The organism is Chitinophaga filiformis (genome assembly GCF_900102545.1).
Classification (GTDB): domain Bacteria; phylum Bacteroidota; class Bacteroidia; order Chitinophagales; family Chitinophagaceae; genus Chitinophaga; species Chitinophaga filiformis.
Genome location: NZ_FNBN01000005.1, coordinates 346,028 through 461,370, shown reverse-complemented (window position 1 = coordinate 461,370; position 115,343 = coordinate 346,028). Strand labels below are relative to the sequence as shown.

Below are 115,343 nucleotides of genomic sequence, written 5' to 3'. Positions count from 1 at the left end.
TCTTCCTCGCTACACTCCTTGCTCTCACCTTCCACCATCATGATGTTCTTGTCAGTAGCACCGATGATGAAGTCCATATCAGCTTTCTCCAGCGGAGTGCGGTTTGGATTTATAACTAATTGTCCCTCAATGCGGGACACTCTCACTTCGGAAATAATTTCCTGGATGGGCACATCAGAAACGGCCAGTGCTGCAGAAGCGGCCAGACAAGCCAGTGCATCCGGCATCACTTCAGGATCAGAAGAGATGAGGCTCACCAGTACCTGTACTTCGCAGAAATAATCATCCGGGAAAAGGGGACGCAAAGCGCGGTCGATCAAACGTGAAATTAAAACTTCGTAGTCAGACAGCTTGCCTTCACGCTTAAAGAAGGAGCCAGGTATACGTCCTGCAGAAGCAAATTTTTCCTGATAATCAACTGTAAGGGGGAAGAAAGATTGTCCGGGTTTTGGAGTTTTAGCTGCAACAACGGTAGCCAACAGGATACAATTGCCCAGACGAACCGTTACGGCACCATCAGCCTGGCGGGCTAACTTGCCAGTTTCAATGGTTACGATCCGGCCATCTCCTATATCGAAATTAACTGAGATAGGTGTCAGATTCATAAAAATGAGAAGATTAAAATGGTATACCTAAAAAAAAACTATTCCCAACCTTATAAGTTGGGAATAGCGCTATAAAAAAGTTCTTATTACTTTCTGAGACCTAATTTCTCTAGCAGAGCGCGGTAGCCTGTGAGGTTAGTTTTAGACAGGTAGGAAAGCAAACGCTTCCTCTGACCTACCATCTTCATCAAACCACGGTGTGTAGAAAAGTCTTTTTTGTTTTCTTTCAGGTGATTGGAGATGCTGTTGATACGCTCAGTCAGCAGGGCTATTTGCGCTTCTACAGAGCCGGTATTTTTTTCGCTTCCACCAAATTCTTTAAAAATATTGGCTTTCTTTTCAACAGTTAAGTAAGACATCTTGATAATTAAATAAAAAAATGATAAAGTTTATTTAGTCGCTATTTTTCCGGGGCAAAGGTAAATCAAATATTGTGAATTAACAATTTCACATAAATTTTACACGAAAGTCACACTGGCGTGATCTGTCACCTTGCCGTTTTCGGTCCGCAGCACCCTGGACGGGAACTTCTGCAGTAATATATAATCGTGGGTAGCCATCACTACTGCGGCCCCTTCTTCCCGGCTGATCCTGAACAACAACTGCATAATGCCGTCGGAGGTCTCAGGGTCCAGGTTACCGGTAGGCTCATCCGCCAGGATCAGTTTCGGGGAATTCAGCATAGCCCGGGCTATATCCACACGCTGCTGCTCACCGCCACTCAGTTCATAAGGCATCTTGAATCCCTTGGTATTCAATCCCACTTTATCCAGCACGTCTTTGATCTTCTCGTCCATCTTTTTGTTGTCCGTCCAACCAGTCGCCTTCAGGGCAAATTTCAGGTTGTCGTATACAGTCCTGTCTGTCAGCAGCTGGAAATCCTGGAACACTACTCCCAGATTACGGCGCAGGTAAGGCACCTTCTTCCAGTCCATCTTCTTCAGATCAAACCCTACCACCTGACCAGCACCTTCCTTCAGGGGCAGGTCCCCGTAAAGGGTCTTCAGCAGGCTGGATTTACCGGTTCCGGTCCTGCCAATCAGGTATACAAATTCTCCTTTGTTCACCGTAATATTCACGTCAGCAAGGATCAGGGAAGTCCCCTGGTAGATATTCACATTGGATAATTGTATAATAGGTTGTTCTGTCATTTTCTGCCGTATGGATTTTATAATAACAAAAATAGCTATTTATCAGCATAACCATTCGCCTGCGGTCTATCTATGCCGGAATTTCTTTGAGATAGCGTAGAGGTTCGGTAAAGGTTCAGTGGAGGCTATATCCTATAGGCTCTCCAGTCCTACATTACAGGCACTATTCTATAGCGATCGCTATAGGAAGTGCCTGTAATGCTATAGTAGAGAGCCTGTATGTAGAAGCCTCCACTGAACGTCTACCGAACCTCTACCGGATTTATACCATAGATATTGTTTTTGTGGACGGCCAGGCGTCGAACAAGCGTCGAAGAAGCGTCGAAGAAGCAACCTGAATTAATCCTTATATAACTAAAAAAATAGTTTGTAAACTAATTAATTAGTTATATCTTAGTTTCAGCAAAAATTTCACATTATGTCAGCAGTAAAAACATTGACCAAAGCGGAAGAACAGGTGATGCAGGCACTTTGGAAAATCGGGCCGGCATTCGTCAAGGACCTGATAGACATCCTTCCCGAACCCAAGCCCCACTACAATACTGTATCGACCCTGATAAAGATCCTGCAGGATAAAGGTTTTGTGGATTATAAGGCTTATGGTAAATCCTACCAGTACTTTGCCCTGGTCAGCAAAGACGAATACAGCCGGAATACCATGCAAAACTTTGTAAAAGGATACTTCTCCGGCTCATTCAAAGACATGGTATCCTTCTTCGTCAAGGAGAAAGACCTCAGTGTCAACGAACTGGAACAACTACTGGAACAGATTAAGGACGCTAAAAAACAACAACCATGATTGCTTACCTTATCAAAATGCTGGTGTGCTCAGGTGTACTTTACGGCTATTATGTACTGGCCCTGAAAAATAATCCATTCCACCGCTGGAACAGGGGCTACCTGCTACTGGCCACCCTGACTTCCATCCTCCTGCCCTTGCTGCAATTCTCATTTGTCAGCGCTACTCCGCCTTCCTATACAACGCCACTGGTGACTGTATACGGTTACATGACAAACACTGTCCAGCAGGCTGGTAGCTCTGCTATTGCTTCCTGGATCACGCCGGGGATCTACTCCCTGATAACTTTACTACTGATCGTCAATATGTTGCGAAACTGGTTGCTGATCAAACGCCTGACAAGGCAGGGGCAACAAACCAGTTATGACAGGTATCTGCTGATCAGACATCCGCAGGTAAAATCTACCTTTTCTTTCTTCGGCAGCATCTTCTGGGGGGAAGAGCTCACACCCGACAGCGAGGAAGGTAAACAGGTGCTCAGACATGAGCTGGAACACGTCCACGGCAGGCATACGGCAGATAAACTCTTTCTGCAACTCGTCTGTGCTGTTCTCTGGTTTAACCCCTTCTTTCATCTCTTCAAACGGGAACTGGCCATGGTGCATGAATTCCTGGCGGATAAAGCTGCGGCATCTGAAAACGCTCCCGACGATTATGCCAGGACATTATTGCAAATGACCCTGCAGACCAAGCGTATGTTCCTGGTCAACAGCTTCTCACAGGCGCCTGTCAAACGCCGTATTCTCATGCTGTTTACCCACAAAGCAAATTATGCACTTATGAAAAAAATCATCATATTCCCCGTTCTGGTACTTTTAGGTGTTATTATTGGCTGCCAGCAGGACCTTGACCTGCAATCGCCTGTTAGGAGTAGTGCTGCTTTACTCAATGTTTCAAAATCATCTACGGCCACTGCTTCAGAGGAAGTATTCAAAGTCGTAGACAATCCGCCAACATTCCCCGGTGGAGAAAAAGCACTGGTGCAATTCCTGGCACGTAATATCCGTTATCCGAAAACAGCCCAGGCGAATAATACTACCGGCACCGTATTTGTAAAATTTGTGGTCAACTCCGAAGGTAAGATTTCACAGGTAACAACTACGGGTGCTGTTCTCGGCAATGGTCTTGAAGAAGAATCCATGCGCGTAGTATCAGCTATGCCAGATTGGTTGCCGGGTCAGCAAGAAGGTAAAAAAGTGAGCGTAGAGTTCCACCTGCCGATCCGATACGTATTGCAATAACACTCCATCCTCACAACTAAAAAACAAAAGAGGCTGTTCCGCTATTTAGACGGACAGCCTCTTTCTATTTAATCAGATAACAAATCAGTTATACACAAACTCTCCCTGAGCACTGCGCACAGTTACCTGCTTCGCAGCTGCGGGTTCCACCCTGCCCACGATCTGTGCATCAATATTAAAGCTCTTGCTGATCTTAATAATATCTGCTGCAATATCTTCAGGCACATACAGTTCCATACGATGCCCCATATTGAACACCTGGTACATTTCCTTCCAGCCTGTACCTGACTGTTCCTGGATCAGCTGGAACAATGGAGGAATGGGGAACAGATTATCCTTGATGACATGCAGATTATCGATGAAGTGCAACACTTTTGTCTGGGCGCCGCCACTGCAATGTACCAGTCCGTGTATACGGGAACGGTAGGCTTCCAGGATCTGTTTGATCACCGGCGCATAAGTACGGGTAGGTGATAATACCAGTTTGCCGGCATCTATAGCGCCAAAGCCCGGAATATCAATTTTATCGGTCAATGCTTTCTTTCCGCTGAAGATCAATTCATATGGAATACCCGGATCATAACTCTCAGGATATTTTTCGGCTACCTGTTTGTTAAACACATCATGACGGGCAGATGTCAGTCCGTTACTGCCCATACCCCCGTTATAGAATTTCTCGTAAGATGCCTGCCCGTAAGAAGCCAGTCCTACGATCACATCTCCGGCCTGTATGGTATGATTGGAAATAACTTCAGCTCTTTTCATGCGGCAGGTCACAGTAGAATCCACGATGATGGTGCGTACCAGATCCCCTACATCTGCGGTTTCACCGCCGGTGGAGTAAATACTGATGCCATGACCACGCAGCTCTTCCAGGATCTCTTCTGTGCCGTTGATGATAGTCGCGATCACTTCACCTGGTATCAGCTGTTTATTACGGCCGATGGTGGATGATAACAGGATATTCTCAGTAGCACCCACACAAAGCAGATCATCAATATTCATGATGATAGCATCCTGCGCAATGCCTCTCCACACATCCAGGTTGCCTGTTTCCTTCCAGTAGGTATATGCCAGTGAAGATTTGGTACCGGCGCCGTCTGCATGCATAATATTGCAATAATCGTCCTGTCCGCCCAGGATATCGGGCACTATTTTACAGAAAGCTTTCGGAAACAGTCCTTTGTCAATATGCTTAATAGCATTGTGCACATCCTCTTTTCCGGCTGAAACGCCGCGCTGCGCGTAGATATTCTGATCCACCAGATAATTTTATTAATGAACAATCTGCTGCAAAAGTAACTGATTAGCCACTTATCTGATATCTAAATGTTGTAATTTGCATAGGATTTTGATCGTTTAAGGCAATTTATGCGGATACACAGGGACCTCACCCATTTGCCAGCTTTGAGGCGGGCTGTAATAACAATTGGTACTTTTGACGGCGTTCACAGCGGTCACCGTTATATTATACAGCAATTGCAGGAAACTGCGGCGGCCTGTGACGGGGAAACCGTGATCATCACCTTTGACCCGCATCCCCGGGAGGTGCTGCAACCCGGCGGCGCACCCGTTAAGCTGCTCACCACCCTGGAAGAGAAGATCGAGCTGCTGTCCAAACAGGGCATTGACCACCTGGTGATCGTTCCCTTTACCAAAGAGTTTTCAGAACTTTCCGCCCGGGCTTACCTGGAAGACTTCCTCATCAAAAAATTCAACCCGCATACGATCATTATCGGCTATGACCACCGCTTTGGCCACAACCGTGAAGGTGGGCTGGAACTGCTGGAGGCAGAACAGAACAGGTACGGTTTCCAGCTGGTGGAGATTCCCCAGCAGATAGTCCACGACCTGGCCGTCAGCTCCACCAAGATCCGCAAAAGCCTGCAGGATGGGAATATTCAGCTGGCCAATGAATTACTCGGCTATCACTATTTCCTGGAAGGAAAGGTAATCCACGGCGATAAAATGGGCAGACAGCTGGGCTATCCTACTGCCAATATTGAATTGCCGGATCCACGCAAACTTATCCCAGCACAAGGTATTTACGCTATAAAAGTCTATCTCGATAAACAGCTTTCTCCGCTGAACGGCGTGATGAGCATAGGTACCCGTCCTACTTTTAACGGTGTTGACCTTCGCCTGGAGGCGCATATCTTCGATTTCAGCCAGGAAATTTATGACCGGATGCTGAGAGTGGAGATCATCAGTTATATCAGGGCTAACCAGAAATTTGACAATATTCAGGACCTGATCGACCAGATGGATAAAGACAGCCTTGCTGCAAAAAATGTGCTGATGTCCTGACCTGTTGAAACAGCGGTCATAACTACTGCCGTTTATCAGTACATCAGCTTGTATACCAGTTCCTTCATCAGTTCCCCATCTTCTACACCACTGTCATTGATACCAATGCTGCGGAGGTTATATGCATGTAGCAGCAAAATGGCCTTTTCCGTGCCCTCTACGCCGTATTGACGGGCAGCGTTGACATAATCCTTGACAAAGAAGGGATGTACGCCTAAAGCGGCTGCAATCTCCTTTTCTCCGCCTTTTACACCGAAGACCATGTTCATCTTACTGAAAAAATTGTACAATGCCGGCAGCACCATCTGGATAGGGCCCGCTTTAGGATTGGCGGCAAAGTAACGGATGATACGCATCACCTTGCCGATATCTTTCTGTCCCAGGGCATTCTGCAGCTCAAACACATTGTATTCCTTGCTGATCCCTACATATTTCTCAATGTCATTCTCATCTATCTTTTTATCGGGAGGCAGGTTAACGAGCAGTTTATCTATTTCATTGGCCATCCTGGAAAGGTCATTTCCGATATGGTCCACCAGCAGGATGCCTGCCTTCTGAGAGATGGCTCTTCCAAGGCCGCTTACATAAGCTTCCACCCAGGCAGGCAACTGGTTATCGTACATCTTCTTGGTACTCAGTAGTACGCCCTTCTCCTTGATCAGTTTAGCCAGTTTGCTTCGCCCGTCTATCTTACCCTGTTTATGGGCCACAACGAAAATGGTAGAAGCTAATGGATTGTCAATATAGGCTTCCAGTTTCAGGATATCTTTCATGGACTGCGCCTCTTTCAGCACTACCACCTGCCTTTCGGCAAACATAGGATAACGGCGGCAGGCATTGATAACTGTACTCCAATCCGTTTCCTTCCCGTAAAGAATGGTCAGGTTAAAACCTTTCTCTGCTTCATCCAACAGGTGGTGTTCCGCATAGTTACTCACCTGGTCAATGAAAAAATCCTCCTCTCCTTCCAGCCAGTAAAGCGGTTTATACTTCTTTTGTTTCCATTCTTTTATAATATCCTGATATTCCATGCTTTATTATTTTGAATACACCACGTCTTCTGTTTCCAGTAAGGGAACGCCCTTAAAACGCATCAATAGCTGTCCAACGGCTACCACATCTTTCTGGCAATAGTTGGCTATTCTTTCCAGATCCCTGTCCTGCCAGTAAACTTTTGCCACCATACTGCCGTCAATATCATCTTTGGGAGTCGGAATGCCCATTACAGCCGTCATCAGTTTCAGGGAAGTATAGTTCTTAAAGTCTCCGAAACGCCATAACTGCATGGTATCCAACATCGGCAGTTCCCAGGGCTTAAATCCATGGATCTGTAAAGGCAAAGGCAAAGATAGCTGATGAATAACAGATCGCCTGCAAATAAACGGAATATCAAATTCTTTGATGTTATGCCCGGCAAACTGAAAACGGGGAAATTTTATATGGAATTTATTTACTAATTCTAAAAAACTCGTTAATACAAGTTTTTCATCGTCATTATAAAATGATTTTATACGTAGTTGATAACGACCACCTTCTGCATGAAAAAAGCCTACTGAAATACAGATTATTTTGCCGAATTCGGCATAAATCCCAGCCCTGTCTGCGTATGCTTCTGTAGGGTTCCCCGTTTCTGGCAAAGTTTTTGCAATTTTGTCCACCCAGAGCGATTGCATATTGTCAGGTAAAAAATCGAAGGCCGCAACAGCCGGCGTAGTTTCGATATCAAGCAGCAACAACTGATCTAAAGATATATTCGGTAACACTATTTTGTACGGTTTATATTTTTTTGTAATAAAGTATTTTTAACAATTACATTTGCATAACTAGTTTTAACCATATAACAATTAACTATAAAACACAAAAACGACTATGACTGAGAACACTTTTAACACGCCTGCGGCAGGATCCTCCGGACCTGAAAAGCCTAGAAGCCGTAATGGTCTGATATATGGTATATTGATTGCAGCATTGGCCGGTACATGGATCTACATGTTGTATGACAAAAATAAAACTACCGATCAAATTGCTCAACAGGCTACACAGATCGATTCTATCTCAACATCAAGAGACGCTTTACAGCAGGAATATAACGCCGCAAATGCACGTCTGGATGATCTGATCTCCCAGAACAGCCGCATGGATAGCCTTGTAAAAACAAAAGATAAGGAAATTGCGGATATGAAAGCGAGGATCCAGGGTATCCTCTCCAACAAGAACGCTACTCAGAAAGAACTGGCTGAAGCCCGTCGTCTGATCGAAACACTGAAAGGTAACATTGAAAACTATACGGCAACAATCGAACGCCTGGAAGGTGAAAAAATCGTACTGACAGGTGAGCGTGACAACGCCCGCCGAGAAAGAGATGAAGTATCTACCCAGAGAGATAGTCTGAATAAGAAAGTAAACCTGGGTTCTGTATTACACGCATCCAACATTCACCTGCAGCCTATCAATGTAAAAAAGAATGGCAAGGAAGTAGAAACGACCAAGGCTAAACGCGCAGACATGATGCGTGTAAGCTTTGATCTGGATGAGAACAGAATCGCTCCAACCGGTGATAAAGAACTGTACGTTGCTATTACTTCTCCTGATGGCTCTCCACTGGCAGTAGAAGCACTGGGTTCCGGCAGATTCACACTGGAAGATGGCACTGAAAAATTATATACTGCAAAGAAAACCGTTAACTACGCTACCGGTCAGAAACAAACCGTAAGCATGGACTGGAAACAGAACTCAGATTTCAAACCAGGCGATTATGCTGTTGAGATCTACCATGATGGTTACAAAATCGGTTCAGGCAAAGTAACACTGAAAAAAGGCGGACTGTTCTAGTAGATAGTCTTCGCTGATTATAAAATCCCGGATATTCACCCCCCGAGGGGTAGATATCCGGGATTTTTTATGTACCTTAAGCAAACACGACCATATTTTTCCCGCCTTCGGAATTTGTTAACAATTAGTTATTGGGCAATTATCATATATAAAAATATAATTAATTAGTGTTTATTTGCATTCGATTGTACCATGTGAAAACCGGGGATTACATCAGCTGTGTTTTATGTTACCCCCCTCGAATACTAGGAAAGATTAAGTTTGCAAAATCAGGTATATATGGTGGAAACCGTTAAACAGGTGTATGTTGTTGACGATGATGAAATATTCCATTTCATCCTGAAAAAAATGTTAGAACAAAATGGGGAAAACCTTGAAGTGACCTCATTCCTTTGTGCGGAAGATGCATTGGAAGAATTGCAGCATCCCAAAGGACACCCCTTACCATCATTGATCATCCTCGACATGAATATGCAACGGATGAACGGCTGGGACTTTATAGAGGCCTACCGCGGTATTAAATGCCACCTGTCTCAACAGATTCCTATCATCATGTGCTCCTCCTCCATCGATATGCGCGACATACAGAAAGTGAAACGTACGCCGGAACTGAAGGCTTATATCACGAAACCCCTGGATTCTGAGAAAATGCAGCAAATTAAGGACTACCTCTAAAAAAAACCAGGAATCAGGTATTAAGAACAATTTATTCTTAATCCCCAATTCCTGATCCTTTAAAACACTAATCTTTATAAATACAGCTCTCTCCAGAGCTGCCACTAGCTTAGGAAATCGCTACTTTCTCCCCGTACATCTCCTCTCTCAACGTTTTTACCCTTTCATCAGCCAGGTATTCGTCGAACGTCATCAGCCTGTCAATCACACCTCTCGGAGTGATCTCGATGATACGATTCGCTACAGACTGCATAAAGGCATGGTCATGCGTAGTGAACAGCACGATACCTTTGAAGTTGATCATACTTTCATTGAAAGACTGGATAGATTCCAGGTCAAGGTGGTTGGTAGGTTCATCCAGCACCACCACGTTAGGATCCTGCAGCATCATACGGCTCGTCATACAACGAACTTTTTCACCTCCACTCAGTACACTGGTTTTCTTCATAATCTCATCACCACTGAACAGCATTTTGCCCAGGAAGCCACGCAGGAACGGCTCATCCACATCGGTTACATGTGGCGGCACATACTGGCGCAACCAATCCATCAGGTTAAGGGATTGATCTGTAAAGAATTTAGCGTTATCATTTGGCAGATAAGCAGTGGTTACGGTTGTTCCCCATTCAAATTTACCGCCGTCAGCAGTTTGTTCACCATTGATGATCTCGAAGAAGGTGGTCAGCGCCAGGTGTTCCTTAGACAGGAAGGCGATCTTATCACCTTTATTCACTGTAAAGGATACATTGCTGAACAGGGTGTTACCCTCAACGGATTTCTCCAGTTTTTCCACATTCAGGATCTGATTACCGACTTCACGCTGCTGCTTGAAGATGATACCAGGATATTTACGGTTGGAAGGCTGGATATCTTCAATAACCAGTTTTTCCAGGGCTTTTTTACGGGAAGTAGCCTGTTTACTCTTGGAAGCGTTGGCACTGAATCGGGCAATGAAGTCCATCAGGTCCTTACGTTTATCTTCCATTTTCTTGTTCTTATCGGCTATCTGGCGGGCCATCAGCTGGGAAGACTCGTACCAGAAAGTATAGTTACCGGAGAAAATCTGAATCTTGGCACGGTCAACGTCGGCCACATGCGTACAGACAGCATCCAGGAAGTGACGGTCATGGGATACTACGATCACAATATTCTCATAATCAGCCAGGAAGTTCTCCAACCAGCCAATAGTTTCTACGTCCAGGTGGTTGGTAGGCTCATCCAGCAGCAGGATATCAGGATTACCAAACAGAGCCTGCGCCAGGAGTACACGTACTTTCAGGTTACCACTCAGGTCCTTCATCTGTACGCTGTGCAGGTCTTCCTTTACGCCCAGGTCACCCAGCAGTACACCGGCATCACTTTCAGCAGTGTAACCGCCCATCTCACCATACTCTGCTTCCAGTTCACCGGCACGCATACCGTCTTCTTCAGTAAAATCAGCTTTGGCATATATCTCATCTCTTTCATGCGCTATCTCCCACAGCTTTTTATTCCCCATCAGTACGGTATTCAGTACTGTTACTTCGTCAAATTCGAAGTGGTTCTGTTTCAGAACACTCATACGTTCACCAGGTGTGATTTCGACAGTGCCCTTAGTTGGGTCAATCTCACCTGATAATATTTTCAGAAACGTGGATTTACCGGCACCATTGGCGCCAATCACTCCATAACAGTTACCTTTGGTGAAATTGAGGTTAACTTCATCAAACAACACCCTTTTTCCGAAAGAAAGCGATACGTTTTTTACACTGATCATGCTGGCTAAAGAAATTTAAGGCGCAAAGTTACTAAATGTTCCTGGTTTTACAGTTATGGTTTATTCTTTGCAACAATCATCAAATGGATAGTTATACCCAACAGGTCAATAAAGAGCTCAGGGAATGGCAGAAGGCCATGCAGCGGGGCATTAGCGTGCCCGGAAGGTTGTCCCGCGGCATCCAGCGGAAAATTAACAGCGTCATCCCCGAAAAAGTACATGCCGCCCTTACCACCGCAATTAAACAGACGACCCGGGCCGTAATATCCGGCGCCGGTTTTACCAGTCCGCCTCCCCTCTTTGAGGAATACCTGGCCGTGCGGGAAGCCAAAGTAAGGGAGAGGATCAGTTTTTACAAGACCACCGCTGCCACTGAAGGCGCCCTGACAGGGGCCGGCGGTATCCTGCTCGGTTTAGCCGATTTTCCTCTGTTCCTGACTATCAAAATGAAGATGTTATTTGACATTGCCGCCCTTTATGGCCGGAATGTGGGTGACTACAAAGAACGTCTCTTTATCCTGCACATATTCTTCATCACCTTCTCCACACAGGATTTCCGCAATAAACTCTATCCCATCATCGCCGACTGGGAGAATTACAGCAAAGAACTGCCGGAAGACATCAACGCCTTCGACTGGCGTAATTTCCAGCAGCAATACCGGGATTACCTCGATCTCGCCAAACTGCTCCAGCTCATGCCCGTGATTGGAGCTGCAGTAGGCGCTTACGTCAACCACCGCCTGACAGATAAACTTGGTCAGAGTGCGATGAACGCTTACCGCTTACGACTATTGAAAAAGTAATAGCTGTCGTAACGTATCTTTACGCCCTATCCGAGAATGGTATACGCTATCTTACTTAAATTAAACTCCTTACAATCATGACCAGGTACGACGAGATTTTTGAGAACAACAGAAAGTGGATGGCCTCCAAAACAGCCACAGACAGGGAATTCTTTGAAAAACTGGCCGAGGAACAGAACCCGGACTACCTCTACATTGGTTGCAGCGATAGCCGCGTGCCTACTAATGAAATCATGGGATTGGATGCCGGTGAAGTATTTGTACACCGTAATATTGCCAACCTTGTGAACAACGTGGATCTGAGCGTGATGGCTGTTATCAATTATGCCGTGCGGCACCTGGGTGTAAAACACATTATCGTTTGTGGCCATTACAACTGCGGTGGTGTTAAGGCGGCTATGCAGCCTGCCGATCTGGGACTGCTCAACCCCTGGTTACGTAACATCCGTGACGTATACCGTTTACACCGTCAGGAACTGGATGCCATCGAAGATGAACATGCCCGTTACAACCGTCTTGTGGAACTGAACGTACAGGAACAATGCGTGAATGTGATTAAGACCGCCGCTGTACAACAATCATATGTTGAAAGGCACTATCCTACTGTACATGGCTGGGTATATGACCTGTTTACCGGCAGACTCATTGACCTGAAGATCGACTTCGAAGGCATTCTGCATAACATCCAGGAAATTTATGACCTGACTGGCAAGGGATTAATGAAAAAAAAGGATGACCAATGACGGGACCTATCGGTGTGTTTGATTCCGGTTATGGTGGATTGACGGTGCTGAAAGAGATCATTGCCACTCTTCCGCAGTACGACTTCATTTACCTTGGTGACAATGCCCGCGCTCCTTACGGTAACCGCGGCTTTGATGTCATTCACACTTATACACTTCAATGCGTACAGCACCTGTTTGATATGGGTTGTCCGCTCGTAATACTGGCCTGCAATACGGCTTCCGCACGGGCGCTCCGCACTATTCAGCAGAAAGACCTGCCACGTATTGCTCCTGACCGCCGTGTACTTGGGGTGATCCGTCCTACCACTGAAATGGTGGGTACACTCACGCAAAGCGGTGAGGTGGGAATCCTGGCAACCAAAGGCACCGTTGCATCCCAGTCATATCCCATTGAGATCAACAAGTTCTTTCCACATGTCAGGGTACATCAACTGGCCTGCCCCATGTGGGTACCGATTGTTGAAAATGGCGAAGCAGATAGTGAAGGCGCGGATTACTTTGTTAAAAAATATCTTAACCAGATACTGACAGACGCGCCTGAAATAGATACGCTGGTACTGGCTTGCACCCACTACCCTATTCTGACTAAAAAGATCCGGCAGTTCCTCCCCGGAGGGATTACCCTGTTATCTCAGGGTAAGATCGTTGCGCATAGTCTCAAAGATTATCTGCATCGTCATCCGGAGATGGAAAGCCGTCTTAGTAAGAATGGCACGCGGAAATATTTTACTACGGATGATCCTGTGATATTTGAAAAGCAAACAGAGATATTTTTAGGAGAGACCGTGAAGACTGAGTTTATTAATCCTTAGTTGATAAACAAAACGCAAGTAATAAAAAAAGCCCATAGACCGTAAAGATCCATGGGCTTTTTAAATATCTGCACCAGACTACTTTCCTTCCAGATCCAGCAGGAATGCATATTGCAATGCAATATCCTCCAGTGCCTTGAAACGACCGGAAGCACCGCCATGCCCTGCTTCCATGTTAGTGTGTAACAGCAGCATGTGGTTGTCTGTTTTTAATTCACGCAGCTTGGCCACCCATTTGGCAGGTTCCCAGTATTGCACCTGTGAGTCATGCAGACCTGTTGTTACAAGCATATTGGGATATGCCTGCGCCTTTACATTGTCGTAAGGAGAATAAGCCTTCATGTAGTCGTAGAATTCTTTCTTCTTAGGATTACCCCATTCGTCAAATTCTCCGGTGGTTAAAGGAATGCTTTCATCGAGCATCGTTGTCACTACATCTACAAATGGTACAGCAGCAATAACACCGTTCCAGAGCGTAGGCCGCATATTGACAACTGCACCCATCAGCAGGCCACCGGCACTGCCTCCCATAGCGTAGAGGTGTGTGCTGTCAGTATAATGCTCTTTTACAAGATAGTCGGCACAATCAATGAAGTCTGTGAAAGTGTTCATCTTCTTGAACAGCTTACCATCTTCATACCATTGTCTGCCCATTTCCTCACCACCTCTGATATGTGCAATAGCATAGGCAAAACCTCTGTCCAGTAAGCTGAGACGGTTACTGCTGAAAGATGGTTCTATACTATGACCATAAGATCCGTAGCCATACAGTAGCAGTGGTCCCTTGCCGTTTTTCTCGAATCCTTTTTTGTACACGATAGATACCGGTACTTTCACACCATCTCTGGCAGTGATGTACAGGCGCTCTGTTACATAATTTTTCGGATCATATCCACCTAATACTTCCTGGCGTTTACGCAACTCACTCTTTTTGGCATCCATATCGTAATCGTAAGTAGATACCGGCGTTGTCATGGAAGTATATGAGTACCGTAGCGTCTTCGTATCAAATTCAGGATTAACGGAGATCGCAGCAACGTAGGCAGGTTCCTCGAATTTCAGGTAATGATCTTCCTTCGTGCGGGAGTTGATCACACGCAACTGTGCAAGGCCATTCTTACGTTCGCTCAGCACCATATGATCACGGAACAGTTCAATGCCCTGCAACAGTACATCTGCGCGATGAGGTATCACCTCTTTCCAGTTACTGCTGGCGGTTTTATCTATCGGACATTCCATGAGGCGGAAATTCACAGCGTCCCAGTTGGTAACGATATAGAACTTATCGTCCTGGTGATCGATATCATAGAGATGGTCACGCCTGCGCGGTTCAAAAACATGGAATGCGCCATCAGGTTTTGAAGCATCCAGGATACGGTATTCAGAAGATACGGTACTGTGGCTTTGTATCATGATGAACTTACCCGATTTTGAGCGGGCCACGTCAATGGAAAAGGTCTCATCCTTCTCATTGAAAACCTCTTTATCCTTCTGTACATCCGTACCGGTTACATGTCGCAGGATGCGCTCTTCTCTCAATGTAACGGGGTTCTTCACCGTATAGAAGAAAGTCTTGTTATCGCTTGCCCAGGCCGCACTGCCGGAAGTTTCTTTAATCGCCTCAGGCAATACTTCTCCGGTCTTCAGGTTCCTGACATAGATAGTGTACTGACGACGGCTTACTGTGTCAACCCCGTAGGCCAGCCATTGTGCATCGGGGCTTACAGACATGCCTCCTACATGATAGTAGTCATGTCCTGCAGCCAGCACGTTCACATCCAGTATCACTTCTTCTGTGCCTTCCAGGCTGCCTTTTTTGCGGCAGTATACCGGGTATTCCTTGCCTTGTGTAAAACGGGTATAATAGTAGTAGCCGTCCTTCAGGTAGGGCACACTGGCATCTGTTTCCATAATGCGGCCTCTCATCTCCTCGTATAGTTTCTTTCTCTTATCCACAGATGCTTCCATCATGGTATCCAGGTAGTCATTCTCTGCCTTGAGATAGGCAATGACTTTAGGATCATTACGGTCATTCATCCAGTAGTACTTGTCTATCCTGGTATCACCGTGGATGGTCATTGCTGTATCTATCTGTTCCGCTACCGGCGGCTTTATTGTTTTGACTTCGGCTGACATACTTTTCTTATTTTCCTTACAAGCAAACAGGCCCATGCCTGACAACATTATGATAAATGCAGCGGCTTTCCTCATAGGTGACAAATTGAGGCTACGAATGTAATACTTATCTAATACTTATTCTTTTACACAATCCTCATTTTTTCAGCATCCCAGTGGATCACTTTTTTGTTGAAGTAACTTTCATTGGTAACCAATGCAGGACCCGCAGCGCGGAGCCCGAAAGAGGCATCCTCCACCACAGGTTTGCCTGTACGCATGGCGTCAAAAAAGTTGATAAAGTGGTCCAGGCGGGCGTCATATCCCCTCGGGGCCGCATATGCGCTTTCCGAGCGTTGTGCCGGCTTCCGCGTTTCCTCCGGATATCTGGCATTATACTGCTTCACGTAGGCCTCCTGGGTGGCTTTTGTAAAGGTGTTATAGGTATCCCAGCCACCATAACCGGGTGCTGACGAAAGTTTATGTTTCTTTATTTTGAAATCATCCCATCCCAGTTCCAATACGCCATCTGTACCGATAAAGCGGGTAAATTCGCCACCGCCGCCACCATCGGCGAAGTTTACACGTAATGTTACCTGGAAGGCAGGATGCGCTTTTGTTGCCGGATAATCAAAGATCGCTACCACAACATCCGGCACATCGCGTCCATCTTTCCATTGCACCAGGTTGCCGCTGGCAAAGATGCGCTCAGGGCCCAGGGAACCAGTGATGAAGTGCAGTCCGGAAATGAGATGTACGAACAGATCGCCCGGTACACCGGTACCATATGCACGGTAGTTGCGCCAGCGGAAGAAGCGTGTAGGATCAAAAGGTACTTTGGCGGTATCCTTGAGGAAGGTGTCAAAGTCGACCGTAGCAGGAGAAGCATCCGGCGGAATGGAATACTGCCAGGCGCCCAGGGCGTCGTGACGGTCTATCCTGGCCTCTACCATGTTCAGCTGGCCGATTTCTCCGGCCTCATAACGCTTCTTTGCCTCTGCCAGGGCAATACTGCTTACACGCTGGCTACCCACCTGAAAAACGGCCTTTGTGCGCTGCTGGGTGGCAATCACCTTATGGCCTTCTTCTATCTGCTGGACCATAGGTTTTTCACAGTATACAGCCTTTCCTTTCTCCATGGCATCAATGGAAATAGTATCATGCCAGTGGTCGGGCGTGGCAACGATCACAGCATCTATGTCCTTCCTGTTTAGCAGCTCGCGGTAGTCGCGGGTAGTAAAGATGTCTTTACCATACACCTCTTTCACTTTCGCAAGATGACCATCATACAGGTCGGCAGCTGCTACGAATTCTACACCGGGTGCTTTCAGTGCGGTTTCCAGATCGCCGAAGCCCATAATGCCCATACCGATACAACCGATACGGATCTTGTCGTTGGCAGAAATGCGGGTGTTGGGTTGAAGGATGTGGACCTGTTCTTTTCCTAAAGCGGCCAATGAACCGGCGCCCAACAGGGCGGCTGTACCTCCCAGGTTACGGAGAAATTTTCTCCTGGAGTTGTCTGTCATAACGTAAAATTTGAGTACAAACGGGTTTTTAACTCAAACAATATACAAAAAAAATCCCCCTCGTTTGAACGAGGGGGATTATGGTATTTACCAAATACGATTCTGCCAATACTATTTTTCGTAGGTGAAACCAGCGGCAATATATTCGCGGTTCAGGCGTGCAATATTTGTCAAAGAAATTTCTTTCGGACATTCTGCTTCGCAGGCGCCGGTGTTGGTACAGCTACCAAAACCTTCCTTATCCATCTGTGCAATCATATTCAGTGCCCTTGTCTTCTTTTCAGGTTGTCCCTGTGGCAGCAATGCCAGCTGGGATACTTTCGCTGAAACGAAGAGCATAGCAGAAGAGTTTTTACAAGCTGCTACGCAGGCGCCGCAACCGATACATGCTGCTGCTGCGAATGCTGCATCTGCTTTATCTTTAGGCACCAGGATATTGTTGGCATCCTGAGCATTACCTGTATTTACAGAAACATAACCTCCCGCTTCAATGATGCGGTCAAATGCACCTCTGTCAACAGTCAGATCTTTCACTACAGGGAAAGATCCAGCTCTCCATGGCTCAACGGTAATGGTATCACCATCCTTGAAAGCACGCATGTGTAGCTGACAGGTGGTAGTACCAGCCCAGGGACCATGTGCACGGCCATTGATATGCATGGAACACGCACCACAAATACCTTCACGGCAGTCGTGGTCAAACGCAATCGGCTCTTTACCTTCATTGATCAGGCGCTCATTCAGCACGTCAAACATTTCCAGGAATGACATTTCGGAAGAAATGCCGCTTACCGGATAAGTTTCAAATTTCCCCTGTGTGCCTGTGTTTTTCTGCCTCCACACTTTAAGTGTGAGATTCATAGTATAATGTTCCATATCTATTGGACTATTATTGTTGTGAAAATTATTTATAGCTACGCTGAGTTGGTTTACATTCTACAAACTCAAGAGCTTCTTTATGCAACTCGAACTGGCTTTCACCTTTATATTCCCATGCAGCTACATAGCTGAAGTTGTTGTCATCACGCAGTGCTTCTCCCTCGTCTGTCTGTGATTCTTCACGGAAGTGACCACCACAGGATTCACGACGGTGCAGCGCATCCACACACATCAGTTCTCCCAGCTCCAGGAAGTCAGCCACACGGCCGGCTTTTTCCAGTTCAGGGTTGAATTCATTTGCTTCACCCGGGATACGTACATCACTCCAGAATTCTTTACGTAAAGCCTGGATCTCAGTGATCGCTTCTTTCAGTCCCTGCTCATTACGGGCCATACCGCATTTATCCCACATGATCTTACCCAATTTCTTGTGGAAGTGGTCTACAGATTTGGTACCCTTAATGTTCATCAGCTTATCGATAGTAGACTGTACATTCTTTTCAGCTTCTACGAATGCTGGATGATCCAGAGAGATTGGTTTGGTCTTGATATCGTCAGCCAGGTAGTTACCCAGTGTATAAGGAATAACAAAGTAACCATCAGCCAGACCCTGCATCAGTGCGGAAGCACCCAGACGGTTTGCACCGTGATCTGAGAAGTTTGCTTCACCCAGTGCATACAGACCGGTAACGCTGGTCATCAGTTCATAATCCACCCACAGGCCACCCATAGTGTAGTGTACTGCAGGATAAATGCGCATTGGCACTTCATATGGATTCTCACCGGTGATCTTGGCGTACATATCGAAGAGGTTACCGTATTTCTCAGCTACCACTTCTTTACCCAGTTTCCGGATCTCTTCAGGAGTAGGATTGGACAGCTGTCTTTTGCTGGCTTCAATCCTTCCGTAACGGTCCATGTTGAATGCGAAGTCAAGGTATACGGCCTGTTTGGAGCTACCAACACCGTAACCGGCATCACATCTTTCCTTGGCAGCACGGGATGCCACGTCGCGTGGTACCAGGTTACCGAAGGCAGGATATCTTCTTTCCAGGTAGTAATCCCTTTCGTCTTCAGGAATATCAGAAGGTTTGCGGGTATCGTTCTGTTTTTTAGGCACCCATATACGACCATCGTTACGGAGCGACTCAGACATCAGCGTCAGCTTAGACTGGTGGTCTCCGGAAACAGGGATACAGGTTGGGTGGATCTGCGTAAAGCAAGGGTTACCGAAGAATGCACCTTTACGGGTGGCTTTCCAGGCTGCTGTTACGTTAGAGCCCATTGCGTTGGTAGACAGGTAGAACACGTTACCATAACCACCGCTACACAGCAGTACAGCGTGGCCGAAGTGACGTTCCAGCTGACCGGTGATAAGGTTACGGGCAATGATGCCACGTGCTTTACCATCGATCACCACTACGTCCAGCATTTCATGACGGTTGTACATGGTTACGTTACCTAATGCCACCTGGCGCTCCAATGCGGAGTATGCGCCTAACAGCAGCTGCTGACCGGTCTGACCGGCAGCGTAGAAGGTACGCTGTACCTGGGTAGCACCGAAAGAGCGGTTGCTCAGCAATCCGCCATATTCGCGGGCAAAAGGAACACCCTGTGCCACGCACTGGTCTATAATATTGCCACTTACCTCTGCCAGACGATGCACATTCGCTTCACGGGCACGGTAGTCGCCACCTTTTACAGTATCATAAAACAGACGGAACACTGAGTCACCGTCGTTCTGGTAGTTCTTTGCAGCATTGATACCACCCTGTGCAGCAATACTGTGCGCACGGCGTGGACTATCCTGGAAACAGAAAGCTTTCACTTTATAACCTAACTCACCCAAAGAAGCAGCAGCCGAAGCTCCCGCCAGACCAGTACCCACGATGATCACTTCCATGTTGCGCTTGTTAGCCGGGTTTACCAGCTTACAATGCCCCTTATAATCTTCCCATTTCTTATCTAATGAACCGGCAGGAATTTTTGAGTTCAACATATATCCTTACTTTACTGAATTGATTTGAAATATATAACCACGGGAATGATGGCGAAGCCAATAGGAATCAGGATCCCGAACAACCAAACACCTACGAAATTGATAAGGCCATTGTACTTAACGTGGTTCAGGCCAAATGTCTGGAAGGCACTTTTAAACCCGTGCACCAGGTGGAAAGAAAGACCGATCATACCGATCACATACAGGATCACCAGCCATAATTCCCTGAACGCCACCTGTACAGCCAGATAAAGGTTTTTGTACTCTTCACCATTATATGTCACCGGTTCCAGGTTGCCATAGTGCATCCAGTACCAGAAATCTTTCAGGTGAATGATCAGGAAAATCAGCAGGATACTACCCATGATAGCCATCTGACGGCTGAACCAGGAAGAAGTCTGATTACCTGGGTTGATCGCATACTTTACCGGACGGGCAGCCCTGTTACGGAAGGTAAGCTGTAAAGCAAGAATAGCGTGGAGGAGAATAACGACCTTCAATCCCCAGGCTATAAACTGGATAAGGCCGTTGTGACTCATGAATGCGGCGTAGACGTTAAAAGCTTCGCCCCCATCGTCTTTGAGTAACGCGAGATTACCAGCCAGGTGCACAATAACAAAACTGCACAGAAAGAGACCGGTAGCACCCACTAATAATTTTTTACCGATAGAGGTATTAAAGAACTGTGACCACTTCATAAGTTAAATTCTAAGCTTCCTAAAAAGATGATATGATAATATTTCGAATATATCGCGCAAATTTAGCGCAGGAAAAATTAAATCCAAATGATATTTCTCAGTTTTTGCTTTGATACTGAGGGCCAATCCATTGTTTCGGCCGCAGGCCCCGGTTCATGAAAGGACAGACGCTGCTAACCTGCCGGCGTAGCGGGAACCGGCTTCATTTATGGTGAAATAAACAAAGAAACGTGGAATTTGTTCCGTCGTTACTCAAGACGGCGCATCATAACGTTGTCAACAAGGGAATAAAGATGTTGCGGCTGGTAGGTACGCCATTTCTCGATCTCCAGGAGATGTACATAGTTGTCCAGGTGGGCTTTTTCAAATTCCTGCCGTGTCTGTTCCGGCATATTCAGGCTCACGATCCATCCTCCGTCATCACGGATATCATCCCACCATTCTTCATAGTAACTGTCATCAGAAGAATGGAAATTCAACACATTCTCCGTGATAAGGACAAACTTGTTGATCTTGCTGGCAATCATCACATCAATGACATCGCGTTTCAATACCATAATGTCATTCTCCAGACAATCGTTCCATTCTCCCAGCACTTCAATAATGGCATAGTTGAATTCGTAATCGGCAAAAAGTACCTTCAGATACAGATTACGGGAGCCGAATTCGTCCCATTGAGGGTGTACATAATAATTATATACAGTATTGGAGTAAGTGAATTCGCTGTATTCCCTGCCATAGAAGGGGGATAGTTCATCATCCTCTGCTGTATATAGATGGCGCCAGTTATAAAAAGGTTCTATATCATGCATGTCACGCTAACTCTAAAATGTTCGTTTCTACAAATTTCGGGGGAAATTTCAGAAAATAGAAACGTTCCATTTCTGGAAAAAGTCGTAACTATACATAGTCTTCAATGGCCTTTCTGACGCTGCCGGCTTTCAGCAGCAGCTCTTTTGCCTTTTCATAATCCGTGAGGGATAATTTCTCCATCAGCATTTTCACACCTCTGTCTACCAGCTTGTCATTGCTCAACTGCATGTTCACCATTTTGTTATCCTCTACCCTGCCCAGCTGGATCATTACGGCGGTAGATATCATATTCAGCACCAGCTTTTGTGCAGTACCGCTTTTCATACGGGTGCTGCCGGTAACAAATTCCGGTCCTACCACTACTTCAATAGGGAAATCTGCCTCGGCCGACAAGGGCGCTCCGGGGTTACAGCAGATGCTGCCCGTTACAATCCCTTCCTTACGGCATTTATTAAGTGCGCCAATTACATAGGGGGTCGTACCACTCGCCGCAATGCCTACTACCACATCCTTTTCAGTAATGTTGCATTCCTGCAGATCTTTCCAGCCCTGTTCCCGGTCATCTTCGGCAAACTCCACCGCTTTGCGGATGGCGGCATCTCCTCCGGCAATCAGACCTATCACCAACCCGTGAGGTACTCCAAAGGTAGGCGGGCATTCAGAAGCATCAACAATGCCTAAACGTCCGCTGGTGCCAGCTCCCAGGTAAAACAACCTGCCACCGGCCAGCATTTTGTCTGCAATGGCGCTGACCAGCTTTTCTATCTGTGGTAAAGCCCTGGCAACAGCCTGGGGTACGGTGGTATCTTCCTGATTAATGTTGCTGAGGATCTCCTGCACACTCATTTTCTCCAGGTGGCGGTAATGTGACGCTTGCTCTGTTACTCTCTCGAAGGACATTTGTAGTGTATTTGTTTATTGATGATATGCCATCAGTCCTTCCATCGGACTACGCAATATCCGTCCCAGCTGCAGTTCGTACAGTTCACACAGTTCCTTCAGAATATCCCTGAAGTTCCAGGCAATACTTCCGGTAAAGTGCAGCGGGTGTGTCCAGCTTTCGCTGTATTTGTAAATATGGTTAAAGAAAAATTCGTTTAAGCCGTCTTCCAGGATGTTCTCTATAATAAAATGTCCCCTGTTTTCGCCCAGGAACTTCGCAAAACCAGCCAGATAACGGTTCGGGAACGGCCTGCGGTATACATTTTCCAATATTTCCTCGTGACTGGTCTTATACTGGGCGTCAAAACGGCTTTTCAGATCTTCATCAAAGGAGTTGTACAGGTAGTATTGCAACAGCTTTTTACCCAAAAGGGCGCCACTGCCTTCATCCCCGAGTACATATCCCAGCCCGGGATTGTTCTTTTTGATAACAGTTCCGTCAAAAAAGCAGGAGTTGGACCCCGTCCCCAGGATGCTGGCTACTCCGGGTTCCTTTCCGCACAGCGCTCTGGCGGCTCCCATCATATCGTGGTTCACTTCGTAGGATGCGATAGGCCATACCGCCTGTAAAGCCGTTTCCACCAGCTCCACGCTCTTCCGCTGTAAACAGCCGGTTCCGTAATAATGTATCTCGTCTATCTGGATATCAGGCGGTAACTGAGGCAACAGCTCTTTCTCCAGTAACTCCTGTATCTGTTGTGCATTCAGGAAAAAAGGACTGATCCCGGATGTCTGGTAACGCGTTGGCTCTCCGGCGCCCAGCAGGCACCAGTCGGCCTTAGTGGATCCACAATCTGCAATTAGCTGTACTTTCATGACACATCCGTTGAAGGTTGAGGTTTAATATACTATTTTTGCCACAAGTTAAATAAATAGCGACAAGATACAAGCTACCTTGCAGCTGTTTTCAATATGTCATTATGTCGAACAGGAAACTGAATGTTTTTTTACCTCTCTTATTTGCAATAGTGCTTGCTTTGGGAATGTATCTGGGTCATAAAATGCCGGGAGCTAACACAGGAGCGCAAACGTTACTATTCAGCCGGGCAGGGCGTGCACCATTGCAGGAAGTCATGGACCTGCTGAAAATAAAATACGTTGATACCTTACAGGTAGCCGATCTGCAGCAGGAGGCCATCGAAGGCCTGCTCAGCCACCTGGATCCCCATTCCATCTATATTCCGCCGTCCAACCTGCAAACCGTAAATGAAGACCTGGAAGGTCACTTCTCCGGTATTGGTGTGGAATTCAATATTATAGCAGATACTGTGAATGTTGTTTCCGTAGTTCCTGGAGGTCCTTCAGAGACTGCCGGCGTACAATCCGGCGACAAGATCATCAAGGTGAACGACTCTCTCGTGGCAGGTAACAGCATTTCCGGCGACAAGATCCGTAAAATGCTGCGTGGTCCGAAAGATTCCAAGGTGACTGTCACCATGCTACGTCAGCAGAAACAGATCCCTGTTCAGATCATCCGCGGCGACATTCCTCTTTATAGCATAGATGCCAGCTACATGGCAGCGCCGGGAATCGGCTACATCAAGATCAGCAAGTTTTCCGGCACCACCTACCAGGAATTTATGGATGCCATGCGCAAACTGACCAGGGCGGGCATGACCAAACTGGTGATCGACCTGCGTCAGAATCCCGGCGGCTACCTCGATGCGGCCACCCGTATTGCCGACGAACTGCTCGACGACAACAAACTGATCGTATATACCAAAGGGAAAAGCTATCCCCGTTCCGACTATCGCTGTGAAAAGCCTGGTCTGTTCGAAAAAGGGGAACTGACTGTTCTGACAGACGAAGGTTCTGCCAGCGCCAGCGAGATCCTGGCAGGTGCTATACAGGAATGGGACCGTGGTACCATCATCGGTCGCCGTACTTTCGGAAAAGGCCTGGTACAGGAACAGTTTGATCTCAGCAATGGCGGCGCCCTCCGTCTGACTGTGGCGCGCTACTATCTCAATTCCGGCAGAAGTATTCAGAAATCCTATGCGAATGGTCGCGAAGCCTATGATGAGGATATTCTGAACCGTTTCAATCATGGTGAATTCGTTAACCGCGACAGCATCCACCAAACGGATACAGTGCAGTTCAAAACCGCCAGTGGCCGCGTTGTATATGGTGGTGGTGGCATCACGCCTGATATCTTCATTCCTTTTGATACCAGCCGGTTTTCAAATGTACTGACCAGTATGTATTCACGTAGTACTTTCAGCAACTTTGCTTATCAGTACTATACCAGCCATAAAGATGAATTCAAACAATATAAGGATGCTACTCAGTTTAGTAACCAGTATCATGTGAGTAATGAGCTTTATAGTGCTTATAAGGCTTTTGCGGCGAAGGATAGCGTGCGTGGGGTAGAGTCGATTAATGCGCATGATGAGGCAGAGATAAGGACGCGGTTAAAGGCCCTGCTGGCGAGACAGATGTGGAGTTATGCAGGGTTTTATGAATCGCTGAACAGAGAGGATGATATGATGAAGAAGGCGATAGAGGTGTTGAAGCAGAAGTAAAGAGTTGTTATTTTATTAGGGCCATCTGGAGTAATTCCCGGATGGCTTTTTTATTGTAGGTCTCGTTCCGGGTGATCTTTTACGCCAAATAGCGCCGTCGTCGGTTTGATTTGTCTTTTACGCTAAGTAACGCCGGTTCCAGTATGGGATGGCGGCCGTCCGATGTTTACAACAAATGTCATTAACAAAACATAATAGGACTCCGGCAGGAGTCCCAGTGTTTGTAGCGCGGGGTGATAACCCCGGGGAACAAAACGATGCGGGGTGATAACCCCGGAAAACAAAATGACGCAGGGTGCCCCCCGGAAAACAAACACCACCAACAAAACAACATTAATAAAACGTCATCAACAAAACATAATAGGACTCCGGCAGGAGTCCCAGTGTTTGTAACGCGGGGTGGTAACCCTGGGGAAACAAAACGATGCGGGGTGACAACCCCGGGGAACAAAATGACGCAGGGTGCCCCCGGAAAACAAACACCACCAACAAAACAACATTAACAAAACGTCATCAACAAAACATAATAGGACTCCGGCAGGAGTCCCAGTGTTTGTAGCGCGGGGTGATAACCCCGGGGAACAAAAACGATGCGGGGTGACAACCCCGGGGAACAAAATGACGCAGGGTGTCCCCCAGAAAACAAACGCCATCAACAAAATATCATTAACAAAACGTCATCAACAAAACACAATAGGACTCCGTCAGGAGTCCCAGTGTTTGTAGCGCGCGATGACAACCCCGGGGAACAAAAACGATGCGGGGTGATCCCCCGGAAACAAAACGACCCGGCCCCCCGGGAAACAATACAGGTTTTAATCCCGGAAACAAAACGGTTTCATCCCACGGTTGTCTTAATCCCATTTTTACCCGCGTTTTTTTGCATAAAAAAACCGCCTCGTTTGCACGAGACGGCTAAATAAATTCTTACAAAACAGATTAGTGTTTTGCTTCTGCAGCAGGAGCAGCAGCAGCTGAATCAGCAGCTGGAGTAGCAGTAGAATCAGTAGCAACAGCAGCAGAATCAACAGCTGGAGTAGCAGCAACTGTATCAACAGCTGGAGTAGCAGTAGAATCTGCAGTTGTAGTAGAAGCACCACCGTTGCAAGCTACGAAGAACATGCCAGCAGCAACTGCGAAGAAGAATAATTTTTTCATGCTTTAGTTTGTTTTTAAAGATGCGCAAAGGTATAGTTATTTTTAATTATAGAACAATACCTATATTAAAATTTTACCTTTATTTCTTCCTGAAGAACAATTTCAATGGTACTCCTTCAAAATCAAAGTTGCTACGGAGCTGATTTTCAAGGTAGTTTCTGTATGGTTGCTTCACATCATCCGGCAGGTTACAGAAGAAAGCAAATGCCGGTGTAAACGTCGGAAGCTGAGTCACATACTTGATTTTGATAGGAATACCTCTCACTACTGGTGGATGGAAATTCTCTATCGCCTTCAGCATCACCTCATTCAGCCTGGAAGTCTGCACTTTACGCTTACGGTTCTCGTATACACGCAAAGCCTCTTCTATCGCCTTGAAAATACGTTGTTTCTCTAAAACAGAAGTGAAGATGATGGGCACATCAGAGAATGGCGCCAGACGGCTTTTCAGGTCCTTTTCATAGTCCCTCGCCGTATTAGTACTTTTATCTTCAATCAGGTCCCATTTATTCACCAATACAACCAGGCCTTTCCCTTTACGGCCAGCCAGGCTGAAAATGCTCAGATCCTGTGCTGTGACACCTTTGGCAGCATCGAGCAGCAGCAGACAAACATCTGCTTCATCCATCGCCTTGATGGCGCGGATGACAGAATAAAACTCCAGGTCTTCCTGTACTTTGTTCTTACGGCGCAAACCGGCAGTATCGATCAAAATAAAGTCCTTCTGGAACATCTTATAGTGCGTGTGAATTGTATCGCGCGTAGTACCGGGAATGTCGGATACGATGTTCCGCTCCTCCCCGATCAGGGCATTCAGCAGGGATGATTTACCCACATTCGGCTGACCAATGATCGCAATCTTTGGTAGTTCTGCGGCCTCCTGTGCTGCTTCCAGTGTTTCATCGTCTTCCGGGATCATGCCGGTAATTTCATCCAGCAATTCACCACTGCCACTACCACTCATGGAAGACATGAAAAATATTTTTTCAAACCCAAGGCTGTAGAACTCTGTCGCTTCCAGCTGACGGGTATTATTATCCACTTTGTTTACTACCAGTATCACCGGTTTGGAAGAGCGGCGCAGCAAATCTGCCATATCCGCATCCAGGTCGGTAATGCCTGTAGCCACATCACACATGAACAAGAGGAGATTAGCCTCCTCCATCGCTATTTTTACCTGTTTACGTATCTCACGCTCGAAAATATCTTCACTTCTGGATACAAAACCACCGGTATCAATCACGTTGAACGATTTCCCGTTCCAGTCCGCAACGCCATATTGCCTGTCACGCGTAACGCCGCTCACGTCATCGACGATGGCTTTACGCTGCTCCAGCAAACGGTTGAACAGGGTAGATTTACCCACATTTGGACGACCGACGATTGCTACTGTAAATCCTGCCATAAAAAATAAAAATTAATAACCGTATTCCCTTAAATAAATATCATTATCCCGCCACTTGCTGCGCACTTTCACAAATAGTTCAAGGAAAACTTTCTGACCCACAAATTTCTCGATATCCTGGCGGGCCAGCGTACCGATCTTTTTAATGGAAGCGCCTTTATCACCCAGGATGATCGCTTTCTGCGTTTCACGCGTTACAATGATCTCCGCTGAGATCTTGATCAGCGTAGTCTTCTCCTGGTACTGTGTAACAATTACCGCAGTATGATAAGGGATCTCTTCGTCAAACAGGTGAAATATCTTTTCCCGGATGATCTCAGCTACAAAGAAACGTGTAGACTTATCGGTTAACGTATCTTCCGGATAGAAGGGATCACTTTCGGGGAGCATCGCTACCACAGTTTCCAGTAATGCGGGGAGACCTTTTCCCTGCATGGCAGAGATCACAACCACTTTCTCTGTTTTTCCCCACTCTTCACATTTCTTTACCAGTGCATCCAGCTCTTCTTTTAGCAGGAGATCCGACTTGTTGATCACCAGGATGCTGCGGGCCTTCAGTTTCAAGGATCCGAACAGCTCCAGGTTCTCTTCGAGGTTGTCCTTAGCGTCCATGAGCAACATGGCCACATCGGCATCTTCCAGCGCTGATTTAACAGCACCCATCATTTTTTCGTGCAGCCGGTAACGGGGATCGATAATACCCGGAGTGTCAGAGAATACGATCTGGTATTCCGGCGTGGTGACTACCCCCGTAATGCGGTGCCTGGTCGTTTGTACCTTCGGGGATACAATAGCAAGCTTCTCGCCCACCAGCGCGTTCATCAGGGTACTTTTCCCTGCATTGGCCTTACCGAAGATATTGACGAAACCAGCTTTATGCATGCACAACGAATTTCCTTAACTTCCTGAAATAAAAAAAGCCGAATCACTTCGGCCTTTTTTTGCTTTGATTTTTTGTAGCGAGGAGAGGATTCGAACCCCTGACCTTCGGGTTATGAGCCCGACGAGCTACCTCTGCTCTACCTCGCAATGAGGGTGCAAAGATAGGATTAAAATCATTCCGGCCAAATCTTTTTTAGAAAAATCTGAAAAAGATTAAAAAAACAACCAGCACTCATCTTTCCGATTCACATAAAATGTACTACAGGAAAGCGTTTCAGTATGCCACGCCGTCACGTCCGCTACCGCTATAACAAATGTTGCTCTGCTGCCTGGTTAGCAAAAACATTTCAACGTGCTTCGGCGACCACGTCCGCAACTGCTACACAACTACTGACTGTTCGCAATAGGAACCTTTCAATCCTCTCAGGGGAACTTCCGCTCTACGATAAGCATCCTGCAACGCTCCCTAAAAAGGCAGGTCGTCTGCAACATCCGTATCATCGGCTGCTACTTCTTCCACATCCTGCTCCCTTCCACTGCTGCTACGCGGCCTGGAAAGTAACTTTAAAGTGGAGACCTGCAACCGGAGTGTAGCTACTTGCTCTCCCTGATTGTTCACATATACTTCTACAGAAGGCGTGCCATCTATGTATACATGTGTCCCCTTAGTGAGATAAGGCCCCACCTTTTCATGCTCCCAGTACGAGCAATCTACCCAGATGGTCTTTTCCTGCATTACGCCGTCCTTGTTTGTGTACCGCCTGGTATGAGCGACACGAAAGCTGAGTACGGTCTTGCCATTTACTTGCCGCTGAACTGCATCTTGTCCAAGATGCCCGATTAACTGTAGTCTGATCATTACAGATTCAATTTGGTTAACGATAAAAAAAGTTCAGGGAGGATTCAATTTGAGAGAGATGTATACGAGAAGTATAACATGTGGAAATTATACATTTTCTTTCATTGTGAAAAATATTTTCTCTTTTTAATCGTAGCAACTATAACTTTGTTCCGGAAACAGGAGTGCGTACTGGCGCAAATTAGCATTCAAAACTCCCTTGTTTCACCTCGGGGTGCCTTACTATCAGGCTGAGATCAGACCCGTTGAACCTGACCAGGTAATGCTGTTTAGGAAAGGTAAGCGAACAATCTCTTCCTTACCCACCACATTATTGTTGAAAGAAAGCTTCAGATTGTAAGCTATTAAACCGTCGTAGTCCATGAGACAAGTTTTATTTCTTTTGCTGCTATGCAGCTTAAGTACTGTACACGCGCAAACCGTGCTGACAGGAACAGTGACTGACAAGAACAATGGCAAACCGCTACAGGGCGTATCTGTCAGTATCCCTTCCTCCAATACCGGCGTTTATACCGACGCAAATGGTCAATACCGCTTTACCATCTCCTCAAAGGGGCAATACACCTTACAGGCTGCTTATCTCGGCTTTAAGACATTTACAACAAATATCAACGCCAACGGCAGCAGCATTCAGACAGATATCTCACTGGAAGAAACAGGCCTGTTCGTAAAGCCCGTTGAGATTACCAGTCTGCGTGCAGGTGAACACTCCCCTTTCACACAGTCAACCCTGAATGCCGAAGACATCAAAAGGCAGAACCTCGGACAAGACCTGCCGCTGCTACTCAACCAGCAACCAGGTGTGGTAACGAACTCCGATGCCGGTACAGGGATCGGATACACAGGCATCCGCGTGAGAGGTTCCGATATCACCCGTATCAATGTCACTGCAAATGGTATCCCTATCAATGATGCCGAATCACAGGGTACTTTCTTTGTGAACATGCCTGACTTTGCGTCTTCTGTCAGCAGTATTCAGCTGCAACGTGGTGTAGGTACTTCTACCAATGGAGCCGGCGCTTTCGGCGCTTCGCTGAACCTTAGCACCAACGATTTCAGAGATAAAGCCTATGGTGAGATCAGTAACAGTTACGGTTCCTTTAATTCCTGGAAACATACGGTGAAAGCAGGTTCCGGTTTGATCAATGATCACTTCACCATTGATGCCAGACTATCCAAAATATCTTCAGATGGTTATATAGATCGCGCCACTTCTGATCTGCGCTCCTTCTATACATCTGCTGCCTATATTTCCAAAAACACCGCCATCCGCCTCAATGTATTTTCCGGTAAGGAAAAGACTTACCAGGCATGGAATGGCGTACCGTTTGATTCGCTGAAAACACATCGTACATACAATTCCGCCGGACAACGTTCTGACGGTTCCTACTACGATAATGAAACTGATAACTATCAGCAGGACCATTACCAGCTGTTCCTGAACCAGTCTCTCAACTCCAGGCTCGATTTCAACGTTGCGGCACACTATACCCGCGGCAGGGGCTATTATGAGCAATACAGGGAAGCAGAAGCATTTGCCGACTACGGCATCACTGATCCTGTTATCAACGGCGCGCCTGTAACAAAAACAGATCTTATCAGACAACTCTGGCTGGACAACTATTTCTATGGTGGTATCTTCTCTGTGAACTATAAAGGCACTCACCTGAACTGGAGCCTGGGTGGGGGCTGGAATCGCTATGAGGGCAGCCACTATGGTAAGATCATCTGGGCCCAATATGCTATAGATAAGGATCACAAATATTACGATAACGACGCCTTCAAACGTGATTTCAACATCTACTGGAAGGGTGAATACAAACTCACAACAGCGCTTCGCCTGTTTGCCGATCTGCAATACCGTACAGTGAAATACAATATCGACGGTTTTGACGATAATCCTCACCTGATACAACACAATGACTATAACTTCTTCAATCCTAAAGCAGGTATTTCCTATACGCTGGATAGCCACCAGGAAGTATATGCCTCCTTTGCAGTGGGTAATAAAGAACCTAACCGCGACGACTTCGAAGCAGGTCTGAACAATACTCCTAAGCACGAAACACTGCGCGATATCGAAGCAGGATATTCTTACCGCAGCAGCAACCTGGTATTACAGGCCAATGCCTACTACATGAATTATAAAAACCAGCTGGTACAAACCGGCCAGTTAAATGATGTAGGCGCTTATACCCGCACCAATATTCCTAAAAGCTACCGTGCCGGCGTAGAGCTGCAGGCAAGTACAAGACTGGGGCATCTCTTCACCCTGTCTGCCAACGCAGCCCTGAGCCGTAACAAGGTAAAAGACTTCAGGAACTTTGTTGACAACTACAACACCGGCCTGCAGGATACAGCCACTTACAACAACAGCAATATTGCCTTCTCTCCTTCCTTCGTAGGCGGTTATACATTGACAGCCAAGCCAATCAGGAACCTGGAAATAAGCCTCCTGGGCAAATATGTAAGCAGGCAATACCTGGATAACACCAGCACGAAAGAACGCAGCCTGGATGGCTATTATACGAACGATCTCCGCATTAACTACATAATACCACAACCCCTGTTTAAAGAACTGGGTTTACAGTTTATGCTGAACAATATCTGGAATAAGAAGTACTCACCCAACGGATGGACTTACGCATATAGAGAGGATGGGGTCGAAAAATCGACGAACGGATATTATCCGATGGCAGGTACCAATTTCTTCGCTGGCGTCAATATAGCCTTCTAATTTAGCTTTAAATAGGAATGGGGCCGTCCGCTGATAACGGACGGCCTTTTTTTTTCGCAGTTTGTGACCTGTCTGAAAATGATTTCTGTCTATATAGTATTATTTTTCATTATATTGCTTGAAAATCACACCTATACCTTCGAGGGGACATTGCATGATACCTTATACCCGGTCGCATATGACCACAACTGTTCACATACCTGGCAGAGCAAAGACTTTCATTGCAAATCACCTTTCCGACCGGTGCAGGCACTGTACGTCACAAATTCAAACCTATACCTCTTAGTTGCACTTATCAAACATTCAAAATGAAAAAAAGACTCCTATTATTCCTATCCACGCTATTTATTGTACTTAATACCCACGCCCAGTCAAGGGTATTCAAACAGGTAGGCAGTGGCATTTCCACCTCTCTGCACAGTATTTTGCAGGATGGAAGCCTTGTAGGCTATCTGACATTTACAGAACTGGAAAAAGCCAGCAAGGACTCTTTTAACTACGAGATCACTATCATGGACGAAAACCTGAACGATATCGGAAAGGTAAAGTTCCGTCAGCAGAAGCTAAACCTGCGCAGCGTAGCCTTCGAGCAGGATATCCTCTGTCTGACCTACATCAAAAGTGATATATTAGGTACGACTGCAAAACACAAAATCTCTTACAAAATAGCAGCAAAGAAAGGCTACGTATCTTTCTTCGCACAGTTCATCAACCTGCAGGGTGAGATTACGAAAACCTTCGAAAAGAAGGCTGACGTCGATCTGTATGTAGCACTCAAAGAATACGACGCAGGTATACGTCCGCTCAAACAGGACATCCAGCTGAAAAATATCAGCGGTGTGGGTTTTGCCGCCTTCTATGGTGACAAGACTAAAAAATCTTTGCTCACTTTTAATGCTGCCGGTGAAAAGATCAGTGAACGACAAGTGAAAGAAATCGCAGCCACTTATTATCTGCATACTGCCGGCGATGATATCTACCTGCTGACGCAAAAAGCAGAGGAATACGGCAGCGGTTATACCCTCTATGGATACAGTGGCACCGCCAACTCTCCTACACTGAAACTGCCACTAAGGGATAAAAAACAACGTACGCTGGATATTCTTGGCTTTGGGAATGACCCCGCTACCGGTAAACTATTTATCTCTGGCATTGTTGCCGGTAAATTCCAGGAGAACAGCGAGGGAAACGTATACGACATCTACAACGGAGCGTTCAAAGGCATTTTCAAAATGGATATAAACGGCGCCCATAAAGAAGATGTGAAAACCGTTTATTCCTGCTGGGCTGACAGCGCTGGTAATGATATCACCACCAAAGGTTACATCAACAGCGCTCAGGGTCACATCGTGCCGCGCCCTTCTTTCAGAGACTTTGAGGGCAACACTTATTTCCTGGGAAGCCGCCTTACTGCAAAGAAAAACAAGGGAGCTCTGATTGCCGGTATAGCAACAATGCCATTGCTGATCCCCTATTATGTTATGATGGCAACAGGTGCATTCGGCACCTATTCCTTCGATGATGTACTGTTGATGCAAATGGATAAGAATGGCAAGATCAGCTACGTTGACAGCATCGGCACCGAAATATATAAACGAAAGAATGTGGCGCCGGTATTTCAATTCGCTGATAACTGCAGTTTTTATTCCTTAACCAACCCGGACACCAAAACTTCCTTCCTGATTGTTAAAGGCGAAAAAGATATTATTATCTACAATGTCCATGAGAAAAAGATCGCGCGGAAAATAGTCAAGAACAATAATGAGGTAAAAACAAACATCTATCCTGCAAAGGATGGCCACATCATTGTTTCCGAATATGACGAAAAAGAGAAATCCACCAGATTATCTATCGAAGCTATTTAGTAAATACATATAAAAGCAGCAGCCTGAAAGTATGATACTTTCAGGCTGCTGCTTTTATATCGGATATCATCTTTTACTTAACTTAACAACTTCTCCACCGCTGCTGCCACTTTCCCGAAAGGAAATCCTTTGATCACTTCTTCCATCATCCTGTTCACTTCTTCATTACCCGGATTACCGATACTTCCTTCATGTGTATGTTGCACGGTTTGCTCGGGTGCAAAATTACCTTTCTCGATATCCAATCCTACCTGCTTATATGCTTCACGGAAAGGCACCCCTTCCAGTACAAGCTTGTTCACCACTTCAACGCTGAACAGGTAGCGGTATTTCTCATCATCGAGTATGTTCTCTTTAATGCGGATATTCTCCAGCATTAATCCAGCCATCCGCAGGCAATCTTTCAGCACGCCAAATGCAGGGAACAGGTTCTCCTTCAGCAGCTGCAGGTCACGGTGATAACCACTTGGCAGGTTTGTGATCATCATGGTGATCTCATTCGGTAATGCCTGCAGTTTGTTGCCATGTGAGCGGATCAGTTCCCATACATCAGGATTCTTCTTGTGAGGCATGATGCTGGAGCCCGTGGTCAGTTCATCAGGGAAACTGATAAAACCAAAGTTCTGGTTCATGAACAGACAAGCGTCCATGGCCATCTTCGCCACCGTAGAAGCAATGCCTGCCAGTGCAAAGGCAACGATCTTTTCTGTTTTTCCACGCCCCATCTGTGCATACACCACATTATAGTTCAGGTCATCAAAACCCAGTAACTGTGTGGTCATAGTACGATTCAGGGGGAAAGAAGAACCATATCCGGCAGCAGAACCCAATGGGTTTTTATTCACTACTTTATAAGCGCCCTGTAACACAGTCAGGTCATCTACCAGACTTTCCGCATAAGCGCCAAACCATAATCCGAAAGAAGATGGCATCGCTATCTGCAGGTGGGTGTAACCAGGTATGAGATGATCTTTGTATTGAATACTTTTCTGTTGCAGCAGATCGAATAAGATCTTTACCTCTCCTACCAATACTTCCAGCTCATGACGGAGGAACAGCTTCAGGTCTACCAGCACCTGGTCGTTACGGGAACGGCCGCTGTGGATCTTCTTGCCTACTTCTCCCAGTCTGCGGGTTAGTATTAATTCTACCTGTGAATGGATGTCTTCCACCCCATCTTCCAGTGTAAAATTGCCCTCCTGTATCTCTTTGTATATCTGTTTTAATTCCTTTTGCAGGATGGTCAGTTCATCTGCTGTCAACAGCCCGATGCTCTCCAGCATGGCCGTATGTGCCAGTGATCCCAGCACATCGAAGGGCGCCAGATAAGCGTCCATTTCACGGTCTTTACCGACGGTGAACTTGTCCACTTCTGCCAGCGCAGCTTTATCCTTTTGCCAGATTTTCATATCTACAAGATTTCTTCCAGTAATTTAATGTAACTATCAATACCCTGACGGATCTCATCCAGGTAAATGTATTCATCCGCAGTATGCGAACGGGCAGAATCGCCAGGTCCCATCTTGATGGAAGTTGCCGGTATCAGCGCCTGATCTGATGTGGTGGGCGAGCCATAAGTCGTCTTGCCATGACGTAAGCCACCCTGTACAAAAGGATGGTCTATCGGAATACCTGAAGGACGCATACGCAGGGAACGTGGCTTCACTTCACATTTCACATTTGCACGGATGATGTCCAGCACTTCTTCCAGCGTATACTGTTCTGTTACGCGCACATCCACCACAAAGGTACAATCTGCCGGTACCACGTTATGTGCTTTGTTGGAGGTGTTGATCACTGTTACGCTCATCTTCACGGGGCCTAATGTATCAGACACTTTAGGAAAGCGGTAAGTCCTGAACCACTCTATATCCGGCAACGCCTTGTACAGCGCATTCTCTCCCTCATCACGTGCCGCATGTCCTGCTTTGCCATACACGGTACAATCCAGTACCATCAGGCCTTTTTCAGCAGTGGCCAGTTGTGTTTGCGTAGGCTCTCCTACGATGGCAAAATCAATCGCCGGTAATTGTGAAAGGATGCTTTCAATACCATTTACACCACTGATCTCTTCTTCTGCCGTGGCAGTAAGAATGATGTTGTAAGCCATATCGCTACGATCATAGAAATGCAGAAAGGTAGCGATAAGACTGACCAGGCAACCGCCTGCGTCATTACTGCCAAGGCCGAACAATTTGCCATCTTCGACGTCGGGAGAAAAAGGGTCGCGTGTGTATTGCGGATTAGGTTTTACCGTATCGTGGTGAGAATTAAAAACAATGACGGGCTTTGCAGGGTCAAAATGTTTATTTTTTGCCCAGATATTATTCAGGTGTTGCTGATAAGGAATATTCCGCTCTCTCAGAAAATCAGCGATCAATTGGGCAGTCCCCTGTTCCTCCCTGCTCAGGGAAGGGATGGAGATCAGCCCTTTTAACAAAGTTACTGCATCATCATACAGCTGTTGGTTCCACATAGGTTTAGCGTATTAAAGTACCCGCTACTGTATCTGTGGTGTTGCTCTGTACGTCATCAGCATGACCAATCAGTACTTCCGCCACACCACTTTCTATAGCTGCGAAAGCATTTTCCAGTTTAGGCAGGATACCGTCTGTCAGCACGTTATCAGCCTTCAGTTCCTCATAGATCATACGGTCTATCAGGGTAATAACAGAATTATCATCATCAGGGCTATGCAGCACACCTTTCTTCTCGAAACAATAGATCAGTCTTACGTTGTAAAACTTCGACAAAGCTATTGCCAGTGATGAAGCGATAGTATCAGCATTGGTGTTCAGCATCTGTCCATTACCATCATGTGTAAGCGGCGCAAATACCGGTACCAGCTCAGCTTCCAGCAATGCCTTCAGGGAAGCTCCCTGTACATCTGCCGTGTTGATATCTCCTACAAATCCATAATCGATCTCTTTCACCGGACGTTTAACAGCCGGAATGATATTGGCATCAGCGCCTGTCATACCGATCGCATTACAGCCATTGGCCTGTAATTTAGCCACCAGCTGCTTATTCACTAATCCACCGTATACCATTGTCACTACGTCAATCGTCTCCGCATCAGTGATACGGCGGCCGTTGACATATTTTGACTCAATACCCAGCTTGTCTCCAATGCGGGTGGCAATTTTGCCACCCCCATGGATCAGTATTTTCTTTCCCTTGATTGCTGCAAAATTCCTGAGGAATTCTTCCAGCAACTTCGGATTATCGATGACGTTACCGCCGACTTTTATTACAAAGAGATCGATCATACAAATTAACCTTTTAAGATCTGGCTTAATACCGCCTGTGCCGCCCATACACGGTTTGCGGCTTCAGGGATCACGATGGAATTAGGTCCGTCCAGCACTTCATCAGCAATTACCACATTCCTTCTTACCGGTAAACAGTGCATCACTTTCGCCTGGTTGGTTCCCTTCAGTTTGTCGTTGGTCACCATCCAGTTGCTGTCTGTACAGGTAATCTTGCCATAATCTTTATAAGAAGACCAGTTCTTTACATACACAAAATCTGCACCTTCCAGGGCTTTGTCCTGGTTGTATTCAATCTGCGCACTACCGGTGAATTTCGGATCCAGTTCATACCCTTCCGGATGTGTGATCACGAAATCTGCTTCACCCCAGGCATTAACCCATTGTGCGAAGGAGTTGGGAACAGCCTGTGGCAGCGGTTTTACATGCGGCGCCCAGGTCATTACCACTTTCGGTCTGCGTGGCTGTTGCCATTGCTCCTTAATGGTGATCACGTCTGTTAAACTCTGCAAAGGATGCAGGGTCGCGCTTTCCAGGCTCAATACAGGTACCCCTGCGTATTTGATAAACTGATTGATATATTTCTCCTTATAATCAGACTCTTTATCTTTCAGTCCCGGAAAAGTACGGATCGCCATGATGTCGAAGTACTGCCCCATTACAGCAGCAGCTTCTTTCACGTGCTCCGAAGTATTTCCGTTCATTATAGCGCCATCATTCATTTCCAGCTGCCAGCCTTCCTTATCGATGTTAAATACCACTACTTCCATTCCGAGATTCTTTGCCGCCACCTGCGTACTCAATCGTGTTCGCAGACTGGGGTTCAGAAATATCATTCCCAGCGTCTTGTTCTGTCCTAATGCCCTGTCTTTGAAAGGCTGTTTTTTGTACTCCAGTGCTATCTCCACTAACCGCGGGACACTTGGCACATCATCTACGGAAATAAATTGTTTCATTTTATGTATGGCTCTGTAATGATGACTATTTAGTTTTTCTCTACTTCCTGTTTGAATGCAGTCAGGAACTGATCTGCGTGTTCCATGGTCAGTGCCAGGGAAGGCAGCAGTCTTATTACGTTCGGTTTTGCTTCACCTGTAAAGATCCTGTGTTTGAACAACAGTTCCTTCCTCACATGAGCCAATGAATCCGGAAGCTCAATACCGATCATCAATCCTCTTCCTCTTACTTCTTTTACCTGCGGGAATGCTTTCAGTTGTTCAATCAGGTAACCGCCTACTTTCGCAGCATTGGCGATCAGGTTGTCCCTTTCTATCACTTCCAGTACTGCCAGTGCAGCTGCACAAGCCAGGTGATTACCACCGAAGGTGGTACCCAGCAAACCATAGGAAGGTTTGATATGCGGAGCAATGATGATACCACCGATAGGGAAACCATTACCCATTCCTTTTGCCATCGTGTAAATGTCTGCATTCACACCGGCAAAATCGTGAGAGTAGAATTTACCGCTTCTGCCATAACCACACTGCACGCTATCAGCAATAAACACGGCATTGTGTGCATCACAAAGACTTCTGATCTTTTTCAGGAATGACTCACTTGCTACCTGGATACCGCCTACGCCCTGAATACCTTCGATGATAACAGAAGATACTTCATATTGTTTAAAGGCTGCTTCCAGGGCTGCCTCATCCTGCCAGGGCAGGAATACCACGTTGTCTGTTTCATTCACCGGTGCTACAATCTTCGGATTGTCGGTAGCTGCAACAGCCAGTGAAGTTCTTCCGTGGAAGGACTTTTTAAATGCGATGATCTTCTTCTTGCCGTTGTGGAAAGACGCCAGTTTCAGCGCATTCTCATTGGCCTCAGCGCCTGAGTTACAGAGGAACAGCTGGTAATCTTCCTTACCGGAAATCTTACCCAGTTTCTCTGCCAGCTGCTGCTGCAATGGTATTTTGATGGAGTTGGAGTAGAATCCTACTTTCTGTAACTGATCTGTTAAGCGTTGTACGTAGTGAGGATGTGTATGACCAATAGAAATTACCGCATGACCGCCATACAGGTCAAGATATTTATTGCCCTGCGCATCCCATACATTGGAACCCGCAGCTTTCTCTATAGTGATATCATTAATGGGATATACGTCAAATAATTGCATCGTAGCTCAGATTGTTCCCGCTTGATACGGGAGATTGTTAAAATTGGCACCAGCTTGGGCATAGTTTAAAACACAATAGACTTCAGCCTTAATCCCGCAGTTTCATCCAGTCCGAACAGGAGGTTCATGTTCTGTACCGCTTGTCCTGACGCACCTTTCAGCAGATTGTCCTCTATAGAGTGGATCACCAGTTTGTTCCCTACCTTTTCCAGCTGGATCAGGCATTTGTTGGTGTTCACGATCTGCTTCAGGTCTATCTGTTTATCACTTACATGTGTAAACGGATGTCCTGCGTAGTAGGCTTTATACAGCTGCTGCGCTTCTTCAAGCGACAAATCGCTCTGCAGGTAAGAGGTTACCCAGATACCTCTTGGAAAATCCCCACGCACCGGTACGAAGTTCACGTCTCCGGCAAAGGAGGGCTGCAACAGCTGTAAGCTTCGTCGGATTTCTTTTAAATGCTGATGGGTCAGTACTTTGTAAGTGGAGATGTTGTTGGCCCTCCATGTGAAATGTGAGGTAGCCTGTAAACTCTGTCCTGCACCGGTGGATCCTGTGATACCGGTGGTATGTACTTCCTGCAGCAAACCCGCTTTGGCCAATGGCAACAATCCTAACTGGATACCAGTTGCAAAACAACCCGGGTTGGCAATATTATTGGCAGTAACGATCTTTTCCCGCTGCATTTCAGGCAGTCCGTATACGAACTCCCTTCCCTTCACTGTCTCCCCCAGCCTGAAGTCCTGGCTGAGATCAATCACTTTTACAGCTGGAGCAAGCTCCGTTTCTTCCAGGAATTTCTTTGCTTCTCCATGTCCGAGACACAGGAACAATACATCTATATCGCTGCTGACTTCACCCGTGAAAGTGAGCTCAGTTTCCCCCAGCAGGTCGGCATGTACTGCGTACAGGGGATTGCCGGCATTACTCCGGCTATTTACATAAGAGATCTCTACGTTGGGATGATTCAATAAAAGACGGATCATTTCACCGCCGCCATATCCTGCTCCACCAATAATCCCTGCCTTTATTTTCTTGTCGTTTGCCATTTTCTTGTGTTTTGCGCCTCCGGCTATTTGTCCTTGACACTTTCTGCAATCTGATGCCAGATCATTGTCTGGTTACCGAATATTTTGCTGAAACCTCTCACATCTTCGCCAGTCCAGCCACTGTTCATTTCACCGTATTTACCAAACTTGCTGCTCATCAGGTCATATTCAGATTTGATACCTGTTACCTGGAAGCGGTAAGGCTGCAGGGTAACATATACTTCACCTGTTACATGCTCCTGGCTGTGCTGCAGGAAGGCTTCTATGTCGCGCATTACAGGGTCCATTACCTGTCCTTCGTGCAACCAGTTACCGTAGAACTGTGACAACTGGTCTTTCCAGCTCAGCTGCCATTTGGTCAATACATGTTTTTCCAGTGCATGGTGTGCTTTGATGATGATCACAGGTGCAGCGGCTTCAAAACCAACACGGCCTTTGATACCGATAATCGTATCTCCTACGTGGATATCGCGGCCGATAGCATACGGACCAGCCAGTTCCTGCAGGTGCTGGATAGCTTCTGACGGATGACCGAAGGTCTTACCGTTCACGCCGGTCAATTCACCTTTCACAAACTGCAGAGATACTTTTTCAGTACCCTGTTTTGACAACTGGGTAGGCCATGCTTCTTCAGGCAGGAACCCGTCTGATGTCAGTGTTTCCTTACCACCTACGGAAGTACCCCAGATGCCTTTATTAATAGAATAAGCTGCTTTCTCGAAGTTCATCTGTACGCCCTTACCTTTCAGGTAGGCAATCTCCTCTTCACGGCTCAGTTTCATATCACGGATCGGTGTGATGATCTCAACACCGGGGATCATGATATGGAAGATCATATCGAAACGCACCTGGTCGTTACCAGCACCGGTACTACCGTGCGCTACTGCATCAGCGCCCAGTTCCTTCACATGCTGGGCAATTACCAGCGCCTGTGTAACACGCTCCGCACTTACGCTCAACGGATAGGTGTTATTCTTCAACACATTACCAAATACCAGGTATTTGATAGCACTATCATAATAAGAACGTACTGCATCTACCGTTTTATGACTCTTCACTCCCAGGCTATATGCACGCTTTTCAATCTCCTGCAGCTCTTCCGTTGAAAAGCCACCGGTATTGATGATAACTGAATGCACTTCATACCCTTTTTCTTCTGTCAGGTATTTTACGCAATAGGAAGTATCAAGGCCTCCGCTAAATCCAAGTACGACTTTTTTCATTTATGATAAGATTGTGCTCCTTCTCCACACTACTGTATGGGCGATGCGTTATAATAAAAAATGATCTCTTAAAATAAGTTGAACAGGAAGAATCTCTTCTTGTTGGCTGGTGCACTGCCTCCACTGACACCTTCCTTCCCACCTTTCAGCAGCACGTGTCTTTTGAAGCGCAGCCATCTTTCGAACAGTTTGAAATTCTCTTTGAACTTCCTGGCTTTCTTGTGCTTCATCTCACCGTTGGCTGCCACCAGTACCTGCGGATGAGGCTGTGCATCTGTCTCTGTTCTGATACTCAGGATCGCCTTTTTCATCTCTTCCTTCTTCTCAGCCTCCTCTTTTGCTTTCTCAACAGGATCGTACAGCATAGCGGTACAGAGACAGTTCTTACGGTTCTTGCTCGTCAACACGTCAAAGTTCACACAACTGCGGCATCCTTTCCAGAACTCCTCATCGTCTGTCAGCTCTGAATAAGTTACCGGTTCGTAACCCAGCTCCGAGTTGATCTTCATTACAGCAAGCCCTGTAGTCAGACCAAATATTTTAGCGTCAGGATATTTCTGCCTTGACAGTTCGAACACACGGTGCTTGATAGCCTTGGCCACACCATGTCCCCTGAAGGCGGGATTCACGATAAGCCCCGAGTTGGCCACAAATTTTTCATGTCCCCAGGCTTCTATATAGCAAAAACCTACCCATTCGCCTTTATCTGTGAGTGCTATAACGGCTTTACCTTCCTCCATCTTAAGTTGAACATACTCGGGAGAACGTTTGGCAATACCTGTACCACGTGCTTTGGCGGAAGCTTCCATCTCGTCAGTGATGGTTTTGCCATAATGCTTATCGTCAGCGGTAGCAACCCTGACAATGATATTTGGATTTTCCAATTTTGTCAATTGAAAACGTAAATCAATAAAATTAATAATCTGGAATCCATTGCTGGATGAAAAACACCTTTGTTATGTGACTGAGAGAAAAATCACGGTGTTGCGATAGCGTGCATTATGTAAGCGGACGCTATCAAATACGAGGTCGTCGGGAAAGATATCTAAAGACATTGAACCCAATAGAGTACTCTCCTTCCATCAGAGAAGGATGATATGCAGAAAGGTTATGGGCCGCAAAGTTTTCCAACTTCAGTTCAGCATTAAATTGTTAAAAACTGTCTTTAATAAAATCAAACGCAAAGTTATACTATTATTTTTTTTCGCGGTCAAAAAAATTAAAGACGGTAAGTTAAATTATCAGATAGGTAGTTGCAAATTACGGGCCAACATAGATTTTTAAAATTCATATAACAAAAACTCCCCGTCAGTTTGACGGGGAGCTGCTGAAAATCAATAATTTACTTATTTGGTAATTACGCCTAGTTCTGCCACAGTGGCCCACTGCTCCTTTTCATTGGCAGGAGCAACTGCCACCAGCTTAATAAAATGTCCCTTCACCGGCTTAGTAAATCTGACTGTTTGTGTCACAGGATTGTTTGCTATGTTGGCAAAATTTCCTTGTGCCACTGGCGTTCCCCAGTTCTGACCATCTTCACTTACATAGAAAGCATAACTATAGATGGTGCCCGCCTTCTCCGTCAGGTGTCGCGGTGTATAGGTAAAGCCCTTCAGCGTCAGCTCTTCTCCCAGGTCTACCTGGATGTCATGAGGATACTTCGCTACCTCCGGCTGGGTCGCTGAAGCCCAGAAAGATTCCGGATTACCGTCTATCGCTTTTTCCGGGTTGGCGCCTTTCGTCTGACTGTCAGTAGAGATTACCTTCCATTTCGCCGGGGCGATATCATAAACAGCTGTTACCGTTGCGCTGGCTTTCTTTCCTTTTTCGAGGAATGCTTTTGCCTTTACAACACCTCCGGCTGGCAGGGAAATAGCGTCGGTATATTTAGGAGAGCTGTACACCGGCTCCTTGCCATCTGTTGTATAACGCAGTTCAGGATCAGGAGAAGAGCAGGTAATGCTTACCTCGCCCTGTTTATTACGATGGATAACAGGCACCGCCATTAATCCCGGTGCTTTGTACAACTGAATCTCGCTGATCACCGGACAAGCCAGGGCGTCCTGTATATTGATACGCACCTGAGTGGTGGTTACATCAGGGAAAGACAGGATACGTTTATGACCAATAGTAGTAGCGGTTGCTATCTCCTTAAAGGCGCCGTTTTCCAGGACCTCTACTGAGAAAGCTTTCACACGCTGGCCCAGGGCAATATATTCCTGCATGACCAACCTGTTGAAGGAAGTCGGCTTGGCAAAGGTCAGGGTGATCGTACCTTTCAGCACGCCATCCGGTGTTGCCCAGTAAGTGCTGTTCCTGCCATCTGTCAGGTTAGCCACTTTCACCTTCGCATTGTTCTGGCGGGTTTCAGTAGCGGTCACTTTCGCTTTCAGCGCCAGGTTTGTTTTAAAGCTGGCATCCCGGAAGCGCTTAAATTCCATCAGGCGGATAGAGTCTGCTGAATAGATCAGCCCTCTCCTGTCTACCGGTACGTTCAGCAACATGTTGCCATTACGTCCTACGGAACCATAATAGATGTCCAGCAGCTGCTGAACACTCTTTACCTTATCGTTGGTAGAAGGGCTATAAAACCATCCCGGACGGATAGATACATCGCATTCTGCCGGTATCCATTTCTCACCATTTATATTTCCTTCATTCAGCACAGACTGGGCAGGCGCGCCTTTTCCAGGCGTAAAGCCTTTCACATTCAGCGTAGCCCAGTTGGTAGTGCCGGCAATACCATCTTCATTACCTACCCAACGGCAACCAGGACCTACGTCGCTGAAGATGACAGCATTGGGCTGATTCTTATATACCGTATTATGGAAAAGATCCCAGTCATATACAGGCTTTTTGCCATTCGGGCCTTCGCCATTGGCGCCATCAAACCACTGTTCGAATACCGGACCATAGCTGCTGAGCACCTCATTCAGGGTATTGGCGAATACCTGGTTGTATTCAGGCGTGCCATAGGCTGGATGGTTGCGGTCCCAGGGAGAGAGGTACACACCGAACTTCAGCCCATATTCCTTACAGGCGGCGGACAGTTCTTTCAGTACATCGCCTTTCCCGTTTTTCCACGCACTTTCCCTTACGGTATGGGTGCTGTACTTACTGGGCCAGAGGCAGAAGCCATCGTGGTGTTTGGCGGTGATAATGATCGCCTTCATTCCTGCCAGTTTCGCGGTACGCGCCCACTGACGGGCATCCAGCTGAGTAGGGTTGAACACTTTCGGGTCTTCATCCCCATGTCCCCATTCATTGTCAGTAAAGGTATTCGGACCCAGGTGGATGAACATGTAGTATTCCATGTCCTGCCAGTCTGCCTGGGCTTTGGAAGGCAGTGCGCCATAAGGGGCGATTTCCTGCGCATGAGCAGTGGCCAGGGTACTGCAAAGCCCCGCCATTAAAAGAAATTTTCTCATCTGATGTTTGTCTTTCGTGGAACCGGAATTGCTTCCGGCGCAATCAGTGATACGACCTGTTTTGTTTATTCCTGATACGATCCGGAGGATCATTGTATCCATCTAAAAATAATGTTTAATAAAGCGTCAAGCATACAAGAGGAGAAAATTGATGCAGGGAAAGCTAAAATACAGGAGAACCGGGGCAACTGATTGTTCCTTCCGTCGGAGGAAAATCAGCCGGGTAATGGCCGTACAGGCTACGAACAGCGTCGTTCCGGAGATACCGCAGAAACTATTTTATAAGAGCTATAGCAACTATACCACATTTTCTATACTTTTAGACATTAGCAACATACACCAGCAGTCTCGTTCTTTTAGCAAGGGCTAAAACCTTTACACGCATGAAAAAGCAGCACTTACACAGGAGAAACTTTCTCAAAAACACTGTGGCAGCAGGTGTAGGATTGACCCTCCTCAATACCCCTGCCCGCCTCTTTGCAAACACCAAAAAAGAAAAAGTAAGACTAGGATTGATCGGAGTAGGCGCCCGCGGACAAGGGCACCTGGAACTATGCCTTCACCGCGAGGATGTAGATGTTATTGCCATCTGCGATCCCGATACCAAATGGGCTATTCCTCAGTCGCGCCAGTTGATCGAAAAGGCCTATGGCGGGAAAAAGAAAGTAGCCGAATACAGCAACGGGCCCGAAGATTTTCACAACATGCTGAAACGCGATGATATCGATGCCGTGATCATTGCCACTCCCTGGGAATGGCATTCCATCCAGGCTATCGCTGCCATGAAAGCAGGTAAAACGCCGGCAGTAGAGGTATGCGGTGCATCCGACATCCAGGAGTGCTGGAACCTTGTGAATACCAGTGAAGACACCGGCATTCCGCTATTCGGTATGGAGAATGTATGCTACCGTCGCGACGTCATGGCTGTACTGAACATGGTACGGCAGGGCCTTTTCGGCGAACTGACACATCTCCAGGGTGGTTATCAGCATGACCTGCGTAAGGTGAAGTTCAACAACGGTAAGCAACTGTATGGCGGTGGCGTGGAATTTGGCGAGAATGCCATGTCTGAAGCCAAATGGCGCACCAATCACAGTGTACACCGTAATGGTGATTTGTACCCTACACATGGCCTGGGACCTGTTGCCAATATGATCAACATCAACCGGGGCAACCGACTGCTGTCACTCACTTCTGTGGCCACCAAATCCAGGGGCCTGCATAAGTACATTGTAGACAACGGAGGTGAAAACCATCCAAACGCCAAAGTAGAATTCAAACTGGGCGATATCGTCACAACACTGATCCGCACCAACAACGGCGAGACCATCATGCTTTCACATGATACGAACTCTCCCCGGCCCTATTCACTGAACTTCCGCGTACAGGGCACTAATGGCCTGTGGATGGACGATTTCGATTCCATCTATGTAGAAGGTAAGAGTCCTTATGACGAATGGGAAAAAGCAGGATCAGAAAAGGATGCCGGCAGTTACATGGGTAGGTATGATCACCCTTTATGGAAGCGTTATACCAGCAGCGCTGCCGGTGCAGGTCACGGCGGTATGGACTGGTTTGTGATCAATTCCTTTATAGAAAGTGTTAAACGGGGCGCACCTTATGCCCTGGATGTATACGATCTGGCTACCTGGTATGCGATCACGCCACTGAGCGAGCAGTCAGTAGCAGAAGGCGGGAATGTACAGTACATCCCTGATTTCACCCGCGGCAGATGGATGAATAGGAAACCGATCTTTGCACTGGACGACCAGTATTAAAAACAAAAGCCTTCCGCCATGGCGGAAGGCTTTTGTTCTATGATCAAGGTACAATTATTTCTTACCCAGTTTATGTCCTGCCAGCGCATAGTACAGGATGTACAGATAACAAGGCACCATACAGTACAGGAATGCATGCCTGAAGTCCATGGTATCTGAATACAGGAAGTGGAACAGGCTTTCTTTGTTATAAAGACCGCTATATATCTGTGGCAGTATACCACCACCAACGATACCCATCACCAGGAAGGCAGAACCAATCTTCGTAAAACTGCCCAGCTTATCGATCGCCAGCGGGAAGATGGCAGGCCACATCAGGGAGTTAGCCAGACCCAGTAAAGCGATGAAAGTAACTGCAGTATACCCTGTGGTCATGAAAGCGCATACGGTAAACACGATGCCCAGGATGGCAGAGATCCGTAAGCTTTTGTCCTGCGACAGGTATTTCGGAATAGTAATGATCCCAATAATATAACCCAGTAGCATTGCCAGCAGGGTGAATGTGGTAAAGTATTTGGTCTTATCCAGGCTCATACCCAGTGCGTTGCCATAGGTACCGATCACGTCTCCCGCCATTACTTCCACACCAACATACATGAAGATACACAGCACCCCCAGCAACAGGTAAGGATATTGGAAAACACTTGTTCTGCTACCTGCAATCGGTTTACCGGCGCCATCGGATGCATCGCTCTTGTCTGTTTCAATTTCAGGCAGGGAAGAACGACTGATAACCACGGCCAGCAGCACCAGTATAACAGCCATTACGATATAAGGACCGATCACACGGGAAGCCAGGCTATCCAGCAATGCTGCTTTTTCTACAGGATCAGTAGCGGCCACTATCTTGCTTTCCAGTTCGGTGGCATTTTTCAGCACGATGGATGCCAGGATCAGCGGGCTGACAGCGCCTGCTATCTTGTTACAGATACCCATGATACTGATACGTTTAGCCGCGCTCTCTATAGGACCTATGATGCTGACATACGGATTGGAAGCTGTCTGCAACAAGGAAAGCCCCGCCCCCTGCACAAACAGGCCGGTCAGGAACAAAGCGAAGCTGCGCGTGTTTGCTGCAGGAATGAAGATGAGCGAGCCGGCAGCCATTACCACCAGGCTAAGGGCCATCCCGTTCTTAAAGCCCGTCCTTTTAATGATAAAGGAAGAAGGTACAGAGAGGAAGAAGTAGGCCAGGTAGAACGCAAACGTCACCAGTAGTGCTTCTGAGATGTTGAGCTCACACGCAATACGCAGGAAAGGTATAAGCGTCCCGTTCACCCATGTTACAAACCCCATAATGAAATAAAGAACCCCCAGAATACTGAGTGCCTGGACATAGCCCGCCTGTTTAGGCGGCGCAAGCGTAGATGCGGTGTTAGCCATTACTTCCTGTTTAAGAATTTTAATGATTTTGATTGATGTTTGCGAACTTAGGCAACTATTTCCTTAATTCATAGTTATTTGCAACCAAATCTGCTTTTTTAATAGATTTATGTTAAATTCCCATCTTAATTTACTCAAAAAGTACGCTTTTTAAATCTCAATCCGGAATATTTATCAGTCTATGTCTATTTAAATAGAAATTTTATAACATATTAGCTAAAACGTTTTTGCCTCAGGAAAATAGGCACATTTATTTTTGAAATTTAGGAATTCTCGAAAAATAATTTATACATTTATCGCGCAAAAATTACAGTAATTTAACACGTTTATGGCTCAACAAACAAAGCAAAGTACACATCCATCTTTCTTTGTACTGATACTTGTATTTTTTTTCTGGGGATTTGTTGCTGCATCAAACAGCATCTTTATTCCCTTCTGTAAGGCCCACTTCCATCTGGGACAACTCGAATCACAATTGATCGATTTCTCGTTCTACGGCGCTTACTTTATCGGCTCGTTATTGCTGTACCTCTTTTCAGCATTGCGGGGCGTAGATATCTTAAACAAGATCGGCTACCAGAAAGGGATTATTTATGGCCTCCTTATTTCCGTAGTGGGCGCAGTAGCGTTGATCGCTGCAGTGAACATTGGTAATAAAATGGCGGATGCCACTATGGCCTTCTATCTTATTCTCGGTGCGTTCTTTATCGTTGCGTTGGGCTTTTCTTTGCAGCAGACTGCTGCCAATCCCTTTGCCATCTTACTGGGTGATCCGGCTAAAGGTACCCACCGCCTGAACCTGGCGGGAGGTGTAAACTCCTTTGGTACTACCATCGGACCACTCGTTGTAAGTATCCTGCTTTTTGGTTCTGCCAAAGACGCTTCTGCTTCTGCTGATACAGATATCAGCAAGATCAATGCGCTCTACATCCTGCTGATCGTATTGTTCCTCGTTGCCGCAGCTATCTTCTGGTTCTCCAAGATGCCTAAAGAAACTTCTGATGAACCATTTGAACAATCAGCCAAGGCTAGCCGTTCATTAAGCGGTATTACTGCTATGTTCATACTGATCCTTGTTGGTATTATACTGAATGCCATTAAAACTAACCTGGGCTTCTCAGCAACCGCTGAGGTGGGACTGCCGTTCTTCCTGGTAGGTATCATCGGTATCTTCGGTATCCTGTTCAATGCAAGGATGTCAGCTCAGAAAGACGGTAATGGCTGGGGTGCTATGAAATACCCGCAGCTGATCCTCGGTATGATCGCCATCTTCGTGTATGTAGGTGTGGAAGTAACCATCGCCAGCAACATGGGCGCCCTGCTGAAACATCCTGGTTTCTTCACATTGGAAGGCCTGAATGAATCACAGATCGATCCTTATGTATCCCTCTTCTGGGGCAGCATGATGGTGGGTCGCTGGACAGGCGCTATCACTGTATTCAATCTTTCTGACCGTTCCCGTAAAATACTTTCCATATTCGTTCCTTTCATCGCTTATGGTGTAGTACTTGGTGCTAACCATCTGAAAGGTACTGACGTGAGCGTGTTATATCCTTACGCCGGCGTACTGGTAGTACAGATTATCGGTTTCTTCGTGGGACAGGAAAAACCAGCTAAAACGCTGATGATATTCGCACTGTTCGGTATCCTCGCGATGGTGATCGGCTTATGCACGACCGGATCAACAGCTATCTTCGCCTTCATCAGCGGTGGTTTGTTCTGTTCCGTAATGTGGTCCTGCATCTTCGCACTGTCTATCGCAGGCCTGGGTAAATATACCAGCCAGGGCTCATCCTTCCTGATCCTGATGATCCTGGGTGGATCACTGATCCCTCCGGTACAGGGTGGTCTGGCAGACATTCCTTCCATAGGTATTCATTATTCTTACATTATACCGGTGATATGCTTTGCATACCTGGCTTTCTTCGCATTCAGAGTTAAAAACATATTAAAATCACAGGGAATAGATTATGAGTCAGCAATTAGCGGTGGGCATTGATATTGGCGGAACCAATACAAAGTTTGGCATAGTAGATCGCAGAGGTAATATTCTGTGTGATGGTCGTATGCTTACAAATCAACACGAAGACGTTCACGGCTTCCTGGATGAACTGCATGAAAACCTGTCCGTACTGATAGCACAGGTAGGTGGTATTGAGAATATCAGAGGTATCGGTGTTGGTGCACCAAACGGTAACTTTTATACTGGAAACATTGAATATGCTCCTAACCTTCGCTGGAAAGGTGTCATTCCGTTAGCAAAACTGCTGGCTGAGAAGTTCGGTGTTCCGGCTGTACTCACCAATGACGCTAACGCTGCTGCACTGGGTGAATTCCAGTATGGCGCGGCAAGAAGTATGAGAGACTTTATCGTTATTACCCTGGGTACAGGTGTAGGTAGCGGTATCGTTGCCAATGGTCAGCTGATATACGGTCACGACGGCTTTGCCGGTGAACTGGGACACTGCATCGTAATACCAGGCGGCAGATTTCACCCTGGTACCGGTGCACACGGTTCCCTGGAAGCATATGCTTCCGCTACCGGCGTAACCAATACAGCACTGGAATTCCTGGCTAACCGCCCGGATACCAAAAGCATCCTGCGCGATCATCCAAAAGATGAGATCAATTCCAAGGTTATATATGAAGCTGCCATGAAGGGCGACCCGCTGGCTGTGGAAGTGTACGAATTCACCGGTAAGATACTGGGTGAGGCATTAGCCAACTTCGTGATGTTCTCCAGCCCTGAAGCGATCATCCTCTTTGGTGGTCTGACAAAAGCAGGCGACATGATCATGAAACCTGTACGCGAGCATATGGAGAAAAACCTGCTGCCTATCTTCCAGAACAAGGTTAAGCTGGTATTCTCTGAGCTGAAAGAAAGTGATGCGGCGATATTAGGCGCCAGCGCGCTGGCCTGGGAAATGAAAGATTAAACTTTCGGCCGGAAAACCGGTTTCATAAATAAAGCATTATGCAAGATCGCAGACATTTTCTTAAAGCAGCGGCATTAGGTGCCGCTGCTTTATCTTTAGATGGCATTACATCTAAACCCGCACATGCAGCGCCTTTTGTGAAAGGAACAAAGGCAAAACCAATTGTAGTCTCCACCTGGGACTTTGGCCGTGCGGCCAATGAAGCAGCCTGGGATGTACTAAAGAACGGTGGCCGTGCCCTCGACGCCGTAGAAGCTGGTGTAAAAGTACCGGAAGCAGACCCTAACAACCATACCGTAGGATACAGCGGATTTCCCGACCGTGATGGCCGTGTAACCCTGGATGCCTGTATTATGGATGAACTGGGCAACTGTGGCTCGGTAGCGGCCCTGGAACACGTTGTTCACGCTATTTCCGTAGCACGCGCTGTGATGGAAAAAACACCACACGTGATGCTCGTAGGCGATGGCGCCCTGCAGTTCGCATTAGCCAACGGTTTTAAAAAAGAAAACCTGCTCACGCCGGAATCTGAGAAGGCATGGCGTGAATGGCTGAAAAAGTCCGAATACAAGCCTATTATGAACATAGAGAACACTTCCTATGGTCCAGAGAAGGAATCGGCTTTTAACCCGCTTAAACTGCCTGGAAACGTGTATAACCACGATACCATCGGTATGATCGCTATGGATGCCAACGGTAACCTCTCCGGCGCCTGCACTACCAGTGGCATGGCATTTAAACTGCATGGCCGCGTGGGCGACTCCCCTATCATCGGCGCAGGCCTCTATGTTGACAATGAAGTAGGCGCAGCCACTTCTACCGGCGTAGGCGAAGAAGTGATCCGTGTGGTGGGTAGCTTCCTGGTAGTAGAACTGATGCGCCAGGGCTATTCCCCTGAAGCAGCCTGTAAGGAAGCCGTAACACGTATCGTAAAGAAGAATAAAACAAGGGCTCAGGGCTTACAGGTAGGTTTCCTCGCCATCAATAAAAAAGGTGAGCATGGTGCATACTGCCTGCAGAAAGGATTTAACTATGCAGTGAAGTCTGAAAAGGACAATAACATCCTGATAGACGGCAAGCATTATTTCTGATTATAGAGAATGGACAATAAGATCACACTTGAAATCTGTGCGGCTTCCGTAGCATCCTGCATCGCTGCAGAAGAAGGAGGCGCACAGCGAATAGAACTATGCGATAACCTGCTGGAAGGCGGTACCACTCCCAGCTATGCTACCATTGCAGTAGCACGCGAAAAGGTAAAGATCGACCTCTACCCTATCATCCGCCCCCGTGGTGGTGATTTCCTATATGATGACCTGGAGTTTGCTGTTATGCAGAAAGATATCAAACTGTGCAAGTCACTGGGATGTGATGGCGTGGTGATCGGCCTGTTAACTGCAGATGGCAAAGTAGATGTACCCCGTACTAAAGAGCTGGTGAAACTGGCCTGGCCGATGGGTGTTACCTTCCACCGCGCGTTTGATATGACAGAAGATCCGCTGCAGGCACTGGAAGATATCATTGAAACCGGCTGTGAACGTATCCTGACTTCCGGCCAGCGAAATACTGCCACCGAAGGCATTCCTTTGCTGAAAACACTGGTGGAAAAAGCGGCAGGACGTATCGCCATAATGGTCGGTTCCGGTGTGCGTGCACATAACATTGCAGAACTGGTAAAAGAAACCGGCGCTGCCGAGTTTCATACCACTGCCAAAGCTTACGAGGAAAGCGGTATGCAGTATCGTAATCCTAATGTCAGCATGGGAGGCATTCCAGGTGTACCTGAATATGGTATCTCCAAAACACAGGTAAGCGAGGTAAAGAAGATCCTCGCACAGGCCAGAGAAGCGGCAGGTATCTAAACCAGCAAACAACTTACTCATAAAACAAAAGGGCGTCCGCTAAAGCGAGGCGCCCTTTTTCGGTTTAGATCTGCTGAATATTATATAGGGTTTTGCTGGATTGCCTTGTTTGCATTGATCTCATCCTGCGGAAACAGGAACTCCCAACGGATATCATCAACAGGTACTTCCATTACGCCGGCTGTCAGCGCAGTAGTATGATTAGCACCTGTTCTGTTCAAAGGAATGTGCAGGCGTTTCAGATCATAAAAACGGAAGCCTTCTCCCCACAGTTCTATACGACGCTGTGTCAGGATTTCCTGCAGCAGCGCATCACCGGTAGCAGTCGTCTTTACGTAATTAGGATCGCGGTTCACCGCCAGCGTATACAGTGCATCTGCAGCAGCCGCATCCTGGTGCAGATGCGCATTTGCTTCTGCTTCTATCAGGTACATCTCAGCAGCACGCATCAAAGGAACGTCGCCTATACTGGCAGCCGTAGCTACAAGGAATTTCTGCTGAATGTAAGGATATCTCGAACCGTTTGGAGGTACAGGAACACTTTTACCATCAACACTCCATACTTTTTTACGTACATCTGTATCAGTGATTTTACCATACAGCGAAGAATTGATCGCCTTAGGATTAGTCCTGATGTTGGTAGAGTTGTAGTTTGCAGACATGAAGGCGAAGAAAGAGTAAAAATAAGTGGTCTGCTCAGAGATCTGGTGACTGCCCCACATCCACTCATTATTGCTGAAATCATTGAAACCAGTCACATAATCCCCATTGCTCATCAGCTCCACACCTGCTCTTGCTTCTGCTGCATATTTCGCTGCATCTGCCCAGTTCTGCATCGTCAATGCAATACGTGCTTTAATGCCTTTTGCTACATTAATGCTGATATGCGATTTAGGTTTGGATGTAAATCCTTCCAGGTTCACAATAGCATCGTCTATATCTTTTACAATCTGTGTATATACCTGCGCCACAGTCGATCTTGGCAGACCTGCAGTTGTACTGGTCAGCACCAGAGGCACCCCGTTCTGTGAGTTGTCAGTTGTGGCATCATAACGTTTACCATACATCTGCACCAGGTTCCAGTAAGCCCAGGCACGATAAGCCAGCGCCTGTCCTTTGATCACTTTCCTGTCACCATCATCTCCCACTGCCTTGTCTATGTTGTCAATGATCATATTTGCGTTGGCAATGATCTTATAGTAAAACAGGTACGTGAATTTCAGGAATGTAGCCGAAGCGTTACGGTGTGTTATCCACTGATAGTTTGAGTTGAACCAGCCATTACCAGCTGCCGTCATTACCAGATCATCCCCCAGCATATCATTGTTGATCATGATACTACCCTGACCTCCCTGGTCCTGGGCATCGTACTGGATGTACAGCGAGCGGTGAATACCGTTGATGGCAGACCATGCGTTATCTACCGTCGTAAATACGGACTCTGAAGGATAGGCATCAGTCGGATTAGTATCTAAATAGTCCTTGGTGCAGGCACTGAAAACTAAAACAGGTATTGCTATGAGTGTATATAATAATTTCTTCGTCATCTTTTTTCCATTTTTAGAGTGTAACATTAATACCGAGGGTTACTACGCGGGCCGGCACATATACGTTTGAAGTAACACCAGTGAAAGCTTGTGTTACGTTCATTCCTTTACGCGCTGTTTTCAGGAACAGGTTCTCTCCACTCGCAAAAATGTTGGCGCTGGACAGGTGTAATAAAGAAGTATATGCTTTAGGCAGACTATATCCCAGGCTCACTCTTCTCAGGTTCAGGAAAGAGGCATTCGTCAGCCAGCGATCAGATGTACCGGAAGCAAGGTTGGTTGGATTAGCAAAGTTCATTTTAGGAACATACGTTACATCTCCGGCCTTCTGCCAGCGCTGCAACGCATCTTTGTGTAACGCTGTTCCATATACGCCACCCAGCATCAGGTTCTGGTATGTCTGATCATATACTTTACCACCTATCTGGTAACTTACCAGGATAGACAATTCGAAGTTCTTATAGTTGAATGTATTCGTGATACCACCATATACATCAGGTATCGCTTTGCCTGCGTAATGGTAACGGGCATTGGATAATAATGTAGTTACGGTATCGCCGCTCTTGGTGATACGGGTAGTATTGTTAGCAGTTGGAGCAGTGTTCAGTGCCCTGTACAGCGGAGAACCATCCGTTTCATCTGCACCCATAAATTCCCTTACCCAATAGTCATATTGTGAGTGACCTACCATCAGCTTCTTGGTACCGTTGATGATCTCATCTTTCGGCAGTTTGGTCACCTGATTTTTATAGGTCGTAGCATTCAGGTTCACATTCCACTTGAATTCTTTGTTACGGATCACATCAACACCCACCTGCAATTCGAAACCCTTATTCCACATAGAACCCACGTTCGCGTTCTGTTCTTTCAGACCGCTTGAAAGTGGCAATGGTACGCGGAAAAGGAGATTGTCTGACTGACGGTGGAAGTATTCAATGCTACCACTTACACGTTCATGCAAAAAGCTGAAGTCAACACCGATATCAAAAGTCTTGTTCTGCTCCCATACCAGGTTACTGGTGAGTGAACTCTGTAACATACCCGGTTCATCAGCATTTGCATAAGGTTCATACAATGCCTGCCATGCATAATAAATATCATTACCATTTGCATCCAGCAATGCATCGTTACCCACAGAACCATAGGAAGAACGTACTTTCAGCAGGTCTATCCAGCTGATATCTTTCATGAAATCTTCACCATTGATCCTCCATGCACCTCCTACAGACCAGAAGTTACCCCAGCGCAGGTCAGGAGAGAAACGGCTGGTACCATCGCGGCGATAGGAAGCAGAAGCAAAGTACTTCTCATTGTAGCTGTAATTAGCACGGGAGAAGAAGCCTTCAGTGCGGTATTTATCTGTACGGGATGTCAGACTGTTGGTGGTAGTGAAATTACCCAACTCAGAGTTACCATTATCGAGGATGACCTGCTGTCTTGCACCGTAGAAATAATTGTAGGTCATGTCGTAGTTCTCGTGACCAGCCAGTACTTCTACATGATGCAAACCAAAGGCATGGCTGTAATTCAGCAACTGGTTGAAGGTAAAGCCTGTCCTCATGCGGTTCGTGCGACTCGCGCGGCCTGCAGGAGCACCATCGCCGATGCTGGTATTGTCAAAAGTAGCCACCAGATCGTTGGTAACATCGGCACTGATGTTGGTAGTGAATTTAAAATCACGCAGGAAGGATACTTCACCGAATGTACGCGCAGACAAGGTATTACGCTTGAAGCTGTTGTTATTCAGTTCTGTTTCCATGATCACGTGACGGCCCGCATTAGCGCCTGCAGGTCTTGCCAGCTGTCCGCCCTGTGAGCCATCACCGCGGTCATAGATCTGGTTGCCATACTGGTCTAACACATAAGCGCCGGTAGTGGCATCATGTACATGAACGGGATAAATAGGACCCATACCTCTTGTGAAGTTAAACGGGTTTATATAGGCTGTGCTGTTATCAACAGTATTACCCTGGTTTGATTTCACATAAGATCCATTCACATTAATACCGGTCTTGAACCATTTCAGGGGAGTGGTATTCACATTCACACGGCCTGTGACCCTTTCAAAATCTGATTTGATCACAAAACCTTTTTCCTTTACATATCCCAGGGAGATGAAATAATCACTCTTGTCTGAACCACCATTAAAACTGATGCCATAATCGCCACGGCTGCCTGTACGCTGCACAGCTTTTGTCCAGTCAAGATCATCTTCATACCGCAGTTTCGCATTAGGGTTTATTGTACCATCAGTACGTACGATGTCATTGTCGGCAACATTAAATGGATTGTAACCCAGGCGGGATTTGATACCGGCAGTAGCAGTCTGGCTGGCCTGCTCCAGCGTTACGGTAGAGGATATTAAACTGTTCCTGTAAGATTCCCACATCAGCGGATAATACTCGTAAGCATTTACACGGTCATATTCGGGAATAGCACGGGAAGTAACACCCTGCATGGCTTTGAACTGAATGTGGTTCCCATTGCGTTTACCTTTTTTCGTAGTGATGATCACTACGCCGTTGGCAGCGCGGGCACCATATAAGGCGGAAGAAGAAGCGTCTTTTAACAGCGACATACTCTCGATGTCGTCTGAATTGATACTGGAAATATTACCGGTGAAAGGTACCCCATCCACTACATACAGTGGTTCGCTGGATGCGTTGATAGAACCTACGCCGCGGATGCGGATAGAAGGACCTTCACCTGGCTGACCACTACCGGCGTTTACCTGTATACCGGCTGCAGCACCTTCCAGCGCATTGAACACGTTCGTAACGGGACGCGTTTGCAGTGATTTTGATTCGATCTGTGTCAGTGAGCCGGTAAAAGTCTTACGGTTGGCAGTACCATAAGCAATGACCACTACTTCGTTCAGTCCCTTGGTGTCTGTCTGTAATACCACGTTTAGCGCGGTACGGCCGTTAATGGCTACTTCCTGGTCAATATGACCGATATAACTGAATACGAGTGTAGCGGTAGTTGGTGCTTCGATCTCGAACTCTCCTTTTATATTGGTAACAGTCCCTTTATTACCTCTTGCAATACGTACACTCACACCTACCAGGGGAGCGCCTGCAGCATCTGTTACACGACCTTTGATATTGATATCTGCTATTGTTTCATTTTTGAGAGCAATGCCTACCAGCTTGTCAGACATTACGCGAAACGTAAGCCCGGTGCTGCTGAGCGCCTTGTCTAATACCTGCTCTACAGTCTTATCTGTTACTGCCACCGTCACCTTAGTATCAGCAGCAATTACATCGTTGCTATACACGAAACGATAATCACTTTGCTTTTCAATGATTTTAAGCAATTTAGCCAGTTTTACATCTTCCAGGTTAAGGGTGAACCTTTTCTGTGAGTATACACTGGCAGACACCTGCATACAGGTTACGAGCGTCAGCAAAAAGGCCAGTTTCATCAATAGAATTGCTTTTAGGAAAGACTTCGGTTTAGGTAAAAGAAACAGATTAAGTCTGGTTTTTTCCATACTTTTAGATTGTTTAAGGTCAATAAAATGCCAGACAGGTCTCATCGCCAAATGAACGCACCTGCGGCTCGCTGATCTTGGTTGAGGGGGAATGTTGCCACATTTCCCCTTACTTTTTTTAGTTGTTAATTTTAATAGTTCAATAGTTAAAGTTCAAAAGGTCCCATAGTATCACTTCATAAGCTCAATATGGACTGTTTATCGTTTTATAATGATCTTCTTCTTGTCTATGCGGTATTGAAATGGAGATGTAAATCTGAGAGCCTCTAAAGTCTGGGCCACTGTTTCGTTAATAAAAGTCCCTGTAAAGCGGTAATCTTCTACTTGTGTGTCTTCAAAAATAATCTGTACATCGTACCATCTTTCCATTTTAAGCGCTATGTCGGCAAAGCGCTCGTTGTTAAATACAAGACAATTCTCCTTCCATGCTGTTTCTGCTACCAGGCTGTCATGCGGGTTCATAGTCACTTCTTCCAGCCGGTATACTTCCCTGTCCGGGTTTGCAGGAACAGGTACTGAAACTATCTTTGGTTGTTGTGCTTCTTCGTTAAACAAAACTATCTTCTGGTTGGGCGACAGGATGACCTTTTCCGGCACCTCCCCTTTTATCGTTACTTCTACTTTCCCCTGTATTAATGAGGTTTCTACTGTTTTATCCTCTTCATAAGCCCTGACGTTAAACGTTGTCCCTAATACTGTAATGTCCATCTTTTTCGTATGGATAATAAAAGGCCGTTGTTCGTCTTTAAATACATCAAAAAAGGCCTCTCCTTCCAGCACCACCTGCCTGCTGTCTTCTTTTCCGTAATCATAGGTCAGTTTACTGCTTACATTAAGGAAAACAACGGATCCGTCGGGCAATGTTACCGTTGTACGGGACCCATGGCGGGTAGATATTTCACTTACCAGTTCTTTATTCTCAGTCTTTTTATGGTCACGCAGGCTCCACCATCCCCCCATCACCACTATCATCAGCGAAGCTGCAACCGCCAGCACACGGATACCGTTCCTTCTCAGCCAGGACCTGTTTTCCGGCATTACCGGAAGTGTGGTCTGGCCCGTAGCAGTTACCTGGAAATCTTCCGGGTACAGTTCCTGCATACGCTGCATATGCTTTTCCAGCGCGGTTTCCGTTTCCCCCGTGTCGTCAGGTGTATGCAGCTCCAGCTCCTTGATAAGGGATGCCTGATAACTCAGTTGTGCATCCTCTTTTAACAACATCTCCAGTTCCCTCAGTTCATCTAACGTGGCCTCACCTGATATCTTTCTTCCCAGCAATATCCAGGTTCTGTCTTGACTCATAAACTTTTTTATGGGCTTTACACTTAATAAGACAAAGGATTTGAAGACATCTACTAAGTCTTCTGAAAAAAAATTTAAAAAAAGTAAATGCTAGCGTTTTGGCAGGTATAAACGGAGGGATTCACTGATCTTTTTACAGGCAATGGCCATCTGTACATCGATGGTGTTGACAGAGATTTCCAGGATGCTGGCCACTTCCTTATACTTCAGCCCATCTTCCCTGATCAGTTTATAGATGATCTTACAGCGGGGAGGCAGATTATTGACGGCTTCCGCCATTTTCCGGGCCATTTCGCCTGATATCAGCAGCTGTTCGGGGGTATTGTCGGAAATGGTCAGTTCGACAGACAGTTCATCTATACTGAAATGCTGTAACTGCTGTTTGTTCAGGTAGTTAAGAGCAGTGTTACGGGTAGATACATAGAGGTATATTTTCAGGTTGCCGACCTGTAAAAGGCGTTCCCTGTTCTTCCAGATGTTTACGAATACGTCTGAAGCTATTTCCTCGGCCTGTTCATTGGATCTTACGATGGAAGTGGCGAACTGGCATAATGGCTTGTAAAAAAGCCTGAACAACTGCCTGTAAGCGTTTTCGTCCCCTGTTGCAATCCTCCCGGCGAGCATTTGTATAGTGGCATGATCTGGCTGCACTACGAAATTGGTTGATATCAGATGATTGACCCCTGCGCTGTTAATACTAATGTTTCTCTACTGGTGGCGGATAAAGTTAAAATAAAAAATGCTTAATACTAAACACATGTTCAATATTAAGCATTCGAAATTTTTTGAAATAAATTGATACTGTCAGATTACATCATTCCCATACCTGTTACCCATACAGTCCAGTCTTTATCGAATTTATACCATTCGTTTTTCGGTCCTTCCCATTTCCAATCAGGCACTTCTGACCAGCTGGCGCCCTTATCAGCGCTCCACATCAGTTTACCTTCGCTTACTTTCAGACAGTGCTCGTCTTTATCGCACCAGATACCATCCTCCACAGCAGTCCATTTCTTGCCATTAGTGCTTGACCAGAGCTTTGCGTCTTTATCTAACTTATACCAGTAGTTTTTCTTGTCTTTTACCCCGTTCCAGACACCGTCTTTGGCTTTTGTCCATTCTTCAGCAACATATTTGCTGTATACAGGTCGGGGACTTGCTGCATGTACGTTCACATTGGCAGCAAGGAAGAAGCAGATGCAAAGCATCGTCAGAGATGACTTTTTCATAAACATGTAGATTTTAAAGATTGAACTGACGGGTACGTGACAACAGGGCTGCTTGTAGCGCTCCCGGCGGAATAGCGGAATATTTGAGGTACCAGCGGTTATGCCCTTTTAACCGCTTTCATTTGCAAGGTTCCGATGTCTATATCAATAATTAACGCGTTTGGGCCACTGATGGTTTTATCTCATTTATGTGTAGAATGTTAAGGGTATTCTGTACGTTTATCGAAATCTTATGAATATAACTTAAACAAAACCCTCAATTCCTATGTGGATAGAGAGATTTTTTTTAATTTTCCGTCTCGTTTTTAAACCGCATCTAATCCAAAACATAGATCATGACGCTTAATCATCAGGAAATTGAACTGATCGACAGTTTCGAACAAATAGCCGTGGATATACATCCTACTGCTAAAGACGGTTCCAAGGCAGTTGCGCAGGAAATAGCAGCACTGATTAAATCAAGACAGGGCAGTAACAAACCTGTAGTGCTGGGCCTCGCAACAGGTTCAACTCCCAAGTACCTGTATGCAGAACTGGTAAGACTGCATAAAGAAGAAGGGCTTAGCTTTAAAAATGTGATCACATTCAACCTGGATGAATATTATCCGATTGAAGCAGATGCACTTCAGAGCTACAACAGGTTCATGAAAGAGCAGCTCTTTAATCACATTGATATTCCTGCAGAGAATTGTCATGTTCCGGACGGCACTTTACCTAAGGAAAAAGTGAAAGAATATGCCGCTGAATACGAGCGCCGCATAGAAGCAGCCGGTGGTATTGATCTCCAGATCCTGGGCATCGGTACAAACGGACATATCGGTTTCAACGAGCCCGGTTCTACCCTGACCTCACACACTCGCCTGGTTACGCTGGACAACGCTACCAGACAGGCTAACGCATTCGAGTTTGCCAATATGAGCCAGGTGCCCCGTCTGGCCATCACCATGGGTCTGAGCACAATCTTCAAAGCAAAACGCATTATACTGCTGGCTTGGGGTACGCACAAAGCCAAGATCGTACGCAGGTCTGTAGAAGGCCACAGCACCGATCAGGTACCTGCATCCTTACTGCAACAGCATCCTGACTGTAAATTCGTGATCGACGAACAGGCAGCTGAAGAGCTGACCCGTTTCAAAGAGCCATGGCTCACCGGCGACTGCGAATGGACACCTAAACTCCGTCGTAAAGCAGTTACCAACCTGGCATTGAAACTGAACAAGCCGATCCTGATGCTCACAGACAGAGACTACAACGAAAACGGTCTGAATGACCTGATCGTACAGTATGGTTCTGCCTATGAACTGAACATCGAAGAGTTCAACGGTATCCGCGACACCATCACCGGATGGCCAGGTGGTAAACCAGGCGCACAGCTGCCTAACCATCCTGAACGTTCGGAGCCACTGCACAAACGCGTGCTGATCTTCTCCCCTCACCCTGACGATGATATCATCTCTATGGGAGGTACCTTCATCCGCCTGCACGAACAGGGACACGATGTACACGTAGCTTATCAGACTTCCGGCAACATCGCTGTTACAGATGAATTCGTACTGCGTTTCATCGACTTCGCAGTAGGTTTCGAAGGTATGTTCGACATCGACCGCAGCAAGAGCTCACAGATCCTGGAAGATGCGAAAGCATTCCTCCGCGTGAAGAAGCCAAGCCAGAAAGATACGCCTGAGATCCGTGCCATCAAAGGCCTGATCCGTCGTGGTGAAGCAAAAGCTACCTGCCGCTACGTAGGTATCCCTGAAACCAATATTCACTACCAGAACCTGCCTTTCTATGAAACAGGTACGATAGAGAAGAAACCAATGGGTGAAGAAGATATTCAGATGACGGTAGACCTGCTCCGTGAGGTAAAACCTCAGCAGATCTATTGCGCAGGCGACCTGGCTGACCCACATGGTACGCACAAGGTATGTCTGGACATCATCTTTGCAGCACTGGAAAGACTGAAACACGAAGACTTCATGAAAGATTGCTGGGTATGGCTGTATAAAGGCGCATGGCAGGAATGGAACATCCATGAAATCGAAATGGCTGTACCAATGAGCCCTGACCAGGTATTACAGAAACGCCTCGGTATCTTCATCCACCAGAGCCAGAAAGACGTAGTACCTTTCCAGGGTACTGACCTTCGTGAGTTCTGGGAAAGAGCGGAAGACCGTAACGCCAACACTGCAAACCTGTACGATCAGTTAGGTTTGCAGAAATATGCGGCGATGGAAGCTTTCGTGAGATATCATTTCATGTAATCGCCAGCTTTAAAAATACATTCCGCCCCCGTTCAATGAACGGGGGTTTTTTATTGTCCGGGGCTATTTGTCCCCAGGGTGCACCCCGGGCTACAAACAAGACAACCCCTAAAGGGGTTGATTGACGTTTTGTTGTTGTTACCGGATTCCCCCTGGATACACATCCGCCTGAAGGCGTGGTTGTTTCAGGCGATCTTGTTTTCGACTTGCTCCTGGTTACGATACACATCCGCCTGAGGCATGGTTGTTTCAGGCGATCTCGTTTTCGACTTGCTCCTGGTTACGATACACATCCGCCTGAAGGCGTGGTTGTTTCAGGCGATCTTGTTTTCGACTTGTTCCTGGTTACGATACACATCCGCCTGAAGGCGTGGTTGTTTCAGGCAATCTTGTTTTCGACTTGCTCCTGGTTACGATACACATCCGCCTGAAGGCGTGGTTGTTTCAGGCGATCTTGTTTTCGACTTGTTCCTGGTTACGATACACATCCGCCTGAAGGCGTGGTTGTTTCAGGCAATCTTGTTTTCGACTTGCTCCTGGTTATGATACCCATCTGCCTGAGGCGTGGTTGTTTCAGGCAATCTTGTTTTCGACTTGCTCCTTTTTCCGTAGCTTTATTACATGACACTTGATACAGCAATCTCTATCGCGGTGCAGGCCCATGCCGGCCAGCTGGACAAATATGGAGCCCCTTATCTCAAACATGTGATGCGGGTAATGGAACTCGGTAAAACAGAAGACGAGAAGGTCGTTGGTGTGCTGCATGATGTAGTGGAAGATACTTCCTGGACCTTCGAACAGCTGATAGAGAAAGGGCTTACACCCTATCAGCTGGAAGCGTTGCGCTGTGTGACCAAACTGTCTGAAGATGAAGACTACGATCATTTCCTTAACCGCACTATCACCAACCGTCTTGCCTGCGCGGTGAAAATCAACGACCTGACAGACAATATGGATATCAGACGTATTCCCGAGATATCAGAAAAAGATATTCCCCGCTTAAACAAATACATCAGGGCTTACAATAAAATTGCCGCTGTCATCTCCGGTAAGTAAATATTCGCTACATTTAGACAACAATAAAATTTAAACCAATATCTGTTTTAGTTAGTAATGCATTGCTAAACCTATCATGTTTGTAATCTGCATATCCAATTTTAAAACTAGTAGACGTTATGAACCTGGTTCCTGCCGGCAAGGCTGCGACCTATTTAGCCTTATTACGTGCTATTGAATCGAACCGCCCTGAAAATAAGCGCTTATTTTATGATCCTTTTGCAAAACTTTTCCTGCCATCCTCTCTCCGATTGGTTGAAAAACTGTCACGTGTCCCTTTTCTGAACAGCTTTATTGCCTGGTTTATAGACAGGAACTGGAAGGGGGCCCTTACCTGTTGTTCTGCCAGAACAAGGCTGGTAGACGTAATGATAGAGAACACTATCCACGATGAAGGCGTCAACCAGGTTATTGTGTTCGGAGCAGGCTATGATTCAAGGGCCTTACGACTAAAACTGAAGAAACGCATACAGTTTGTTGAGATAGACCATCCCAGCTTCCAGGCGGAGAAAAGAGAGATACTGGATAAGAACCGTCGCAGGAATGGAAGGGAAGCGATGGTCAATTATGTGCCGGTAGATTTCGAAACCCAGGAGCTGGACGATGTAATCACCCAGGTCTTCCAGCAGGGTCACTATAAAACCATGTTTGTCTGGGAGGGTGTAACCAACAACCTGACTGCTCCTGTCGCTCCCAGGGCCTTTGACTACTTCAAACGCTTCCGTCCCGGTACCATCATTGTATTCACCTATGTAGACAAAGAGATGCTTGAAAAGCCGGAGAAATTCACCGGCGCAGTCAGCGTTACAAAGCTTTTACGCCATAATGACGAGTTCTGGAACTTCGGCATCGACCCTGCCAGCATAAAGGAATTCCTGGCCTCCTACAATATGGAACTGCTCCATAATCTGGACACTCCCACGTTCCGCCGCATGTATTTTGGCGATGACGCCATTGACATGAAAGGTTATGAATTCTACCGTGTAGCCATGGCACGGGTAAGATAGCCCTCAGCCCCCTTTATCATCTTCCCAAATATTGCACCGGCTTCCTGCCCTGTGAAGGCTGTTAGCGTCCAGAAACGGGCGCTGATATCGTTGCTATACCTGTCTTTTATTTACCATAACCTATATATAAGCTATGGTCAACCCACATATAACCCATATATAACCCATATCTTTATAAATATGGGTTATATATGGGTCATATATGGCTTATATATGGGTTATATATGGGTTATCTCACCGAATAGGCTATGGTAGAAGCTTTACAAAGGTTATTTGAAAAGCTACAGATGTACTCATTTTTTTATCAGATGATTTTATAGTAGCATAATATCATATATCATGCATATACACATTTTTCAGCATGTCTCTTTTGAGGGTCCGGGGTGTATTTTAGACTGGGCAGAAACGCATCATCATACTGTTACTTTTACCAGGTGGTATGAACAGCCGGAGCAGCCGGATATGTCGGAAGTGGATTTTCTGGTTATTATGGGAGGGCATATGAGCGTAAATGATGAAGCGGAATACTCCTGGCTGAAAACGGAAAAACAGTGTATCCTGGAGGCTATCCGGGCGGGTAAAAAGGTGCTGGGTATCTGCCTGGGGGCACAACTCATTGCCACTGCCCTGGGAGCTAACGTATATGTCAACACAGAGAAAGAAATCGGCTGGTTCCCGGTGGTTTACTCCACTGCCCTGCTTCCGCCTGCACTGGCGGTAGAACTGCCTGAAGCCCAGACAGTTTTTCACTGGCATGGCGATACGTTTGACCTGCCGGAAGGAGCTGTATGTTTCGCCGCATCACCGGTTACCCGCAACCAGGCGTTCCTGATCGGGCATAACGTGATGGGACTGCAATATCATTTTGAGGTGACGGCAGACCTGCTCACCAGGATGGTTGATGATGGTATGGAAGAACTGGTTCCCGCTGCTTATGTACAGGATGCAGATACGATTAAAAGCGAACAGCGATATATAGAGGGCGGTAACATAACGATGTACCGCTTACTGGACTTCCTGACTAGCAATTACGGGTGATCATTCGTAATTTTATCCCTTATGGAAACATACGATATACTCATAGTAGGGGCTGGTCCTATTGGCATTGCATGTGGACTGGCGGCACAAAAGGCAGGATTAAGTTATGTTATTGCGGAAAAAGGATGTCTAACCAACTCCCTCTACAACTATCCTCTATACATGACCTTCTTTTCCACTTCGGAAAGATTGGAAATTGGCGGTATTCCCTTTGTTTCGATCAGCGCCAAGCCGGTGCGTCCTGAGGCCCTGGAATATTACCGCAGGGTCACTATCTCCAATCACCTGAATGTGCGCTTATTCGAGCCCGTAGAGGACATTAAACGCATTGGGGATGACTATACCATCACCACCGATAAAACAACTTATAAAGCCCGGCATGTGATCATTGCAACAGGCTTCTATGATATTCCCAATATGCTGAACATACCGGGTGAACACCTGGCTAAGGTCAATCATTACTATAAGGACCCGCATTTCTATGCCGCACAGAAGGTAGTGGTGATCGGCGCCAACAACTCTTCCGTGGATGCAGCGCTGGAAACCTACCGGAAAGGAGCCGATGTTACGATGGTGATAAGGGAAGATGGCATCGGGAAACGGGTCAAATACTGGGTGAAACCGGATATAGAAAACCGTATCAAAGAGGGCAGTATAAAAGCTTATTTCCATTCCCATGTAAAAGCCATCAGGGAGAACCAGGTGGATATATTAACGCCGGAAGGCATGATCACTATACAGAATGATTTTGTGCTCGCGCTGACAGGCTATCAGCCTAATTTCAACTTCCTGGAAAAGGTGGGCGTTACCCTAAGCCGTGATGCGAAGAGATATCCTACTTACAATCCGGATACCATGGAGACAAATATGCCAAACATGTATCTGGCGGGCGTGGTTTGCGGTGGTATGGATACGCATGTGTGGTTCATTGAGAACTCAAGAGATCATGCGGATAAGATCATCGCACATATATCGGGTAAGGGCTATTAGATATTTCAATCTGGTGTCCAACCATATCAACTCCCCGGGTTGAAAACCCGGGGGCTACAAAAACAACGGCTCCTGACGGAGCCGATCGAAGCGATAGGACGTTCCGAGACCTCCCATAGTATTTTACGCCTGAACCTGTCAGACAATATTCACTTCTCTTTCCAGTTCCACACCGAATTTCTCCTGCACGCTGTCCAGCACCCGCTGTGATAAACGATAGATCTCATCGCCGGTAGCATTGCCGTAATTCACCAGCACCAGGGCCTGACGGGCATGCACACCCGCATCCCCTTCCCTGAAACCCTTCCATCCACACTGTTCTATCATCCAGCCTGCTGCCAGTTTATAATCTCCGTTCGCGACAGGATAGGCTACTATATTGGGGAATGCCTCCTTCAATGCAGCATACTTCGCTGCATCTACTGTCGGGTTCTTGAAAAAGCTACCAGCATTGCCTATCTCTGCGGGATTAGGCAGTTTAGAGCTACGAATATTGATCACTGCCTGACTGATGGCTTTTATACTCAGCTCATGCACACCCATGTGTTTCAGCTCTTCTTCGATAGCGCCATAGGTAGTATTGAACTTCGGATGTTTGGATAAACGGTAGGTCACAGAAATAATAGCAAACTGTCCTTTGTACTTGCGCTTAAACACACTTTCACGATATCCGAACTCACAATCTGCGTTATTGAAGGTAACGAGTGCATGGTCCTTTAGATGATAAGCTTCCAGCTCATGGAAACAATCCTTGATTTCCACACCATAGGCACCGATATTCTGCATAGGACTGGCGCCTACATTACCAGGTATGAGCGACAGGTTTTCCAGTCCTGCACGGTTATGCTCGATGCAATCCATCACAAAGCGATGCCAGTTCTCTCCTGCTCCCGCTTTCACATATACGTACTCGTCATCTTCACGTACTACTTCAATGCCTTTTACTTCATTCTTTAAGAGGATACCTTCAAAAAAATTGTGGACGAAGAGGATGTTGCTACCACCTCCCAGGATCATATGGGGCAGCTCCGGTAAAGGTGGATTTTCCAGGAGTCGCTTCAACTCATCTGTGGATGTAAAAGACGCGAAGAAACGGGCCTGGCCACCAATGCCAAACGAATTATAAGACCTGAGCGAAACATTTTCGGATATGCGCATATGATCGTAAATTTAGTATAAAGCTGCTCTTGCAGCATTCTACAACTGACAAATATAATAAAACCATGCCTCAAACTGCTGTTGTAATAGGCGCTACCGGACTTACAGGCACTACCCTGGTCACTTTGCTGTTGCATGACCCTAACTTCAGTAAGGTAAAGGTACTGCTGCGCAATCCTTCCTTCAAACAGCGGCCTGGCCTGGAGATCGTACTGGTTGATTTCAATGATGAGGAGGGTTTTTCCGAGGCATTACAGGGCGATGTGCTCTTTTGCTGTATCGGCACTACCATCCGCCAGGCAGGCACTAAAGAAAGGTTCCGCGAAGTGGATTTCCAAATACCTGTACGCTGTGCTACCCTGGCCCGCAGGCATGGTATACAGCAGTTCCAGCTGATCTCCGCCATCGGTGCGAACGCCCATGCCCGCAACTTCTACCTGCGTACCAAGGGAGAAGTAGAACATGCAGTGGAAAAGCTGGGCTTCCCTTCATTGCATATCTTCCGTCCCTCCATACTGATTGGCATACGTAAAGTATTCCGCCTGAAAGAATGGCTGGGAATAGTGCTCGCGATGGTATTCTATTTTCTATGGCAGGGACGCTGGCGGAAATACCGTCCTGTGAAGGCTGCCAATGTTGCCCGTGCTATGCTCAACGTAGCAAAGAAGGCGCCTGACGGCACGCATGTTTACGAATATGATGCGATTAAGGAACTGGCCATGCAGGGAAGATAAGGATCAGGTACAATCCAGGCCGGGAGGATGATTGAAACTGCTAAGAGACTGAATACTCAGAACGATGGATCATGTACAATAACAACGCTGTCAAGGAACTGACAGCTTCAGTGTATGTAAAGGTCAGGTACAATCGACATCCGGAACGATAATCACCGAACGGAACTGCTTCTCTGCCAGCAGTTTGATAAAATGCTCCTGCAACAGCCGTTTGGTATTGGCAATGACTTTTGTATCGCGGGGTAGCTTGATCAACATTTCCTGCAGGTAATTATTACGCACACGTCCTACCAATGGTACGGCTGGTCCTACCAATCTTGGCCCGATATGAGGGCGTAACCAGTTGCCCAATACCTGTGCTGCCTGTTCTACGGTCTGCTGATTCTTATGTTTGAGGGTAATCTTCAAAAGCCTGTAAAAAGGCGGATAACCAAAACGTTCCCGTTCTGCTATTTCCGCAGCATACATCGCTTTATAGTCGTGCGTAGTCACATAATGCAATATAGGATGCCGTGTATTGCTGGCCTGTATGATCACTTTCCCCTTTCCATGTTTTCTGCCGGCACGGCCACTCACCTGTTCCATCAGCTGGAAAGCCCTTTCATTTACGCGGAAGTCGGGGAAGCTCAGTAAACTATCTGCACTCAATATGCCTACCAGGTTCACATTCTCAAAGTCCAGTCCTTTCACTACCATCTGCGTACCTACCAGGATATCTATGCCCCGCTGTTCCAGCAGCTGGATCATCTTGTTATGACTATCCTTGTTACGCACCGCATCCATATCCATACGGGCAATGCGTGCTTTCGGGAACAGCTGCTGCAGATCGTCTTCTATCTTCTCTGTACCAAAGCTCTTGGGAATGAGCGTCTGACTACCACAGGCCGCGCAGGTCTGCGGATAAGGATAACGGGTACCACAATAGTGACAATGCAGTTTATCCTGGTTACGGTGATAAGTCAGGGAAACATCACAGTTCTTGCAATTGGGTATCCAGCCGCAGGTGGTACACATGAGGAAAGGCGCATATCCACGCCTGTTCTGGAAGAGGATCACCTGTTTCTCGGCAGCCATACTGGTATTGATAGCTGCATTGAGTTGTGGCGTGAAGTTCTCCTGCATATTCTTTTCTGCACGTTCCTTCTTTACATCCACAATTTCTATTTCCGGCATTTCCAGTCCGCCGAAACGCTCCATCAGTTCTACCAGTCCATACTTCCCCTGCTGTGCATTGAAATAAGACTCCAGTGAAGGTGTAGCAGAACCCAGTAATACCTTTGCGCTGAATAATCCGGCATAATAGATAGCTGCATCCCTGGCGTGATAACGGGGAGCAGGATCCTGTTGTTTGTAGGAAGTATCATGTTCCTCATCCAGGATGATCATACCGAGGTCGCGGAAAGGTAGCAATAAGCTGGAACGTGCGCCCAGCAATATTTGCAGTTCGCCGGTCTTTACCTTGTTCCAGATCTCTACTCTTTCGTTGTTATTAAAACGGGAGTGATAGATCCCGATCTTCTTACCAAAATGTTTCTGCAGGCGGCGGACGATCTGCGCAGTCAGCGCTATTTCCGGCAGAAGATATAATACCTGTTTGCCGCCGGCTACATACTCCTCGATCAGTTTCACATACAATTGTGTTTTACCGCTGGAAGTAACGCCATGCAATAAAGTCACTGGTCTGGCAGCAAAGCTGTTACGTACTTCCGCCAGGGCTTTCTCCTGCGCAGGGCTGAGTTCAAAGTCAATCTGCACTTCTGCTTTACCGTTGCCGGGCACACGATCCACCACCCGCTGTTCAATCCACACCACGTTTTTGTCCACCAGTCCTTTCAGCTGCGCGGTGGTAGCACCCGATTTTTTCAGCAGCTCACTCTGCAGTACACTGCCTTGTGTTTTTACCAGGTGCAGGTAAGCCAGCAGTAGTTCCATCTGCTTGGGAGCCCGGGATAGTTCGTTGAAGAGCGGCGCCAGTAGTTCTTCATCTTCGTATTGCGCGTGCAGCTGCACATAGTTTTCCTTCTTCTCCTTATAGACCTCTTTCAGCTCTTCATACACCAGCAATACTTTCTTTTCTATCAGCTTCTTGATAGTAGAATATACATCTGCCTTGTCGAGGATCAGCTGTACCTCTTCTATTCTCAGTTCTTTTCGTATGTGCAGTGCCTCTGCAACCATATATTCATCATCATCCAGGGCAGTGAAATCATCGCCGTAGGCATCGTTGAACAGGAGCAGTGTTTCGCTGGAAAGCTTGAGGTGAGCGGGTAAGGCGGCATTCAGTACTTCTCCCTCGCTACACATGTAGTAGGAAGACAGCCATTGCCAGAATGACAGTTGTGTGGGATATACTACCGGATCTTTATCCAGCATATCCAGTAGTGGTTTGGTCTTGTAGTCGGCAGGAGCCTGTTCATGGATCGCCTTTACAATACCGGCATATTTCTTCTGTTTGCCCAGTTGTACGGCCACACGGCTGCCTACCTTCAGGGTTTCCTCCATATGAGGAGGCACCGAGTAAGTATAATTCTTTGGCAGGGCCAATGGCAGTATGACGTCGGCAAACTTCATTTGAAATAGTTATACACTAGCCTTCAATTCCCGTTCCATAATGTCAAACACCTGTTGTTTCAGGGTTGGCAGGTCGTCCATTGTCAGTCCGGCAACAGGTACGGGAGGCAGATATACCACTCTGCAGCGGCCGGGATTCAGGTTGAATCCTTTGGCATGGAGGCGGTCTCCGTTATCGAGGTACAGGACCGGCTGAATGGGTGTCTGCGTTTCAATGGCTATACGGAAAGCACCGTTATGGAACGGTTGCAGCGGTTGATCTGTATGATTGGTTGTACCTTCAGGAAAGATAAGGATAGAGACACCTTCCTTCAGAACAGCTATCATCTCTCTTACGCTACGCGATCGGGCTTTGGCGTCCTTGCGGTCTACCAGTACAACAGATTGTTTATAGATAAATCCGAAGAACGGGATCTTTTTCATTTCTATCTTTCCCAGCGGACGGAAAGGCAGGCGCATGACCTGTACGGCCAGTGCGGCATCGAGATAGGAACGGTGATTCACCACATACAGGTAAGGCGTTTTATCCTTTCTGTCATGTTTATAAATTCTTTTTACCCTTATACCAACTGCAGGAAACCATGTATGAGACCAGAAGCGAAGGAAATAGAAGATGATGTTCCCTCCTTTTACCCTTCCAAAGAAAGAAGCCACAAAAATGGGTGGAAGGATTAGGAACATGATAGCAAGAAAAACAATTACAGCGTATATGATATATACCAGATGTAAAGGCTTGAGCAGTAACTTCATAATAATGCCAGTCTCTTTATTTGTCGGATCCAAGCCGGAAAATTACTGCTTACTGACGGAAATACCTAATTACAGCTGCAAGACCAGTCCTTGTCGAGGTCAATACAGGTAACTACGCTGGTAGTATCTTCACAGGGAGCGAAGACCACGCGGAGGTGCTGTCCTTCTTCTGAATAGCCTTCCAGCGCATAGGTGGGGCATGGTTCGTCGTGGGGATTGGATTTCTCTGTATTTACACGTCCGTTTTCCAGGATTTCGACTACCTCAGCTTCGGTAACATGGCGGCAGGCCATCCGGCATCTGGCGTGACGGGTATATTTTAGGGGAGCATGCCGGTTGAGAATTGCCGGGCCGCTGCCAGTAGTATTAGTATTTCTGTGGTTTGCCCTGGCGATAGTTGTGTTACCGGAAGAAGACACACGCGGAGACCGCTGAGGCCCTTTCCACCATTGTTGCTGCCAGGCCAGCCACAACAATAGCGCTAATAACAACATAGGTACATACTTGCCCTTAGATTTCATGGTTACGCTCTGTTACGAAATATTTCAGCATTTGCTCTGCCGGGCGGCAATCTATACAATTTTGGCAATATAACCAGTATAAAAAAAAAGGTGGTACCTTTGCCGTCCTTATGACAACAGGTAAAAAAGTAGCATTTCATACCCTCGGCTGTAAGCTGAACTTTTCAGAAACCTCCTCCCTGAGCAGGCTGCTGGAACAGGATGGATTTGTGAAAACGGATTTTGAGGAACAGGCCGATGTATATGTGATCAATACCTGCTCTGTTACCGACAATGCGGATAAGGAGTGCCGCCACCTGGTACGCCGTATCCAGCGGAGGGCTCCTGAAAGCATGATCGTCATCACCGGCTGTTATGCCCAGCTGAAACCAAAGGAAATCGCTGAAATTGAAGGAGTTGACCTGGTATTGGGGGCCGCAGAGAAGTTCAATATCGTAGACCATCTGAAAACACTCACTAAAGGCGATAGCGCAAAGATCTGCTCCTGCGATATCGAAGACGTGAATACCTTCCATGCTTCTTACTCACTGAACGACCGTACCCGTACCTTCCTGAAGGTGCAGGATGGCTGTGATTATACCTGTGCTTTCTGTACCATTCCTATGGCGCGCGGTAAAAGCCGTAGCGATAGTGTGGCCAGTGTAGTACAGCATGCCCATTCCCTGGCCACCAGTGGTGTGAAAGAGATCGTGCTGACCGGTATTAACCTGGGCGACTTTGGCAAGGGCCTGGAAGGCGGTAAGAAAAGAGAAGAAACCTTCTTTGAACTGATACAGGAACTGGATAAGGTGGAAGGTATAGAGCGTTACCGCATCTCTTCCATAGAGCCTAACCTGCTGAGCAATGAGATCATTGAATTTGTGGCTAACAGCAAAAAGTTCATGCCGCATTTCCATATTCCCCTGCAGAGCGGCAGTAACGAGATACTGGGTCTGATGCGTCGCCGTTATCGCCGTGAACTGTATGCAGAAAAGGTTGCTCTTATCAAACAGTTTATGCCGCATTGCGCCATTGGCGTAGATGTGATAGTAGGCTTCCCGGCAGAATCTGATGCACACTTCCAGGAAACGTATGATTTCCTCCATTCACTCGACATCAGCTACCTGCACGTATTCACCTATTCCGAACGCGCTAATACCGCTGCGCTTGATATTACACCGGTGATACCTGTGCACGTAAGGAATGAACGCAATAAGATGCTGCGTAACCTGAGCCATAAGAAACAACAGTATTTCAATGAACAGCATGTTGGTGAAACAAGGAAGGTGCTGTTTGAGAAACATGGCAAGGATGGTATGATGGAAGGATATACGGATAACTACATCAAAGTGACAACACCTTATCGTCTTGAATGGACAAATCAGCTGATAGATTGGGAGTTGAAATAATAAATCGGATCGTCTCAAACACTGCACAGCAAAGCATTTGAGAGCAATACAAATTGAGAAGGCGTTTACTTTTTTTTAAAATCTTCTCAAAAAAATTTGGTAGAATAAAAATAGTTTATACCTTTGCAATCCCATCAGACGAAAGGCCTGACGGTAACGAAGAAAAAAAGAGGGAGTTTAGCTCAGCTGGTTCAGAGCATCTGCCTTACAAGCAGAGGGTCGATGGTTCGAATCCGTCAACTCCCACTCTTTAAATTTTCACTGATTTTTTTCTTCAAGGGAGTTTAGCTCAGCTGGTTCAGAGCATCTGCCTTACAAGCAGAGGGTCGATGGTTCGAATCCGTCAACTCCCACTAAAGCGAATGGTCAATCTGATCATTCGCTTTTTTGTTTTTTGAATAAAACCTACCCTGCTGGTTTTATGGAATTATTAAAAGATTATTATTTGTATTGTTAAGCCATTCGCTGTGCTTCTCCGACCTAATCCTATTCTATGACTGAAATCCGTTTTTCCTGGTTAAAAGTATTACCCCTTGTTTTCCTGACTGCCCTGGTCTCTGCGGGTATTCAGATGTACCACAATCTGTATTACGACTTTAATGCAGAAGCTACCCGATTCGACGGGCTGCAATTCCTGGTCTTCCTTATAAAAAATGCAGTTTTATGGGCTGCCATGGGGCTGGCTTTTCGCACAGTAAAACCTGCAACCCTCGCTTTTGGCGTTTCGCTGATTATTTATTTTACCGATTTCTTCCTGAACAAGCATCATATCCTGGAGGGATCAGTGGTATTGACCAACCTGCATGCATTGTTCTTTAATTCCGAATTTTTACCAGCACTTGTATTCGCTTTCATCTGTTTCAAAAAACAGAGCCTCCGGTACTTCTGGCCTGTGTGGGTATTCGCTGCCATTACATCATTGCTGTTTTATGGCAGTGCTTACCTCGACCGTTCACCCTATAATGTATTGTTTCGCTATATTCGATTAAATGACCTGTTCAGCGTACCTACAGGCGAAAATACTTATCGCTCTTTGAATGTACTGATGTATGTCGCTCACCCGGCTATACAATGTGGTACGTACATACTTTATGCAACATGTTATATGGCTGCCATAAACAAAAGGAGCTGGAAGCAATTATTTCGCATCGATCTTTCCACCCATTATACCAAGCCGGCCGCTCTAAGTATTTTCTACGCTTTGCGTTTTCTTATCAACCTGCTGATAGTTGGTTTATTCTCCTACCCGGCAGTAATTTTATCCCAGAAATACCAGCAGCAGCTTTTTAATGGCCATTCCTTGCTCTTAATGATCCTGGGCATGGCAGGCGCACTGACTTTTCTGGTGGCCGTAACCCTGTATTACCGAAAATTTCTGTTAGAATACTTTAGCAGCAACCAGATAAAGATCTCCTGGTTATACTGGATCGTCAACCTCCCCATAGTGGGCATGCTGGTCTTTCCCTTCGTAGTGCTGTTTGCCAAAGCCATTCCTGAGGTGGAAGAAAGGACCCGTTTCTTTTATTACGAAGCTCAGCTGGGACAGAAGGCAGGCAGCATCATGTTCTTGATGCTGTTATTTAATTTCATAGGTATGTGGATCGGGGAAGGCTTCGACGTGCTCTACTCATCCTGGATAATGTGGCTAATTGATTCAATCATACTGGTAATATATTGCGTTTCAGTCAGGGGTTATTATTTCTTCCTGGGTACGGGCTGGATGGCCATGCTGGTTTACTCTGGCATATTGGCAGTGACAGCCCTGAAGGGCGAAAATTACTTTGACTCAGCATCACCTTTTACTCGCAGCAATGCGACTATGTGGCTTACAGGCGCTTTTACTGTCGTACAGTTTGTTGTAATGCTGCCTATCTTTCATATAGAAGTGATCAAAACAGAACAAACCCCCAAAGGAATTGATGAAACTGTAGGAGAGGTTGCTGGATATTCAAATGCCCGCTTGCCACCCCCGAATTTATTGAGTTAAGTTCCTATACAGACACAAGTGGACTCCATGAAACTTTAAAACCCGCTCCTGTAGCGGGTTTTGTATTTTCAGTAATTGAATTGATCTTTTTGAAAAAGATGGCTAAAGGTTCACATTTCTGTGCACCTTTTTTATTGAGATAGCCCGGCTGGTTTATAACAGCTCCATTTCACAGGCAGATCATATTCATTTTGTTATTTTCCCCCCTCTTTTTTAAGAAATCGCCCCCCTTCCTACTCCGGAATACCCTGTAATTTCAAATATTAACGTTAAAACCACTTGTTATGAAAAAATTAATGAACGTCCTGTACATCTCAGGTTGTATCCTGATTTTGGGTAGCTGCACTAAAACCAATAATCAGATAGTTGAACCCTCCGACGACGCCAATACCCTCGTGGCATCCACTGAATCTGTAGGCGCAGCAAGTATTTCCGGATTAAACTGGGCCGATGGAAGAGACAATTTTGTAGATGGCTGGGTGATCCCCTCCGGTTTAACAGCCAGTGATAACTATAGTACGGTAGCTGCCAAAACAGATGCTATTCTTAACGGCTTTTCGAGCGCAGTGAACGGAGTAAACACTATACGCATTCCGGTTAATCCGCCTTCTGTAGCCGAAAGTTGGTGGGGAAGTTATACGGCGGCTATTGATAAAGCCACCAGTAAAGGTTGGAAAGTTATTATCGCATGCTGGGAAAGCGCCTCTTCTAAGGATGGTATAATTGATAACACTACCGACTTCTGGAATATGTGGACTACCATTGTAAATAAATACCAGGGTAACAGTAATGTATACTTTGAGCCGTTTAATGAGCCACATGGTTACACATTGAGTCAACTGACTGCTATATATGCACAGTTCCTTTCAAATTACCCTAATGTTCCAAAAGGCAGGATCATACTGGATGGTCAGGGCTATTCTGAAAATGTTACCGGTGTCGGTGCTGATAGCCGGTTTAGCAGTTGTTTGCTGGGACTTCATAACTATGCATACTGGGCTACCCACAGTGCCGCTGACTGGAGGACTGACTGGAGGAACCGTATAGGCAGTTATGGAAGCCGCACGGTCATAACTGAATTCGGCGCCACTATGAATTCAGGTAAAGATTACCAGAATGGTCCACAATCTGATAATGAAATTGCCTATATCGTTTCAACCAGCGACGTTTGCAGGAACGATAAAATTGCAAGCGTTTACTGGCCAGGCTTGCGCGACAACGATTCCTATAGCCTGTTGAAGCGTGGAGGCAGTGGTACCAATATTACTATTTCTACAGTGAGCTCCTCCGGCGTTTTCAGGTTGCGTTACGGTTGGGGGTTATAAATGGTTGAATAGAAGCCGTCTCAATTACTTTTTGAGACGGCTTTCTTCTTTTTTTGCCATCATACCGGGGTTTCACCGGGCTAGAAACAAGGCTAGCCCTAAAGGGGTTGATTGCAGCGAATTGTCTCAAACTCATTGAGTATCGGTCGCTATAAAATCAAAATGGCGCCTTCCATTCGGAAGAGGCGCCAATGAAACTATTATTTTAGTGCAAGAGAACATATGTGACAGGCAGAATGCCATGAATTTTTATGCAATCTGTAAGACTTTTTCGTAATCGTATTTCTGGTATTTCTTTTCCAGCCTTGTCTCCTGCTCAAACTTTAACATTTCATTTTTAAATTGAACCCTAAGCCATAAATCAGCAGGCGTATGAAAGAAATGCCCAAATTTTAAAGCCAGCTCCGGGTTGAATTTTCTATCTTCTTTATAGTATTTATTTAAGTTGGCAAGATCAATTTCGATATAATAAGCAAAATCTCCCTTCTTCAAATTCAAAATACGTAGGAAATCATTGGCAAAATCTTTAATAGATCGCAATTCATTTGCAGTAATCGTTTGGTCTGAAATGTAGGACTCCATTTGATAACGGATGGCTAACATTTCATTCCTGATCAATCGCGCAACACTTCGGTTTGCATTATGTTCTTTGGCAGCAGCGGCAACAACTGCTTTATGCTTGGCGCTTCTTGCCAGACCATCTTTTGGCCCAAGGGTGACATCTAGCTGTTGGCGGGTTCTTCTTTTCTTTTCCATTGCACAAATTTTTGAATTTATTCTGTTCCTTTCAGGTATTTTTCTACAAGCTTTTCGCCATCTTCATCTGCAATAACCATTGTGGTTGTTGTACCGATTCGTTTCGCATTGTACCTTTTCGAATACACTTTCATTAATTTTTTCTCATTTTCTTCATGCTCTTCCAGCACATCAAGTTGCAAGTACGCCTTATACTCGTCCTGACCAAGCCGAACACTCAGCATGAAAGCATAAGCGATAAGACAACCAGCAACCCAATCATGCTTCTTTTCCTCATTCCGGTTGTGAGGCGCTACTTCGATCATAGATAAATATGGTTCCCTTTTGTCAATTAGCTGGAATATCATGCATCCTTCAATAACAAGCGGAACTTCGTCTGTAACCAGAAGATAACCTGTAGCATTTTTCAGTTTTTTAAGCTCTTTATCAAAATTGAATTGCCAGCCGTCATGCATGGATGGCATCTCCTTAATTGTACCTTTTCTGATCAGCGCCTCGATTGCACTGCCAGATTTAACCTCAAGAATTTTTACTTTCAATTTTCTTGCGTTTAGCTCGATGTTTCGGTGTTACTCCAAAGATACATAAAAATCCCATTTGGTACAAATTGTACCAATTTTAAAAATATCTGATCTTGTGGGAGATTCTGGGCACCAAATAAAAAGCAGTATGGCAAACAATAGAATAAGCCACAGATACCAGTGATCTGTGGCTTATTTATTTTCATTTATGGCTACAAGCTGTCTTACTGCGCAACTGCACTGGCGGCATGCACCTGTATCAGCTGGGCAACATAACCGGCACTTGTTTCTATTGCATTGTAGGTATTTATTTCATCGGCCAGCCTTACAACATGTTCCTTATAACTGCCATCGGCCAATACCTTGTTCACTGCATCTTTTACCTGCTCAGATGTAGGCGTATCCGTCACCAGGTTAATACCCAGTTTGAAATAGCCTATGCGGGCACATATTTCACTCTTTCCTTCATGTATACCCGCAGCCACCATCGGCACCTTATGTTTAATGCTTAAGAGCGTACCGCCATATCCTCCATTTGTTACATAAACGTTGGTATAAGGCATGATCTCATCAAATGGGATATAATCCTCCACAATAATGTTATCCTGCGGATATTGCGCCCGTAATGCGGCCGTCTGATTATTAGCAGTGGCAGTCACCACCAGCACATCAGAGCCCTTAAAAGCTTCCAGTGTCGGAATGATCAGTTTATTGATGTCTCTCTCCACAGTACCCTGGGTAAGCAGCACTACTTTCTTATATTTTTTCAGGCGCTCATCAAACCATGGCGTTTGTTGCCGCTCTGAATATGCCATCAACGCGCCTACAAAACGGACGTTCTTTCCTATATCACTGCGTTCGTATTCGAAAGAAGGCGTTCCTATCTGCAGATAAGAAGTAGCTTCACGTATCAGCAGGTCAAACAGGAAGCTCCTCTCGTGAGGAATATTATAACTGTTCAAAATATCATCATAAGTATCAGTTGACTTTTTGAACACAACTGTTGTCATCAGCTCGCGTAACTCTGCATATTTTGCTTTTTCAGCTTCATTGGTAGCAGGAGGCAGTGCCATACCATAAGGTGCAAGATCAACAGAATTCTCTGCAAGCGGAACAATGCCGATTGATAGTACAGGAATGTTCATCAGGGATTTAACAAATGGGATGGCAGTAAACACAGAATCTGCAATCATAATATCAAAAGGAAAAGACTGATAGATCTCTTTGATATCTTCATAGTACTCGGGACCTCTTTTAGCGAAGACCTCTATCATATCAAAGTCCAGTTTTGCTGCAGGATCTTCGATCAATGCTCTTTGAGGAAGTACAGTCCCAAGATTATCCTGGTTCAAATCCAGGGCTTTCACAAAAGGGTAATGGTGAATACCCAGTTTCTCCAGTTTCTTTGTAAATAGAGGGGAAGCATACCACCGTACATCACAGCCAGATGCCTGTAGATGTTTTGCCAGTCCGGTCAATGGGTTAAAATGTCCGTCGGCAGGTACAGTGCCAAAAAGGATTTTTTTGCCTTTCAATTGTTGGTCGTGCTTTGTCATTACTGAAATGTTGTTTGCTGATTAATGAGGTCTTGTTATTGTATATACTTGACAGTTATACCTTATTCCGTATTCTGTTTTTGCGGGGAATGGGTACGGGGCAAAGGTATAACCGGTGCGGCGATGCGCTTATCCCCGAAACCGGTTAAAAGGCATCCCCTAATTCAGGATCGGAGGCACTATCATACTCCTGATCTTAGTATATTATACAACGGGATGTGATGGATGTGGGATGCGAGGGGCCTATCCCTCTCAATGAAGGGAATGATATTTATTCATGTGGAAAGGATGCGGTAAACTATTTCTTCCCTCTGAGGATACGTTTTACTGCTTTACCCAGTTTATTCAGATTAGCCAGCTGTTCCTGAATAGGCGCCAGCGTAAGGTCTTCCGGTTGCACACCTGCTTCGATGTAGTCAATCTCTGTCTGCTCAGGATAGATCAGTACCAGGTTATTTGCAGGGAAATGCTTGCTTAAGCGTCCGGGCATACCATCCATATAAGGATGATGAGAGAGTGTGCCTTTACGGGCAGCTACCACCATGAGGAGATCATTTTTAGTGATATCCTTTTCAAGCTTCAGCAGTTCTTCAATGTTGCTGAATTGCTTGAATGTGATCTCGATGTTCAGTTTAAACTGTTGCAGATAGGCTTCTACAGCGGATTGTGTTTTGGCACAACAACATAGCAACAGCCTCGCTCCTACCTGCTTACTGAGCAGGAAAATCTTTTGTATATAGTGAAGGAAACCTAATTCATATTCAGCATTCTTAGGCATGACCAGCACCAGTTTGCGTGTAGTATTCAGCGGATAGTGGAAATCGCATACATACATATTTTCCCACACGCTCTGTAATACGTTGTCGAGCGTTGTACCGAAGATAGAGCCGAAGAGACGTTCTGTTGTAGTGGTTTTATCCGGCCAGCCCAATACTACATCTGTAATCATCAGCTCCTTTGCAGCGCGTGCAATACCATCGGAAACGTTCAGGTCAATACGTGTTACAGCCTGTACTTTGCTTTCAGTAGCTCCCGCATACATCACAGCGGCCTCCATGATCTTGCCGGTAAGCGCCACCTTCTGTTTTGCCTCTGCATCATCCTGTACTACTGCCAGCGGATAAATAGGCGTACTGGCATCAGGATCTTTGATCATAAGAGCGAAGTCCAGCAGTGATTCCATATGTCCCTGACGGGAAATAGGGACCAGCAATCTTTCAGGCATTTCCTCCATCACAGGCTTCCGCTCAGCTTCTACGATAGCCAGTTTACGGCCTGCGCTTTCAGTCACGAAAGAACTTACCAGGCAGGTAACGAGTATCAGTACCACCGTGCCATTCAACACATTCTCGTTGATGATACCCATATTGAACCCGATCAGTATTACGGCGATCGTAGCGGCAGCATGCGAACCACTCAATCCGAATATGACATTACGCTGTGTAGGTGTATAACCAAATGAAAGTTGTGTAAAGAAGGCTGCACACCACTTGCTGATCAGCGCCAGTGCGGTGAGTACACCGGCTATCATTAACGCTTCCGGGCCTCTTAGTAATACCCGCAGATCTACCAGCATTCCCACACTGATCAGGAAGAAAGGAATGAACAGGGCATTGCCTGTAAACTCTATCCTGTTCATAAGCGGAGACGTATGCGGTATCAGCTGGTTCAGGGCAAGCCCTGCCAGGAAGGCGCCGATGATACCTTCTACGCCTGCCAGTTCAGCCAGAAATGCGGCCAGGAATACCAGCGCCAGCACGAAGATGAAGTGGGAGGTTTTGTCGTCTTTGATCTTTTTGAAGAACCAGCGTCCCACCAGCGGAAATATCCAGAGTATAATGGCGCCAAACACGATGAGCGATACAGACAGCCGCACCCAGAAATGTGTGTTCAGGTTGCCCGCAGCAGCACCTGTGATGATCGCCAGGATCACCAGTACGGCTGTATCGGTAATGATAGTACCTCCTACTGCAACGGTGACTGCTTCGTTTTTGGTAATACCCAGGCGACTGGCCAGCGGATAAGCTACCAGCGTATGGGTGGCAAACATGCTGGATACCAGCAAAGTGGCCATAAAATTGAAGTGCAACAGATAAGTGCAGACAAAATATCCTGAGATAAGCGGAATGAAAAATGTAAAAGCCCCAAAGACGAGACTGCGGTTACGGTTCTTCCTGAACTCAGTCATATCCAGCTCCAGGCCGGCAAGGAACATAATGTAGAGTAAGCCGGCCTTTCCAAACAGGTCAATACTCCCCTTCTCAATGATCTTGAATCCATGATCACCTATTGCCATCCCTGCCAGTATCAGCCCTATTATGCTCGGAATTCGGAATTTACGGAGTATAATAGGAGCTAACAGGATGATAAACAATACCAATGAGAAAATCGGAACTGGATCTTTTAACGGTAAGCTAATATCCATCAACAATTTAGTGCCGTTCAATACATTCATAACCTACGCTTCTAATGATCTACAATAATAATAATTATCAGCCAATGCCTACCGATTATGTTAAACACATGATTATCAAAATCATTGCTGTTGTGCCGGTTTAAAACTTTCCTATTTAATTTAACGATTATTAGCTGTAGTTTTGTGTAAAGTTTTTACCGGATTATGAGCCAGCGTAAGCAAACAGGCACGCAAACAAAAGAATGGGAAGATGTATTGGTGGCTGAGGATGAGCAGTTCCCTTTCAGCCTCATTGTATGGAATGATGAGGTGAACACCTTCGACTGGGTGATCCAATCTTTGATTGAAGTGTGTGATCATTCACCGGAACAGGCTGAACAATGTGCCATGATCATTCACCATAATGGCAAATATGCCGTAAAACAGGGTGAATTCTCCCGCCTTCGCCCTATGTGCGAGGCACTGCTTGACAGGGGCATCAGCGCTACTCTTGAAGAAGCGGTTGAAAGCTAATGCCAGTTTTCCAACTCAGCAATGATTTGATTTTCCCACCTGTTGATCTGGCGGAGCCGGATGGACTGCTTGCCTATGGTGGTGACCTGTCGCCAGACAGATTACTGCTGGCTTATAGTGAAGGCATTTTTCCCTGGTATAATGAGCCGCCTGTCCTCTGGTGGTGCCCCGATCCAAGATTCGTATTATTTCCTGAAGAACTGCAAATCTCTTCCAGCATGAAACAAGTGCTGAAGAAAGGCATTTTCACTTTCACCATCAACAAAGACTTCGGGGGAGTGATCAGGGGCTGTAAAGAGGTACCCCGACCTGGTCAGGATGGCACCTGGATCACTGCTGATGTGGAAAACGCATATACCGCGTTGCATGAAGCCGGTTATGCCCATTCTATAGAATGCTGGCAGGGTGATGAGCTGGTGGGTGGCTTCTATGGCATACAGCTCGGCGACTGTTTCTTTGGTGAGTCGATGTTTGCGCGCGTCAGCAATGCCTCTAAAGCAGCCTTTATCACCTTCGTACAATATGCAGCAGCGCAGGGCCTGGAAATGATAGACTGCCAGGTATATACGGCCCATCTGGCCTCACTGGGAGCGAGAATGATATCCCGTGAAGAATTCCTCAACATCATCAAAAAGTCTCAATAAAAAACTCCGCCCCATTATACACGAAGCGGAGTTCATTTTTATACTGATTGTACTTACTTCTTCTTACTATAACTTCCCTCAAAGAAACAACGCACTCCCCTGTAAGCGCCACATCCTCCTATTTCTCTGATGCTCACTTTTCCAGAAGCAAACTGGAAAGCAATACCGCAGGATGTTTCCTTGTCTTTGTATTCGCCTTTATTAGCGCCTGTAAAATGCCCTGTTCCGGACAATTCACCCTTACAACCTGTCTTATCTTTTGAGAAGGAAATGAAGAACAGGAATGATTTCGGATCTTCTCCATCACGGATAGATACGATACTGGTTTCGCCGGAAAGGTAGTCGCCGGATAATTTATGTTTAGCTGCCAATGTATCGATCGGGTTGAAGATCTGGCCCGCAGTAGCTTCTCCGCTGCTGTTGGTCATGATCAGCGTCGTCTTTCCATCTTCTGCTACACCATAGAAATCTTCCCTGGTAGCTGTATGACCAGGGCTCAGTTCTTTTTCATTAGTGATCTTGATCACCTGACGGGTATCTATAGAGAAATAATGGCGGTCTTTCTGATCGTCTACCTTAGCAACCGTCAGGCGGTTCAGGTAGTGACCTTTCTTATCGAGGAAGCATACGTAAGCAGTGTTTGTTGATTTACCAACTGCCTTTACTATGAAATAATTCACTGCAGCGCCGTCTATAGTAGCCAGCGGATAGAATTTGAGGACTGTGCCTTCAGGAAAATCAGATTTACCCAACGTATCGATCAGGAATTGTTTCATTAATTCCGGCGAAATAGCAGCAGAATCAGCTATTTTCTCCTTTAAAGCTTCCGGGGTCAGTTTGTAAGGCAGTTTAGCCTGTGTAAATAAATGACGGAAATCTTCAAATGTAACAGTAGCTTTTCCTGAATGCTTATTTTTTGATCCACAACCGGCCAGTAAACCGATAGTCAACAGCGCTAACACGAGCTTATTCATGCGTATATGCTTGTTTATTACGGCCGAAAAGTTAGAGAAAAAAATGATATGATCAAAATAAGGGTGCTGCTCTGGCCGTTGCATTTGCAATTCTCACACCTTTTATTTAGATTTACCTAAACTTTATTTTAAGGAATGATGAATTTGTCGATTGCTGAGGAGAATTACATTAAGTCGATCTATAAACTGGAAGAAGAGGGACAGGAAGCGGTTTCGACCAACGCACTAGCCGGCGAACTGGATACAAAGCCCGCATCGGTTACCGACATGGCTAAAAAACTCAAAGAGAAAAAGCTCATCGAATACGAAAAATACCAGGGTATCAACCTGACTGCCGAAGGAAAAAAAGCGGCGCTATCCATTATCCGCAGGCATCGCCTGTGGGAATGTTTCCTGGTAGATAAATTATTATTCAGCTGGGAAGAGGTACATGAGCTGGCGGAAGAGCTGGAACATGTGCGCAGCGAAAAGATGACCAACCGTCTCAGCGAGTTCCTGGGTAACCCGCAGATAGATCCTCATGGCGATCCTATTCCTGACGCCCAGGGTAAAATGGGCAAGCCCCGTGCACAAACGCCTCTGCATAAAGCGAAGTCGAAAAGACTGGAAGTAGTAGCGGTTTCTGACAAATCAACCGCGCTGCTCGAATTCCTGAATGCCAAAGGCATCCGTTTAGGGACACAGATAGATGTAATAGAACGGTATGAGTTTGACAACTCTATCGAACTGAAGATCCGCAATCAGCCTGCCTTTACCATCAGTGAGCAGGTCTCAAAAAATATAATGGTCAAACCGATATAAAGCAGTCGGCAGACAATACATCCGGCCATTAACACGCATACAGGTCACTCCTGACACATTGTACAAGGAACAACCGGCGGAGGTCTGCGACTGCATAACAGCTAACATATGAATCATCAGCACACAACCTCGTTAGGCGAAGTTCATCAGAGTGTAGATACTACTGTTCCCAGCACGAGCCGCTGGCGTAAACTACTGGCATTTTTTGGTCCTGCATATCTCGTCAGCGTAGGATACATGGACCCCGGCAACTGGGCTACTGACCTCGCGGGCGGCAGCCAATATGGTTATACACTGCTGTGGGTGCTCTTAATGAGTAACCTCATGGCCCTGCTGCTGCAATCGCTGAGTGCCCGTCTCGGTATCGTACGCGGCAGAGATCTGGCACAGGCTAACCGCGAAACCTATCCCCCCGGCGTTAATTTCATTCTATACATACTGGCGGAAATAGCCATTGCAGCCACAGACCTGGCAGAAGTGCTGGGTATGGCCATTGGTATACAACTGCTGACAGGACTGCCCCTGCAATGGGGCGTAAGCATCACCGTGCTGGATACCTTCCTGCTGCTGATATTACAGCGCTATGGCATCCGAAAGATGGAAGCCTTTATCATTGCCCTGGTGGCTATTGTAGGCATCTCCTTCCTTGCAGAGCTGGTGATGGCCAAACCTGTGATGGGTGAAGTGGTAACAGGTTTTGTACCCACCATTCCCGATAATGCCGCTTTATATATTGCAATCGGAATCATAGGAGCGACTGTGATGCCGCACAACCTTTATCTACATTCAGCACTGGTACAGACCCGCAAGATCCAGCGGGATGAAAAAGGTATCCGGCTGGCACTGAAACTCAACTTTATAGACAGTGCTGTAGCGTTGAACCTGGCCTTCCTGGTGAATGCAGCCATCCTGATACTGGCGGCAGCGGTATTCTTCAAAACCGGTCGTACAGACATTGCCGAGATACAGGATGCACACCGGCTGCTGGAAGGACTGCTGGGCAATAAATGGGCCCCTGCCCTCTTTGCTATCGCACTAATTGCAGCCGGACAAAGCTCCACCGTTACAGGTACACTGGCAGGGCAGATCGTCATGGAAGGGTACCTGCGACTACGTATCAATCCCTGGTTGCGCCGCCTGCTTACACGACTGCTGGCCATCATTCCGGCCCTGTTTGTGATACTGATTGCCGGTCCGGAGAAAGTAGGCGAACTACTCGTATTCAGCCAGGTGCTGTTAAGTTTACAACTGGGCTTTGCCATCATTCCCCTCATACATTTCGTGAGCGATAAAAAGACCATGGGTAGTTATGCGGTAGGTCCGCTGGTAAAAGTCATCAGCTGGATCATCACTGGTGTACTGGTTTATCTCAATACCCGCATGGTGTATACAGAAGCGGCAAAGTATATCAGCAACAATGGTAACATCTGGGTGGATATACTGATCATCGCAGCTGGACTGGGCTTCCTGGCACTGATCGTTATTACGGTAGCATATCCGCTTATCAGTCGTTATCAGCAGAAAGCATCTGCACGTATTCATACTACGCCCGATTTCTCACTGGGAGATATTCAGCCACCGGTATACAACCGCATTGCGCTGGCACTGGACTTCAGCAGAGATGATGAAAGGATCATCTCCAATGCATTGGCTCATGGGAATCCGATGACGGAATACCTGCTCATACATGTTGTTGAAAGCGCCTCTGCGAGATACCTTGGCGGAGAGTCTGACGACTTTGAAACGAGGAAAGACAAAGAGCAGATGCAGGCGTACATCTCCTTACTACATGCAAAAAATATCAGGGCGAAAGGATTGTTGGGTTACCGGCATCGTGCGGAAGAAATTGTAAGGATCGTGAAAGAAGAGAGAGCTGATTTCCTGGTGCTGGGCGGCCATGGACATACCGGTATCAAAGACTGGATCTATGGAGAAACGACCAACCAGGTAAGACATAAAGTACGAATACCAGTATTGGTAGTACAATAAAAAAAGAAAGGGAAAGATGATAACATCTCTCCCTTTTCTTCTGAAAAAAGCAATATATCTTATAATCCCAGCGCTGCTTTGAGCCTTGGATATCCTGTCTTGCTTACCGGTACTTTAGCGCCGGTCTTTAAAATGGCCAGGTGGTTTTCCTTCTCATAAGGTTCGATACGCGTCACCTGGTTAATGTTCAGCATATAGGAACGATGCACACGCGCAAACTGTTGCGGGTCCAGTGAATTCTCGAAGAACTGCATGGTTTTGTTCTTCAGGAAAGTTCCTTCCGGCGTCACTATTTTTACATAATCATCCGCCGCTTCCAGGTAGTGAATATCCTGTATGGGAATGATCTTGATCTTACCACTGATCTTCACCACTACCCTATTGCTCTGCAGCGGCGATGTAGCTGCTGTTTCCAGCACAGCTGCGGTTTGTTGCAGTTCATCGGCTGCACGGCGGTCCAGCCATTTCTGTACTGCCTTATCAAAACGTTCTTTCGAAAACGGCTTCAGCAGATAGTCTACAGCATTCACTTCGAAGGCACGGATAGCATGTTCTTCAAACGCAGTAGTGAATATAACGGCAGGCAGTTCTTCCACCAGTTCCAGCATTTCAAAGCCAGTGATTTTAGGCATCTGTACGTCAAGGAAGATAATGTCCGGCTGTTGTTGTTGTATAGCTTTTAATCCCTCAAATCCATCTCCGCATTCCTGCATCAGTTGTACCTGTGGAAAGGACTGCAGGTATTCTTTTACGATCTCACGCGCCAGGGGCTCATCATCAATTATTACTGCTTTTATCATATAGTTGCGGCACTTTAATCAGGGTAGTAAAAATATTTCCGTTTGCTTTTGCGTCCAGCAGGTCTCTTCTGCCAAATAACAGATAGAGCCGCCGTTCGATAGATGAGAGCCCGAAGCCTGTACCTCTGTGTGTTTGCAGTTCAGGATCAAAAGGGTTCTGCACCTGTATATAGAGCATGTCATCTGTCTGCCATGCGGTAATTGCAATAGTAATAGACTCTGTTGTATCGTACAATCCGTATTTGATGGCATTTTCCACAACAGGCTGCAGCAGCATCGGAGGAAGCATCAAACGTGTTGTATCATCATCCGCAGTAATTTCCGTAGATAAACGGTGACCAAAACGCACTTTTTCAATATCAAGATATAACTGCAGATACTGTAATTCTTCCGGCAGAAAGATCCATTGCTGGTCTTCCCGTTTGAGTGTGCCCCGCAGAAAATCGCTCAGCTTCAGTACCATTTCCCTTGCCTGCTGCGGGCGTAAAGCGATCAGCGCATTGATAGAGTTCAGACTGTTGAACAGGAAGTGCGGTTGCAGCTGCTGTCTTAGTTTATACAACTCTGCTTCTCTTGCCAGTCGCTCTGTTGCTTCTTTACGCGCCAGTTCTTCCCGCTGGTCTTCCATACTGTACCACATCACGTTTTTAAAACCCAGCGCGGTGATTACCAGCCAGCCTATTATAAAACGTACGGGGAGTGCAACGATCAGCCAGTGCTGATAATAGCTTGCCGATTCAAAAATGTGAAACAGGGTACAATAACTAAAGGTTTCCCATACGATTGTAAGTCCTGTACAATAGGCCAGCATGAAAACGTACTTTCCTTTTGCCGGCCGGTAGTGCGACATACTGAAACAAACAGCTACACCTGTTAGTGCCAGCATCACATTGTGCACCACGCTGTCTGTCCATGCTATACTGTCACTGATGTTGAACCAGCATATCAACAGATAGGCATGCAGGATGGTAAACACGTAGGTGGTACCTATTAAAGCCCATCTGAAAGATTTGTTTGCCAGTAGTGGATTTGCCAAAGAGTCCGAATAAAAATGAATAATGAATTAAGCGTGCATGTTCAGCAGTTGCTGTCCTTTCAGGTGATTCGCCTTTACCTGCAACCAGGAAATATATGCCTTGGCATCTCCAGGTTCTTCGATACGTGAATAGAGTTCCATACCATCCCCCAGATTATCCAATACATTCACTTCCGGTACGCTGATAAAGCGCCATTCTACCAGTTCCTGTCTTTGATTCCTGAAGGCATATTGTTCATGAACTCCTATCTCGCTTGCACGTTTCCAGGCTTCATCACGGCTGTTTGCACTGATCAGTCGTAATTGTTCATCAAACTGTGGGTTATGATCTCCATTTCCAGTGATGATCTGGTAAACGATCTTTGCTACAAACCATTGCATAAAATATACTATTAGAGGATGAAATAAGTTAATCAGATATAGTTTTTAATTTCAATTCCGCCAAAGACGCATAAGCCTTTGATCACAAAAATCTTGTCGGAACTGTTGGTGAGCATTTCCACCGGGCGTTTGTCTTCCACACCACCCATGATAGTCTGCACTTCCAGGCGTACATCCCAGTTAGCCGGAACAATCAGTTCTATCCCACCGAAGATGCAGGTAGCATCAAATTCAATACGGTCCTGGAAGTCGGCCTGTATCATGTTAAAGTCAGCGCCTCCGAAGATGGCCACGGCTTTTCCGCCTTTGAATTGTTTGGATACGACTACCCTGTTTTCGCCACTGAAAATAACGGAGGAGTTAACGTAATCTTCTCCCGTAGTATTAGGAGGTAATATTCGCCTGTCCTTTATGGTGGATTCCTGTCTTTTCCCGAAGATCAGCGCCAGTCCAACCACCATGAATACAGCCGGCCATATAAAACGGGTGATATCATATGAAAGCGCGATATATTCTTTTACAAAGAAAATAGAACCTACGAGTATCATGATCAGGCCTCCCCAGTTCTTGAAATGACTGATCACCAGCACAAGACAACCTACAACGATCAGTAATGTCTGCCAGGAAAAGAGCCAGGCAGGAACATCGAGATCAAGGCTCCTTATGAAGAGGAAAATACCGATCAGTAAAAAGATGATGCCTTTGCCGGCTTTATAGCCTGCATTTCTCTCTCCTCTTCTCAGCGCCCTTTCAGCTCTCCTTTCTGCCCGTCTGTCCTCTTTCGTATATTCTTGGTTATCCATATGATGTTTAACATTTACGGTACAAACTTAGGAAGAGCATGTGGGTTATGAAAGCCTATTTAGGCTACAGGTTGCTCATTCCCGGTAAACGGCATGAAAAAGGCGGTAAAAATGATCATTGCAGGATGGCCTCCATTATACCGGCTAATTTACCGGCCCAAATGGCCATTTCTTTGCCGGAATAATGTAGTCCGTCGCTGGCTACCAGGCCAGGGTCTCCGGCAGCTTCCCGGCTATCGGGGGTAATATCGAGGTAATGCACCCGGAATTTCTTTGCAACAGCCTTGTTGGCGGCGTTAAAAGCGTCTATTTCATCACCTATCTGCTGTCTGTCGCGGCCTTCGGCAAAGGGCACCACACCCCAGTCGGGGATGGACAGGACTATCACCCTATCGGAATGGCCTCCGGCAAACTGGATGGCCTGTTTCAGCAGCCGGGTGAATTCTGTCTTATATTCTGCCACACTGCGGCCACGGTATTGATTGTTCACCCCTATCAGCAGTGTTACGACACTGAAGGTATCGGTAATAGCCGCTTCATTGACAGCAGTTTCCAGTTCATCGGTAGTCCAGCCTGTTTTAGCGATAATGCGGGGAGCGGCGATGTGAATACCTTTTGCAGCCAGCAGCCTGGCTGTTTGTACAGGAAAACGGTGCTCTTCCGGCACGCTTTCTCCGATTGTATAGCTATCTCCCAGCGCCAGATAGGTAAAATTGCTGACAGTAGTGTCCTGGGCGGTTTGATTACCCGGTATCATAGGGATCTCTTCTTTTTTTGTAGCTAAAAATAAGAAAAAGACCATAGAACATATATAGTGGCCCATAAGATGTGTGGATTCCGTACCTTTGCGCTCGATTAATTAATTACGAAACTCGTAAAGAAACTGTTTTATGCCGGCAGAAAAAATATCAATGACCAATGGCCAGTTACAGGTGCCTAATCATCCCATTATTCCTTTCATTGAAGGTGACGGAATAGGACCTGATATCTGGCGGGCGAGTGTGCGTGTATTTGACGCAGCTGTTGAAAAAGCCTATGGTGGAAAAAGAAAGATAGAATGGAAAGAAGTGCTGGCGGGAGAGAAAGCCTTTCAGCAGACAGGCGAATGGCTGCCAAAAGCAACACTGGATGCATTTAAAGAGTACCTGGTATCCATCAAAGGACCATTGTCTACACCGGTAGGTGGCGGTATCCGCTCCCTGAACGTAGCAATGCGCCAGGAACTGGACCTCTATGCATGTGTACGCCCTGTACGTTGGTTTGACAAAGTGCCTTCTCCGGTAAAACATCCTGAAAAGGTAGACATGGTGATCTTCCGCGAGAATACTGAAGATATCTATGCCGGTATAGAATATATGTACGGAACGCCGGAAGCTGAAAAGCTCCTGAACTTCCTGCAGAACGAAATGGGTGTGAAGAAGATCCGCTTCCCGGAAACCTCTTCCCTGGGCATCAAGCCAGTATCTAAAGATGGTACTGAAAGGCTGGTACGCGCTGCCCTGAAATATGCACTGGAAAAGAAACTGCCTTCTGTAACCCTGGTACACAAGGGGAATATCATGAAATTCACCGAAGGCGGCTTTAAGAACTGGGGTTATGAACTGGCTGTACGTGAGTTCGGCGACCAGGTGTATACCTGGGAACAGTGGGAAGCTACCAAAAAGGCCAGCGGTGAAGACGAGGCCAACAAAGAACTGAATGTTGCTATCGCACATAAAAAACTGATCGTGAAAGACGTTATCGCGGATAACTTCCTTCAGCAGATCCTCCTGGCGCCACAGGACTACTCCGTAGTAGCTACCCTGAACCTGAACGGCGATTACATCTCCGATGCACTCGCTGCTGCAGTGGGCGGTATCGGTATCGCTCCGGGCGCCAATATCAACTACCTGACCGGTCACGCTGTATTTGAAGCTACCCACGGTACTGCACCACGCTTCGCCAATACAGATACTATGAACCCTAGCTCCGTTATCCTCAGCGGCGTAATGATGCTGGAATATATGGGCTGGAAAGAAGCTGCAGACATCATCACACACGGCCTCAGCACGGCGATTGCACGTAAACGTGTGACGATAGACTTCTATAAGCTGATGGACGATGCTACCCTGGTAAAAACCAGTGAATTTGCAGATGAAGTGATCAAGCACCTGTAATACTGCGGGTATACAAGATATCTGGTTCCGCTTTTCTAAGTGTTGGTTAGACAGTAATAATTCATTTTTTTGTCAAAGAATTGTTGCAATGCCAGCCTGTGAAAAGCGGAACTTGTAAATTATACCCGGTTATCGTATATTTCACGATTATCACATGAACACTCGTATCTAATTAAAAATCAAAGTCGAAATGGCAGAAAAAATCAAAGTCGCCAACCCGGTGGTTGAACTGGATGGAGATGAGATGACGCGGATCATCTGGAAATTCATTAAAGATAAACTGATCCTTCCTTACCTGGATGTTGATATCAAATACTTTGACCTCGGCATGGAACATCGTGATGCTACCAATGACCAGGTGACCATTGATGCTGCTAATGCTATCAAGGAAGTAGGTGTTGGTATCAAATGCGCTACCATCACTCCTGATGAAGAGCGTGTGAAGGAATTCAAGCTGAAACAGATGTGGAAGTCTCCAAACGGAACTATCCGTAACATCCTCGATGGTACTGTATTCCGTGAGCCAATCGTAACCCAGAACGTTCCACGCCTGGTGCCTAACTGGACTGCTCCTATCTGTATCGGCCGTCACGCGTTTGGCGACCAGTACCGCGCTACTGACTTCGTAACTAAAGGTAAAGGTAAACTGACCATCAAGTTCGAAGGCGAGAACGGTGAAGTGATCGAGCACGAAGTATTCAACTTCAAAGGCGACGGCGTTGCCCTGGCTATGTACAACACTGACGAGTCTATCAAAGGCTTTGCACGTGCTTGTTTCAACCAGGCGCTGATCAAAAAATGGCCGCTGTACCTGAGCACCAAGAACACCATCCTGAAGAAATACGATGGCCGTTTCAAAGACATTTTCGAAGAGATCTACCAGAACGAATTCAAGGCTGAATTCCAGAAGAATGGCCTGACCTATGAGCACCGCCTGATCGATGACATGGTGGCCAGCGCACTGAAATGGAACGGTAACTTCGTATGGGCTTGTAAGAACTACGATGGCGACGTTCAGTCTGACACTGTTGCACAGGGCTTCGGTTCACTGGGTCTGATGACTTCTACCCTGGTTACTCCTGATGGTACTGTAATGGAAGCTGAAGCTGCTCACGGTACTGTAACCCGTCACTATCGCGATCACCAGGCTGGTAAACCAACTTCTACCAACCCTATTGCGTCTATCTTCGCATGGACCCGTGGTCTGGAATTCCGTGGCCGCCTGGATAAAAACCAGCAGCTGATCGATTTCTGTCATGCACTGGAAGCTGTTTGCGTTGAAACAGTAGAAAGCGGTAAAATGACGAAAGACCTGGCTGTATGTATTCACGGTAACAAGGTTGAGCACGGAAAGCATTATCTGTATACTGAAGAATTCCTTCAGGAACTGGATAACGCACTGAAGGCGAAACTGAAGAAATAAGCCACGTACGTTATACTGATATAGGAAAGCGGTTGTATCAATTGATACAACCGCTTGTTGTTTACGCTCCTCCGCTTTCTTTCATGCTGAGTAGCTTCGGTTTCAGTATGTGGTCGTTGGCGCCTCTCCTCTCTGGAATGCTCTTGGCGCTTTTCACGCTAAGTAGCTTCGGTTTCAGTATGGGATGGCGGTCAGCGCCTCTCCTCTCTGGAATGCTATTAAGCGTTGTCAAGCGAATAGAGATTTGAATAAGGATTGGGCAGCATCGGTCGTGTCGCCGGAGAGCCGAAGGCCCGCCATTCCCATCTGAAACCGCCTGCTACTTTCGCTGTCGCTCTTAATGGTTAGACGGCTGGCTTTTCAGATGTTTTATGTTTTATCTATTATCTCTATCTATTTTAATTGCTTATAAGCTTCTATCTATTTCTCCAATTGAAAATCCAGTTAGGATATTCAACCGACAGCTTGCTTACTTCGTCAAGCTTTTGCAGTTCTTCTGCTGTGAACTGAACATCTATAGATTGCAGGTTGTCATCCAGCTGGGATAACTTGTTTGCCCCTATTATTACACTGGTTACAGCGGGTTGGTGTAGCAGCCAGGCCAGTGAGAGCTGGGCGACAGTAGTACCTTTCTCCGCAGCCATGGCGTGCAACACATCCAGGATATTAAAGGCACGTTCTGTATTTACGGGGATGAAGGAATACTGCTTATAGCGGCCCGCTTCAGTTGCCTCACCGTTCCTTTTGTACTTACCACTCAATAAGCCCGCGCACAAAGGGCTCCATACCATCAAACCAACATTCTGATCTGTCAGTGCAGGGATTATTTCACGTTCCAGTTCGCGGGTAGCAATGGAATAGTGGGACTGCATGGAGATATATGGCTGGAGCTTATATTTCTCCGCACAAGCCAGTGCCTTCATCAGATGCCAGGCGCCGTTGTTGCTGGCGCCGATGTAACGCACCTTTCCGCTGGTCACCAGATCGTCAAAAGCCCTTAATGTTTCTTCCAATGGTACTACAGGATCATAGGCATGTGCCTGATAAAGGTCGATGTAGTCAGTATTCAGGCGCTTTAAGCTGGCTTCCACCTGCTGCATGATATGCTTACGTGACAATCCCCTGTCATTGACGCCAGGCCCCATAGCAGCGCAAACCTTGGTGGCAATTACCAGGTCATCCCTCTTTAAGCCCAGGTTCCGGATAGCCTGTCCGGTCAGCTCTTCCGACATTCCTTCAGAGTATATGTTGGCGGTATCTATAAAGTTGATACCCACGTCTACTGCGCGTTTGAACAATTCATCCACGGCAGTTTGTCCCAGTGTGCCTACTACCTGGTATATCCCCTTTCCTCCAAATGTCATGGTGCCAAGGCATAAGGTGGATACTGTCAGTCCTGTATTTCCTAATACTTTATACTTCATGCGATCTGTTTAATGTTTACCACATAATGTTTACCACATAATGTTTACCACATAATGTTTATCGCGCAAAGGTATTGGGGCTCAACAGGGGAAAAGAGCCGTGATCAAAGAAGAAAGTACGAAAATCAAATAAGTTGTAATGGAAGGGCCACTATGAATGGCGATTCATTTCCTGAATGTAAGCGGGGTTATGCTGGTATTCTTTTTAAAGAAGTTGTTGAAGTGGTTTGGATATTCAAAGCCAAGACAATAAGCAATATCCGCTATGGTCCAATCAGTATGTTTCAGCAGGGCCTTTGCTTCATACAGCAGCCTGTCTGTGATATGCGTGGTAGTAGATTTACCGGTGATCTCCTTTACCGCAAAGTTCAGGTGATTTACATGTACGGAAAGCGCCGCTGCATAGTCGCCCGCCCTTCTGAGTACCAGCGTACGCTGTGGAGATTCAATGGGGAACTGCCTTTCCAGTAGTTCAATGAACAGGGAGGCAATCCTTTCACTGGCATTCTTATGCCTGGCGGCATTCATTGCGGGCTGCATCTTCATTGCCTCATGAATAATGAGGTTGATATAACTGCCGATCATATCGTATTTGTGAACATAATCTGCATTCATCTCAGCGATCATTTTGTCGAATAGATGACGGAAGGTAACCAGTTGTACTTCATCCGGATAAAACACATTATCCCCTCCTACCCTGAACAAGGGAGATTCCTGCAGGCTTTCCTGCCTGTCTTTGGTCCTGAAAAATTCTTCCGTGAAAACACACCAGTACCCGCAACGGTTGTCGTCTTCCGTCTCAAAGGAATAAGGCACTAAAGGATTAGAGAATACGATGGCTGGTCTGTGTTTTTCTATTTCAATAGTCTTGTCGGCAAAATGCAGTCTGCTGTTACCAATAATGATCCAGATCTTGAAATAATCGCGCCGGTGATAAGGCAGAGAAACGGGAACACTCGTCGCTTCGTAGTATGCTGCATTAAAATCGGGCGGTGTATTATTATAAAAAACAGGTATTCCTGCTTTTACCCTTTCTGCTACGGTGAGATTGCCAGACATATAGCGAAGGTACGAAAATCAAATAAGTACTTACATCCCCATTAGCTTCCGCAGCACTTTGTCTTCCCCATAAATATCCTCATGAAATACAATACTTCCCTCCCTTCCTTCTGCGGTAAAGTACCGCACGTAAATAGGCACTGAACGCTGGATATCGATCTGCTTCTTTTGCCCGTTCTCCAGCCACATACGCATGCTGTCGCGCGGATGGCGGCTATCTCCCCTGGTAAGATACATGGCCAGGCTATCCCATTGCTGTACCCGCACGCAGCCATGGCTAAGCGCCCTGTAAGCGTTTGAGAAAAGACCCCTGTTGTTTGTATCGTGGAGATATACCGAGTATTTGTTCATAAAGTTGAACTTCATGATACCCAGCGAGTTTTCCAGTCCGTCCATCTGGCGGAGTACGTAAGGGAAATAATTCTTACTCATGCGGCTCCAGTTCACGCTGTCAGGATTGATGGCATTTCCGTCCCGATCAATGATCTCCAGGCTTTTTTTAGCCAGGTAGGCCCTGTCTTTCTTGATAGCAGGCAGCATTTCTTTGATAGTGATGCTGAAAGGCACCCGCCAGTAGGGATACATGATGAAATTGGTCATGCGGGAATTGAGCAGTGGCGTACGTGTACGCGGTGCTCCCACGATGATCTTCGATGTCAGTGCTACTGAACCGCTATCCCATAGTTCCATCCGGTAACCGGGAACATTCACCATGATGTAGCGATCAGGAAGGGTATCAGGCAGTTTACGCCAGCGGTCCATATTCACGGCCACCTGTGCACTCCAGTCGCGGAAGGTCTTATTCAGCGCCTGAATCGTCTTTTTACCGGCCTGGCCATCTTCATACATATTGAATTCTTTCTGAAAAGCACGGATGCCTTTCTTCAGGAGAGCCGTATCAGCGCTATGGCCGCCGGAAGTATCCAGGTGAGCGCTTTGTACCAGGCGATTGATCAGCTGTTGCCGGAAAGCCGGTGTATCAGTATATGAAACGGGCAGGGAGTCCCATTTCATCTCACTATATCTTCCCTTAAAATTGATCCAGGCCGATTTCAGCTGCTCGTATCCCCTTTGCTGCGGCTCCTGGCTTCGCAAGGTGGCACCAACAATATGCTGGTGTAAAGCGGAGGTCAGGTAATTAGCCAGCAGGGTATCTGAATACACGGAATCCCTGCGTAAGGTGATACTATCCCTCGGAGCGATCCCAAAGTGCAGATGAGAGGCCATCTTCATAAAAGCGTCTGTCATCAGTACATCTACCTGAGCCCAGAGTGCAGCATCTTTCCTGGCAGCATCGTCTTCTTTGAGGCGTTTCATCGCCTGAGTCAGCGCCACATTGTGATAGACGGCCGGATTCAGCCCCGATTCATCAGCATGAGACACATAAAAGAACAGGGAATCCGCCTGGGGATCCAGTACACCTTCAGATGACCATACGGGATTGTTGCTGGTCTGCTGGTAGAAATATGTCAGTGCCCCGCTGCGCAATGCAGGTACACTATCTTCCATGACATCTTCATTGTCCACTATATATTCGAGACGTTCCGCTATGTTTTCGGGAATCACTTCACTTAACTGCCTTACATCCTTTACTATTTCTTTTTCCCGGAGCACCCGCTTTCTGTGGCAGGCAAACAATGAAAACAATACAAGCGCAATAGTTAAATTGTCCCTTAGAAACCTATACTTCATTGGCGATTAAAACAATGGGTTAAAGATAGGCATTTGCTATTTGCTATATACAAATTTTGAAAAATATATTGTTTAGCGTTAGGACTGCCAACAAATAAAAGGGTGTATCGAAAATACGATACACCCTTTTCAGGCCTCCTTACAGAGACCTCAGGAAGAGCAACAATTTACTAATAGATTGGAATAGTTATTTACAACAATTCTTCTTCACAAACAGTGACTGGATAAACCTGAGTACTGTCATCAATGCCTGCTTCATTTTCTTTTTGTTGAAATATTAAAAATATTGTGCTCGAACCGTAATGTAAAGGTATTAAATACATTGCGAGTCATGTCACCAAATAATTGTGTTCTGTAAGAAAAATCCAAACGGGTAACACTATTAAAGATAAACTGGATAGCCGGGGCGATATCCAGGTATTGGCTTCTGCTCAGTGCGTCTGTATTTGCCTTACCCAGCAATTCCACATAAAGGTTCAGATTAGTCTGCTCATAACTACGGTAGGTCCGGGGTAAGAGCAAATAACCAGCTGATAAACTGTAGTTTACAGCGTTGCCGGGCATATCATCCGGGCGATTGTCTTTGGTATTGTTCATGAACCTGTTGTAACCCAACGTTGCAGAAAGTGCCAGCTTATGCAGCAGCTGGGTAGCTATTAACCCGCCTGCCACACCTGAAGCGCCGCCTTCCAGGTCCAGTTCCTGGTTAATATAGGGCTTACGGTTATGCTCCCGCATCGCTGGTACAAAAGGATTATTGATAACAGCTCCCTTCACATAGGTGGCCATACGGAAATGCGAATGCACATCGTCTTTCGACAGGAAGCGGTATTTGGCGTAGATGCTGGCGCCCTCCCATTCAATGGAAGGCTGCATCTGGTTAGAAGCCAGTCCTGCCACATGTACCATCAGCTTTTTAGAGATTCCCCACATCAGTTCCGGTTCTATACGCATTCCCGTTACTCCTTCAGATTCCATTTTAAAGAAGCGATTGGTGACCCGCAAACCGAGGGAGTTAGCCGGCATATTACTGGCAGGTTCTGTAGAGACATATAACTCCTGTGCATGTAACCACACAGGCATGAGGAAGATGATAAAGAATACTGTTCTTTTCATTTACAAATATTACTGGAGGTCAGCTCCGGTGAATCAGATGATAACATGGTAAATACGCGCCGGAGCAGTTTGTCCGCCACTCTTACAGCAACCCGCCATCATACCTGTCTGGTAGCAGGGCATAGTAGTCTGTGTGCCGTACTTCTTAAACTGTTTGGCAGATACAAAGTCCTTATCAATGACTGTCAGTTGCTGATCACCTGATAATACCTGCTGTTTCGCATTAATGAAATGAAAAGTGGCCCCCGCATACTGGATATGTGCATCCTTTTCTACCGCTACTTTATCAAATGAAGCGGTTAGCACCAGTTTGGCTATAGAGAAACCGGCATCTTCCACTTTAGCCTTGATCTGGTCTATGTTCACCGCTGCGCCGGGTTTGAAAGACAAGAGGAAAGTGGTGTTGTTCAGGTCTGTGTCTATTTTATCTACAAAAGGGAGTGTCTTCAATGCTTCCATAGTAGCTCTTGAACACATGGCACAGGTTAAGCCCGAGGCTTGTAAAGAAGCTTTTGTGATCTGTGCGGAAGAAGTGAAATGCAGGCCTATGGCCAGAAATATAATTGCGATGAATGATTTCATGATCTGATAATTTGTACTTAGTAATGAATAGATGTATTGCTACGCGCCTGTAGCGTTCAGCTTTGATGATTCATTAAGTGTACAATCAGATCAGATAAGTGCAGTATTGTATATATAGGGGAATAGGCCCGCATTCAGGCGGACCATGATTGTTAACGGCAGTGCGATGGGTAACGGTTAACGCAGGCACAGGTACAATGATCACCGGCAGGCTGAGTGCCTTGACGGATGGCTCACTGCTTTGCTGTACTTTGGCAACTTCATGAGAAGAGACGTCTGCCTTGCAATATTTGTATTCATCTTTGCAGCACTTTCCCTTCTTCCCGGGTTTGCTGCACATATTACAAATATCGTCGGCATGAGATTTAAAATCCACTGATGCCAGCTTACCCATACAGTAATGCGCGTTCACCGTGAACCCACTGGTGAGCGTGACATACAGGAAAGCTAGTAATATGGTTATAAATCTCTTCATGATAACGGAGGCAAATTTAGCAATTTACTGCCAGATTTGCTTAAACTCCTGCGTTCTCTTCGATTTTGTCTGCCAGACCCAGTAATAATGACATGCTGGCTGCTTTAGTAGCTTCGGCCCGGACATGGCCGTCTCCATCATTTTCAAAAACTACATCCTGCCCATTTACGTTGACGAGATAGCGGGGTGAATGACCGTTCAAAGGTTTAACCATATACCTGTCTGTGTTGATAACTACTGTAAACGCCTTCATGTTAAAATGCTTTATACAAACTTAAACAAAGAGCACGCCAGAAGGTTGCAGTGTGACGATGACTGCGACCCTGAAACAGTAGTAAAACGGTTTACTTAGTACAGACTTAATGCCTTGATTTAAAGAAGTTTACGGTAGTAGCTATACGTACTTTCAGGCAGTTGTTAACGTTTTGTTAGTTAATGAACCACCAGCGGATACCCAGTCTGAACGTGAAGTTATTGTATGGGTAAGCCGGTGCGGCAAAGTTGTTTGTTGCAAAAAATGTATTCAGGTTTTCGCCTCTGATAAATGCAGATAAAGACTTGATCCTGAAGTGTACAAATGCTGCCAGATCAGGCGCGTAATACTTCACCCGTTGGGTAGTCTGATACACAAATTGACCGGTTACCGGAGAGTAATCATCTGCATAATAGGAGGTATTATATTTTGCTTCTATACCTGCCATCAGGTTCAGGTTATTAAACAACCTGTTTTCATACGCCAGCCGGTGACGGGTCCAGATTGTAGGCACATTTATCCTGCCATCGCCGTGTACCTGCTGGAATGCGAAATCCATATACCAGTTGTAATGTTTATACCGGAAATGTTTGCTGAATATGACCTGCAACAGGTTGAACAGTGCGGGCGCCTGTGTACTGGTATAATAATTTTCGAAGTAAGTATAGTTCTCGATCAGGTAATAATTCACCGCCAGGTTATACTTTAACTTCCTGTTGTCGGCGGAGAACTGCAATTGTGTGATATTCTCCTTTCCAAGCGTGCTGTTATACCAGCTGTCGTATGTACTGCTGAAATATTTGTAGACATACGAGGGCTCACGGTTGGTATTACTGAAGAAGAGATGCACATTTCCCAGCGTTTCATTCAGGTAGCGGCTCAGCATACCGGTTACATTATAATCTCCGGAATTTTGTCCTGCCAGATAGAATTCACCTTTAGCGGAGAGATCCCATTTCTGATTACGTGTTTTATTCCGGTATTCACCGTGTAACACAACATTACTGAAGTTAATGCCGGCATCCAGGAAGGTCCCCCTGATGCTTTCATACCTGGCCCCTGCACTGATAAAATGCGCCTGGTTGCCACGTACCGGGAATTGTATGAGGGAGATATCATTGGAGATGATACGCCAGTCGTGTTGCGATCTGACAGTATCACCATTGAATCCCCAGTTATAGTGTTTGGTATAGTAGAAAGTGTCCGGCTGACCGTCCAGGTAAGACGCACTGCTGTTGTCTACCTTGAAACTATATTGTACACGGAAGAAAGGGTCAAATTTATAATAGTCCGTAGTATCGTTTACGTGAATGGTATCTCCTTTACCCCAGTCGTACTGCTGCACGAACAGAAAACCGGACTGCCTTTGTGATGTTTTCACCGGCAGTGTGGTACTGAACAGGCCTGTAGTAGTAGCTGAATAGTTGCCCAGGTTCACGTCGATCGTCTTACGGTTATTGTAACGAGGGTTATCCAGTATGGTATCGCCTACTCTCAGCCCACCATTCTCACCGTTGTTAAACTTGTTATAAAAATAGCTGAGGTATGCATTATAGCGTTTGTTCCTGCTATTGAAACGGCCTGTAATACGGTATACGTCGTGGTTAGTGGATTGTGATCTGAAATAGCCCGGAGCATAGGTCTTATTGTATTCAAAACCGAAGTTGAAATGGTCGGTACGGTTTTGCGTATGCAATACACCTATTTGCTGTTCCTGCTGACTACCAACCATATACAGCAATTCCGAATAAGGACGGGTGGTTGTATAAATACGAGCATTTTCATGGGTAAATGCATAAGGATCAAAGATATGGAAGCCAGCATCAAAACCCGGTTTCATGAATGGTGTAAACATCACATTACGGGCAGGAGCGCCATTATTTCCCAGGAATACATAATTGGCCGGGATTTTTAAAAAGCTGCTATTAAAATCAGCAACAGAAGAATCCAGCCTGAAGTCGGTAGGTTCTCCCAGTTTGCGGTAAGTGATAGTAAGCGTATCCAGGTCATGCTTGTGGCTGCCGGTATCTTTTTGCATGGAGGAAGAACCACCGCCGCCCATATTGCCGAAACGCTGGCCTATCTGTGCCTGCAGTTGCTGTGCACCTACCAGCAAACAACATATTAAAATAAATGACCTCATCCTTTGATATAATTTCCTGCTTCGTTCTTCTTTTGACTTAGATTGCCTTGATCAGTTCCCTGAAAATAAGCGTTAATTTCGGTTCAGCCGCATTGGCTGCTTCCAGCACCTCTTCATGTGTGATCACATTTTCCTCTTCCCGGATGCCGATATCGGTGATAACACTCATAGCGAATACTTTTAAGCCGCTGTGAATGCCTACAATAACTTCCGGTACTGTACTCATACCAACAGCGTCTCCGCCAATGATATGCATGTACATATATTCCGCCCTGGTTTCGAAGGTAGGGCCCTGCACACCTACATATACTCCTGTATGAACAGGGATGTTATTGGCCTGCGCTATTTCTTTTGCTTTGGTAATCAGCTCTTTTGAATAGGGTTCACTCATATCCGGGAAGCGGGGACCCAGGGTATTGTTGTTCGGTCCGCGTAGCGGATGTTCCGGTTGCAGATTAATATGGTCCCGGATGATCATCAGGTCGCCCACATTAAAAGCCCTGTTCATCCCACCGGCTGCATTGGAAATCAACAGTGTATGTACGCCGAGCGCCTTCATCACCCTTACCGGAAAGGTTACCTGCTGCATGGACAGTCCTTCGTAATAGTGAAATCTGCCTGCCATAGCTATTACCGGACGACCATTCATCTTTCCCAGTATCAGGCGGCCCTTATGGCCTTCCACTGAAGAAGAGGGAAAATGGGGGATATTTTCGTAGGGGATTTCCGTACTGTCGGTAATATCATTGGCCAGGTTGCCTAAGCCGCTGCCCAGTATGATGCCCACTTCCGGGGTTCCGGACCATGATTTTCTGATGTAGTCCGCGGCAGCAGCTATTTGTTGCAAGAGATCACTCATTATATTATGTCTTTAAAACAGGTTGCCGCAAAGTTATTTTTAATTCACAAAACACTACGGTTTTATATTTAAATCATAATGACCTATTTTAGCGGCAAATTTTTCTCAGATGAACTTACATGAATACCAGGCTAAAGAACTGTTGAAGAAATATAATGTACCGGTACAGGAAGGGATTCCGGTAGATACCCCTGAAGCGGCGGCAGAAGCTTATAAGCAATTAAAAGTGCAATATGGTAATGAGTTTGCTGTGGTAAAGGCGCAGATCCATGCCGGTGGACGTGGTAAAGGTACCATCCGTGGTAAAGAGCAGAGAGGTGTTGCAGTAGGTAAGAATGCCGAAGATGTAAAAACCATTGCCGGCAATATCCTTGGCGGTGTACTGGTAACCATCCAGACCGGTGAGGCCGGAAAATTAGTTAACAAGGTGCTGGTAGCACAGGACGTGTACTACCCTGGCCCTAACCCCATAAAAGAATTATACCTGTCTATCCTGCTGGATCGTGCAAAAGGTCAGAATGTGATCATGTACTCTACAGAGGGTGGTATGGACATCGAAGAAGTAGCACACAATACTCCTGACAAGATCTTCAAGGAGTGGGTACAGCCGAACACTACCCTGCAGCCGTTCCAGGCCAGGAAGATAGCGTTCAACTTCGGTCTGAGCGGCGAGGCTTTCAAAAACATGGTGAAATTTGTGACCAACCTGTATAATGCATACGTTGGCCTGGATGCAGCTATGCTGGAAATCAACCCACTGTTCAAAACCAGCGACGACAAGATCATTGCTGTTGACTGTAAACTGAACCTGGACGACAACGCGCTGATGCGTCATCCTGACCTTGAAGCGCTCCGCGATATCTCTGAAGAAGATCCAACTGAAGTAGAAGCAGGTAAATACAACCTGAACTACGTAAAACTGGATGGTAACGTAGGTTGTATGGTAAACGGCGCCGGTCTGGCAATGGCTACCATGGATATGATCAAACTGAGCGGTGGTGAGCCGGCTAACTTCCTGGACGTAGGTGGTACTGCCAACGCACAGACAGTAGAAGCAGGTTTCCGCATCATCCTGAAAGATCCTAAGGTAAAAGCAATCCTGATCAATATCTTCGGTGGTATCGTTCGTTGCGACCGTGTTGCACAGGGTGTAATCGATGCTTACAAATCCATCGGTAACATTACTGTTCCGATCATTGTACGTCTGCAGGGTACCAACGCGGAAGAAGCTAAGAAACTGATCGAAGAAAGCGGCCTGACCGTACAATCAGCCATCCTGCTCAGCGAAGCTGCTGCACTGGTAAACAAAGCAGTTACCGCTTAATTAACATGAAGTAGTGATTGACTAAAAAATAGAACAAGGAATCCCTGGACGAGATCCGGGGATTCTTTTTTATGCCTGTACCAGCCTGTTCCTCCCTCTCCCTTTTGTTTCTATCACATTTTTCCTGCTTTTGATCACTTAATTGGTTCACAGCCAGCGAAAAATCGTACCTTCATAATCCATCCTTAACTATATATACCTGCGTCCTGCAGGCGTGACTACTTTTTATATACCAAATTGTACAATTATCATGAAGCGCTTCCGCGACTTTTTCCTGTTTTGTTCAGGGACCCATGTGCCTATGCTGAAACGGGCACCATCAGAAACCAATAAATATGGCGGTATTGGTGCTACTATTTTCTTTACCGGATTACTGGCAGCTTTTTCGGGAGGGTACGCCCTGTGGACAGTGTTCAGTTCTCCCTGGGGAGCTGTTGTGTTCGGGATTGTCTGGGGATTGATGATCTTCAACCTGGACCGTTATATCGTGTCCGGCATGAAAAAACGTAACAACTTCTGGAGTGAGTTTGGTATGGCAGTGCCCAGGCTTGTACTGGCCGTCCTGATCGCCATTGTCATCTCTAAACCACTGGAATTGAAAGTGTTCGAGAAAGAGATCAACCAGGAACTGATTGTCATGGAACAGCAGGTATTCAAAACACAGGAAGACAAGGTGAAAGACCGCTTCCAGCAACGGGTCAATGTGTTGAACGCAGAGATCGCGCAGCTGAACACAGCTATCCAGCTTCAGGCCGCTAAACTTGACACGCTGCAGATCATTGCTCAGCAGGAGGCCGATGGTACAGGCGGCTCACGCCGGCAGAACCTGGGCCCTATCTACAAGGCGAAAAAAGCTGATGCCGATACTGCCGCAGCGATGTTAAAGCGGATCACCGATCAGAACGGCGCCCTCATTGCGCAAAAGAGACAGGAGCTCCTGTCTATTGACTCCACCCAGAAAGCGACGGTAGGTGGACTTAACCGGAGCAGCATCGACGGACTGGCGTCCCGGCTGGATGCACTGGGGCATCTGACAGACCGTAGTGTACCGGTACGCTGGGCGAACTGGTTCATTATCCTGTTGTTCATTACTATTGAGACTGCACCCGTATTTGTGAAGCTCATTTCTCCCCGCGGTCCGTATGACGACCTGCTGGAAGCTCATGAACATGCTTATATTATCTTCCGGAAAGAGACGATAGAGAAGAGAGAAAGGGAGCATAATAAGCGGATGATGATCGGGCAACCGGCTGTTAATTCATAACCGGCCAATTTAGCGAGGAATTTCAGGTCAGGTGGGTTATAACGGGGGGCCAGTCCCGGATGTAACTTTACCTGACCTTTTAGTTTTAAGTGGACGTACAAGCGACGGCCAAGCATCGAACAAGCATCGAACAAGCATCGAACAAGACGTGGACTTAATCCTAATACTCCAGTAACCGGATATGCATTAAGCAGCCACCAATTCCACTTCATAAACGGGGCTAAACAGATACATCCGTTTTGTTGCTACTTCTTCGCACTTGTAACGTTTACGTATACGTTCTCCCCGACGGAAAACACGGCCGTCTTTTGTGCGGAACAACTGGTTGGGTGCCAGCTGTTCTACCAGGAAATGATTTTCCTTTTGCAGGTCATAGCGCTTTAGTACGCGCATAAGATCATCATCCGCGCAGGAGCTGGCTGCCGGGTTTTGAATACTTTGCCGTAAAGCCATTTCCACATCCGATGGAAGATAACCTTTGCCTACGAACTGTTTCAGTATATTAGAAAAATGCTGTTTCCACTCCTTCCCATGTGAAGCTACCGTATTGGCATACTCCATGTAGGTGGTCAGGTGGGAGATTTCGTGCAGGAGCGTGATCAGAAATGCATATCTGTTAAGATTCCCGTTGATACTGATCCGGTGCCCTCCCCTTCGGTCGGGATGCCGGTAGTCGCCCAGGATGCTTTGCCGTTCACGGGTCACCGTCAGGTGTACCTTATATTCTGTGAGGTAGGCCATTACCTGCTCGAAGGTTCCTTCGGGCAGGTATGCAGCTAATGCATGTAAAGGAGCCTCCTGCTTCACGAATCTTTAATTTTTCTTTCTGGTAATTTTTTGCAGACTGATATTCTCGCATACAGCGTATACGATGTAGAAGAACATCAATATAAAAATAGTGATTCTGCTGGTATTTGCCCTGTTTGCTACGGCATATATAGTAATACCGGCCAGACATAACATCATTCTGCTGATCATGGAGCCATAAACCCTTAGCATAAAGATGCTGTTGTTTTCGGATTGTACCCCTTTGCGGCTCATATTGTAAGTGATGCCGGAGATTGTAGCTAAAGCCAGGTTGCCGAAGAGCAGCACATTATGGTGAGCTCCGTTATCCAACAACCAGGCTTTTGATAATAATAAAGCGCCGTTCAAAATAATGAATACGCCAATAACTCTAAAGTAAAACCTGTCACTCATTCCTGCTGGTATCTTTGATAATTTGGCGCAAAATTAAGACTAAAGCTAATAAAGACAAAATGATCAGAAAGAAGGGGAATGACCATCCTGTCCGCTGGTCTATTTTATAACCAGCAAATACCGCTAAGCCTAATGTGGCCATCATCTGGAAAGCCAGCCCGGTGTACCTTAAAATCAGCCTGTTATCAGGCTTCTTCCGTGGCTTCTTCTGTGAAAACGGGTCTTCCATTTTTTTCTTTCAGGTTTGCGTTTGCGTTTGCACTTGCATTTGCAGCTGCCACCTCTTCTGGTTCCATGTAGCAACGACCGTTGAATTTCGCGGTTGGCTCCATTTCAAAATGGGCTGTATACAGATCTCCTTTTACCAGGGCATTGCCTTTCAGGAAAAGCAGATCTTCAACTCTGACAATACCAGTTACTTTACCGAGGATGTCAGCGCTTTGACATACCAGGTCACCGATAATCTCCCCTTCAGGACCTACCACAATTTTAGCTTTTGTTGATACCAGGCCATTCACCTGTCCGTCGATGCGAATATCTCCTTCGCACACAATGTCTCCCTGGATGGAAGTTCCACTGCCAATAATGTTCACATTGGAAGAAGGCATTACTGATTTGCTCTCGCTTCTGGCATTACGATTGTTGTTGCTAAACATAGGATTTTAGGTTTTTCAGCTTTTAGTGTGATGTAAGATAGTATTATTTATTAACATATTATTACATATTGACAATCACTTCTTTTAAGAAGTTATCCACATTACCCCCCTTAAACGGTGATCCGGACCCTTTGCGTATCTGCTGACAGTATATTTTTCAGCCTTAATTAATGTCGTGCCCCCTTAATAAGTGCTGTTATCTACTTTAGGAACTTTAATAGTAGTTGTGTCCAGTTTGCTGGCAGAATAATCTCCGTTGATAACCTGTTTGATGTTTTCCAGGTATTTATCGCGTGCATTGATGGCAGATTCCAGGGAATCGGTACGCATCTTCAGGCGAATGAACTCCCTGCGCTGTTTCAGGTCGCCATACCCCGGAATATAGTAGCGCAATGGAGTAAATACCACTGTAGCAACGGTGATCGTTACCAACAGTACAAATAGAGTACAAATAGAGTACTCAATGCTACATATACACTCATACGGGATAATTTGAATGAGGTTACCTCTTCATAGGTATTGTCATTCATAATCACCAGGCGGTACCTGTTCCCTATCCGCCCCACATTTCTGCCTTTTCTATCGCGCTTCTTAGCCATAGCCGCTATAAAACTTGAATAATTTTTCTGATTATCAACCGGCTAAAGTTAAACATTTATATTATTTCGTATTTAAAAAATTAAGTGTTATCCCTTTTTATTACAGTAGTCCACTTTTGTCCCCCTCAAAAAAATTATCCTATCTTTAAAAAATAATTTTCTGACATATAAGTTATATAGGTAAGCCTATACACACCCTGGCATCCATGAATTATTACAGATCAATTCGCATATATCTACCATATACCTGCTTAGTAAGTTTGTTTTTGTGCTGTATGAATATTAACAGGGTTTACGCCCAGCGAAGGGATACCACGGTTACTAATCAGTCCAAGAGCAATCATAGCAGGATGCCCCAACGCACCATGCAAAAACCGCTTGTACCGAAAGTAGCACAACCACGCGTGGAAGACCGGCGTCCGCCCTCAGAATTACTGGCAGAAAAAAAATGGACCATTAAACGTAAACTGGTGCAGAACATGCTGGCCAGGTATAACTATTTATACAACGCCCGGAAGAAACTCCGTCTTATCACCCATAATGTGAGCCGCCAGGGCCAGGACAACTACAATTATCTGCTCCCTTTCTATCCTTACAGTCTTCAGAATCTCGGTCTGAGTACCGGCGACCTGGATACCGTTATTGAAAAGGCGTCTATCAATATACAGATCCGCGATCCGCGCAGCAAATGGATCGATGACAGTTATCTCGTGATCGGCCAGGCCTACTTCTACCAGGGTGAATGGGACAAGGCCAGCCGGACATTCCAGTTCATCAATACCAAATTTGCTCCTAAAAAGAAAGATGAGTATAAGACAGTTGTAGGTTCCAGTGAAAAAGACCAGCTCAGTATTGCTTCCCGCGAGAAAAGAAAACCGCCATTCGGCTACTTCAAACATACTTATGCCCGTAACGACGCTTTTGTATGGCAGGCAAAGACCCTGCTGGAAATGAAAGAGTTCGACCAGGCCCGTTCCCTGATGAATATCGTGGAGCATGATCCTTATTTTCCTAAAAGACTGTCTGGCGAGCTGGCTGAAGTAAGAGCCTATGCCCTGTACAAGCAGGAACGCTTTGCTGAAGTGATCGTTCCGCTGCAGATAGCTGTTAAGAGTAAAGGCAACCGTGATGAGCGGGCGCGCATGTATTATATCCTGGGGCAATTATATACCAACTATAGCCACCCGGACTCCGCCGTGATGATGTTCCATAAAGTGATCAAACAGAAGCCTGATCCGATGATGGACTTCCAGGCCCGTATGCAGATCGCTAAACTGGATGCTACCAGGGAAGGTGGCTCCTTTGATGAAAGCCTGGCCCGCCTGAAAAGAATGGCCCGTAGGGAGAAATACATTGAGTTTCGCGACGCTATCTATTATAATATGGCGAACATCGTTCTACCTAAAGACCCCGACCTGGCCCTGCAATACCTGGGTCAATCGCTGAAGGTGGAAAGTTCCAATACCATGCAGAGAGCCTTGTCTTTCAAGGCTATAGCGGACATCTATTACGGACAGCGGCAGTATCGTCTGGCAAGGAACTTCTACGATAGTACCGCCAGCGTGATGCCTCCTGAGTTTACCGACTCTGCGATTGTGAACAAGCGCAAACGTGTGCTCAATGACGTCGTGATCCGTGTGGAAGCCATTCAGAAAGAAGACAGCCTGCAACGGATCGCCGCTATGCCGGAATCTGACAGGAAGATCTTCCTCGAAAAAATGGCCGCTACCATGCGTAAAGAGGCGGAAGAGAAGGCGAAAAAGCAGAAGGATGATGCTGACAACGGGGTTATTCCGCAGGACATGGCCAATAACAGTCCGCTGGTCAACAATATGAATAACAGCGCTGCTGCACCTAAAAATGACGACAAGGGTGAATGGTATTTTTATAATAATGCCAGCAAATCTTCCGGGTTCTCCGAATTCAAAAAACGCTGGGGTAACAGGCCATTGGCCGACAACTGGCGTAGAAGCCAGTCAGGAGCCGCTGCGGCCAATCAGCCGCTGCAAACGGAGGATGAAAATGGCAATCCTACTGCTACTGCGAATGCCTCCAAGGCGCCGTCAGACAGTGCCACTGCACAGGCACTCGCTAAAGGGCTGCCACTTACGCCAGACGACCTCCTGAAGTCCAATGTGATCGTGGAGGACGCCTACTATGACCTGGGTAAACTCTACAACGATCAGCTGGACAATACCGAACTGGCTATCGAAACTTACGATACGTTGCTGAACAGATATCCACAGCATCCGCATAAAACAGAGGTTATCTACTCCCTGTATATCTGGCATACGAAACTGGGACATACCGCCCAGGCTGCGAAGTACAAACAGAACGTAATGACCCTCGGGGATTCCAAATTTGCCAGCATTATCAAATATGGCTCTCTGCAGGATATTAACCAGGAGAAGAAGAAGGAGATCACCACTGCTTATGATTCTGTTTATGTAAATTATAGCAGAGGGAACCTTGAAGGCGCGATGGCATTGAAAAAAGCAGCAGATTCCACCTTTGGCCTCAATTTCATGCAGCCTAAGTTTGACCTGCTGGAAGCCATGATCATCATGAAAATGGATACCTGTGAGTTTGGACGTCAGGCAGTTGTGAATGTTATCAACAAATACAAACAGGATGACGCAGTGCAGGAGAAGGCTAAATCACTGCTGGAAGCACTGGATAACCGGGCGGCCCTGGTAGTATACCTCTCCAGGCTGGAAATTGAGAAAGACAAGGATAACAATGTGGTAGATGAGAATATCTCCATCCGTTACCCATGGCAGAACCCGGAACCGAAATTTGAAAACAAACTGGATTCTGTAAAGATTCAGACCGCTGTGGCCGACTCTATCAAACTGGCAGCCAATGCCGCCCTGAAAGTAGCGCCGCTGCCGGCACCCATAAAACCTGTTACCATTTATAAACTGAATGCCACCAATCCGCATTTCGTGGTACTCTCCTTCCAGCGTGTTTCAAAAGCCATTATGGATGAGGCGCTGACACAGTTTACCAAATACAATGCAGCCAAACATGCGGGAGAGAATATACAGGTAGCTAATTTTGTGCTGGCGCCACAGGAAGTGATGCTCATTTTCAGGCTTTTCCCGAATGAGGACAAGGCGCTGGACTATTTTGATGAGATCAGGATCGATGCTGAAAAGATCATTCCGCGTATCCGTCCGTCAGACTACACCATGTTCATCATTTCCAGGGATAATTTCATCCAGATGAACAGTACCAAAGACATCAGCGGGTATAAAAAATTCTTTGACGACAACTACGTTACTCAGTAACAGACAGTAAGATAGAAAAACATACTAATTTATTGGGGGGCATCAATCAGTCTTTTAACAATATTTGAGGGACATCAACCCGTTTTTTTTAATAGTTTTGTCCGCTGTCGTAAGCACGGCGTAATAAGGCCCGTAAATTGCTATATCTTGAGTAAAGCCATGAAGAGCGATGCTGGCCGCGCAAATCAAACATTTAAAGCAAGTATGAAAAAATCGGTTAAAATATTGTGGATCACAGTTTTATCACTGACTGGGTTTTTCCTGTTATTGATCCTGCTGGTGAATTTCCGCATTATTGGCTCTATGCCATCCATGGAGACCCTGGAAAACCCAAGGGCTGCCCTTGCATCTGAAGTAATTGCCGAAGATGGTACCATCCTGGGTAAATATTACCAGGTGGACAGGTCAAGCTCTGATTACAACGAAATTTCCAAGAATGTGATCAATGCCCTGATTGCTACCGAGGACGTAAGGTTCTATGAGCACTCCGGGATAGACCCTTATGCAACGATCGCCATTCCTTTTTACCTGGCAATCGGTAAAAAGAGGGGTTCCAGTACGATCACGCAACAGCTGGCATTGAACCTGCAGGCTGATAATACCGGTACGACGCGTGCTTCCAACATGATAAAAAGAGGTTTCCAGAAAATGCAGGAATGGCTGATAGCCGTTCGACTGGAGCGAAACTTCACCAAACAGGAAATCGTTACCCTCTACCTCAATACGGTGCCTTTCGGCGATAACGTATATGGCATTGAGAACGGTGCCCGTACCTTCTTCAGTAAAGATGCAGGTCACCTGTCCATTGAGGAAGCAGCTACCCTGGTTGCTATGCTGAAGGGAACCAATCTGTACAATCCCCGCCGTAATCCGCAGATGGCATTAAGTCGCCGTAATACGGTGATAGAGCTGATGCAGAAGAACGACTTTATTACAGAAGCGGAGGCAAATGCTGCTAAAAGCAAGCCTATCGTACTGCGTTACAATAAGATAGACCACAATAAAGGACTGGCGCCTTACTTCAGAGAGGTATTACGGGACGAGCTGAAAGAATGGTGTAAAACCCATAAAAAAGCGGATGGTTCCGAATATAACCTGTACCGCGACGGTCTGAAGATCTATACTACCATCAACCCACGCATGCAGCTGTATGCCGAGGAAGCGGTAGATCATCACCTGAAAGATCTGCAGAAAGTATTTGCAGCACAATCCAATATCAAATCCGGTAGTGTGTGGAAGAACTGGCAGTCGTATATTGACCGTTACATGAAGGAATCTGACCGCTACAAGGCCATGAAGGATGACGAAGCCAGTGATGAAGACATCAAAAAAGCTTTCAACACCCCTACTAAAATGAAGGTGTTTGCCTGGAAGAGCTTTACAGAGCCTGAGCTGAATGAATTGGATACGATCATGACGCCGATAGACTCTATCAAATATATGAGAGCGATCTTACAGGCAGGCTTTATGGCGATGGACCCTGAAAGTGGTGAAGTGAAAGCATGGGTAGGTGGTCCTGATTTCCGTTATTTCAAGAACGACCACGTAGCCAAGACCCGCAGACAGGTAGGTTCTACCTTTAAACCATTCCTGTATTGCTTTGCCATCATGAATGGTATGTCTCCCAGCACCATGCTGCCTAACGAGCCGGTATCATTCCCTAAATACAACTGGACGCTGAGCCGCAACTCTGAAGGTAGTGTAGGAGGTAGTATTTCTATGGCTGGTGCACTGGCTAAATCACTGAACCTGGTATCTGCTTACCTGATCAAACAGTTAGGCCCACAGGCGGTTGCTGACTTTGCGAAAAACAAGATCGGCTTCAGCGCTGACATCCCGCCTTATCCATCTATTGCACTGGGTACACCGGAGATCTCGCTGTATGAAATGCTCCAGGCTTACACCATGTTCCCAGGCCGTGGTATTATCACTAAACCGATCTACATCACCCGTATAGAAGACAGAAATGGTAATATCCTGCAGACCACCGCTCCCGAAAAACGTGAGGTGATCAGTGAGAATGAATCTTATACCATGGTGAAGATGATGCAGGGTGTAACTGGTCCCGGTGGTACTTCTGCGCGTCTGCGTTTCCGTTATGGTATCCAGAGTGAAGTAGCAGGTAAGACCGGTACTACCAACGATAATACCGATGGCTGGTTCCTGGGCTTTACGCCTCAGCTGCTGGCAGGCGCCTGGGTAGGTTGTGAAAACAACTTCCTTCATTTCAGCACCACTACCAATGGTCAGGGTGCTAATACAGGCCTTCCGATCTGGGCATACTTCTTCCAGAAAGTATATGCAGACAAGACACTGAAGATAGATGACAAGGCCACCTTTGCCATCCCTCAGTCTATCAACAGTGAATTCTACCAGAACTTTGAAGAAAACTACAAACCACCGGCAGAAGCTGATGACCAGGGTAATGGAGATGCCAATGACTATATCATGGATGTGAATGAGGCAGAAGCCGAAGCAGATAAGGCGGCAAGAGAAAGAGAAAAGGAAAAACAGAAGGAAGTTAATAAGGATAAACCAGCTCCTTCTGCTGCCCCTAAAGCAGCTTATCCTGCACAGCCAACTAAACCACAGTAATTAAGTACACATAATAAGAAAAGGCGTCTGGTCTAAAACCGGACGCCTTTTCATTTATACCAGAACGATTTACTTCTTTTCCTCTTCTTTCTTCTCCTCTCCTACATAATGTAGTTCCGGATATTTCATCGCGTTAGTGATCAGCTGTACGGCCAGTTTCAGGATCAATGCTTCTTCTTTGGCTTTCAGTTTTTCAATATCGTCTGTCGGCTTATGATAATCGTCATGCGGGCCGGTATGCAGGAAGATGACAGGCACCTCGTGCATAAAGAAGTTATGATGATCAGAAGCACCCTTGCCCGATCCGTCGGTAAAATAGTGGATACCCGGCTCCTGTGTGTCTTTGAATACAGCAGGCCATTCCTGTGCAGTTGCATAACCGCCGATACCGATACCACGTTCTTCATTGTACCGGCCTATCATGTCCATATTCAGCATGAAATGTACGTTGGTCAGCGGGATGGTAGGATTAGATGTAAAATACTTCGAGCCCTGTAACCCCATCTCTTCTC

98 protein-coding genes, 3 tRNA genes and 1 riboswitch (2 of these 102 running past the window's edge) are annotated in these 115,343 nt (G+C 46.3%); of the genes, 37 read left to right on the top strand and 64 right to left on the bottom strand.

Going from position 1 to position 115,343, the window contains the following annotated elements; all coding sequences use genetic code 11:
• From BLR32_RS22050 to BLR32_RS22040, 3 genes are all read right to left on the bottom strand, one after another.
• Positions 1-605, bottom strand: partial view of a polyribonucleotide nucleotidyltransferase gene (locus tag BLR32_RS22050; protein ID WP_089835012.1) — the start only. It extends 1,765 nt beyond the left edge of the window; 605 of the gene's 2,370 nt are visible here — the first part of the coding sequence; it begins with the start codon at positions 603-605; its stop codon lies beyond the left edge, outside the window.
• 86 nt (positions 606-691) lie between these two features.
• Positions 692-964: a 30S ribosomal protein S15 gene (gene rpsO, locus BLR32_RS22045; RefSeq protein WP_089835011.1), complete on the bottom strand. Its 273-nt coding sequence runs from the start codon at positions 962-964 to the stop codon at positions 692-694.
• 99 nt (positions 965-1,063) lie between these two features.
• Entirely contained in the window at positions 1,064-1,756 is a 693-nt protein-coding gene (locus BLR32_RS22040) for a cell division ATP-binding protein FtsE (protein ID WP_089835010.1), read from the bottom strand.
• A gap of 418 nt (positions 1,757-2,174) precedes the next feature.
• On the opposite strand from BLR32_RS22040, the gene BLR32_RS22035 reads away from it, so the two are divergent.
• Entirely contained in the window at positions 2,175-2,555 is a 381-nt protein-coding gene (locus BLR32_RS22035; protein WP_089835009.1) for a BlaI/MecI/CopY family transcriptional regulator, read from the top strand.
• Positions 2,552-3,796, top strand: coding sequence for a M56 family metallopeptidase (locus BLR32_RS22030; RefSeq protein WP_089835008.1), 1,245 nt, complete (start codon positions 2,552-2,554; stop codon positions 3,794-3,796). The genes BLR32_RS22035 and BLR32_RS22030 overlap by 4 nt, the downstream gene beginning before the upstream one ends.
• Before the next feature lie 84 nt (positions 3,797-3,880).
• Here the strand turns inward: BLR32_RS22030 and BLR32_RS22025 are convergent, their stop codons facing one another.
• On the bottom strand, positions 3,881-5,059 hold the full coding sequence (locus BLR32_RS22025; RefSeq protein WP_089835007.1) for an AIR synthase related protein: 1,179 nt from the start codon (positions 5,057-5,059) through the stop codon (positions 3,881-3,883).
• 108 nt (positions 5,060-5,167) lie between these two features.
• On the opposite strand from BLR32_RS22025, the gene BLR32_RS22020 reads away from it, so the two are divergent.
• Complete coding sequence (locus tag BLR32_RS22020) at positions 5,168-6,103, top strand: bifunctional riboflavin kinase/FAD synthetase (protein WP_089835006.1); 936 nt, start codon at positions 5,168-5,170, stop codon at positions 6,101-6,103.
• A 35-nt stretch (positions 6,104-6,138) separates the two neighbouring features.
• Here the strand turns inward: BLR32_RS22020 and holA are convergent, their stop codons facing one another.
• Both holA and BLR32_RS22010 read right to left on the bottom strand, forming a co-directional pair.
• Complete coding sequence (holA, locus tag BLR32_RS22015) at positions 6,139-7,134, bottom strand: DNA polymerase III subunit delta (RefSeq protein ID WP_089835005.1); 996 nt, start codon at positions 7,132-7,134, stop codon at positions 6,139-6,141.
• Between the two features lie 6 nt (positions 7,135-7,140).
• The gene (locus BLR32_RS22010; RefSeq protein WP_245705500.1) at positions 7,141-7,776 is read right to left on the bottom strand and encodes a ribonuclease H-like domain-containing protein; all 636 of its coding nucleotides are present in this window, start codon (positions 7,774-7,776) and stop codon (positions 7,141-7,143) included.
• Between the two features lie 196 nt (positions 7,777-7,972).
• On the opposite strand from BLR32_RS22010, the gene BLR32_RS22005 reads away from it, so the two are divergent.
• Positions 7,973-8,935 carry a coiled-coil domain-containing protein gene (locus BLR32_RS22005; protein ID WP_089835003.1) on the top strand — a complete coding sequence of 321 codons (963 nt, stop codon included), beginning with the start codon at positions 7,973-7,975 and terminating at the stop codon, positions 8,933-8,935.
• Between the two features lie 279 nt (positions 8,936-9,214).
• Positions 9,215-9,610 carry a response regulator gene (locus BLR32_RS22000; protein ID WP_143011544.1) on the top strand — a complete coding sequence of 132 codons (396 nt, stop codon included), beginning with the start codon at positions 9,215-9,217 and terminating at the stop codon, positions 9,608-9,610.
• Positions 9,611-9,719: 109 nt separating this feature from the next.
• Here BLR32_RS22000 and BLR32_RS21995 read toward each other — a convergent pair whose 3' ends face one another.
• A complete protein-coding gene (locus tag BLR32_RS21995) occupies positions 9,720-11,366 on the bottom strand; it encodes an ABC-F family ATP-binding cassette domain-containing protein (protein WP_089835001.1) in 1,647 nt (548 codons plus the stop codon).
• An 83-nt stretch (positions 11,367-11,449) separates the two neighbouring features.
• Between BLR32_RS21995 and BLR32_RS21990 the strand changes: the two genes are divergently transcribed.
• The 3 genes from BLR32_RS21990 (at position 11,450) to murI (ending at position 13,727) form a co-directional block, all read left to right on the top strand.
• On the top strand, positions 11,450-12,169 hold the full coding sequence (locus BLR32_RS21990) for an EcsC family protein (protein WP_089835000.1): 720 nt from the start codon (positions 11,450-11,452) through the stop codon (positions 12,167-12,169).
• A gap of 77 nt (positions 12,170-12,246) precedes the next feature.
• Positions 12,247-12,912 carry a carbonic anhydrase gene (locus BLR32_RS21985; RefSeq protein WP_176842383.1) on the top strand — a complete coding sequence of 222 codons (666 nt, stop codon included), beginning with the start codon at positions 12,247-12,249 and terminating at the stop codon, positions 12,910-12,912.
• Entirely contained in the window at positions 12,909-13,727 is an 819-nt protein-coding gene (gene murI / locus BLR32_RS21980) for a glutamate racemase (RefSeq protein ID WP_089834998.1), read from the top strand. Before BLR32_RS21985 ends, murI begins: the two co-directional genes overlap by 4 nt.
• 78 nt (positions 13,728-13,805) lie before the next feature.
• Here murI and BLR32_RS21975 read toward each other — a convergent pair whose 3' ends face one another.
• The 8 genes from BLR32_RS21975 to BLR32_RS21940 form a co-directional block, all read right to left on the bottom strand.
• Positions 13,806-15,863, bottom strand: coding sequence for a S9 family peptidase (locus BLR32_RS21975; RefSeq protein WP_245705497.1), 2,058 nt, complete (start codon positions 15,861-15,863; stop codon positions 13,806-13,808).
• Positions 15,864-15,988: 125 nt separating this feature from the next.
• Positions 15,989-17,371: a Gfo/Idh/MocA family protein gene (locus BLR32_RS21970; protein ID WP_089834996.1), complete on the bottom strand. Its 1,383-nt coding sequence runs from the start codon at positions 17,369-17,371 to the stop codon at positions 15,989-15,991.
• Between the two features lie 111 nt (positions 17,372-17,482).
• Positions 17,483-18,247, bottom strand: coding sequence for a succinate dehydrogenase/fumarate reductase iron-sulfur subunit (locus BLR32_RS21965; protein WP_089834995.1), 765 nt, complete (start codon positions 18,245-18,247; stop codon positions 17,483-17,485).
• A 28-nt stretch (positions 18,248-18,275) separates the two neighbouring features.
• On the bottom strand, positions 18,276-20,249 hold the full coding sequence (locus BLR32_RS21960; protein ID WP_089834994.1) for a fumarate reductase/succinate dehydrogenase flavoprotein subunit: 1,974 nt from the start codon (positions 20,247-20,249) through the stop codon (positions 18,276-18,278).
• An 11-nt stretch (positions 20,250-20,260) separates the two neighbouring features.
• Positions 20,261-20,947 carry a succinate dehydrogenase cytochrome b subunit gene (locus BLR32_RS21955; protein WP_089834993.1) on the bottom strand — a complete coding sequence of 229 codons (687 nt, stop codon included), beginning with the start codon at positions 20,945-20,947 and terminating at the stop codon, positions 20,261-20,263.
• 248 nt (positions 20,948-21,195) lie between these two features.
• Complete coding sequence (locus tag BLR32_RS21950; protein WP_089834992.1) at positions 21,196-21,759, bottom strand: hypothetical protein; 564 nt, start codon at positions 21,757-21,759, stop codon at positions 21,196-21,198.
• An 88-nt stretch (positions 21,760-21,847) separates the two neighbouring features.
• Positions 21,848-22,660 (bottom strand): N-acetylmuramic acid 6-phosphate etherase, encoded by an 813-nt coding sequence (gene murQ, locus BLR32_RS21945; protein ID WP_089834991.1) that lies wholly within the window; start codon positions 22,658-22,660, stop codon positions 21,848-21,850.
• Positions 22,661-22,675: 15 nt separating this feature from the next.
• Positions 22,676-23,518, bottom strand: coding sequence for an N-acetylglucosamine kinase (locus BLR32_RS21940; protein WP_089834990.1), 843 nt, complete (start codon positions 23,516-23,518; stop codon positions 22,676-22,678).
• Positions 23,519-23,622: 104 nt separating this feature from the next.
• On the opposite strand from BLR32_RS21940, the gene BLR32_RS21935 reads away from it, so the two are divergent.
• Positions 23,623-25,224: a S41 family peptidase gene (locus BLR32_RS21935; RefSeq protein WP_089834989.1), complete on the top strand. Its 1,602-nt coding sequence runs from the start codon at positions 23,623-23,625 to the stop codon at positions 25,222-25,224.
• 939 nt (positions 25,225-26,163) lie between these two features.
• Here BLR32_RS21935 and BLR32_RS21925 read toward each other — a convergent pair.
• The 5 genes from BLR32_RS21925 to BLR32_RS21905 all read right to left on the bottom strand — a co-directional run bounded on the left by BLR32_RS21925 (position 26,164) and on the right by BLR32_RS21905 (position 29,528).
• The gene (locus BLR32_RS21925) at positions 26,164-26,382 is read right to left on the bottom strand and encodes a hypothetical protein (protein WP_176842382.1); all 219 of its coding nucleotides are present in this window, start codon (positions 26,380-26,382) and stop codon (positions 26,164-26,166) included.
• 79 nt (positions 26,383-26,461) lie between these two features.
• Positions 26,462-27,787, bottom strand: a complete 1,326-nt coding sequence (gene der, locus BLR32_RS21920) for a ribosome biogenesis GTPase Der (RefSeq protein ID WP_089834986.1) — start codon at positions 27,785-27,787, stop codon at positions 26,462-26,464.
• Between the two features lie 12 nt (positions 27,788-27,799).
• A complete protein-coding gene (gene era / locus BLR32_RS21915; RefSeq protein ID WP_089834985.1) occupies positions 27,800-28,669 on the bottom strand; it encodes a GTPase Era in 870 nt (289 codons plus the stop codon).
• Positions 28,670-28,744: 75 nt separating this feature from the next.
• Positions 28,745-28,816, bottom strand: a tRNA-Met gene (locus tag BLR32_RS21910).
• Between the two features lie 319 nt (positions 28,817-29,135).
• On the bottom strand, positions 29,136-29,528 hold the full coding sequence (locus tag BLR32_RS21905; protein WP_089834984.1) for a single-stranded DNA-binding protein: 393 nt from the start codon (positions 29,526-29,528) through the stop codon (positions 29,136-29,138).
• Positions 29,529-29,728: 200 nt separating this feature from the next.
• Positions 29,729-29,821, top strand: a riboswitch (TPP riboswitch).
• 68 nt (positions 29,822-29,889) lie between these two features.
• Here BLR32_RS21905 and BLR32_RS21900 point away from each other — a divergent pair.
• Together BLR32_RS21900 and BLR32_RS21895 are read left to right on the top strand one after the other, a co-directional pair.
• Positions 29,890-32,265, top strand: coding sequence for a TonB-dependent receptor (locus BLR32_RS21900; protein WP_089834983.1), 2,376 nt, complete (start codon positions 29,890-29,892; stop codon positions 32,263-32,265).
• Between the two features lie 308 nt (positions 32,266-32,573).
• Positions 32,574-34,130 (top strand): DUF6770 family protein, encoded by a 1,557-nt coding sequence (locus BLR32_RS21895; RefSeq protein WP_089834982.1) that lies wholly within the window; start codon positions 32,574-32,576, stop codon positions 34,128-34,130.
• Positions 34,131-34,207: 77 nt separating this feature from the next.
• Here BLR32_RS21895 and argH read toward each other — a convergent pair whose 3' ends face one another.
• From argH to BLR32_RS21845, 9 genes are all read right to left on the bottom strand, one after another.
• Positions 34,208-35,539, bottom strand: a complete 1,332-nt coding sequence (gene argH / locus BLR32_RS21890; protein ID WP_089834981.1) for an argininosuccinate lyase — start codon at positions 35,537-35,539, stop codon at positions 34,208-34,210.
• Between the two features lie 2 nt (positions 35,540-35,541).
• Positions 35,542-36,606 (bottom strand): M20 family metallo-hydrolase, encoded by a 1,065-nt coding sequence (locus BLR32_RS21885; protein ID WP_089834980.1) that lies wholly within the window; start codon positions 36,604-36,606, stop codon positions 35,542-35,544.
• A gap of 4 nt (positions 36,607-36,610) precedes the next feature.
• Positions 36,611-37,399, bottom strand: a complete 789-nt coding sequence (gene argB, locus BLR32_RS21880; RefSeq protein ID WP_089834979.1) for an acetylglutamate kinase — start codon at positions 37,397-37,399, stop codon at positions 36,611-36,613.
• Between the two features lie 5 nt (positions 37,400-37,404).
• On the bottom strand, positions 37,405-38,355 hold the full coding sequence (locus BLR32_RS21875; protein ID WP_089834978.1) for an N-acetylornithine carbamoyltransferase: 951 nt from the start codon (positions 38,353-38,355) through the stop codon (positions 37,405-37,407).
• Positions 38,356-38,384: 29 nt separating this feature from the next.
• On the bottom strand, positions 38,385-39,515 hold the full coding sequence (locus BLR32_RS21870) for an aspartate aminotransferase family protein (RefSeq protein ID WP_089834977.1): 1,131 nt from the start codon (positions 39,513-39,515) through the stop codon (positions 38,385-38,387).
• Positions 39,516-39,580: 65 nt separating this feature from the next.
• Complete coding sequence (gene argC, locus BLR32_RS21865; protein ID WP_089834976.1) at positions 39,581-40,564, bottom strand: N-acetyl-gamma-glutamyl-phosphate reductase; 984 nt, start codon at positions 40,562-40,564, stop codon at positions 39,581-39,583.
• A gap of 23 nt (positions 40,565-40,587) precedes the next feature.
• Entirely contained in the window at positions 40,588-41,787 is a 1,200-nt protein-coding gene (locus BLR32_RS21860; RefSeq protein WP_089834975.1) for an argininosuccinate synthase, read from the bottom strand.
• 68 nt (positions 41,788-41,855) lie between these two features.
• Positions 41,856-42,671 carry a GNAT family N-acetyltransferase gene (locus BLR32_RS21855; RefSeq protein ID WP_245705496.1) on the bottom strand — a complete coding sequence of 272 codons (816 nt, stop codon included), beginning with the start codon at positions 42,669-42,671 and terminating at the stop codon, positions 41,856-41,858.
• A gap of 462 nt (positions 42,672-43,133) precedes the next feature.
• Complete coding sequence (locus BLR32_RS21845; RefSeq protein ID WP_245705495.1) at positions 43,134-45,317, bottom strand: discoidin domain-containing protein; 2,184 nt, start codon at positions 45,315-45,317, stop codon at positions 43,134-43,136.
• A gap of 281 nt (positions 45,318-45,598) precedes the next feature.
• Here BLR32_RS21845 and BLR32_RS21840 point away from each other — a divergent pair, with 281 nt between their 5' ends.
• Positions 45,599-46,993 carry a Gfo/Idh/MocA family protein gene (locus BLR32_RS21840; RefSeq protein ID WP_089834973.1) on the top strand — a complete coding sequence of 465 codons (1,395 nt, stop codon included), beginning with the start codon at positions 45,599-45,601 and terminating at the stop codon, positions 46,991-46,993.
• A gap of 54 nt (positions 46,994-47,047) precedes the next feature.
• On the opposite strand, the gene BLR32_RS21835 is transcribed toward BLR32_RS21840, so the two are convergent.
• Positions 47,048-48,376, bottom strand: coding sequence for a sugar MFS transporter (locus BLR32_RS21835; protein ID WP_089834972.1), 1,329 nt, complete (start codon positions 48,374-48,376; stop codon positions 47,048-47,050).
• A 328-nt stretch (positions 48,377-48,704) separates the two neighbouring features.
• On the opposite strand from BLR32_RS21835, the gene BLR32_RS21830 reads away from it, so the two are divergent.
• The 4 genes from BLR32_RS21830 to BLR32_RS21815 are packed head-to-tail and all read left to right on the top strand — an operon-like array spanning position 48,705 to position 53,174.
• Complete coding sequence (locus BLR32_RS21830; protein ID WP_089834971.1) at positions 48,705-50,375, top strand: MFS transporter; 1,671 nt, start codon at positions 48,705-48,707, stop codon at positions 50,373-50,375.
• Positions 50,347-51,312, top strand: a complete 966-nt coding sequence (locus BLR32_RS21825) for an ROK family protein (protein WP_089834970.1) — start codon at positions 50,347-50,349, stop codon at positions 51,310-51,312. Before BLR32_RS21830 ends, BLR32_RS21825 begins: the two co-directional genes overlap by 29 nt.
• 38 nt (positions 51,313-51,350) lie before the next feature.
• Positions 51,351-52,403, top strand: a complete 1,053-nt coding sequence (locus BLR32_RS21820; RefSeq protein ID WP_089834969.1) for a glycosylasparaginase — start codon at positions 51,351-51,353, stop codon at positions 52,401-52,403.
• A gap of 9 nt (positions 52,404-52,412) precedes the next feature.
• Entirely contained in the window at positions 52,413-53,174 is a 762-nt protein-coding gene (locus BLR32_RS21815; protein ID WP_089834968.1) for a copper homeostasis protein CutC, read from the top strand.
• A gap of 80 nt (positions 53,175-53,254) precedes the next feature.
• Here BLR32_RS21815 and BLR32_RS21810 read toward each other — a convergent pair whose 3' ends face one another.
• The 5 genes from BLR32_RS21810 to BLR32_RS21790 all read right to left on the bottom strand — a co-directional run bounded on the left by BLR32_RS21810 (position 53,255) and on the right by BLR32_RS21790 (position 60,745).
• On the bottom strand, positions 53,255-54,721 hold the full coding sequence (locus tag BLR32_RS21810) for a RagB/SusD family nutrient uptake outer membrane protein (RefSeq protein WP_089834967.1): 1,467 nt from the start codon (positions 54,719-54,721) through the stop codon (positions 53,255-53,257).
• Positions 54,722-54,734: 13 nt separating this feature from the next.
• A complete protein-coding gene (locus BLR32_RS21805) occupies positions 54,735-58,214 on the bottom strand; it encodes a TonB-dependent receptor (protein WP_089834966.1) in 3,480 nt (1,159 codons plus the stop codon).
• Positions 58,215-58,412: 198 nt separating this feature from the next.
• Complete coding sequence (locus BLR32_RS21800) at positions 58,413-59,516, bottom strand: FecR family protein (protein WP_089834965.1); 1,104 nt, start codon at positions 59,514-59,516, stop codon at positions 58,413-58,415.
• A gap of 90 nt (positions 59,517-59,606) precedes the next feature.
• Positions 59,607-60,167 (bottom strand): RNA polymerase sigma-70 factor, encoded by a 561-nt coding sequence (locus BLR32_RS21795; protein ID WP_245705494.1) that lies wholly within the window; start codon positions 60,165-60,167, stop codon positions 59,607-59,609.
• Between the two features lie 158 nt (positions 60,168-60,325).
• Complete coding sequence (locus tag BLR32_RS21790; RefSeq protein ID WP_089835086.1) at positions 60,326-60,745, bottom strand: hypothetical protein; 420 nt, start codon at positions 60,743-60,745, stop codon at positions 60,326-60,328.
• A 335-nt stretch (positions 60,746-61,080) separates the two neighbouring features.
• On the opposite strand from BLR32_RS21790, the gene nagB reads away from it, so the two are divergent.
• The 5 genes from nagB to BLR32_RS21765 all read left to right on the top strand — a co-directional run bounded on the left by nagB (position 61,081) and on the right by BLR32_RS21765 (position 67,097).
• A complete protein-coding gene (nagB, locus tag BLR32_RS21785; protein WP_089834963.1) occupies positions 61,081-63,006 on the top strand; it encodes a glucosamine-6-phosphate deaminase in 1,926 nt (641 codons plus the stop codon).
• 621 nt (positions 63,007-63,627) lie between these two features.
• Positions 63,628-64,062: a phosphohydrolase gene (locus tag BLR32_RS21780; protein ID WP_089834962.1), complete on the top strand. Its 435-nt coding sequence runs from the start codon at positions 63,628-63,630 to the stop codon at positions 64,060-64,062.
• Positions 64,063-64,181: 119 nt separating this feature from the next.
• The gene (locus BLR32_RS21775; protein WP_089834961.1) at positions 64,182-65,069 is read left to right on the top strand and encodes a class I SAM-dependent methyltransferase; all 888 of its coding nucleotides are present in this window, start codon (positions 64,182-64,184) and stop codon (positions 65,067-65,069) included.
• Between the two features lie 339 nt (positions 65,070-65,408).
• Positions 65,409-66,107, top strand: a complete 699-nt coding sequence (locus BLR32_RS21770) for a type 1 glutamine amidotransferase (protein ID WP_089834960.1) — start codon at positions 65,409-65,411, stop codon at positions 66,105-66,107.
• A 21-nt stretch (positions 66,108-66,128) separates the two neighbouring features.
• Complete coding sequence (locus tag BLR32_RS21765) at positions 66,129-67,097, top strand: YpdA family putative bacillithiol disulfide reductase (RefSeq protein ID WP_089834959.1); 969 nt, start codon at positions 66,129-66,131, stop codon at positions 67,095-67,097.
• Between the two features lie 138 nt (positions 67,098-67,235).
• Here BLR32_RS21765 and murB read toward each other — a convergent pair whose 3' ends face one another.
• On the bottom strand, positions 67,236-68,255 hold the full coding sequence (gene murB, locus BLR32_RS21760) for a UDP-N-acetylmuramate dehydrogenase (RefSeq protein ID WP_089834958.1): 1,020 nt from the start codon (positions 68,253-68,255) through the stop codon (positions 67,236-67,238).
• 65 nt (positions 68,256-68,320) lie between these two features.
• Between murB and BLR32_RS21755 the strand changes: the two genes are divergently transcribed.
• Positions 68,321-68,989: an NAD(P)H-binding protein gene (locus BLR32_RS21755; RefSeq protein WP_089834957.1), complete on the top strand. Its 669-nt coding sequence runs from the start codon at positions 68,321-68,323 to the stop codon at positions 68,987-68,989.
• 123 nt (positions 68,990-69,112) lie between these two features.
• Here the strand turns inward: BLR32_RS21755 and priA are convergent, their stop codons facing one another.
• The 3 genes from priA to BLR32_RS21740 all read right to left on the bottom strand — a co-directional run bounded on the left by priA (position 69,113) and on the right by BLR32_RS21740 (position 72,831).
• Positions 69,113-71,560, bottom strand: coding sequence for a replication restart helicase PriA (gene priA / locus BLR32_RS21750; protein WP_089834956.1), 2,448 nt, complete (start codon positions 71,558-71,560; stop codon positions 69,113-69,115).
• 9 nt (positions 71,561-71,569) lie between these two features.
• Positions 71,570-72,241, bottom strand: coding sequence for a lysophospholipid acyltransferase family protein (locus BLR32_RS21745; protein WP_245705493.1), 672 nt, complete (start codon positions 72,239-72,241; stop codon positions 71,570-71,572).
• Positions 72,242-72,375: 134 nt separating this feature from the next.
• On the bottom strand, positions 72,376-72,831 hold the full coding sequence (locus BLR32_RS21740; RefSeq protein ID WP_089834954.1) for a DUF4258 domain-containing protein: 456 nt from the start codon (positions 72,829-72,831) through the stop codon (positions 72,376-72,378).
• A gap of 110 nt (positions 72,832-72,941) precedes the next feature.
• On the opposite strand from BLR32_RS21740, the gene mtaB reads away from it, so the two are divergent.
• The 5 genes from mtaB (at position 72,942) to BLR32_RS21715 (ending at position 77,531) form a co-directional block, all read left to right on the top strand.
• Positions 72,942-74,219, top strand: coding sequence for a tRNA (N(6)-L-threonylcarbamoyladenosine(37)-C(2))-methylthiotransferase MtaB (mtaB, locus tag BLR32_RS21735; protein ID WP_089834953.1), 1,278 nt, complete (start codon positions 72,942-72,944; stop codon positions 74,217-74,219).
• A 171-nt stretch (positions 74,220-74,390) separates the two neighbouring features.
• Positions 74,391-74,465 (top strand) — tRNA-Val (locus BLR32_RS21730).
• A gap of 32 nt (positions 74,466-74,497) precedes the next feature.
• Positions 74,498-74,572 (top strand) — tRNA-Val (locus BLR32_RS21725).
• A gap of 140 nt (positions 74,573-74,712) precedes the next feature.
• A complete protein-coding gene (locus tag BLR32_RS21720; RefSeq protein WP_089834952.1) occupies positions 74,713-76,206 on the top strand; it encodes a hypothetical protein in 1,494 nt (497 codons plus the stop codon).
• Between the two features lie 284 nt (positions 76,207-76,490).
• A complete protein-coding gene (locus BLR32_RS21715; protein ID WP_089834951.1) occupies positions 76,491-77,531 on the top strand; it encodes a cellulase family glycosylhydrolase in 1,041 nt (346 codons plus the stop codon).
• 249 nt (positions 77,532-77,780) lie between these two features.
• Here the strand turns inward: BLR32_RS21715 and BLR32_RS21710 are convergent, their stop codons facing one another.
• The 4 genes from BLR32_RS21710 to BLR32_RS21695 form a co-directional block, all read right to left on the bottom strand.
• Entirely contained in the window at positions 77,781-78,287 is a 507-nt protein-coding gene (locus BLR32_RS21710; protein WP_089834950.1) for a helix-turn-helix transcriptional regulator, read from the bottom strand.
• 17 nt (positions 78,288-78,304) lie between these two features.
• The gene (locus BLR32_RS21705; protein WP_089834949.1) at positions 78,305-78,826 is read right to left on the bottom strand and encodes a hypothetical protein; all 522 of its coding nucleotides are present in this window, start codon (positions 78,824-78,826) and stop codon (positions 78,305-78,307) included.
• Between the two features lie 206 nt (positions 78,827-79,032).
• The gene (locus tag BLR32_RS21700) at positions 79,033-80,364 is read right to left on the bottom strand and encodes a glycosyltransferase (protein ID WP_089834948.1); all 1,332 of its coding nucleotides are present in this window, start codon (positions 80,362-80,364) and stop codon (positions 79,033-79,035) included.
• A gap of 298 nt (positions 80,365-80,662) precedes the next feature.
• Positions 80,663-82,819: a cation:proton antiporter gene (locus BLR32_RS21695; protein ID WP_089834947.1), complete on the bottom strand. Its 2,157-nt coding sequence runs from the start codon at positions 82,817-82,819 to the stop codon at positions 80,663-80,665.
• A 165-nt stretch (positions 82,820-82,984) separates the two neighbouring features.
• Between BLR32_RS21695 and BLR32_RS21690 the strand changes: the two genes are divergently transcribed.
• The gene (locus BLR32_RS21690; protein ID WP_089834946.1) at positions 82,985-83,293 is read left to right on the top strand and encodes an ATP-dependent Clp protease adaptor ClpS; all 309 of its coding nucleotides are present in this window, start codon (positions 82,985-82,987) and stop codon (positions 83,291-83,293) included.
• 26 nt (positions 83,294-83,319) lie between these two features.
• A complete protein-coding gene (gene aat / locus BLR32_RS21685; RefSeq protein WP_245705492.1) occupies positions 83,320-83,937 on the top strand; it encodes a leucyl/phenylalanyl-tRNA--protein transferase in 618 nt (205 codons plus the stop codon).
• 53 nt (positions 83,938-83,990) lie between these two features.
• Here the strand turns inward: aat and BLR32_RS21680 are convergent, their stop codons facing one another.
• The gene (locus BLR32_RS21680; protein WP_143011543.1) at positions 83,991-84,911 is read right to left on the bottom strand and encodes a hypothetical protein; all 921 of its coding nucleotides are present in this window, start codon (positions 84,909-84,911) and stop codon (positions 83,991-83,993) included.
• Between the two features lie 135 nt (positions 84,912-85,046).
• On the opposite strand from BLR32_RS21680, the gene BLR32_RS21675 reads away from it, so the two are divergent.
• Together BLR32_RS21675 and BLR32_RS21670 are read left to right on the top strand one after the other, a co-directional pair.
• The gene (locus BLR32_RS21675) at positions 85,047-85,712 is read left to right on the top strand and encodes a metal-dependent transcriptional regulator (protein ID WP_089834943.1); all 666 of its coding nucleotides are present in this window, start codon (positions 85,047-85,049) and stop codon (positions 85,710-85,712) included.
• Between the two features lie 108 nt (positions 85,713-85,820).
• Positions 85,821-87,701 (top strand): Nramp family divalent metal transporter, encoded by a 1,881-nt coding sequence (locus tag BLR32_RS21670; RefSeq protein ID WP_089834942.1) that lies wholly within the window; start codon positions 85,821-85,823, stop codon positions 87,699-87,701.
• A gap of 59 nt (positions 87,702-87,760) precedes the next feature.
• Here the strand turns inward: BLR32_RS21670 and BLR32_RS21665 are convergent, their stop codons facing one another.
• The 5 genes from BLR32_RS21665 to BLR32_RS21645 all read right to left on the bottom strand — a co-directional run bounded on the left by BLR32_RS21665 (position 87,761) and on the right by BLR32_RS21645 (position 91,523).
• Entirely contained in the window at positions 87,761-88,501 is a 741-nt protein-coding gene (locus tag BLR32_RS21665; RefSeq protein ID WP_089834941.1) for a LytR/AlgR family response regulator transcription factor, read from the bottom strand.
• Positions 88,479-89,537, bottom strand: coding sequence for a sensor histidine kinase (locus tag BLR32_RS21660; RefSeq protein WP_089834940.1), 1,059 nt, complete (start codon positions 89,535-89,537; stop codon positions 88,479-88,481). The genes BLR32_RS21665 and BLR32_RS21660 overlap by 23 nt, the downstream gene beginning before the upstream one ends.
• A 27-nt stretch (positions 89,538-89,564) precedes the next feature.
• Positions 89,565-89,918, bottom strand: a complete 354-nt coding sequence (locus BLR32_RS21655) for a DUF4288 domain-containing protein (protein WP_089834939.1) — start codon at positions 89,916-89,918, stop codon at positions 89,565-89,567.
• Between the two features lie 32 nt (positions 89,919-89,950).
• Complete coding sequence (locus BLR32_RS21650; protein ID WP_089834938.1) at positions 89,951-90,721, bottom strand: LiaF transmembrane domain-containing protein; 771 nt, start codon at positions 90,719-90,721, stop codon at positions 89,951-89,953.
• 115 nt (positions 90,722-90,836) lie between these two features.
• Positions 90,837-91,523: an SGNH/GDSL hydrolase family protein gene (locus BLR32_RS21645; protein WP_245705491.1), complete on the bottom strand. Its 687-nt coding sequence runs from the start codon at positions 91,521-91,523 to the stop codon at positions 90,837-90,839.
• A gap of 88 nt (positions 91,524-91,611) precedes the next feature.
• Between BLR32_RS21645 and icd the strand changes: the two genes are divergently transcribed.
• Entirely contained in the window at positions 91,612-92,877 is a 1,266-nt protein-coding gene (icd, locus tag BLR32_RS21640; RefSeq protein WP_089834936.1) for an NADP-dependent isocitrate dehydrogenase, read from the top strand.
• Positions 92,878-93,067: 190 nt separating this feature from the next.
• Positions 93,068-94,300, top strand: coding sequence for an NADP-dependent isocitrate dehydrogenase (locus BLR32_RS21635; RefSeq protein WP_089834935.1), 1,233 nt, complete (start codon positions 93,068-93,070; stop codon positions 94,298-94,300).
• A gap of 416 nt (positions 94,301-94,716) precedes the next feature.
• Here the strand turns inward: BLR32_RS21635 and BLR32_RS21630 are convergent, their stop codons facing one another.
• The 9 genes from BLR32_RS21630 to BLR32_RS21590 form a co-directional block, all read right to left on the bottom strand.
• Complete coding sequence (locus BLR32_RS21630; RefSeq protein WP_089834934.1) at positions 94,717-95,724, bottom strand: aldo/keto reductase; 1,008 nt, start codon at positions 95,722-95,724, stop codon at positions 94,717-94,719.
• Between the two features lie 165 nt (positions 95,725-95,889).
• Positions 95,890-96,783, bottom strand: coding sequence for an AraC family transcriptional regulator (locus tag BLR32_RS21625; RefSeq protein ID WP_245705490.1), 894 nt, complete (start codon positions 96,781-96,783; stop codon positions 95,890-95,892).
• Positions 96,784-96,813: 30 nt separating this feature from the next.
• Complete coding sequence (locus BLR32_RS21620) at positions 96,814-98,475, bottom strand: L,D-transpeptidase family protein (RefSeq protein WP_089834933.1); 1,662 nt, start codon at positions 98,473-98,475, stop codon at positions 96,814-96,816.
• Between the two features lie 255 nt (positions 98,476-98,730).
• Positions 98,731-99,591: a transporter gene (locus BLR32_RS21615; RefSeq protein ID WP_089834932.1), complete on the bottom strand. Its 861-nt coding sequence runs from the start codon at positions 99,589-99,591 to the stop codon at positions 98,731-98,733.
• A gap of 33 nt (positions 99,592-99,624) precedes the next feature.
• Positions 99,625-100,173 carry a heavy-metal-associated domain-containing protein gene (locus BLR32_RS21610; RefSeq protein WP_089834931.1) on the bottom strand — a complete coding sequence of 183 codons (549 nt, stop codon included), beginning with the start codon at positions 100,171-100,173 and terminating at the stop codon, positions 99,625-99,627.
• An 85-nt stretch (positions 100,174-100,258) separates the two neighbouring features.
• Positions 100,259-100,648: an HYC_CC_PP family protein gene (locus BLR32_RS21605; protein WP_089834930.1), complete on the bottom strand. Its 390-nt coding sequence runs from the start codon at positions 100,646-100,648 to the stop codon at positions 100,259-100,261.
• A gap of 40 nt (positions 100,649-100,688) precedes the next feature.
• Positions 100,689-100,901 carry a hypothetical protein gene (locus tag BLR32_RS21600; RefSeq protein WP_089834929.1) on the bottom strand — a complete coding sequence of 71 codons (213 nt, stop codon included), beginning with the start codon at positions 100,899-100,901 and terminating at the stop codon, positions 100,689-100,691.
• 175 nt (positions 100,902-101,076) lie between these two features.
• Complete coding sequence (locus BLR32_RS21595; protein WP_089834928.1) at positions 101,077-103,044, bottom strand: putative porin; 1,968 nt, start codon at positions 103,042-103,044, stop codon at positions 101,077-101,079.
• Between the two features lie 37 nt (positions 103,045-103,081).
• Positions 103,082-103,903: a purine-nucleoside phosphorylase gene (locus tag BLR32_RS21590; protein ID WP_089834927.1), complete on the bottom strand. Its 822-nt coding sequence runs from the start codon at positions 103,901-103,903 to the stop codon at positions 103,082-103,084.
• A 109-nt stretch (positions 103,904-104,012) separates the two neighbouring features.
• Between BLR32_RS21590 and sucC the strand changes: the two genes are divergently transcribed.
• Entirely contained in the window at positions 104,013-105,227 is a 1,215-nt protein-coding gene (gene sucC, locus BLR32_RS21585; RefSeq protein ID WP_089834926.1) for an ADP-forming succinate--CoA ligase subunit beta, read from the top strand.
• Positions 105,228-105,477: 250 nt separating this feature from the next.
• Positions 105,478-106,491, top strand: a complete 1,014-nt coding sequence (locus tag BLR32_RS21580) for a DUF4407 domain-containing protein (protein ID WP_089834925.1) — start codon at positions 105,478-105,480, stop codon at positions 106,489-106,491.
• 186 nt (positions 106,492-106,677) lie between these two features.
• On the opposite strand, the gene BLR32_RS21575 is transcribed toward BLR32_RS21580, so the two are convergent.
• From BLR32_RS21575 to BLR32_RS34400, 5 genes are all read right to left on the bottom strand, one after another.
• Positions 106,678-107,298: a SprT-like domain-containing protein gene (locus BLR32_RS21575; protein ID WP_089834924.1), complete on the bottom strand. Its 621-nt coding sequence runs from the start codon at positions 107,296-107,298 to the stop codon at positions 106,678-106,680.
• Between the two features lie 6 nt (positions 107,299-107,304).
• A complete protein-coding gene (locus BLR32_RS21570; protein ID WP_089834923.1) occupies positions 107,305-107,691 on the bottom strand; it encodes a hypothetical protein in 387 nt (128 codons plus the stop codon).
• Positions 107,684-107,920, bottom strand: coding sequence for an AtpZ/AtpI family protein (locus tag BLR32_RS34645; RefSeq protein WP_089834922.1), 237 nt, complete (start codon positions 107,918-107,920; stop codon positions 107,684-107,686). The genes BLR32_RS21570 and BLR32_RS34645 overlap by 8 nt, the downstream gene beginning before the upstream one ends.
• A complete protein-coding gene (locus BLR32_RS21560) occupies positions 107,877-108,347 on the bottom strand; it encodes a bactofilin family protein (RefSeq protein ID WP_089834921.1) in 471 nt (156 codons plus the stop codon). The genes BLR32_RS34645 and BLR32_RS21560 overlap by 44 nt, the downstream gene beginning before the upstream one ends.
• A gap of 183 nt (positions 108,348-108,530) precedes the next feature.
• Positions 108,531-108,779 carry a hypothetical protein gene (locus BLR32_RS34400; protein WP_245705489.1) on the bottom strand — a complete coding sequence of 83 codons (249 nt, stop codon included), beginning with the start codon at positions 108,777-108,779 and terminating at the stop codon, positions 108,531-108,533.
• 532 nt (positions 108,780-109,311) lie between these two features.
• Between BLR32_RS34400 and porW the strand changes: the two genes are divergently transcribed.
• Both porW and BLR32_RS21545 read left to right on the top strand, forming a co-directional pair.
• Positions 109,312-112,236, top strand: a complete 2,925-nt coding sequence (gene porW, locus BLR32_RS21550) for a type IX secretion system periplasmic lipoprotein PorW/SprE (RefSeq protein WP_218124234.1) — start codon at positions 109,312-109,314, stop codon at positions 112,234-112,236.
• A 204-nt stretch (positions 112,237-112,440) separates the two neighbouring features.
• Positions 112,441-114,831: a penicillin-binding protein 1A gene (locus BLR32_RS21545; RefSeq protein ID WP_176842380.1), complete on the top strand. Its 2,391-nt coding sequence runs from the start codon at positions 112,441-112,443 to the stop codon at positions 114,829-114,831.
• A gap of 69 nt (positions 114,832-114,900) precedes the next feature.
• Here BLR32_RS21545 and BLR32_RS21540 read toward each other — a convergent pair whose 3' ends face one another.
• Positions 114,901-115,343, bottom strand: the final stretch of a protein-coding gene (locus BLR32_RS21540; RefSeq protein ID WP_089834918.1) for a M20/M25/M40 family metallo-hydrolase. Its footprint extends 505 nt past the window's final position; only the last 443 of its 948 coding nucleotides appear in the window; its start codon lies beyond the right edge, outside the window — the gene reads right to left on this strand; its stop codon occupies positions 114,901-114,903.

Excerpts from the sequence above, each read along its gene's own strand:
- BLR32_RS21675 (WP_089834943.1), top strand. The coding sequence starts at position 85,047 with ATGATGAATTTGTCGATTGCTGAGGAGAATTACATTAAGTCGATCTAT.
- BLR32_RS22000 (WP_143011544.1), top strand. The coding sequence starts at position 9,215 with ATGGTGGAAACCGTTAAACAGGTGTATGTTGTTGACGATGATGAAATA.
- BLR32_RS21610 (WP_089834931.1), bottom strand. The coding sequence starts at position 100,173 with ATGAAATCATTCATCGCAATTATATTTCTGGCCATAGGCCTGCATTTC.
- argB (WP_089834979.1), bottom strand. The coding sequence starts at position 37,399 with ATGATCGATCTCTTTGTAATAAAAGTCGGCGGTAACGTCATCGATAAT.
- mtaB (WP_089834953.1), top strand. The coding sequence starts at position 72,942 with ATGACAACAGGTAAAAAAGTAGCATTTCATACCCTCGGCTGTAAGCTG.
- BLR32_RS21825 (WP_089834970.1), top strand. The coding sequence starts at position 50,347 with ATGAGTCAGCAATTAGCGGTGGGCATTGATATTGGCGGAACCAATACA.
- BLR32_RS21800 (WP_089834965.1), bottom strand. The coding sequence starts at position 59,516 with ATGAGTCAAGACAGAACCTGGATATTGCTGGGAAGAAAGATATCAGGT.
- BLR32_RS21695 (WP_089834947.1), bottom strand. The coding sequence starts at position 82,819 with ATGAATGTATTGAACGGCACTAAATTGTTGATGGATATTAGCTTACCG.
- BLR32_RS22020 (WP_089835006.1), top strand. The coding sequence starts at position 5,168 with ATGCGGATACACAGGGACCTCACCCATTTGCCAGCTTTGAGGCGGGCT.
- BLR32_RS21605 (WP_089834930.1), bottom strand. The coding sequence starts at position 100,648 with ATGAAGAGATTTATAACCATATTACTAGCTTTCCTGTATGTCACGCTC.
- BLR32_RS21860 (WP_089834975.1), bottom strand. The coding sequence starts at position 41,787 with ATGAAAAAAGTCGTACTTGGATTTAGCGGAGGCCTTGATACTTCCTAT.
- BLR32_RS21895 (WP_089834982.1), top strand. The coding sequence starts at position 32,574 with ATGAAAAAAAGACTCCTATTATTCCTATCCACGCTATTTATTGTACTT.
- BLR32_RS21630 (WP_089834934.1), bottom strand. The coding sequence starts at position 95,724 with ATGAAGTATAAAGTATTAGGAAATACAGGACTGACAGTATCCACCTTA.
- BLR32_RS21790 (WP_089835086.1), bottom strand. The coding sequence starts at position 60,745 with ATGAAAAAGTCATCTCTGACGATGCTTTGCATCTGCTTCTTCCTTGCT.
- BLR32_RS21975 (WP_245705497.1), bottom strand. The coding sequence starts at position 15,863 with ATGTCAGCCGAAGTCAAAACAATAAAGCCGCCGGTAGCGGAACAGATA.
- BLR32_RS34645 (WP_089834922.1), bottom strand. The coding sequence starts at position 107,920 with ATGGAAGACCCGTTTTCACAGAAGAAGCCACGGAAGAAGCCTGATAAC.
- rpsO (WP_089835011.1), bottom strand. The coding sequence starts at position 964 with ATGTCTTACTTAACTGTTGAAAAGAAAGCCAATATTTTTAAAGAATTT.
- der (WP_089834986.1), bottom strand. The coding sequence starts at position 27,787 with ATGGCAGGATTTACAGTAGCAATCGTCGGTCGTCCAAATGTGGGTAAA.
- icd (WP_089834936.1), top strand. The coding sequence starts at position 91,612 with ATGCCGGCAGAAAAAATATCAATGACCAATGGCCAGTTACAGGTGCCT.
- BLR32_RS21765 (WP_089834959.1), top strand. The coding sequence starts at position 66,129 with ATGGAAACATACGATATACTCATAGTAGGGGCTGGTCCTATTGGCATT.
- BLR32_RS21655 (WP_089834939.1), bottom strand. The coding sequence starts at position 89,918 with ATGCAATGGTTTGTAGCAAAGATCGTTTACCAGATCATCACTGGAAAT.
- murI (WP_089834998.1), top strand. The coding sequence starts at position 12,909 with ATGACGGGACCTATCGGTGTGTTTGATTCCGGTTATGGTGGATTGACG.
- BLR32_RS22040 (WP_089835010.1), bottom strand. The coding sequence starts at position 1,756 with ATGACAGAACAACCTATTATACAATTATCCAATGTGAATATCTACCAG.
- BLR32_RS21940 (WP_089834990.1), bottom strand. The coding sequence starts at position 23,518 with ATGAAAGTACAGCTAATTGCAGATTGTGGATCCACTAAGGCCGACTGG.
- BLR32_RS21635 (WP_089834935.1), top strand. The coding sequence starts at position 93,068 with ATGGCAGAAAAAATCAAAGTCGCCAACCCGGTGGTTGAACTGGATGGA.
- BLR32_RS21950 (WP_089834992.1), bottom strand. The coding sequence starts at position 21,759 with ATGCATGATATAGAACCTTTTTATAACTGGCGCCATCTATATACAGCA.
- BLR32_RS21870 (WP_089834977.1), bottom strand. The coding sequence starts at position 39,515 with ATGCAATTATTTGACGTATATCCCATTAATGATATCACTATAGAGAAA.
- BLR32_RS21680 (WP_143011543.1), bottom strand. The coding sequence starts at position 84,911 with ATGAATAAGCTCGTGTTAGCGCTGTTGACTATCGGTTTACTGGCCGGT.
- BLR32_RS21970 (WP_089834996.1), bottom strand. The coding sequence starts at position 17,371 with ATGACAGACAACTCCAGGAGAAAATTTCTCCGTAACCTGGGAGGTACA.
- BLR32_RS21805 (WP_089834966.1), bottom strand. The coding sequence starts at position 58,214 with ATGGAAAAAACCAGACTTAATCTGTTTCTTTTACCTAAACCGAAGTCT.
- BLR32_RS21615 (WP_089834932.1), bottom strand. The coding sequence starts at position 99,591 with ATGAAAAGAACAGTATTCTTTATCATCTTCCTCATGCCTGTGTGGTTA.
- BLR32_RS21645 (WP_245705491.1), bottom strand. The coding sequence starts at position 91,523 with ATGGTCTTTTTCTTATTTTTAGCTACAAAAAAAGAAGAGATCCCTATG.
- BLR32_RS21570 (WP_089834923.1), bottom strand. The coding sequence starts at position 107,691 with ATGAGTGACAGGTTTTACTTTAGAGTTATTGGCGTATTCATTATTTTG.
- BLR32_RS21670 (WP_089834942.1), top strand. The coding sequence starts at position 85,821 with ATGAATCATCAGCACACAACCTCGTTAGGCGAAGTTCATCAGAGTGTA.
- BLR32_RS21830 (WP_089834971.1), top strand. The coding sequence starts at position 48,705 with ATGGCTCAACAAACAAAGCAAAGTACACATCCATCTTTCTTTGTACTG.
- BLR32_RS21885 (WP_089834980.1), bottom strand. The coding sequence starts at position 36,606 with ATGTGGAACCAACAGCTGTATGATGATGCAGTAACTTTGTTAAAAGGG.
- BLR32_RS21815 (WP_089834968.1), top strand. The coding sequence starts at position 52,413 with ATGGACAATAAGATCACACTTGAAATCTGTGCGGCTTCCGTAGCATCC.
- BLR32_RS21835 (WP_089834972.1), bottom strand. The coding sequence starts at position 48,376 with ATGGCTAACACCGCATCTACGCTTGCGCCGCCTAAACAGGCGGGCTAT.
- BLR32_RS21755 (WP_089834957.1), top strand. The coding sequence starts at position 68,321 with ATGCCTCAAACTGCTGTTGTAATAGGCGCTACCGGACTTACAGGCACT.
- argC (WP_089834976.1), bottom strand. The coding sequence starts at position 40,564 with ATGGCAAACGACAAGAAAATAAAGGCAGGGATTATTGGTGGAGCAGGA.
- BLR32_RS21590 (WP_089834927.1), bottom strand. The coding sequence starts at position 103,903 with ATGAGTGATCTCTTGCAACAAATAGCTGCTGCCGCGGACTACATCAGA.
- BLR32_RS21820 (WP_089834969.1), top strand. The coding sequence starts at position 51,351 with ATGCAAGATCGCAGACATTTTCTTAAAGCAGCGGCATTAGGTGCCGCT.
- BLR32_RS21600 (WP_089834929.1), bottom strand. The coding sequence starts at position 100,901 with ATGAAGGCGTTTACAGTAGTTATCAACACAGACAGGTATATGGTTAAA.
- BLR32_RS21720 (WP_089834952.1), top strand. The coding sequence starts at position 74,713 with ATGACTGAAATCCGTTTTTCCTGGTTAAAAGTATTACCCCTTGTTTTC.
- BLR32_RS21995 (WP_089835001.1), bottom strand. The coding sequence starts at position 11,366 with ATGATCAGTGTAAAAAACGTATCGCTTTCTTTCGGAAAAAGGGTGTTG.
- BLR32_RS21845 (WP_245705495.1), bottom strand. The coding sequence starts at position 45,317 with ATGGATACAATGATCCTCCGGATCGTATCAGGAATAAACAAAACAGGT.
- BLR32_RS21840 (WP_089834973.1), top strand. The coding sequence starts at position 45,599 with ATGAAAAAGCAGCACTTACACAGGAGAAACTTTCTCAAAAACACTGTG.
- BLR32_RS21715 (WP_089834951.1), top strand. The coding sequence starts at position 76,491 with ATGAAAAAATTAATGAACGTCCTGTACATCTCAGGTTGTATCCTGATT.
- BLR32_RS21960 (WP_089834994.1), bottom strand. The coding sequence starts at position 20,249 with ATGTTGAACTCAAAAATTCCTGCCGGTTCATTAGATAAGAAATGGGAA.
- BLR32_RS21620 (WP_089834933.1), bottom strand. The coding sequence starts at position 98,475 with ATGAAGTATAGGTTTCTAAGGGACAATTTAACTATTGCGCTTGTATTG.
- BLR32_RS21770 (WP_089834960.1), top strand. The coding sequence starts at position 65,409 with ATGCATATACACATTTTTCAGCATGTCTCTTTTGAGGGTCCGGGGTGT.
- BLR32_RS21710 (WP_089834950.1), bottom strand. The coding sequence starts at position 78,287 with ATGGAAAAGAAAAGAAGAACCCGCCAACAGCTAGATGTCACCCTTGGG.
- BLR32_RS21925 (WP_176842382.1), bottom strand. The coding sequence starts at position 26,382 with ATGAAAAAATTATTCTTCTTCGCAGTTGCTGCTGGCATGTTCTTCGTA.
- BLR32_RS21955 (WP_089834993.1), bottom strand. The coding sequence starts at position 20,947 with ATGAAGTGGTCACAGTTCTTTAATACCTCTATCGGTAAAAAATTATTA.
- BLR32_RS21985 (WP_176842383.1), top strand. The coding sequence starts at position 12,247 with ATGACCAGGTACGACGAGATTTTTGAGAACAACAGAAAGTGGATGGCC.
- BLR32_RS21740 (WP_089834954.1), bottom strand. The coding sequence starts at position 72,831 with ATGAAATCTAAGGGCAAGTATGTACCTATGTTGTTATTAGCGCTATTG.
- BLR32_RS21665 (WP_089834941.1), bottom strand. The coding sequence starts at position 88,501 with ATGATAAAAGCAGTAATAATTGATGATGAGCCCCTGGCGCGTGAGATC.
- BLR32_RS21690 (WP_089834946.1), top strand. The coding sequence starts at position 82,985 with ATGAGCCAGCGTAAGCAAACAGGCACGCAAACAAAAGAATGGGAAGAT.
- BLR32_RS22035 (WP_089835009.1), top strand. The coding sequence starts at position 2,175 with ATGTCAGCAGTAAAAACATTGACCAAAGCGGAAGAACAGGTGATGCAG.
- porW (WP_218124234.1), top strand. The coding sequence starts at position 109,312 with ATGCAAAAACCGCTTGTACCGAAAGTAGCACAACCACGCGTGGAAGAC.
- BLR32_RS21905 (WP_089834984.1), bottom strand. The coding sequence starts at position 29,528 with ATGATCAGACTACAGTTAATCGGGCATCTTGGACAAGATGCAGTTCAG.
- murB (WP_089834958.1), bottom strand. The coding sequence starts at position 68,255 with ATGCGCATATCCGAAAATGTTTCGCTCAGGTCTTATAATTCGTTTGGC.
- BLR32_RS21965 (WP_089834995.1), bottom strand. The coding sequence starts at position 18,247 with ATGGAACATTATACTATGAATCTCACACTTAAAGTGTGGAGGCAGAAA.
- BLR32_RS21990 (WP_089835000.1), top strand. The coding sequence starts at position 11,450 with ATGGATAGTTATACCCAACAGGTCAATAAAGAGCTCAGGGAATGGCAG.
- sucC (WP_089834926.1), top strand. The coding sequence starts at position 104,013 with ATGAACTTACATGAATACCAGGCTAAAGAACTGTTGAAGAAATATAAT.
- argH (WP_089834981.1), bottom strand. The coding sequence starts at position 35,539 with ATGAAAATCTGGCAAAAGGATAAAGCTGCGCTGGCAGAAGTGGACAAG.
- era (WP_089834985.1), bottom strand. The coding sequence starts at position 28,669 with ATGCATAAAGCTGGTTTCGTCAATATCTTCGGTAAGGCCAATGCAGGG.
- BLR32_RS21900 (WP_089834983.1), top strand. The coding sequence starts at position 29,890 with ATGAGACAAGTTTTATTTCTTTTGCTGCTATGCAGCTTAAGTACTGTA.
- BLR32_RS21935 (WP_089834989.1), top strand. The coding sequence starts at position 23,623 with ATGTCGAACAGGAAACTGAATGTTTTTTTACCTCTCTTATTTGCAATA.
- BLR32_RS21595 (WP_089834928.1), bottom strand. The coding sequence starts at position 103,044 with ATGAGGTCATTTATTTTAATATGTTGTTTGCTGGTAGGTGCACAGCAA.
- nagB (WP_089834963.1), top strand. The coding sequence starts at position 61,081 with ATGACGCTTAATCATCAGGAAATTGAACTGATCGACAGTTTCGAACAA.
- murQ (WP_089834991.1), bottom strand. The coding sequence starts at position 22,660 with ATGTCCTTCGAGAGAGTAACAGAGCAAGCGTCACATTACCGCCACCTG.
- BLR32_RS22010 (WP_245705500.1), bottom strand. The coding sequence starts at position 7,776 with ATGCAATCGCTCTGGGTGGACAAAATTGCAAAAACTTTGCCAGAAACG.
- BLR32_RS21560 (WP_089834921.1), bottom strand. The coding sequence starts at position 108,347 with ATGTTTAGCAACAACAATCGTAATGCCAGAAGCGAGAGCAAATCAGTA.
- BLR32_RS21650 (WP_089834938.1), bottom strand. The coding sequence starts at position 90,721 with ATGGATAACCAAGAATATACGAAAGAGGACAGACGGGCAGAAAGGAGA.
- BLR32_RS21780 (WP_089834962.1), top strand. The coding sequence starts at position 63,628 with ATGACACTTGATACAGCAATCTCTATCGCGGTGCAGGCCCATGCCGGC.
- BLR32_RS22030 (WP_089835008.1), top strand. The coding sequence starts at position 2,552 with ATGATTGCTTACCTTATCAAAATGCTGGTGTGCTCAGGTGTACTTTAC.
- BLR32_RS21700 (WP_089834948.1), bottom strand. The coding sequence starts at position 80,364 with ATGACAAAGCACGACCAACAATTGAAAGGCAAAAAAATCCTTTTTGGC.
- BLR32_RS22005 (WP_089835003.1), top strand. The coding sequence starts at position 7,973 with ATGACTGAGAACACTTTTAACACGCCTGCGGCAGGATCCTCCGGACCT.
- BLR32_RS21580 (WP_089834925.1), top strand. The coding sequence starts at position 105,478 with ATGAAGCGCTTCCGCGACTTTTTCCTGTTTTGTTCAGGGACCCATGTG.
- BLR32_RS21775 (WP_089834961.1), top strand. The coding sequence starts at position 64,182 with ATGAACCTGGTTCCTGCCGGCAAGGCTGCGACCTATTTAGCCTTATTA.
- BLR32_RS21810 (WP_089834967.1), bottom strand. The coding sequence starts at position 54,721 with ATGACGAAGAAATTATTATATACACTCATAGCAATACCTGTTTTAGTT.
- BLR32_RS21745 (WP_245705493.1), bottom strand. The coding sequence starts at position 72,241 with ATGTTCCTAATCCTTCCACCCATTTTTGTGGCTTCTTTCTTTGGAAGG.
- BLR32_RS21875 (WP_089834978.1), bottom strand. The coding sequence starts at position 38,355 with ATGAAACAATTTATTTCCGTAGATGATGTGCCAAGTGTCCCGCGGTTA.
- BLR32_RS21625 (WP_245705490.1), bottom strand. The coding sequence starts at position 96,783 with ATGTCTGGCAATCTCACCGTAGCAGAAAGGGTAAAAGCAGGAATACCT.
- priA (WP_089834956.1), bottom strand. The coding sequence starts at position 71,560 with ATGAAGTTTGCCGACGTCATACTGCCATTGGCCCTGCCAAAGAATTAT.
- BLR32_RS21545 (WP_176842380.1), top strand. The coding sequence starts at position 112,441 with ATGAAAAAATCGGTTAAAATATTGTGGATCACAGTTTTATCACTGACT.
- holA (WP_089835005.1), bottom strand. The coding sequence starts at position 7,134 with ATGGAATATCAGGATATTATAAAAGAATGGAAACAAAAGAAGTATAAA.